Origin of the sequence: Yoonia sp. BS5-3, from assembly GCF_038069655.2 — a bacterium.
GTDB classification, from domain to species: domain Bacteria; phylum Pseudomonadota; class Alphaproteobacteria; order Rhodobacterales; family Rhodobacteraceae; genus Yoonia; species Yoonia phaeophyticola.
On the sequence record NZ_CP150951.2, the window covers coordinates 2,242,822 to 2,356,352 of the forward strand.

118 protein-coding genes, 1 tRNA gene, 1 pseudogene and 1 riboswitch (2 of these 121 only partly in view) are annotated in these 113,531 nt (G+C 56.4%); of the genes and pseudogenes, 94 read left to right on the forward strand and 26 right to left on the reverse strand.

Going from position 1 to position 113,531, the window contains the following annotated elements:
• The 6 genes from AABB29_RS11315 to aroA all read left to right on the forward strand — a co-directional run.
• On the forward strand, positions 1-152 hold the 3' portion of the coding sequence (locus tag AABB29_RS11315; protein ID WP_373636508.1) for a hemolysin family protein. Its footprint begins 739 nt before the window's first position; the window shows 152 of its 891 coding nt (coding positions 740-891); the start codon falls outside the window, past its left edge; its stop codon occupies positions 150-152.
• Positions 88-1,644 (forward strand): apolipoprotein N-acyltransferase, encoded by a 1,557-nt coding sequence (lnt, locus tag AABB29_RS11320; protein WP_341366806.1) that lies wholly within the window; start codon positions 88-90, stop codon positions 1,642-1,644. The genes AABB29_RS11315 and lnt overlap by 65 nt, the downstream gene beginning before the upstream one ends.
• Positions 1,645-1,677: 33 nt before the next feature.
• A riboswitch (SAM-SAH riboswitch) is annotated at positions 1,678-1,725 on the forward strand.
• A gap of 7 nt (positions 1,726-1,732) precedes the next feature.
• Positions 1,733-2,914, forward strand: coding sequence for a methionine adenosyltransferase (metK, locus tag AABB29_RS11325; RefSeq protein WP_373636509.1), 1,182 nt, complete (start codon positions 1,733-1,735; stop codon positions 2,912-2,914).
• 100 nt (positions 2,915-3,014) lie between these two features.
• Entirely contained in the window at positions 3,015-3,668 is a 654-nt protein-coding gene (locus AABB29_RS11330; protein WP_341366804.1) for a hypothetical protein, read from the forward strand.
• Positions 3,669-3,708: 40 nt separating this feature from the next.
• The gene (gene trmB, locus AABB29_RS11335) at positions 3,709-4,437 is read left to right on the forward strand and encodes a tRNA (guanosine(46)-N7)-methyltransferase TrmB (protein WP_341366803.1); all 729 of its coding nucleotides are present in this window, start codon (positions 3,709-3,711) and stop codon (positions 4,435-4,437) included.
• Between the two features lie 58 nt (positions 4,438-4,495).
• Entirely contained in the window at positions 4,496-5,848 is a 1,353-nt protein-coding gene (gene aroA / locus AABB29_RS11340) for a 3-phosphoshikimate 1-carboxyvinyltransferase (protein WP_341366802.1), read from the forward strand.
• A gap of 335 nt (positions 5,849-6,183) precedes the next feature.
• Here the strand turns inward: aroA and AABB29_RS11345 are convergent, their stop codons facing one another.
• Entirely contained in the window at positions 6,184-6,576 is a 393-nt protein-coding gene (locus AABB29_RS11345; protein ID WP_341366801.1) for a RidA family protein, read from the reverse strand.
• A gap of 79 nt (positions 6,577-6,655) precedes the next feature.
• Between AABB29_RS11345 and AABB29_RS11350 the strand changes: the two genes are divergently transcribed.
• From AABB29_RS11350 to AABB29_RS11405, 12 genes are all read left to right on the forward strand, one after another.
• The gene (locus AABB29_RS11350; RefSeq protein ID WP_341366800.1) at positions 6,656-7,654 is read left to right on the forward strand and encodes an ABC transporter substrate-binding protein; all 999 of its coding nucleotides are present in this window, start codon (positions 6,656-6,658) and stop codon (positions 7,652-7,654) included.
• 54 nt (positions 7,655-7,708) lie between these two features.
• The gene (locus AABB29_RS11355) at positions 7,709-8,488 is read left to right on the forward strand and encodes an ABC transporter ATP-binding protein (RefSeq protein ID WP_341366799.1); all 780 of its coding nucleotides are present in this window, start codon (positions 7,709-7,711) and stop codon (positions 8,486-8,488) included.
• Entirely contained in the window at positions 8,485-9,339 is an 855-nt protein-coding gene (locus tag AABB29_RS11360; RefSeq protein ID WP_341366798.1) for an ABC transporter permease, read from the forward strand. Before AABB29_RS11355 ends, AABB29_RS11360 begins: the two co-directional genes overlap by 4 nt.
• The gene (locus AABB29_RS11365) at positions 9,339-10,601 is read left to right on the forward strand and encodes a cytosine deaminase (RefSeq protein ID WP_341366797.1); all 1,263 of its coding nucleotides are present in this window, start codon (positions 9,339-9,341) and stop codon (positions 10,599-10,601) included. The genes AABB29_RS11360 and AABB29_RS11365 overlap by 1 nt, the downstream gene beginning before the upstream one ends.
• 124 nt (positions 10,602-10,725) lie before the next feature.
• Positions 10,726-12,015: an FAD-binding oxidoreductase gene (locus tag AABB29_RS11370; protein ID WP_341366796.1), complete on the forward strand. Its 1,290-nt coding sequence runs from the start codon at positions 10,726-10,728 to the stop codon at positions 12,013-12,015.
• 1 nt (position 12,016) lies between these two features.
• Positions 12,017-12,595: an NAD(P)H-dependent oxidoreductase gene (locus tag AABB29_RS11375; protein ID WP_341366795.1), complete on the forward strand. Its 579-nt coding sequence runs from the start codon at positions 12,017-12,019 to the stop codon at positions 12,593-12,595.
• The gene (locus AABB29_RS11380; RefSeq protein ID WP_341366794.1) at positions 12,595-13,194 is read left to right on the forward strand and encodes an NAD(P)H-dependent oxidoreductase; all 600 of its coding nucleotides are present in this window, start codon (positions 12,595-12,597) and stop codon (positions 13,192-13,194) included. Before AABB29_RS11375 ends, AABB29_RS11380 begins: the two co-directional genes overlap by 1 nt.
• Before the next feature lie 3 nt (positions 13,195-13,197).
• Positions 13,198-14,127, forward strand: coding sequence for a 2-oxoglutarate and iron-dependent oxygenase domain-containing protein (locus AABB29_RS11385; protein WP_341366793.1), 930 nt, complete (start codon positions 13,198-13,200; stop codon positions 14,125-14,127).
• Positions 14,114-14,896, forward strand: a complete 783-nt coding sequence (locus AABB29_RS11390; protein ID WP_341366792.1) for a creatininase family protein — start codon at positions 14,114-14,116, stop codon at positions 14,894-14,896. The genes AABB29_RS11385 and AABB29_RS11390 overlap by 14 nt, the downstream gene beginning before the upstream one ends.
• 201 nt (positions 14,897-15,097) lie before the next feature.
• Positions 15,098-15,454, forward strand: coding sequence for a hypothetical protein (locus AABB29_RS11395; RefSeq protein ID WP_341366791.1), 357 nt, complete (start codon positions 15,098-15,100; stop codon positions 15,452-15,454).
• A gap of 113 nt (positions 15,455-15,567) precedes the next feature.
• A complete protein-coding gene (locus AABB29_RS11400) occupies positions 15,568-17,916 on the forward strand; it encodes a phosphopantetheine-binding protein (protein WP_341366790.1) in 2,349 nt (782 codons plus the stop codon).
• 298 nt (positions 17,917-18,214) lie between these two features.
• Complete coding sequence (locus tag AABB29_RS11405; protein WP_341366789.1) at positions 18,215-19,159, forward strand: type IV pili methyl-accepting chemotaxis transducer N-terminal domain-containing protein; 945 nt, start codon at positions 18,215-18,217, stop codon at positions 19,157-19,159.
• A 719-nt stretch (positions 19,160-19,878) separates the two neighbouring features.
• Here the strand turns inward: AABB29_RS11405 and AABB29_RS11410 are convergent.
• Together AABB29_RS11410 and AABB29_RS11415 are read right to left on the reverse strand one after the other, a co-directional pair.
• A protein-coding gene (locus tag AABB29_RS11410) for an IS3 family transposase (RefSeq protein ID WP_341365916.1) occupies positions 19,879-21,230 on the reverse strand; the annotation gives its coding sequence in 2 pieces (ribosomal slippage) (positions 19,879-20,894 and positions 20,894-21,230; 1,353 coding nt in all).
• A 43-nt stretch (positions 21,231-21,273) separates the two neighbouring features.
• Positions 21,274-22,287, reverse strand: a complete 1,014-nt coding sequence (locus AABB29_RS11415; RefSeq protein ID WP_341366788.1) for an Ig-like domain-containing protein — start codon at positions 22,285-22,287, stop codon at positions 21,274-21,276.
• Positions 22,288-23,426: 1,139 nt separating this feature from the next.
• Here AABB29_RS11415 and AABB29_RS11420 point away from each other — a divergent pair.
• Both AABB29_RS11420 and AABB29_RS11425 read left to right on the forward strand, forming a co-directional pair.
• Entirely contained in the window at positions 23,427-23,765 is a 339-nt protein-coding gene (locus AABB29_RS11420) for a recombinase family protein (protein WP_341366787.1), read from the forward strand.
• 92 nt (positions 23,766-23,857) lie between these two features.
• Positions 23,858-24,592, forward strand: coding sequence for a hypothetical protein (locus AABB29_RS11425; RefSeq protein WP_341366786.1), 735 nt, complete (start codon positions 23,858-23,860; stop codon positions 24,590-24,592).
• 287 nt (positions 24,593-24,879) lie between these two features.
• Here AABB29_RS11425 and AABB29_RS11430 read toward each other — a convergent pair.
• Positions 24,880-24,969 (reverse strand) — tRNA-Ser (locus AABB29_RS11430).
• Positions 24,970-25,213: 244 nt separating this feature from the next.
• Here AABB29_RS11430 and AABB29_RS11435 point away from each other — a divergent pair.
• The 7 genes from AABB29_RS11435 to AABB29_RS11465 are packed head-to-tail and all read left to right on the forward strand — an operon-like array spanning position 25,214 to position 31,634.
• On the forward strand, positions 25,214-26,215 hold the full coding sequence (locus AABB29_RS11435) for an SPOR domain-containing protein (protein ID WP_341366785.1): 1,002 nt from the start codon (positions 25,214-25,216) through the stop codon (positions 26,213-26,215).
• 6 nt (positions 26,216-26,221) lie between these two features.
• Positions 26,222-27,400, forward strand: coding sequence for a D-alanyl-D-alanine carboxypeptidase family protein (locus tag AABB29_RS11440; protein WP_341366784.1), 1,179 nt, complete (start codon positions 26,222-26,224; stop codon positions 27,398-27,400).
• Positions 27,397-28,005, forward strand: coding sequence for a dTMP kinase (gene tmk / locus AABB29_RS11445; RefSeq protein WP_341366783.1), 609 nt, complete (start codon positions 27,397-27,399; stop codon positions 28,003-28,005). Before AABB29_RS11440 ends, tmk begins: the two co-directional genes overlap by 4 nt.
• On the forward strand, positions 28,002-29,108 hold the full coding sequence (locus AABB29_RS11450; RefSeq protein ID WP_341366782.1) for a DNA polymerase III subunit delta': 1,107 nt from the start codon (positions 28,002-28,004) through the stop codon (positions 29,106-29,108). The genes tmk and AABB29_RS11450 overlap by 4 nt, the downstream gene beginning before the upstream one ends.
• 11 nt (positions 29,109-29,119) lie before the next feature.
• Positions 29,120-29,908, forward strand: a complete 789-nt coding sequence (locus AABB29_RS11455) for a TatD family hydrolase (RefSeq protein ID WP_341366781.1) — start codon at positions 29,120-29,122, stop codon at positions 29,906-29,908.
• Positions 29,905-30,708: an MBL fold metallo-hydrolase gene (locus AABB29_RS11460; protein ID WP_341366780.1), complete on the forward strand. Its 804-nt coding sequence runs from the start codon at positions 29,905-29,907 to the stop codon at positions 30,706-30,708. The genes AABB29_RS11455 and AABB29_RS11460 overlap by 4 nt, the downstream gene beginning before the upstream one ends.
• On the forward strand, positions 30,705-31,634 hold the full coding sequence (locus tag AABB29_RS11465; protein WP_341366779.1) for an AEC family transporter: 930 nt from the start codon (positions 30,705-30,707) through the stop codon (positions 31,632-31,634). Before AABB29_RS11460 ends, AABB29_RS11465 begins: the two co-directional genes overlap by 4 nt.
• Here AABB29_RS11465 and AABB29_RS11470 read toward each other — a convergent pair.
• On the reverse strand, positions 31,631-31,918 hold the full coding sequence (locus AABB29_RS11470) for a DUF1330 domain-containing protein (RefSeq protein WP_341366778.1): 288 nt from the start codon (positions 31,916-31,918) through the stop codon (positions 31,631-31,633). The genes AABB29_RS11465 and AABB29_RS11470 overlap by 4 nt on opposite strands.
• 181 nt (positions 31,919-32,099) lie before the next feature.
• Between AABB29_RS11470 and AABB29_RS11475 the strand changes: the two genes are divergently transcribed.
• The 11 genes from AABB29_RS11475 (at position 32,100) to AABB29_RS11525 (ending at position 41,080) form a co-directional block, all read left to right on the forward strand.
• Positions 32,100-32,990 (forward strand): metal ABC transporter substrate-binding protein, encoded by an 891-nt coding sequence (locus AABB29_RS11475; protein ID WP_341369100.1) that lies wholly within the window; start codon positions 32,100-32,102, stop codon positions 32,988-32,990.
• A 5-nt stretch (positions 32,991-32,995) separates the two neighbouring features.
• Entirely contained in the window at positions 32,996-33,838 is an 843-nt protein-coding gene (locus tag AABB29_RS11480) for a manganese/iron ABC transporter ATP-binding protein (protein ID WP_373636510.1), read from the forward strand.
• Positions 33,835-34,692, forward strand: a complete 858-nt coding sequence (locus AABB29_RS11485; RefSeq protein ID WP_341366776.1) for a metal ABC transporter permease — start codon at positions 33,835-33,837, stop codon at positions 34,690-34,692. Before AABB29_RS11480 ends, AABB29_RS11485 begins: the two co-directional genes overlap by 4 nt.
• Positions 34,689-35,543, forward strand: a complete 855-nt coding sequence (locus AABB29_RS11490; RefSeq protein WP_341366775.1) for a metal ABC transporter permease — start codon at positions 34,689-34,691, stop codon at positions 35,541-35,543. The genes AABB29_RS11485 and AABB29_RS11490 overlap by 4 nt, the downstream gene beginning before the upstream one ends.
• Before the next feature lie 48 nt (positions 35,544-35,591).
• Positions 35,592-36,296 (forward strand): ABC transporter permease, encoded by a 705-nt coding sequence (locus AABB29_RS11495; RefSeq protein ID WP_341366774.1) that lies wholly within the window; start codon positions 35,592-35,594, stop codon positions 36,294-36,296.
• Positions 36,290-37,006: an ATP-binding cassette domain-containing protein gene (locus AABB29_RS11500; RefSeq protein ID WP_341366773.1), complete on the forward strand. Its 717-nt coding sequence runs from the start codon at positions 36,290-36,292 to the stop codon at positions 37,004-37,006. Before AABB29_RS11495 ends, AABB29_RS11500 begins: the two co-directional genes overlap by 7 nt.
• Positions 37,003-37,800: a substrate-binding domain-containing protein gene (locus AABB29_RS11505; protein WP_341366772.1), complete on the forward strand. Its 798-nt coding sequence runs from the start codon at positions 37,003-37,005 to the stop codon at positions 37,798-37,800. Before AABB29_RS11500 ends, AABB29_RS11505 begins: the two co-directional genes overlap by 4 nt.
• 106 nt (positions 37,801-37,906) lie before the next feature.
• Positions 37,907-38,368: a cache domain-containing protein gene (locus AABB29_RS11510; RefSeq protein ID WP_341366771.1), complete on the forward strand. Its 462-nt coding sequence runs from the start codon at positions 37,907-37,909 to the stop codon at positions 38,366-38,368.
• Between the two features lie 145 nt (positions 38,369-38,513).
• Positions 38,514-39,566, forward strand: coding sequence for a sugar phosphate isomerase/epimerase (locus AABB29_RS11515; protein WP_341366770.1), 1,053 nt, complete (start codon positions 38,514-38,516; stop codon positions 39,564-39,566).
• Positions 39,567-39,569: 3 nt separating this feature from the next.
• Positions 39,570-40,712 (forward strand): Gfo/Idh/MocA family protein, encoded by a 1,143-nt coding sequence (locus tag AABB29_RS11520; protein WP_373636511.1) that lies wholly within the window; start codon positions 39,570-39,572, stop codon positions 40,710-40,712.
• Positions 40,713-40,720: 8 nt separating this feature from the next.
• On the forward strand, positions 40,721-41,080 hold the full coding sequence (locus tag AABB29_RS11525) for a hypothetical protein (protein WP_341366769.1): 360 nt from the start codon (positions 40,721-40,723) through the stop codon (positions 41,078-41,080).
• On the opposite strand, the gene AABB29_RS11530 is transcribed toward AABB29_RS11525, so the two are convergent.
• The 4 genes from AABB29_RS11530 to AABB29_RS11545 form a co-directional block, all read right to left on the reverse strand.
• Positions 41,077-41,634 carry an ABC-type transport auxiliary lipoprotein family protein gene (locus AABB29_RS11530; RefSeq protein ID WP_341366768.1) on the reverse strand — a complete coding sequence of 186 codons (558 nt, stop codon included), beginning with the start codon at positions 41,632-41,634 and terminating at the stop codon, positions 41,077-41,079. The two genes, AABB29_RS11525 and AABB29_RS11530, sit on opposite strands and share 4 nt — an antisense overlap.
• Before the next feature lie 2 nt (positions 41,635-41,636).
• On the reverse strand, positions 41,637-43,649 hold the full coding sequence (locus AABB29_RS11535) for an MlaD family protein (RefSeq protein WP_341366767.1): 2,013 nt from the start codon (positions 43,647-43,649) through the stop codon (positions 41,637-41,639).
• Between the two features lie 72 nt (positions 43,650-43,721).
• On the reverse strand, positions 43,722-44,327 hold the full coding sequence (locus AABB29_RS11540) for a paraquat-inducible protein A (protein WP_341366766.1): 606 nt from the start codon (positions 44,325-44,327) through the stop codon (positions 43,722-43,724).
• A complete protein-coding gene (locus tag AABB29_RS11545) occupies positions 44,327-44,956 on the reverse strand; it encodes a paraquat-inducible protein A (RefSeq protein ID WP_341366765.1) in 630 nt (209 codons plus the stop codon). Before AABB29_RS11545 ends, AABB29_RS11540 begins: the two co-directional genes overlap by 1 nt.
• 242 nt (positions 44,957-45,198) lie before the next feature.
• On the opposite strand from AABB29_RS11545, the gene AABB29_RS11550 reads away from it, so the two are divergent.
• Together AABB29_RS11550 and AABB29_RS11555 are read left to right on the forward strand one after the other, a co-directional pair.
• Entirely contained in the window at positions 45,199-45,738 is a 540-nt protein-coding gene (locus AABB29_RS11550; RefSeq protein ID WP_341366764.1) for a TRAP transporter small permease, read from the forward strand.
• On the forward strand, positions 45,735-47,045 hold the full coding sequence (locus tag AABB29_RS11555) for a TRAP transporter large permease (RefSeq protein WP_341366763.1): 1,311 nt from the start codon (positions 45,735-45,737) through the stop codon (positions 47,043-47,045). The genes AABB29_RS11550 and AABB29_RS11555 overlap by 4 nt, the downstream gene beginning before the upstream one ends.
• A gap of 11 nt (positions 47,046-47,056) precedes the next feature.
• Here the strand turns inward: AABB29_RS11555 and AABB29_RS11560 are convergent, their stop codons facing one another.
• A complete protein-coding gene (locus AABB29_RS11560) occupies positions 47,057-48,688 on the reverse strand; it encodes an alpha-D-glucose phosphate-specific phosphoglucomutase (RefSeq protein WP_341366762.1) in 1,632 nt (543 codons plus the stop codon).
• A 16-nt stretch (positions 48,689-48,704) separates the two neighbouring features.
• Positions 48,705-49,349, reverse strand: a complete 645-nt coding sequence (locus AABB29_RS11565; RefSeq protein WP_341366761.1) for an NB-ARC domain-containing protein — start codon at positions 49,347-49,349, stop codon at positions 48,705-48,707.
• A gap of 447 nt (positions 49,350-49,796) precedes the next feature.
• On the opposite strand from AABB29_RS11565, the gene AABB29_RS11570 reads away from it, so the two are divergent.
• Positions 49,797-50,408, forward strand: coding sequence for a YihY/virulence factor BrkB family protein (locus tag AABB29_RS11570; protein WP_373636916.1), 612 nt, complete (start codon positions 49,797-49,799; stop codon positions 50,406-50,408).
• A gap of 4 nt (positions 50,409-50,412) precedes the next feature.
• Here the strand turns inward: AABB29_RS11570 and kynU are convergent, their stop codons facing one another.
• Together kynU and AABB29_RS11580 are read right to left on the reverse strand one after the other, a co-directional pair.
• Complete coding sequence (gene kynU, locus AABB29_RS11575) at positions 50,413-51,606, reverse strand: kynureninase (protein WP_341366759.1); 1,194 nt, start codon at positions 51,604-51,606, stop codon at positions 50,413-50,415.
• Positions 51,606-52,364 (reverse strand): SDR family oxidoreductase, encoded by a 759-nt coding sequence (locus AABB29_RS11580; RefSeq protein ID WP_341366758.1) that lies wholly within the window; start codon positions 52,362-52,364, stop codon positions 51,606-51,608. The genes kynU and AABB29_RS11580 overlap by 1 nt, the downstream gene beginning before the upstream one ends.
• Positions 52,365-52,442: 78 nt before the next feature.
• On the opposite strand from AABB29_RS11580, the gene AABB29_RS11585 reads away from it, so the two are divergent.
• The 3 genes from AABB29_RS11585 to AABB29_RS11595 all read left to right on the forward strand — a co-directional run bounded on the left by AABB29_RS11585 (position 52,443) and on the right by AABB29_RS11595 (position 56,018).
• Positions 52,443-52,892: an isoprenylcysteine carboxylmethyltransferase family protein gene (locus AABB29_RS11585; RefSeq protein ID WP_341366757.1), complete on the forward strand. Its 450-nt coding sequence runs from the start codon at positions 52,443-52,445 to the stop codon at positions 52,890-52,892.
• Positions 52,893-52,997: 105 nt separating this feature from the next.
• Entirely contained in the window at positions 52,998-54,572 is a 1,575-nt protein-coding gene (locus AABB29_RS11590; RefSeq protein WP_341366756.1) for a Re/Si-specific NAD(P)(+) transhydrogenase subunit alpha, read from the forward strand.
• 12 nt (positions 54,573-54,584) lie between these two features.
• Positions 54,585-56,018: an NAD(P)(+) transhydrogenase (Re/Si-specific) subunit beta gene (locus AABB29_RS11595; RefSeq protein ID WP_341366755.1), complete on the forward strand. Its 1,434-nt coding sequence runs from the start codon at positions 54,585-54,587 to the stop codon at positions 56,016-56,018.
• A gap of 39 nt (positions 56,019-56,057) precedes the next feature.
• Here the strand turns inward: AABB29_RS11595 and AABB29_RS11600 are convergent, their stop codons facing one another.
• Positions 56,058-57,893 (reverse strand): ATP-binding protein, encoded by a 1,836-nt coding sequence (locus AABB29_RS11600; protein ID WP_373636513.1) that lies wholly within the window; start codon positions 57,891-57,893, stop codon positions 56,058-56,060.
• A gap of 216 nt (positions 57,894-58,109) precedes the next feature.
• Here AABB29_RS11600 and AABB29_RS11605 point away from each other — a divergent pair, with 216 nt between their 5' ends.
• Positions 58,110-59,174 (forward strand): phospholipase D-like domain-containing protein, encoded by a 1,065-nt coding sequence (locus tag AABB29_RS11605; RefSeq protein ID WP_341366753.1) that lies wholly within the window; start codon positions 58,110-58,112, stop codon positions 59,172-59,174.
• Here AABB29_RS11605 and yghX read toward each other — a convergent pair.
• From yghX to AABB29_RS11625, 4 genes are all read right to left on the reverse strand, one after another.
• On the reverse strand, positions 59,171-60,085 hold the full coding sequence (gene yghX, locus AABB29_RS11610; RefSeq protein ID WP_373636514.1) for a YghX family hydrolase: 915 nt from the start codon (positions 60,083-60,085) through the stop codon (positions 59,171-59,173). The two genes, AABB29_RS11605 and yghX, sit on opposite strands and share 4 nt — an antisense overlap.
• Before the next feature lie 114 nt (positions 60,086-60,199).
• A complete protein-coding gene (locus AABB29_RS11615; protein ID WP_373636515.1) occupies positions 60,200-61,159 on the reverse strand; it encodes an ABC transporter permease in 960 nt (319 codons plus the stop codon).
• Positions 61,152-62,159, reverse strand: coding sequence for an ABC transporter permease (locus AABB29_RS11620; protein WP_341366752.1), 1,008 nt, complete (start codon positions 62,157-62,159; stop codon positions 61,152-61,154). The genes AABB29_RS11615 and AABB29_RS11620 overlap by 8 nt, the downstream gene beginning before the upstream one ends.
• Before the next feature lie 87 nt (positions 62,160-62,246).
• Entirely contained in the window at positions 62,247-63,971 is a 1,725-nt protein-coding gene (locus AABB29_RS11625) for a peptide ABC transporter substrate-binding protein (protein ID WP_341366751.1), read from the reverse strand.
• Between the two features lie 278 nt (positions 63,972-64,249).
• Between AABB29_RS11625 and AABB29_RS11630 the strand changes: the two genes are divergently transcribed.
• The 4 genes from AABB29_RS11630 to AABB29_RS11645 are packed head-to-tail and all read left to right on the forward strand — an operon-like array spanning position 64,250 to position 69,761.
• Positions 64,250-66,070 (forward strand): ABC transporter ATP-binding protein, encoded by a 1,821-nt coding sequence (locus AABB29_RS11630; protein WP_373636516.1) that lies wholly within the window; start codon positions 64,250-64,252, stop codon positions 66,068-66,070.
• A 5-nt stretch (positions 66,071-66,075) separates the two neighbouring features.
• Complete coding sequence (gene argE / locus AABB29_RS11635; protein ID WP_341366750.1) at positions 66,076-67,230, forward strand: acetylornithine deacetylase; 1,155 nt, start codon at positions 66,076-66,078, stop codon at positions 67,228-67,230.
• A complete protein-coding gene (locus AABB29_RS11640; RefSeq protein WP_341369097.1) occupies positions 67,230-68,549 on the forward strand; it encodes an FAD-dependent oxidoreductase in 1,320 nt (439 codons plus the stop codon). Before argE ends, AABB29_RS11640 begins: the two co-directional genes overlap by 1 nt.
• Before the next feature lie 48 nt (positions 68,550-68,597).
• Complete coding sequence (locus AABB29_RS11645; protein ID WP_373636518.1) at positions 68,598-69,761, forward strand: M20 aminoacylase family protein; 1,164 nt, start codon at positions 68,598-68,600, stop codon at positions 69,759-69,761.
• Between the two features lie 78 nt (positions 69,762-69,839).
• On the opposite strand, the pseudogene AABB29_RS11650 reads toward AABB29_RS11645, so the two are convergent.
• The 3 genes and pseudogenes from AABB29_RS11650 to moaA all read right to left on the reverse strand — a co-directional run.
• Positions 69,840-69,938, reverse strand: a pseudogene (locus AABB29_RS11650) (cyclic pyranopterin phosphate synthase); the annotation flags it as partial.
• A gap of 28 nt (positions 69,939-69,966) precedes the next feature.
• On the reverse strand, positions 69,967-71,415 hold the full coding sequence (locus AABB29_RS11655; RefSeq protein ID WP_341366748.1) for a hypothetical protein: 1,449 nt from the start codon (positions 71,413-71,415) through the stop codon (positions 69,967-69,969).
• A 115-nt stretch (positions 71,416-71,530) separates the two neighbouring features.
• Positions 71,531-72,535 carry a GTP 3',8-cyclase MoaA gene (moaA, locus tag AABB29_RS11660; RefSeq protein WP_341366747.1) on the reverse strand — a complete coding sequence of 335 codons (1,005 nt, stop codon included), beginning with the start codon at positions 72,533-72,535 and terminating at the stop codon, positions 71,531-71,533.
• An 85-nt stretch (positions 72,536-72,620) separates the two neighbouring features.
• On the opposite strand from moaA, the gene AABB29_RS11665 reads away from it, so the two are divergent.
• A complete protein-coding gene (locus AABB29_RS11665; protein WP_341366746.1) occupies positions 72,621-73,094 on the forward strand; it encodes a D-galactarate dehydratase in 474 nt (157 codons plus the stop codon).
• A gap of 8 nt (positions 73,095-73,102) precedes the next feature.
• Here the strand turns inward: AABB29_RS11665 and AABB29_RS11670 are convergent, their stop codons facing one another.
• Genes AABB29_RS11670 through glmU form a run of 4 tightly spaced genes read right to left on the reverse strand, consistent with a single transcriptional unit; the run spans position 73,103 to position 77,511 of the window.
• Complete coding sequence (locus AABB29_RS11670) at positions 73,103-73,786, reverse strand: DNA alkylation repair protein (protein WP_341366745.1); 684 nt, start codon at positions 73,784-73,786, stop codon at positions 73,103-73,105.
• On the reverse strand, positions 73,783-74,343 hold the full coding sequence (locus AABB29_RS11675) for a GNAT family protein (RefSeq protein WP_341366744.1): 561 nt from the start codon (positions 74,341-74,343) through the stop codon (positions 73,783-73,785). The genes AABB29_RS11670 and AABB29_RS11675 overlap by 4 nt, the downstream gene beginning before the upstream one ends.
• Entirely contained in the window at positions 74,340-76,163 is a 1,824-nt protein-coding gene (gene glmS, locus AABB29_RS11680; protein WP_341366743.1) for a glutamine--fructose-6-phosphate transaminase (isomerizing), read from the reverse strand. Before glmS ends, AABB29_RS11675 begins: the two co-directional genes overlap by 4 nt.
• 1 nt (position 76,164) lies before the next feature.
• Positions 76,165-77,511 (reverse strand): bifunctional UDP-N-acetylglucosamine diphosphorylase/glucosamine-1-phosphate N-acetyltransferase GlmU, encoded by a 1,347-nt coding sequence (gene glmU, locus AABB29_RS11685; RefSeq protein ID WP_341366742.1) that lies wholly within the window; start codon positions 77,509-77,511, stop codon positions 76,165-76,167.
• A 127-nt stretch (positions 77,512-77,638) separates the two neighbouring features.
• Between glmU and AABB29_RS11690 the strand changes: the two genes are divergently transcribed.
• From AABB29_RS11690 to AABB29_RS11760, 15 genes are all read left to right on the forward strand, one after another.
• The gene (locus AABB29_RS11690; RefSeq protein ID WP_341366741.1) at positions 77,639-78,301 is read left to right on the forward strand and encodes an HAD-IA family hydrolase; all 663 of its coding nucleotides are present in this window, start codon (positions 77,639-77,641) and stop codon (positions 78,299-78,301) included.
• A 78-nt stretch (positions 78,302-78,379) separates the two neighbouring features.
• The gene (locus tag AABB29_RS11695; protein ID WP_373636519.1) at positions 78,380-79,588 is read left to right on the forward strand and encodes a DegT/DnrJ/EryC1/StrS family aminotransferase; all 1,209 of its coding nucleotides are present in this window, start codon (positions 78,380-78,382) and stop codon (positions 79,586-79,588) included.
• Between the two features lie 736 nt (positions 79,589-80,324).
• Positions 80,325-81,488 carry an isovaleryl-CoA dehydrogenase gene (locus tag AABB29_RS11700; protein WP_341366740.1) on the forward strand — a complete coding sequence of 388 codons (1,164 nt, stop codon included), beginning with the start codon at positions 80,325-80,327 and terminating at the stop codon, positions 81,486-81,488.
• On the forward strand, positions 81,485-82,057 hold the full coding sequence (locus AABB29_RS11705) for a hypothetical protein (protein ID WP_373636520.1): 573 nt from the start codon (positions 81,485-81,487) through the stop codon (positions 82,055-82,057). The genes AABB29_RS11700 and AABB29_RS11705 overlap by 4 nt, the downstream gene beginning before the upstream one ends.
• On the forward strand, positions 82,054-82,347 hold the full coding sequence (locus AABB29_RS11710) for a hypothetical protein (protein ID WP_341366738.1): 294 nt from the start codon (positions 82,054-82,056) through the stop codon (positions 82,345-82,347). Before AABB29_RS11705 ends, AABB29_RS11710 begins: the two co-directional genes overlap by 4 nt.
• Complete coding sequence (locus AABB29_RS11715; protein ID WP_341366737.1) at positions 82,344-82,835, forward strand: lysozyme inhibitor LprI family protein; 492 nt, start codon at positions 82,344-82,346, stop codon at positions 82,833-82,835. The genes AABB29_RS11710 and AABB29_RS11715 overlap by 4 nt, the downstream gene beginning before the upstream one ends.
• Entirely contained in the window at positions 82,832-84,394 is a 1,563-nt protein-coding gene (locus AABB29_RS11720; protein ID WP_341366736.1) for a carboxyl transferase domain-containing protein, read from the forward strand. The genes AABB29_RS11715 and AABB29_RS11720 overlap by 4 nt, the downstream gene beginning before the upstream one ends.
• A gap of 64 nt (positions 84,395-84,458) precedes the next feature.
• Positions 84,459-85,133: a hypothetical protein gene (locus AABB29_RS11725; protein ID WP_341366735.1), complete on the forward strand. Its 675-nt coding sequence runs from the start codon at positions 84,459-84,461 to the stop codon at positions 85,131-85,133.
• Complete coding sequence (locus AABB29_RS11730; protein ID WP_341366734.1) at positions 85,124-85,564, forward strand: hypothetical protein; 441 nt, start codon at positions 85,124-85,126, stop codon at positions 85,562-85,564. Before AABB29_RS11725 ends, AABB29_RS11730 begins: the two co-directional genes overlap by 10 nt.
• Entirely contained in the window at positions 85,554-87,464 is a 1,911-nt protein-coding gene (locus AABB29_RS11735) for a biotin carboxylase N-terminal domain-containing protein (RefSeq protein WP_341366733.1), read from the forward strand. Before AABB29_RS11730 ends, AABB29_RS11735 begins: the two co-directional genes overlap by 11 nt.
• Positions 87,461-88,111, forward strand: a complete 651-nt coding sequence (locus AABB29_RS11740; protein ID WP_341366732.1) for a glutathione S-transferase — start codon at positions 87,461-87,463, stop codon at positions 88,109-88,111. Before AABB29_RS11735 ends, AABB29_RS11740 begins: the two co-directional genes overlap by 4 nt.
• 57 nt (positions 88,112-88,168) lie before the next feature.
• Positions 88,169-89,029 (forward strand): hydroxymethylglutaryl-CoA lyase, encoded by an 861-nt coding sequence (locus AABB29_RS11745; RefSeq protein WP_341366731.1) that lies wholly within the window; start codon positions 88,169-88,171, stop codon positions 89,027-89,029.
• Positions 89,026-89,808 (forward strand): crotonase/enoyl-CoA hydratase family protein, encoded by a 783-nt coding sequence (locus AABB29_RS11750; RefSeq protein ID WP_341366730.1) that lies wholly within the window; start codon positions 89,026-89,028, stop codon positions 89,806-89,808. The genes AABB29_RS11745 and AABB29_RS11750 overlap by 4 nt, the downstream gene beginning before the upstream one ends.
• Before the next feature lie 68 nt (positions 89,809-89,876).
• Entirely contained in the window at positions 89,877-90,818 is a 942-nt protein-coding gene (locus AABB29_RS11755) for a hypothetical protein (protein WP_341366729.1), read from the forward strand.
• A 110-nt stretch (positions 90,819-90,928) separates the two neighbouring features.
• A complete protein-coding gene (locus AABB29_RS11760; RefSeq protein ID WP_341366728.1) occupies positions 90,929-91,294 on the forward strand; it encodes an NADH-quinone oxidoreductase subunit A in 366 nt (121 codons plus the stop codon).
• A 96-nt stretch (positions 91,295-91,390) separates the two neighbouring features.
• On the opposite strand, the gene AABB29_RS11765 is transcribed toward AABB29_RS11760, so the two are convergent.
• A complete protein-coding gene (locus AABB29_RS11765) occupies positions 91,391-91,807 on the reverse strand; it encodes a hypothetical protein (RefSeq protein WP_341366727.1) in 417 nt (138 codons plus the stop codon).
• Between the two features lie 192 nt (positions 91,808-91,999).
• Between AABB29_RS11765 and AABB29_RS11770 the strand changes: the two genes are divergently transcribed.
• The 29 genes from AABB29_RS11770 to nuoN all read left to right on the forward strand — a co-directional run.
• Entirely contained in the window at positions 92,000-92,530 is a 531-nt protein-coding gene (locus tag AABB29_RS11770; protein ID WP_373636521.1) for an NADH-quinone oxidoreductase subunit B family protein, read from the forward strand.
• Positions 92,527-93,138, forward strand: a complete 612-nt coding sequence (locus AABB29_RS11775) for an NADH-quinone oxidoreductase subunit C (RefSeq protein ID WP_341366726.1) — start codon at positions 92,527-92,529, stop codon at positions 93,136-93,138. Before AABB29_RS11770 ends, AABB29_RS11775 begins: the two co-directional genes overlap by 4 nt.
• The gene (locus AABB29_RS11780; RefSeq protein WP_341366725.1) at positions 93,138-93,554 is read left to right on the forward strand and encodes a GFA family protein; all 417 of its coding nucleotides are present in this window, start codon (positions 93,138-93,140) and stop codon (positions 93,552-93,554) included. Before AABB29_RS11775 ends, AABB29_RS11780 begins: the two co-directional genes overlap by 1 nt.
• Before the next feature lie 93 nt (positions 93,555-93,647).
• Positions 93,648-94,544 (forward strand): sulfotransferase, encoded by an 897-nt coding sequence (locus AABB29_RS11785; RefSeq protein ID WP_341366724.1) that lies wholly within the window; start codon positions 93,648-93,650, stop codon positions 94,542-94,544.
• Positions 94,545-94,547: 3 nt separating this feature from the next.
• Positions 94,548-95,786, forward strand: a complete 1,239-nt coding sequence (locus tag AABB29_RS11790) for an NADH-quinone oxidoreductase subunit D (RefSeq protein WP_373636522.1) — start codon at positions 94,548-94,550, stop codon at positions 95,784-95,786.
• The gene (locus tag AABB29_RS11795) at positions 95,786-96,208 is read left to right on the forward strand and encodes a hypothetical protein (RefSeq protein WP_341366723.1); all 423 of its coding nucleotides are present in this window, start codon (positions 95,786-95,788) and stop codon (positions 96,206-96,208) included. Before AABB29_RS11790 ends, AABB29_RS11795 begins: the two co-directional genes overlap by 1 nt.
• A 27-nt stretch (positions 96,209-96,235) precedes the next feature.
• Complete coding sequence (locus tag AABB29_RS11800; protein WP_341366722.1) at positions 96,236-96,391, forward strand: hypothetical protein; 156 nt, start codon at positions 96,236-96,238, stop codon at positions 96,389-96,391.
• A gap of 43 nt (positions 96,392-96,434) precedes the next feature.
• A complete protein-coding gene (locus tag AABB29_RS11805) occupies positions 96,435-96,758 on the forward strand; it encodes a hypothetical protein (RefSeq protein WP_341366721.1) in 324 nt (107 codons plus the stop codon).
• A gap of 157 nt (positions 96,759-96,915) precedes the next feature.
• Positions 96,916-97,989 carry an NADH-quinone oxidoreductase subunit E gene (locus AABB29_RS11810; RefSeq protein WP_341366720.1) on the forward strand — a complete coding sequence of 358 codons (1,074 nt, stop codon included), beginning with the start codon at positions 96,916-96,918 and terminating at the stop codon, positions 97,987-97,989.
• 234 nt (positions 97,990-98,223) lie between these two features.
• Positions 98,224-99,057, forward strand: coding sequence for an NADH:ubiquinone oxidoreductase (locus tag AABB29_RS11815; protein WP_373636523.1), 834 nt, complete (start codon positions 98,224-98,226; stop codon positions 99,055-99,057).
• A 91-nt stretch (positions 99,058-99,148) separates the two neighbouring features.
• Positions 99,149-99,379, forward strand: a complete 231-nt coding sequence (locus tag AABB29_RS11820; protein WP_341366717.1) for a DUF5337 domain-containing protein — start codon at positions 99,149-99,151, stop codon at positions 99,377-99,379.
• Positions 99,379-100,665, forward strand: coding sequence for an NADH-quinone oxidoreductase subunit NuoF (gene nuoF, locus AABB29_RS11825; protein WP_341366716.1), 1,287 nt, complete (start codon positions 99,379-99,381; stop codon positions 100,663-100,665). Before AABB29_RS11820 ends, nuoF begins: the two co-directional genes overlap by 1 nt.
• Positions 100,662-101,075: a hypothetical protein gene (locus AABB29_RS11830; protein WP_341366715.1), complete on the forward strand. Its 414-nt coding sequence runs from the start codon at positions 100,662-100,664 to the stop codon at positions 101,073-101,075. The genes nuoF and AABB29_RS11830 overlap by 4 nt, the downstream gene beginning before the upstream one ends.
• A gap of 8 nt (positions 101,076-101,083) precedes the next feature.
• Positions 101,084-101,317 carry a hypothetical protein gene (locus AABB29_RS11835; protein ID WP_341366714.1) on the forward strand — a complete coding sequence of 78 codons (234 nt, stop codon included), beginning with the start codon at positions 101,084-101,086 and terminating at the stop codon, positions 101,315-101,317.
• A 127-nt stretch (positions 101,318-101,444) separates the two neighbouring features.
• The gene (locus AABB29_RS11840) at positions 101,445-101,852 is read left to right on the forward strand and encodes a DUF5333 domain-containing protein (RefSeq protein ID WP_341366713.1); all 408 of its coding nucleotides are present in this window, start codon (positions 101,445-101,447) and stop codon (positions 101,850-101,852) included.
• 216 nt (positions 101,853-102,068) lie between these two features.
• Positions 102,069-104,087, forward strand: a complete 2,019-nt coding sequence (nuoG, locus tag AABB29_RS11845) for an NADH-quinone oxidoreductase subunit NuoG (protein ID WP_341366712.1) — start codon at positions 102,069-102,071, stop codon at positions 104,085-104,087.
• 11 nt (positions 104,088-104,098) lie between these two features.
• On the forward strand, positions 104,099-105,139 hold the full coding sequence (gene nuoH, locus AABB29_RS11850) for an NADH-quinone oxidoreductase subunit NuoH (RefSeq protein WP_341366711.1): 1,041 nt from the start codon (positions 104,099-104,101) through the stop codon (positions 105,137-105,139).
• Complete coding sequence (locus AABB29_RS11855; RefSeq protein ID WP_341366710.1) at positions 105,139-105,867, forward strand: hypothetical protein; 729 nt, start codon at positions 105,139-105,141, stop codon at positions 105,865-105,867. Before nuoH ends, AABB29_RS11855 begins: the two co-directional genes overlap by 1 nt.
• A 124-nt stretch (positions 105,868-105,991) precedes the next feature.
• The gene (locus AABB29_RS11860; protein ID WP_341366709.1) at positions 105,992-106,213 is read left to right on the forward strand and encodes a hypothetical protein; all 222 of its coding nucleotides are present in this window, start codon (positions 105,992-105,994) and stop codon (positions 106,211-106,213) included.
• Positions 106,210-106,704, forward strand: coding sequence for an NADH-quinone oxidoreductase subunit NuoI (gene nuoI / locus AABB29_RS11865; RefSeq protein WP_341366708.1), 495 nt, complete (start codon positions 106,210-106,212; stop codon positions 106,702-106,704). Before AABB29_RS11860 ends, nuoI begins: the two co-directional genes overlap by 4 nt.
• A 12-nt stretch (positions 106,705-106,716) precedes the next feature.
• A complete protein-coding gene (locus AABB29_RS11870) occupies positions 106,717-107,163 on the forward strand; it encodes a DUF4259 domain-containing protein (protein ID WP_341366707.1) in 447 nt (148 codons plus the stop codon).
• On the forward strand, positions 107,164-107,550 hold the full coding sequence (locus AABB29_RS11875) for a carboxymuconolactone decarboxylase family protein (RefSeq protein WP_341366706.1): 387 nt from the start codon (positions 107,164-107,166) through the stop codon (positions 107,548-107,550).
• On the forward strand, positions 107,547-107,936 hold the full coding sequence (locus AABB29_RS11880) for a carboxymuconolactone decarboxylase family protein (RefSeq protein WP_341366705.1): 390 nt from the start codon (positions 107,547-107,549) through the stop codon (positions 107,934-107,936). The genes AABB29_RS11875 and AABB29_RS11880 overlap by 4 nt, the downstream gene beginning before the upstream one ends.
• The gene (locus AABB29_RS11885; RefSeq protein ID WP_341366704.1) at positions 107,933-108,541 is read left to right on the forward strand and encodes an NADH-quinone oxidoreductase subunit J; all 609 of its coding nucleotides are present in this window, start codon (positions 107,933-107,935) and stop codon (positions 108,539-108,541) included. Before AABB29_RS11880 ends, AABB29_RS11885 begins: the two co-directional genes overlap by 4 nt.
• Positions 108,538-109,071, forward strand: coding sequence for a hypothetical protein (locus tag AABB29_RS11890; RefSeq protein WP_341366703.1), 534 nt, complete (start codon positions 108,538-108,540; stop codon positions 109,069-109,071). Before AABB29_RS11885 ends, AABB29_RS11890 begins: the two co-directional genes overlap by 4 nt.
• Positions 109,068-109,373 (forward strand): NADH-quinone oxidoreductase subunit NuoK, encoded by a 306-nt coding sequence (gene nuoK, locus AABB29_RS11895; protein ID WP_247128202.1) that lies wholly within the window; start codon positions 109,068-109,070, stop codon positions 109,371-109,373. The genes AABB29_RS11890 and nuoK overlap by 4 nt, the downstream gene beginning before the upstream one ends.
• 4 nt (positions 109,374-109,377) lie before the next feature.
• Complete coding sequence (gene nuoL / locus AABB29_RS11900; protein ID WP_341366702.1) at positions 109,378-111,501, forward strand: NADH-quinone oxidoreductase subunit L; 2,124 nt, start codon at positions 109,378-109,380, stop codon at positions 111,499-111,501.
• Positions 111,501-113,045 carry an NADH-quinone oxidoreductase subunit M gene (locus AABB29_RS11905; RefSeq protein WP_373636524.1) on the forward strand — a complete coding sequence of 515 codons (1,545 nt, stop codon included), beginning with the start codon at positions 111,501-111,503 and terminating at the stop codon, positions 113,043-113,045. The genes nuoL and AABB29_RS11905 overlap by 1 nt, the downstream gene beginning before the upstream one ends.
• 12 nt (positions 113,046-113,057) lie before the next feature.
• Positions 113,058-113,531: the 5' end (the start) of an NADH-quinone oxidoreductase subunit NuoN gene (gene nuoN / locus AABB29_RS11910; RefSeq protein ID WP_341366701.1), read on the forward strand. Its footprint extends 963 nt past the window's final position; only the first 474 of its 1,437 coding nucleotides appear in the window; the start codon lies at positions 113,058-113,060; its stop codon lies off the right edge, out of view.

Consider the following 113,531-nt stretch of genomic DNA (forward strand, 5'->3'; position numbering starts at 1 on the left):
GCGGCCTTGTGACCTTGTTGGCTGGGCATCTGCCAGCCCGGGGCGAGGTGATCTTGCACCCCAATGGCCCCGAATTCGAGGTGGTCGATGCTGACCCACGTCGGATCAAGCGGTTACGTGTTCGCTGTAACCCAGCGCCAGCCCGTGCCTAACATCGCTGCCGGCTTGTTGGCCCGGCCCGCATGGCAGCGGTGCGCCGTTTTCTTGCTGCTCGGCGGATTGGCGGGATTGGGGCAAGCGCCTTTGGATATTTGGCCGGCAACGATCCTTGCCCTGGCCATTTTGCTTTATTTGCACAGTAAGACGACTGCACCGCGCCCGGCGGTTTTGCATGTTTGGCTGTTCGGAATTGGCTATTTCGCGTTCAGCCTGCGCTGGATTATTGAGCCCTTCTTGGTCGACATAGCCCGTCATGGATGGATGGCGCCGTTTGCCATCTGCCTTATGGCGGCAGGTGCGGCGCTTTTTTGGGCTGTGGCCGCTTGGTGCGCGTGTCGTGTGTCCCTGCGTAATGCGCCAATGCTGGGACTGGCAATTGTCATCGCCGAGGTAACGCGTTCCTTGATCTTGACCGGGTTTCCTTGGGCGCTGTTAGGACATGTTTGGATTTCGACGGGTCTGGCGCAACTGGCGGCCTTCGGCGGACCACATCTTCTTAGTTTGATCAGCATGATAGCTGCTTGGGCGCTTGTCTCACTGGCTGGCAGATTTCGGGTAATCGGAATTGTAACCCTGGGTCTGTTGGTCACGGTATCTTTCGTTCTACGCCCGGGTCCCGCTGATCCGGTTGCGGCTGATGCGCCGGTTGTGCGGATTGTCCAACCGAATGCTTTGCAACATCAAAAATGGGACCCGGCCTACCGGGATGTGTTTTTGAACCGCCTCGTAACACTGACCGGGCAGGGTGCGACACCTGATCTGGTGGTTTGGCCTGAGACATCTGTGCCCTATTTGCTGAACTATATCGAAGATGACCTAAGCCTATTTTCAGAGGCGGTTCGCGGTGCGCCGCTTGTCTTTGGCGTCCAACGCGCCGACACAGAGCGCCGGTTTTACAACAGCCTTGTGGTCATGGATGCCGGGGGGCGTGTGCAATCGATCTATGATAAACAGCATCTGGTTCCCTTTGGTGAATACATCCCCGGCGCGGGCCTGTTGGGGCGCGTGGGAGCGGCAGGTCTGGCCCGCAATCTTGGATCGGGGTTCACAAGTGGCGATGTGCCGGGTCCGATCGATTTGCCCGGCATTGGCGCAGCCATTCCACTGATTTGTTATGAGGGGATCTTTGCCGAAGAGCTGACGGATGGCGGTGATCGCGCGCGGCTATTGCTGTTGATCACGAATGACGCGTGGTTCGGGCAGGCCGCTGGCCCATATCAACACCTTGCGCAGGCGCGCTTGCGCGCCATTGAGCAAGGTTTGCCCATGGTGCGTGCTGCGAATACCGGGATTAGTGCGATGATCGATGCCAAAGGACGGATCCTCAGCCAATTGGGGTTGGACCGTGATGGGGCGCTTGATGTTGCATTGCCGCCTGCATTGCCGCCGACACTTTATGCGCAGTTTGGCGACTGGCCCTTTCTGGCGGTTTTGTTCTTGTTAACCTTGGGTTGTTACGGCTTATCAAGGCGCGAAGGCGATTGACCTTGCTAGGTTAAGTCCGTAGACGCGTGGATGGTTCTGCCACAACGGCTTCCTGACGTGGCAGTGAATTTTATTGGAGCACTTCCCCATGGCACGACAAGACTATATTTTTACATCGGAATCCGTTTCCGAAGGGCATCCCGACAAGGTATGCGACCGTATTTCAGATGCGGTGCTTGACGCATTTCTTTCGCAAGAACCCGAGGCGCGAGTCGCATGCGAGACCTTTGCCACCACCAATCGCGTGGTTATTGGCGGGGAAGTCGGCCTATCTGACAAAAGCAAACTGAAAGACTATGTCGGCCGTGTCGAGGACATCGCGCGCGCATGCATCAAAGATATCGGATATGAGCAAGATAAGTTTCACCACGCAACATGCAAGGTGACGAATCTGCTGCATGAGCAGTCCGCCCATATCGCCCAAGGCGTCGATGCCGCGACTGATAAAGACGAAGGCGCGGGCGATCAGGGGATCATGTTTGGCTATGCCACCACCGAAACAGACGCATTGATGCCTGCACCCATTCAATACGCACATGCGATCCTGCGTCGTCTCGCGGAAGCCCGAAAATCGGGTCAGGAACCGACTTTGCGCCCAGATGCAAAAAGTCAGGTTTCACTGCGGTACGCAAATGGAAAACCGGTCGAGGTGACATCGATTGTGCTGTCGACCCAGCACGCGCACGAAGACCAAAGTAGCGACGACATCCGCGCTATTGTCGAACCTTATATTCGCGAGGCTCTGCCCGATGGGTTAATCACGCCGAAAACCGAATGGTGGGTAAACCCAACCGGTATTTTCGTCATTGGCGGCCCTGACGGCGATGCAGGCCTGACAGGCCGTAAAATTATCGTGGATACTTATGGTGGTGCCGCACCGCATGGTGGCGGGGCATTTTCCGGCAAAGATCCAACAAAAGTCGACCGATCTGCGGCCTATGCAGCCCGCTATCTGGCCAAGAATGTCGTGGCCGCTGGTTTGTCCGAGCGCTGCACAATCCAGCTGAGCTACGCGATTGGTGTTGCTAAGCCATTGTCGATCTATGCAGACACCCACGGCACCGGCGACGTTGATCCGGAAGCGATTGAACGGGCCGTGGCGCAGGTTATGGATCTGACCCCACGCGGCATTCGCGAACATCTGCAATTGAATAAGCCGATCTTTGAGCGGACCGCAGCCTATGGCCACTTTGGCCGTGAGCCAGATGCAGATGGCGGCTTTAGTTGGGAACGTACAGATTTGGTTGAGACGCTGAAGCGCGCTGTCTGATCAAGCCGCGCCGAAGCCTCGAAAGCGGGGCTTGGCGTTGACAAAAAAGCACGTTTAAATCGATGTAATGGCTATCGATTTAAACGTGACTGGAAACTGCATGAGACACATATGGAGCCTTGCCATGGGTCTGATCGTCGTGGCGACGGACCTGCCTGCTCAGAAATTTGGCTTAGCTGAGGGCGGTGTTACTGGTAAATTTGATCTCCGCGGGTCAGTCCTGATTTACAACAGCGATAATGCGGCCGTTGGTGGCTATCCCGAAATCGAAATGGCTGATGTCGAGGAACTGCGCGGGTATTTGCGTAGTCAGCCGCACATCAAGACGTTGGAATTGAACAGCGGCGGTGGGTCCGTCTGGGCCGGTAATGAAATGGCCCGTATCGTTCTGGATTTCGGGCTGAACACCCGTGTAGAGGGTGAATGCAGTAGTTCCTGCGTCAATATCTTCTTGGCCGGACAGAACAGAGAGATGGCGCGTGGCTCAAGCATAGGTTTTCATCAATATGGTTGGACCGACGAGGGGATTGAAAGCTACTTTAAAGAATGGCGGGATGAGGAGAATTGGCGGACGCCGTATGATTTTGCCTCTTGGCTTTATCAAGATACCCAACATGAAACGGCTGCACATCTGGAATATATGATTTCACGCGGGGTTGACCCGCTCTTTGCGATTGAGGCGAAGAAATACCGCCCCGCTATGTGGTATCCGACCCGTTCAGAACTGGAAGACGCAGGCGTTTTACGCGACTGAGCTGATTGCACCGCACGGCGTCGCTTGCTAAGGCCCAGCCATGACTGATGACCGACATCCCTCTGGCGCCCCATGGCGCAATTTCTATGGGCGTTTCAAGGGCAAGACTATTCGCGCCAGCCAGCATGAATATCTTGAAAATGATTTGGCCCCGCTATCACCGGGACCCATTACGTGGGACGAAAACCCAAAGCGCGTTCCGCTTGATCTAGATGCCGTCTTTGGCAGCAAAGACGTCTGGCTTGAAATCGGCTTTGGCGGGGGTGAGCATCTGGTGCATATGGCTGAGAGTTATCCGCAGATCGGCCTTATCGGGTGCGAGCCGTACATCAATGGCGTTGCAATGCTGTTGGGGAAAATTCGTAAAGCTGAGGTGGAAAACCTACGTGTTCATCCAGGTGATGTGCGTGATTTGTTTGATGTGCTGCCGGATCAGACACTTAGCAAGGTATTTCTGAATTACCCGGACCCCTGGCCGAAAAAGCGCCACCACCGTCGGCGATTTGTTACACCGGAGCACTTGGAACCGCTGCATCGCGTGATGCAGCCCGGGGCAGAATTGCGCGTGGCGACAGATATTCCCGATTATGTGCGTCAAACGCTCGAACAGGTGCCGCGTCACGGGTTTACATGGCTTGCAGAGCGTCCGGACGATTGGCGCACACCTTGGGATGATTGGCTGTCGACACGTTACGAGCAAAAAGCCCTACGCGAAGGGCGCACGCCGCATTATCTGACATTTCGGCGCGATCCTTCACGCAGCAGGTGATGGACCCTGATCTCAGCCTGGGGTATCAGGCCGCAAGATAGCGATAAGGAACAGTTTTATGTCCGGCCACGGCAGCCCCATTCCGATGACATCACGCCCTTGCGGCCCGCTTAAGGGCGAGGCGCATGTGCCCGGCGACAAGTCTATTTCGCACCGTTCGCTGATCCTGGGCGCGCTCTGTGTTGGTGAAACGCATATCACCGGCCTGCTTGAAGGCGAGGATGTGTTGGATACAGCCAAGGCGATGCGCGCATTTGGTGCGACCGTTACCGATCATGGGGGCGGTGAATGGACTGTGCAGGGCGTCGGTGTCGGCGGTTTTGCAGAGCCTGATCAAGTCATCGACTGCGGCAATTCAGGCACCGGTGTGCGCCTGATCATGGGGGCTGCTGCGACTTGCCCGATCACGGTGACCTATACAGGCGATGCCTCATTGAATGGACGCCCGATGGGCCGCGTGACGGACCCGCTGACGCTGTTTGGCACGCAATCCTTTGGCCGCGAAGGCGGCCGTTTGCCCATGACCGTTGTGGGTGCAGCAGAGCCGATCCCGGCGCGTTACGAAGTTCCCGTGCCTTCTGCGCAGGTGAAATCAGCGGTTTTACTGGCGGGTCTGAATGCCCCTGGTCAGACGATCGTCATCGAGAAGGAAGCAACCCGCGATCATACTGAGCGCATGTTACAAGGCTTTGGGGCTGAACTTAGCGTCGAAGACACTGATGAGGGGCGGGTCATCACGCTTACCGGGCAACCCGAGCTGACACCGCAAAGCATTGTCGTCCCGCGCGATCCGTCCTCGGCTGCGTTTCCGGTCTGCGCTGCGATCATAACGCCTGGTTCTGATGTCTTGGTCCCGAATATCGGTTTGAACCCAACACGCGCGGGCCTTTTTACGACCCTGCAAGAAATGGGTGCCGATCTGACCTATGAAAACATGCGCGAAGAAGGGGGCGAGCCCGTGGCCGACCTTCGTGCAAAATTCTCGCCTGATCTGAAAGGGATTGCCGTGCCGCCTGCGCGGGCCGCCAGCATGATTGATGAATATCCAGTGCTGTCCGTTGTTGCGGCTTTTGCATCAGGCGTCACGGATATGCAGGGCGTGAAAGAGCTGCGGGTCAAGGAAAGCGACCGGATTGACGCGATGGCCAAAGGGCTACGGGCCGCTGGCGTGAGCGTCGATGAAGGTGATGATTGGTGGAAGGTGCATGGGCTTGGGCATGGTAACGTGCCGGGCGGCGCAACCGTCGCCAGTCAGCTTGATCACCGCATCGCCATGGCATTCATGGTTATGGGAATGGCGACGCAAAAACCCATGAGCGTTGATGACGGATCACCCATCGCTACATCTTTCCCGATTTTTGAGTGGCTCATGGGCAATCTTGGCGCGCAATTGGTGCGAACAAACGGCTAAAAGGCCGCAAAATTCGGAATCAGATTTGTAGCCGATTGCCGCAAAAATGCGCCGAACCCAGCCTATTTTTTGGGCTGATGGCGCTGGTGTGCTGTTTTTTCGATCATTTTCAACTGGACCCCGAAAAAGTTAATGCCTCAAAATTAGACTAAGTCACCGGTCCTTCTAACCTGATCTGGTTGGTTTGGGCGGATGATCGTCCAGATTTTTGAGGGTAACGAAGTGCAAAATTTCAGCGCAACAGGCCTTATGTGTCCGATTGGGCGGCGTAAGGCGTCCTTAGGACGGGGTGCCTTCGCAAAATGAGCCCCGTTCCCTGCGCAAATGATGCACAGCTAAGCTGGGCGTGTCTGGGCCATGACCTCAATCTCGACCAGAAATTCAGGGCGGGTGAAGCCGCTGACAATCATCAGCGTGGACGCAGGAAGATGTGGCACATCGGCAAGCCAGGCATCCCGCGCCGCCATGTATCCCGCCATATGCGCCCGATCCGTCACAAAGGCGTTGATCCGCAAGGTGCCGGCCTTAGAGGCTCCAGCCTCGGTCAGTATCAGATCGATATTCGCAAAGATCAGTTTGGCCTGTGCCTCGGCCCCCTTGGGCACGGTTCCGTCAATATTCAGGGCCAACTGGCCCGAGGTCAGAACAATGCCATCGGCACATACCCCATGCGCGTATCTGGCGAATGGCGGCGCCATCCCTTGCGGCGTCAGGCTTTTGATCATCATGCGCTCCTTTTCTCTGCGGCCAGCTCTGCTTGCCGCAATGCAAACCTGAAACGAAACCCTTCGCAAGAAAGAACCTGATATGACATCAAAACTGACATATATCGCAGCTGCCACGACATTGGCAGCGACGAGCGCCTTCGCTGACGGTCACCTGACAGAGGTTGCATTTGGCACGAACTGGCTTGCCCAGGCCGAACATGGCGGTTTTTACCAGTCGGTTGCTGACGGGACCTATGAGGCTTGCGGTCTGAGCGTTTCGATCGTTCCGGGTGGCCCGCAAGTAAACAACCGCGCGCTACTGTTGGCGGGCCGGATTGATTACCATATGGGCGGCGATTTGCTGCAAGCCTTTAACGCTGTGAAAGAGGGTATCCCGGTCGTCGCGGTGGCTGCGAGCTTCCAAAAGCATCCGCAGGTCATCTTGGCCCATCCCGGCCAGGCCGAGACCTTTGAGGACCTCAAAGACCTGGAACTTCTGATCGGCGACAATGGCTATCAATCCTTTTATCAATGGATGATGGCGGCTTACGGTTTCACCGATGAGCAGCGTAAACCCTATACTTTTAACCCCGCACCGTTCTTGGCTGACACCGGCACCGGGATGCAGGGTTACCTGTCATCAGAGCCCTATCTGGTGGAAAAAGAAGGCGGGTTTGAGCCAAGTGTCTTCCTGATCGCTGATGCCGGATATTCCACCTATGCGACGACCATCGAAACAATGGCGACGACCATTGAAGAGAAGCCCGAAGAGGTAACCTGTTTTGTCGAAGGGTCGATCTTGGGCTGGTATAATTTCCTATATGGTGACAACGCCGCCGCCCGCGAGATGATCAAGGCGGACAATCCTGAAATGACCGATGACAAGATTGACTTTGCTATCGCGAAAATGATCGAAAATGGGATCGTGCTGTCGGGTGACGCCGAAGAGCTTGGCATCGGTGTTATGACTGATGAAAAGATCGCGGATTTCTATAACAAGATGGTCGAAGCTGGCGTGATCGAAGCCGGGCTTGATTACCAATCTGCCTACACGACAGACTTTGTCGGTAACGGGCTGGGCATGGAAATCGCAAATTAAGACAGTGTCGGGGCTGGCTTCGGCCAGTCCCGATCTGACGAAGGAAATATCGAAATGCAAAGCGCAGCCACGCAGACGCGGCCCGAGCTTTTGCGCATGTCTCATATCGAAAAGACGTTTCGCGGGAACGTGGTGGCATTGCGTGATTTGAACCTGACGCTTCATCAGGGCGATTTTTTGTCTCTTCTCGGCCCGTCTGGCTGCGGTAAGTCGACAGCCTTGCGTTTGATCGCTGGTCTGATGTCGCCCACATCGGGCAGCATCGATTGGCAGGGCGGTCAAGGTGATGGTGATCTGGGGGTCGTGTTCCAGGAACCCACCCTGATGCCGTGGGCGCGGGTCAAAGATAACGTCTGGCTGCCTTTCCGGTTGCGTGGAAAAAGCTATGCCAGCGTAAAAGACGATGTCTTGCAAGCGCTGAAACTGGTGGGGCTTGCCGATTTCCAAAACGCTTATCCGCGCGAATTGTCCGGCGGCATGAAAATGCGCGTGTCAATCGCGCGGGCACTTGTCACCAAGCCGCGACTGATTTTGATGGATGAACCTTTTGCGGCGCTTGATGAAATCACCCGGCATCGTTTGAATAACGATCTGCTGGCGCTGCGCGAAGCAATTGGATGCACGGTGATTTTTGTAACGCACTCGGTCTTTGAGTCCGTGTTTTTGTCGGACCGGATTGTCGTGATGGCCGCGCGGCCGGGCCGTATCATCGGCGAGGTGAAGGTGGACGCGCCCTATCCGCGCACTGAGACCTTCCGCACATCGACAGATTATGCGGCGTCGGCCGCGGAAGCTTCACAAATGCTTGAGCGCGCGATGGAGCAAGCAGCATGAGCGCGCTGGACACACAATCGGCCCCGACGATTGATCATGAGGAAGAACGCCGCGCACGGCAAAAGCAGATCACAAGGGTTGCCCGTTGGATGCTGCCTTCGCTGGTGCTGGTCGTGCTGATTGGCGGCTGGCAGGCTTATGTCACGATCGCTGAGGTCCCCCACTACATTCTGCCGTCACCCTATTTGATTGGGCAGACATTGATTGCCGACTGGGCGGTTTTGTGGCCTGCTTTGCTTGTTACAGGGCGGCTGACATTGCTTGCCTTGATTTTTGCAGTCATCGGGGGGCTGGCTATCGCAATTGCCTTTACGCAATCGAAATGGGTTGAACTTGCAATGTTCCCCTATGCTGTGATCTTGCAGGTCACTCCGGTCGTGGCGATTGCGCCACTTTTGCAAATCTATGTGGAAAGCGCCTTTGTGGCGGCCCTGTTATGCGCATGGATCGTGGCATTCTTTCCGATCCTGTCGAATACGACCATCGGGCTCAAATCTGCAGATCATAATCTGCAAGACCTGTTCAAAATCTATGGCGCGAGCAAGTGGCAGACGTTGCGCTATCTTTCGGCCCCATCGGCGCTGCCGTTCTTTTTGGGTGGTTTGAAAATTGCCGGGGGGCTGGCATTGATCGGCGCTGTGGTGGCCGAGTTTGTGATCGGGCGTGCAGGCACCGGGCTTGGCCTTGCATCGACGCTGCTTGAAGCCTCATACCGGTTCAACTTCGGCCGCCTCTATGCTGCCTTGATCCTGATATCGATCATGGGGGTGGCGATCTTCGGATTGATGAGTTTGATCAGCTATCTATGCCTGTTCCGTTGGCATGAAAGTGCCCTGAAAAGAGAAGATTAATGGATTTCAAAACACTTCCGGACGGGCCGGTGACCCTGCGCAACGTCACCATACCTGCCGCTGTGCTGGGGCAAGACGGTGATTTAGTCCGGACCGAGATCGGCATCGCCGATGGCAAGATCGCGGCAGCGGGCGGCGCAGCGATCGATATGGGCGGCGCTATGGTTTTGCCCGCTTTTGTCGATTGTCACACACATCTTGATAAAGGGCATATCCTGCCCCGGGCGCAGAACCCCGATGGGACCTTCATTGGGGCGCTAAGCAATGTGCGTGCTGATCACGCCAATTGGACCAGCGAAGATGTCCGCACCCGCGCAGATTTTTCGATACGCTGCGCCTATGCCCATGGGACGCGGGCGATCCGGACCCATGTGGATTCGATGAATGGGCAATATGCACGCAGTTGGCCCGTACTGGCCGAATTGCGGGACGAATGGGCGGGCAAGATCGATCTGCAAATGGCCAGTTTGATCTCATGCGAAGGCTATGCCTTGGCCGAGTATCACGACATCGCAGAAGCGGTCGCCCAATATGGCGGCGTTCTGGGCATGGTGTCTTACCCAATCCCCGAACTCAAAGAGGTGTTGCTTGGCCATTTAGAAACGGCGGGCAAGCTTGGATTGGCGTTAGATTTTCATACCGACGAAACCATGGACCCCAGCTCTGAGACATTGCGTTTAATCGCGGAATGCGTTCTGGAAACAGGCTTTGATGCGCCGGTTTTGGTCGGGCATTGCTGCTCATTGTCGGCGCAAGATGATGCGCGGGCATTGGACACGCTTGATCTTGTCGCCAAGGCAAAACTGGATGTGGTAAGCTTGCCAATGTGCAACCTTTATCTGCAAGATCGGCAGGCCGCCCGCACTCCGCGCGGGCGCGGCGTGACATTGGTGCATGAGATGAAAGCGCGGGGGATCAAGGTCAGCTTTGCCTCGGATAATACACGCGATCCGTTCTACGCTTATGGCGACATGGATATGCTTGAGGTGATGCGCATGGCGACACGCATTGCCCATCTTGACCACTCTGATCCCGATTGGGTGCAAAGCTTTGCCGCAACGCCAGCGACTGTTTGCGGGTTTGCCGATAATAGCCTCGCGATTGGTGCCGCCGCCGACCTGATTATTTGTTCCGCGCGCAATTGGAATGAACTTTATGCGCGGCCGCAATCTGATCGCATCGTGCTGCGCAACGGTGTCGCGATCGACCGCACCTTGCCCAGCTACACCGAACTTGATCCGCTTTTTGAGGCTACCCCATGACCATACCCGCCAATATCGCCGCAGCAAAAGCTGCGCTATCGCATCTTGATGTCGAAGAACGGGATGCGGCAATCACGACCGCCTCCCGGGATTTTTTTGGTACTCGCCCGTGCTCAAGGCGCGGATGGATCACCTTGTTGCCGACTTTGTTGTCCGGCCCAAGGATGAGGCCGAGATTATCGAAATCCTGAAAGTTTGCTATGAGCATGATGTGCCGGTGACCACGCGCGGGGCGGGGACAGGAAATTATGGGCAAGCCATGCCGATGCGCGGCGGCTGTGTCATGCATCTAAAACACTTGGATCAGGTGACACATTGCGAACCGGGCCGCGTGATCGTGCAGCCGGGATGTCTGCTCAAGGATGTGGATGCGCACTGTATCGCGGCCTGCGGTCATGAGCTTCGCATGTTTTCCTCAACCTGGGCGACCGCCACAATTGGCGGCTTTATTGCGGGCGGCTCTGGGGGTGTTGGCTCAGTCACTTGGGGGTCGCTGCGCGAGTTGGGGAATATCATCCGCTTGCGGGTTGTGACGATGGAAAAAGAGCCGCGCATCCTAGAATTCACAGGCGAAGAGCTGGCCCGCGTCAGTCACGCCTATGGCACCAACGGGATCATCACCGAGCTCGAACTTCCGCTGGCCCCGGCCTATGATTGGACCCACTGCTTTGTCACGGCTAAGGATTGGGATCGGGCCATGGAATGCGCCGATGCTCTAGCCAATGAAAATGGCATCCTGCTTAAAATCGCTTCGGTCTATGAGGCGCCAACCGCTAAGGCCTATTTCCAACGCGTCGCCCCATATGTTGCGGATGATGATCACCTGATCGGTCTGATGATCGCGCCGCATAATATGGAAGGGTTCCTGACATGGATGGGGCGCAATCCGGATATGAAACTGATCTATCGGTCAGATGATCACGACTGGGCCCGCGCACCTGGTCATGTTTTTGAATATGGTTGGAATCATACAACATTGCGCGCGCTCAAGGTTGATCCCAGCATTACCTATCTGCAGGTCCGCTACGGGTTCCCTGATCATTTCCGGCTTGTCAATGAAATGCGCGCAGCCTTCCCTGACGAGCTGATCCAACATCTTGAAGCGATCCGGATGGAGGGCGGCAAGATCGGCTTTGCCGGGCTGACCCTTGTGAAATTCACCACAGAGGAAAGACTTGATGAAATCGTCAAGGCCCATGAAGCCGCAGGGGCGCTGATCTTTAACCCGCATCGCTACACACTGGAAGAAGGAGGGCGGCAGCATGCCGACCCACGCCAGTTGGATTTCAAAAAAGAGGCCGATCCAAAGGGGCTCTTAAATCCGGGTAAGATGATCGCTTGGGATGACCCGGACTGGGATTACGCCAAAATGTACGCCTACCCAGGCATGACCAAAGCCCCCGAAAGCGCCTGACGTGAAAACCTTTGTACTTTATGCGCATCCATGCGCAGACAGCTTTAACGCAGCCGTCCATGATACCGTGGTGGGCGCGTTGAAAGCCCGTGATTGGGACGTGGATGATTGTGATTTGAACGCCGAAGGCTTTGCGCCTGTCCTGACCGAGGCCGAGCGGCGCGGCTATCACGATATCCCTCAAAACACAGGGCCCGTGCAGGCATATGTTGACAGGCTGCGCCAGGCCGAAGCCTTGGTGATGGTCTTTCCAGTGTGGAACTTTGGGTATCCAGCAATCTTAAAGGGCTTCTTAGATCGGGTCTTTCTGCCCGATGTCAGCTTTAAACTGGAAGGCGGGGGCATCAGTCCAGGGTTGACCAATATCAAACGCCTTGTGGCCTGCACGACTTATGGCGGCACGCGGGTCCGGGCCATGATGAACGGGGACCCACCACGCAAATGCGTCACGCGCGCGGTGCGTTATGCCTGTGGCTGGCCGCGCACACGCTATATTGGCCTTTACGATATGAACAATAACAGCCCCGATGCGCTGAGCGCCCATCTTGATCGGGTGCGATCCGAAATGCAGAGGCTGTAATGCGCGCGCTTGTGGTTTATGCGCACCCGCGCCCCGACAGCTTTAATGCCGCGATCCGGGATTTGGTCATTGAACGGCTCAAAGCATCGGGTGCGGAAATAAGGTTGATTGATCTTTATGCCGATGGGTTTGACCCAGTGATGGGGCAGGACGAACTGGGCGATCATTTCGATGAGAGCAAGAACCAGACCGGGCTTGAGGCGCATGTCGCGGATTTGAAATGGTGCGACACGCTGGTCTTCGTTTACCCAACCTGGTGGTACGGTCTGCCTGCGATGCTCAAAGGATGGCTGGATCGGGCATTGTTGCCCGGTGTTGCGTTCAAGATGCCCGCAGCCCCAGATGAAAATATTGCACCCGGGCTGACTCATATCTCGCGGCTGGCGGTCTTTACCACCTGCGGGGCAAGCTGGTGGTTGACGCAGTTTGTCGGCGCACCGGGTAAGCGGACAATCCTTCGCGGCGTACGTCTGCTTTGTGCGAAAGGGTGCAAAACTGCCTTTGCTGCCCATTATCTCATGGACAGCTCAACCAAAGACAGCCGCGCGGCGCATCTTGAAAAAGTCGCGCGCAAAGTGGATCGATTTGCGAAAGGGTAGAGGATGATACCGGTTCTGGATTGGTCAGCCTTTCAAACTGATCCGCAAGCATTTTCGGCTGAGCTGGGGCAGATCTGTCGCAAGAGTGGTTTTTTTCTACTCAAGAACCACGATGTCCCGAAGGCCCTGATCGATGCGTGTTTTGGGCAAGCAGATGCGTTCTTTGCATTGCCCGAGGCGCAAAAGGCAAAGCTGTCAATCGCCTCGAACCCGCATAATCGCGGTTGGGCTGCCATGGGCAGCGAAAGCCTTGATGAGGCGTCCGGCCAGATCGATCAGAAACAAGCGTTTAATATCGGGCTTGATCTGGCGGCGGATGACCCGGCTGTGCTGCGCGGTGATGCATTTCGGGGCGTGAATCTATGGCCTGCGATTGACGGGTTTCGGGATATCGTACTGGACTACTTCAATGCTGTTTGGAAACAGGGCATTGACTTACATGCTGCATTTGCCCGCGATCTGGGGCTCGACCCAGATTACTTTGCCCCGCATTTTGATGCGCCAATGGCGACCCTGCGGCTATTATCCTATCCATCAGCATCCGGACAAAAGAATGAGATGGGTGCAGGCGCGCATACCGATTATGGATCAATCACGCTGTTGATGACCGACGGGGTGTCGGGTTTGCAGGTCAAACCGCGCGGAGGTGACTGGGTTGACGTGCCGCACGCGCCGAATGCATTTGTAGTGAATATTGGCGATTGTCTGATGCGCTGGACCAATGAAATCTACGCCTCAACACCGCACCGGGTTTTGCCGCCGCCAAAGGCGCGCCGGTCGATTGCTTTTTTCCTTGATCCAAACCCCGACAGTTTGATTGCGGCGCTGCCTGGCACAGGCGCAGCAAAATTCCCGCCAGTTCTGGCGAAAGACTATCTGCGGGCGCGGCTGGATGCGACATATCATGGAAAGGACCAAGATGAGACGGCTTGATTGGGCGCAGCGGCGCGCGCCAGAATTTGAAAATGTTGATCCAAAGACAGCCATCGCCATCTTGCCGACGGCGGCTATTGAACAACACGGTCCGCATTTGCCGGTTGGGACGGATACGCTGATCATGGAAGGGATGTTGAACACATTCCGCAAAAGCTGTCCCGATGATCTTGACCCGTGGATTTTGCCCATCCAGGCTGTTGGTAAATCCAACGAACATCTTTGGGCGAAGGGTACTTTGACGCTGACGGCAACGACGGCCCTGACCGCATGGACAGAAATCGGGCTGTCAGTCGCCCGCGCTGGCTTTAAAAAGATCGTGATCGTCAACAGCCATGGCGGCAATTTGGACCTGATTTCAATCCTGTCACGCGAATTGCGGGTTGAGGCTGGGATGCTCGCAGTTAAATGCCAATGGGGTAATTTCGGCCATCCGGATGGCATGTATGGCGATTACGAAAAGAAATTTGGCATCCACGGTGGCGATGTGGAAACCTCGCTGATGCTCGATTTCGCAGCTGAAAGCGTGGATATGTCCCATGCAACCCATTTCGCATCTACAGCCGAAACGGATCTGATCCCACCGATTGGACCAATCAGCCGGGGATGGATTGCGTCAGACTTGAACCCCGACGGAACGGTCGGCGATGCGAGCTTAGCGACGGCAGAGAAAGGGCGAGCAACTGCTGAGCATCAAGTGGCAGGTTTTGTTGCGCTTCTACGGCAAGTCCGGGACATGCCACTGCCGGACGCCGCTGCGAAAATCTAAGACGTTTTTTGACAGGGATTATTCTTCAAGAGGTGAGATGAAAGCACAGATTTTGTGTCTTAGTCACGCATAGATGTTCCGTCGGCGGGGAAGTGGTGGCCGCCGGGACGCGGCCGGCGCGACTTCCAGCGTATCATTGACATCGTCAGGGTTCATGACGAAACAAGCTCGGGCTCGCGATATCTCTTAGCCGGAACTCACTTGCGCGGGATTGCTGCAGATCGCCAATTGGTGGGCCTTTTCACGCAGTCCCTTGTCAGCATTCTGGATGGTTTGCTGCAAGAGCCGATCGAAACGCTACCGGGGCTGAATATCCCAAGGGGGATTAATGAAGAACTCGTGCGGCTCGACAAGGCGGCTAATCATGTTCATCGGACGGCAATGGCGGTCGAAAAGCCCAACAATGAAACGCCGTTTATCTATGAGAAGCTGATTGCACGCCAACAACGCTGGTATGCGCATGCCCATTACCATCCGTCGACATCGAAATCATCGACCCCAAAAGTGATGAAGCATGCGAACCCTTACCAGACGGGACAATTGGTGAGATCACGGTAAGAGGCCCAACCGTCTTTGAAGGGTATGACGATCAGGAAATTTCGGCTTTCACCAATCGGGGCTTCTTTCGAACCGGTGATCTGGGATGTTTTTCCTCGGACGGCTCCGGATGGTTGCAGATTACCGGTCGGGTGAAAGACATCATCAATGTCGGAGGTGAAACCATTGCGCCGATGGATGTCGAAACGGCGCTGGAATGCTACCCACCATTTGTCGAAGCTGAAACCAAGCCGCAATTCATGGTCTTCGCCAGATCAAATTCCGAACTTGGCGAAGAAGTTGCTTTGGCTATCGCAAACGCGCCATCTGATTTGGACATAGCACATATCCATCAATGGGCGGCGCAGCAGCTGCCGGACGCTGCCGTCCCAAAATCCTATGTCATGATGCCCGCCTTGCCCCTGACAGCGACAGGAAAGCGACGCCGTGTGGCCTTTGCTGCGCACTTCAATGCGCAGCTTGCATCACGTCCAATTGGCGCCCTGCAAAGTTTCATCTGGCAAGAAAGTGACCGGGCAGCCTATTTGCTGGATGAGCAAAACACAAATCGTGCGCAAAAACCTTCGGCATCAACAACGTCCAGTATAACACTGGATGATGTTCTTTTGGCCGTCCAAGGTTTCTTGAACCTTCCCGCGCCGATTGGGGTAGATACGCATTTGGGCGATGCGGGCGTCAACTCCTTTGTCGCAATGGAATTGGCTGTGCATCTTGGCAATCGCTTTGGCTGTTCCTTGCCCAATTGGATCGTCAGTGATCAGCCGTCCGTCCGTGCTTTGCATTCGACTATCGCGGGCGAAGTCGCAAAACCCGCCATTGCCGACACTTCTTTTGATGCCAAGCGGCCCCACAATGAAAAACCCATTACGCGCATGCTATTCTTGCATGGGGAAGGCGCCGATGGGGATCTGATGGAAAAAAGCATGCGGGCGACGCACTGGACGGGGCGGTTGTCTGACCGGATCGATTTCACCTTTATCGATGCCCCGCACCGCTGTGCACCTAAACTGGCTTTCCATCCTGTTGCATTTGAGGCCCGCCTTTATGGCAAAGCGCATTATTACAGCTGGGGCACTATGCAAACACAATCGTTGGCGGAAAGCGTTGCGCATGTGCAGAAAGCGTTGGAAAGTCTTGGACCGTTTGACGCAATCGGTGGGATTTGCAACGGTGCTCTGGTCGCGGCTTTGGTTGCTTCGCAAAATGCTGAATTGGAACTTCTTCTCAGCATGTCCGCAAGTCCGCTAGAGCGATTGGCCGACGGGGTTGATCAACTCAGACAGATTACGGCGCCCAATACAATCCACCTAGTTTCGGCCAAAGATGAGATGCATTCAGTTGGGCAGCAGTTGGAAATCACCGCCCTTTGTAACAAGGCCACCGTGCTGCAGCATGATCGCGGACATGCTGTTCCGCTGCTAGAACCCGATCTTGAGGACAATCTTCGTCGCGTTACGCATGGCGACTTGCACCTGCATCGGCAACCAGCGGTCAAACCCCATGCGCCGACAAATACATCTGAAAACCGCGCAACTGTTGTGAAATACGCGCCGCGCGTCGCAAGCGTCATGGGGCGGGTTCTTAAGATGGATGAACCAGACATACGCGATGATTTCTTCAATGTCGGCGGCGACTCTCTGAAAGCCATCACATTGGCATTGCAGCTGGAAAAAGAGTTTCGTGTTGATCTACCTTTCGAACTCCTTTTCGAAAGGCCCGCAAGTGCAGAAAAAATCGCAGAGACGATCGCTGGACGTCTCAATCCTTCAACGCAACAAAGTGTCTTGGCACTCAATAATGCTCCATCTTCGCGCTTGATTTTTGCTTTGCCGATACTGAGCGGCATTACGTCCGGCTATATAGAAATCGCCCGCGCCCTTGAGGACGAGGTCCGGGTCGAAGCCGTGCGCAGCCATCTGCTGGTATCAGGCCGTTGGCCATATTCTTGCAGCTTGGATGATGTTGCATTGGATCTAGCAACGACGATCGCGCAACGTAGTGATAGATCTGAAATTAATCTAATTGGTGCTTCTGCCGCCGGGATACTCGCTTTTGAGACGGCAAGACTTCTTGTCGATTGGGGCTTTAGTATTGGCTGTCTGGCGTTGATCGATACCGATTCCACACCTGACGGAAATCGGTGGCCAATTGCATTTGAAACTTTCTTCGAATGGGGCAAAGCGGTGTCTAAGTGGCGTCGCGGGAAAAAGTATCAACGCAGAACGTATCGCGAGTTCCACTTCCGTGCCCAACTGAACAGTTGGACCCCGCGTCCTATTCCAGCTGCGCGCCCTATGTTTTTTAAGGCAGAGCAGGGCACAATTGATCAGGTGCAAATCCAACGGTGGCGGCATCTGTTGAATAACAGCCTCGAACTCATTTCCATCGAAGGTCGTCATGCCCGTTTCACAAAGCCTGATGTCGCCAGTCGAATTGCGCACTTTATCAACAGGCGGGTTTGAAGCGCCGATGTGATCGGCGCAAACCGAGTAGATCTCAAACGACGAGGCCGTGGCGCCCAACTTACGCAGAGTGGTGTTTCACGGCGTTTGGGACGCAAAGCTCTACAACCGAGATTGCGCCGTCAACTTGCGGATGCACGCACAAGTAGGGCTCCATTGCCGATAAACGATTGCGCTGCACGATCTGGAAACACACCGTTTCCAAGGGCCGTCAGCGAAACTTGAGTTTCGCCCAACTTGTACCAAATTTGGCCGCCAAATCGTGGATGTCACGAGTTATAAGTTATGAGGTAAGAGTATGAAATTTCTGTGTTTTGGGGCGGCAGCACTGTCTGCCTCGTTGACATTATGCAACGCACAAGTTTTGGCAGATGAGCAAGATGCGCTAGAGGTTCTATCGGCCCTGCATAATGCTGATGTTCTGTCACGCGGGATTGAGTCTGACGGAGCTGATCGTATCCGTTACGCACAACGCCTCACAATGCTCACGCAAAAGGTTGCGGCGGCATCCTGTGCGCTGACATCGGATGTCGCCATTGATGAAAGCTACGCCGATCTTGAAGAGGCGATGCATGAAACGGACATCATCCTGGATGCGCTCAAATTCGGTAATGAAGCCTTGCATATTCTGGGGCCGGAAGAAAACAGACGCACGCTCCATGACCTTCAGGAATTACGGACCGAGTGGTACGAAACGCATACCGCCGTAGAGGCTGTTTTGGCTGATGGCCACAACGTTGATAGCGCTCATGTCATTGACGATCACAATCTTTCGTTACTCGATAAGGCGACAGTGGTCGCCTCTGATATCTTGGGACAATATTCCCATCCATATGAGATGACCCAGGCAGATGCACTTCTGATCAACATTGCAGGTCGCCAACAGATGCTGACCCAGAAAATGTCAAAAGATGCCTGTGAAATCTGGACGGGGTATCACGCTGATATTGGTCGCGAGGATCTTGAAGCCACTATGGTGATTTTTGAAAACTCTTTGCACGCACTGCGCTATGGCATGCCTGAAGCAGGCGTTGTTGCGGCACCAACGCCTGAGATCGAGGCTGACTTGGACAGTATCCTCGAACGTTGGGGCGTCATACGCACAAACCTTGATTTGCTCCTTGCGGGCGAAGAGCTGGATATGGCCCAGAAATATGAGATATTTCACGACTTCAATGAAGAGTTGAAAGAAATAGATCACCTGGTCAACGACTACCGGGCCTATGTGGAACGACACCACTAGGGTTCGGGCCAAGATGACGATCGATAGGTTTGAAGCGTAAGCGTTACAACGGCATCCCTCCATAACATCTATATTTTCTTAAAGCGTATCGTAAATTGGGGCAGTCTTTTGTCGTTCAGTTTCATCGATGCCGCTGTTTGACATCGTTAATCACACCCTGACACGGATCTCGTCGACCGTTAGTTATGGCCCAAAGCTGTCGCATCTGGAAGGTATCCTCATGCCAACGGTAGCTCATGAACTCACTTTCCGCCGACGCGCCAGTTGCCAACCTCTGCACTCGCTCCCGCACCAAATTTATCGAGTCTTCATCCACGTCCAAGCCATCGATAGTTTCGCCATAAAATCTGAGCCATTCTTCATCGCGAACTTTACTTTCGACATTTCCAAGAATGTTATTCAATAACTCAACTAGTTGCTCGTTATTGCTCTCACTTATCTGCTCTTGCAGACTTGCTCCCAACAGGAAGTGTTTTCGAATTGCTGCCGGTCGTGGGGTTTCATGCTAGCGGCAGCTCTTACGGAAAGCCGCCATTAGTGCAGACTGCAGCTAATGACCACAAAGAGCCCTTATTGCCGGATGCTGCAACGTGCACGAACGGCCATTTTCGGGACCATTTTCCAAAAGAAAGATCGCCTGCAAACTGTCCGTCGTCAGGGATTTTGGGACAGATGGCTGCCTAACCTAAGAGAGGGTCTGGCGCATCTGGCTGTCGTGATTATGCGGCGGATTTGCGGTGAAGCAAGCGTCGCGTTTCGATGGTCTTTCGCTTGATCCTTTCTCGTTGTTTCAAAATAGTCTCCCCGCGCCCGAAGTAGACATCGGCAGGCGTGAGGTTCTGCAGGCCTTCGTGATAACGCCGGTGGTTGTAGTGATCGACAAAGGCATCGATCTGTTGTCTGAGATCACCGGGCAGGTAGTAGTTTTCAAGCAGAATGCGGTTCTTTAGCGTTTGATGCCACCTTTCGATCTTGCCCTGGGTTTGCGGGTGATATGGCGCACCTCGAACATGATCCATCTTCTGATCTTCCAGCCAATCAGCCAGTTCGCCCGAGATGTAGCTCGACCCGTTGTCACTGAGCAGGCGCGGCTTGTGCAGCACCGTCGCCTGATCGCAGCCCGAAGCCTGCAGCGCGAGGTCGAGCGTATCGGTCACATCTTCGGCCTTCATCGTTGTGCAGAGCTTCCAGGCGATGATGTAGCGGCTGTAATCATCGAGGATAGTGCTGAGATAGAACCAGCCCCATCCGATGACCTTCAGATATGTGAAGTCGGTTTGCCATAGCTCGTTGGGACGCGTTGTCTTTTCTTTGAACTCGTCGGCGGCTGACAGAACCACATAGGCCGGGCTGGTGATCAGATCATAAGACTTGAGGATGCGATATACGGAAGCCTCTGACACAAAATACTTTTCTGTATCAGTAAACTGAACGGCCAACTCGCGCGGAGACAGGTCGCTTTCCTGCAAAGCCAGGTCCCTGATCTTCTCTCGAATGGGCTCGGGAATGCGGTTCCAGACCCGTGACGGTATCGGACTACGATCGTCAAGCGCCTCGGGGCCACCTGACATATACCGGTCGTACCAGCGGTAGAAGGTGGTCCTGGGAATCCCCAGCTTGTCCAGGGTTCGCTTGATCGGGAGATGCGAGCCTTCGACCAGGCGAATGATCTCCAGTTTCTCAGATGCGGGGTACCTCATTCGTCGTCCTCCCCATCCCCGAGCATGCTTTTTTTGAGCAGCCGTAGCTCCAGGGCTTGTTCAGCGACGACCTCTTTCAAATCACGGGATTCCCGACGAAGGTCTTTGACTTCGGTCGACGTCGCTGCACGGGCCGTGTCGCCAGCCAGACGCTTCTTGCCCGCTTCAAGGAACTCTTTGGACCAGCTATAATACAGGCTCTGAGCAATGCCCTCTCGACGGCAAAGCTCGGCAATGCTGTCCTCACCCTTAAGGCCGTCCAGCACGATCCTAATCTTCTCTTCGGCGGAATACTGTTTGCGCGTCGCACGGCGGATGTCTTTGACGACCTTATCACCGTGGCTCTTACGTGTTCCGGGTTTCTGTCTCATCTCCACTCCTTGGTGGTTACGATGTGCCAGAAACCCTCCCTTATCAAATCGGCCTAAACTGTCCCATAGGCGCTGACGTCAGACAATTTGGCGTGTAAGTGAACGAACCATCCGAATTCAGGACAACTGTGCCGTTTGTCGGACCGGTTACGGGTGTGGTGTTGACCGTAATCGTTGTCCCTTCGGGGTCATTATCTACACCGTTGTCATTGTTGGTAATGACGTTATCGACGACATCCACATTAACTGGCGTGATGTAGTCATCGTCGAACGCCAATGGCGGCAGATTTGGAAACGGGGCGATTGGACAGGAAAAGCCGTCGTTGTTACCAGAAGCGTCGGCTTGCGCGACAAATTCAGCAAATGGGCTGCCTGTATCGTAGTCAAAGATCTCCCAAATTTCTCCGGTGTTGTTGTTGAAGGTGAACAACCGGCCATTCAAGTCGGTCCATGTCGCGCCAAAACCGCCGCCCGGCAAGCCACCCGTTATCGGGATATTCTCTTTCGTGCTGTCGGTAATATTGTATCGGTACATGGTCGAACTGGAGAAACCGATCAGATAGTCATCGCCACCAAACTGCAAAAACGCAATATCAGCCGGACCGCCATTGGGTCCCGCGAAACTCACATTCGTGACGACACCTGTGGCGAGATCGATCCGCCGATAGGTGGTATGGTTTGTCCGCAACCAATAGTTGTTAGCATTGTCGACATCACCAGAATAGCTGAACGCTATTCCGCTAAAGGCGACCTCTGTTGATCCATCCGATCCGATCCGGATGATGTTTGAACCCTGTGAACCATAGGCATAGTCATCAAGGATATTGTACCCGGTCGCATTGTAAGATCCCTGATTGGATCCAACGTTCTGGTAGGATGAGGTCAAAGGATCAAAGATGCGCAACTGGCCGGACTGAACCTGGTAGATTTCGCCTGGTCCCGAACAGTCAAAAGTAGGCAGAGTAGACTGAGCAGATACTGGACTGCTCCAAACGCCTACAATCGCCGCAACCAACGAACTTGCGACTGCGGTCGCCTTGAGCTTAGCAGTTCTCATCTTGCCCTCCTTATACGTATTGCACGTATTCTTGTTGCTCCTTGGTCAACACGCCCAAAATCACGAATTGAACCCGCTCCAGCAACCAAAGGACACATCTAGTTAATTCGGCACAATCAAAGGTTAATATTTCGTAAACTTTTCTAGGCAACGTTTGCTAAGGCGTTGAGATCGTTGTAAATACATGACGCACCAACCGCGGTGCACTTTTGTCCAAATAAGCACGTATTGCAGGGGTTGATACGGGGAAAATTTCGAAAACACACTCATAGTTGACGCTGCAGGTAAGCTGCAGCATTCCGAATTCCCGAAGCAGATATTCGAATGCGGATTTTGTGCGGCTGCTTTGTCCGCATTGCAGTCATCGATGCGCTGCTCAGCCAAGCTCCGGTTCGAGAGTGCACGCAATCTCACTAAGACTGTGTGCACAGCCAAATGAGATCGAGCTGCTCAATCCTTTGGGAGTATGTACCAAACAATGTGCGGGACACAGCGGGTACGTTTAACCGTCAAGCATCGCTCAAGGCCCTACATGAGCGTCTGGCAAGGCAATCATTCACATTCTTCCGGGCTTGGCGACGCCCCAGCCTATCAGAGTGTTTAATCGACTATCTGTGCTGCAGGAAGTCATAGCCTACTACGGTGCTTCAATTTTAGTTATGGCTACTAGGCGATCGAATTTTTCTCTAGAAATTAGGGCGAACCGTTCGCCGAACTCATCAATGAGAAAGATAGGATGATCCTCCGCAAGTCTAAAATACGCGTCGGCGTTACCTTGAAACTGCGTGGCGGTGATTTCGTTTTTGGATATTAAGCTGCTGACGGCGATGGCATCACAAATGAGCTGCGTGGTGAGCTCTTAAAGCGGTAGTTCCTTGTCTACTGCCAGCAATTGTAACGCCGGGAATACTGGCTCTGGGAGATCTGGGATGGTAAGATGCGGCACGGCATTGGGTCCCAATGATTGACAGTATTCGGCGCGTATCTCGAATTGTGATGATTTCATACGACGCTAGGTTTTCGCGTGTGACGGGGGACGACCCGTTGCCAATCCGAGCCATCGAACAATATTCGAGCGCGAAGTTACCGCGAAGCGGATCCGTGACAAGATCGCGGCTTCAAAGGCCAAGGGCCTCTGGATGGGAGGAGCCGTGTCGCTGGGATACCGCGTTAATCCGGATAAGACAGTGCGCGGTTTGCTGGTGGACGAGAAGGAGGTGCAAACCGTCAAACAGATATTCGCAATGTATCTCGAGCTTGCTTGTCTGCGGCAGGCCGAGGCAAGTTTGGCGGAGCACGGCATTTTGTCGCGACCGCGGGGCGATTGGCTAGCGAAACCGTTCAGCCTCGGCGCGATCCACAAGATACTGACCAATCCGATCTACGCCGGAAAATCCGCCACAAGGATAAGACTTATGACGGCCGGCATGACGCGATCATCAATTGGGAGACATGGCAGAGCGTTCAATCCAAGTTAACGGCCAATTCACAGAAACGTCGTGGGCACCAGCTGCCGTCAAATTCTGCCGGATGGCTGACGAGTAAATTGTTCGATCCCACGGGCGATCTGATGACGCCAACTCACGCCTCGAAGAGCGGAGCGAAGATCCATTACTACATCTCAAACCGGTTGATCAAAGTGAAAGATCCGACGGGATGGCGTTTGCCGGCAAAGACATTGGAGCCACTGATTTGCAGCATCATAGCCAAGCATCTAAGCGACTGTGCCAAGAACGCGCGATTGATAGATGCAATTGATGTTCATGAAGTTGAGATGATACCGGACCGGGTGGCAAAGACATTTGATTATGAAGACGCCGCGCAACCTGCGGTACTGAAACGTTTCGCTGACGTCTTGAAGCGCGGCGCCTGTGCTGAAGACCAGCCCATCTTGACGCTTGACCGGGCAATGCTTGCGAGCACTCTCAATGTTGAGCCCACGCGAATCCGTAACGACGCTTTGCGGAGTTGTTCATCCCTGACATTGCGCAAACGCGGTGTGGAAACGAAGATCATCGCGGGTGACTACGCGACAATGCCCGACCGCAAACTGCAGATGGCGTTAGCCAAAGCGCATGTTTGGGTGAGCAAACTGAAGCAAGGGCGAACCATCTCGCAAATTGCACAGGATGAAAACGGTTCAGAGGGCCCCATTCGCAAGCGTATTCGGCTAGCCTTTTTGTCGCCAGAAATCCAAAAGGTCATTTTGACAGGCGCGCAACCGCAAGACCTGACCCTCGCCAGGATCCTACGCTCCAAACCCACAGCGAACTGGGGGGAGCAGGAAACGCTCTTAGGGTTGTGATGTAATCGCGGTATGGGGCGATCATCTATCGATGAACTGACTGGCTACGGGCTCAGGCGGCAGCCATTCGGTATTGTTGATATAGGCGCTGTCGCGGGACCAAAACCATCAAATTCCCTGTAAAACCCCAAACTGCACCTCTACCTTTGGCCAACATAGACAATTCGTGAAAATCGGAAGCTCGTTGGATGCGAGGGCGTCTCAGGCGCAAACATACACAGCTAAGCCCTCCAAACTGCGGGGCTATTGGGCGGCGAAACACATCCGTTAATCATAGGTAGATGTGATGGCGGAGGAGGTGGGATTCGAACCCACGGTAGACTTTCACCTACGTCGGTTTTCAAGACCGGTGCATTCAACCACTCTGCCACTCCTCCGACTTGGCCCTGTTACCGACAGTTTTCTGATTCGAAAAGCAACTTCCTGCATTGGGGAATTCCGCCGACAAAATTGCCTTGAGCCTTTTAAAACGCGGCTTTCGACGTTATCGTTCAGAAAAACATGTGGAATTTAACCCGGATGGGGCAAAAATACGGGCTAAAAGATCCACAAGAGTAGTGACAAACAGGGCTGTAAAACAGCTCAACACCCAGTAAAACAAGGGTGTATTCAAGGGGGCGAATGATGACAGGCATCATGACTTTTGTGAATGGCTCTATGCCGCGGACGCTGGCTTTGCTAGGCTGTCTCGGCCTTGCCGCATGTGACGAGAATGGCGAATTCGCGTTTCCAGCAGGGGATGGGGCGACTGCCGCCGAGCCGTCCACGCGCCGGACGATCACCACACCAGCCGGAAATGACGTCGAGCGTCCTGATATCTTTGACATCACCGACCGCGGCCTTTGGGATGGGCGCCCGTCACTGGGCGGGGCTTGGGTTGCACATCCTGATGTGACAGAGCCCGAGCGCGTGATCATTCGCAACCCAGCCAATGGCCGGTCGGTTGTGGGTGCGCTGTTCCGCCGCGAACGCGAAAACCCCGGCCCGCTTTTGCAGGTATCGTCTGATGCCGCCGAAGAGCTGGGCCTGTTGGCTGGCGCGCCAACTGAGCTGAGTGTCATCGCACTGCGCCGCGAAGAAGTCGAAGTTGAGGAAGAAGCGGGACCAGAGGATAATCCGGTTGTCGCATCCCTTGCGGCGCCGGTCAGCGTCGAATCGGCTCCTCTCGACCCGGTTGCCGATGGGGCAGCTGCTGCAATTGATGCCGCCGATGCGACGGCAGAAGCTGCTGTGGGTGCGGCGGCGGTTGCCGCTGTTGCGCTGCCAGCTGACGAAACAGGTGAAGCGCCGCCCGAAGCCGCCCCGGTGGATGTGTCTGCAATTATAGCTGACGTGCCGGTCACAGAACCTGGCTCAAGCGAAGTGGATTTGGATGCGCCTTATTTCCAAATCGGTGTCTTCAGTGTTGAAGCCAATGCCAATGCGGCCGCCGAACGGTTGCGCGGCGCAGGACTGCCCGCCGCTGTCATCGTTGAACAGGCGGGCGGGAATGATGTTTGGCGTGTTGTCGCGGCCCAGTCTGACGTGGACGCTGATCTGAATGCGGCGCTGACCCGCATTCAAGGCCTTGGTTTCGTTGATGCCGTGACCATCGGTGAGACCGCAGAAGAGGAAGAGGGATAAGCAGTGATGACATCGGCATCTTTGCGTCTGGCAGTTCTTTCATGTGTCGCGGTGGTTTGGGCTGCGGCTGCGGGCGCGTTTGAAACGCGTGCGACAGCGGCTTATGTCTATGATCAGACGACCGGCACGGTGCTACTTGAAAAAAATGCGCAGGCTCCGTTGCCGCCCGCATCGATGTCCAAGCTGATGACACTCTATATGGCGTTTGAGGCGGTCGCTGATGGTCGTCTGGCCATTGATGAATTGCTGCCTGTTTCTACGGCGGCGGCGGCCTATGGCGGATCGTCGATGTTTCTCGATACAACGGACCGTGTCAGTGTTGAGGATCTGCTGCGCGGCGTTATCGTGCTGTCAGGCAATGATGCCAGTGCTGTGCTTGCCGAAGCGCTATCACCAGACGGCACTGAGGCTGGCTTTGCCCGCATGATGACCCAACGCGCCCAGCAAATGGGCATGGAAAATTCGACCTTCGTGAATTCAAATGGCTGGCCTGCCGCAGGGCATCGGATGTCGATGGAGGACCTTGGCATTCTGGCGAACCGGCTGATTGCGGATTTCCCAACCTACTATCCGCTTTTTGCTGAGACCGAATTTGCCTTTGATGGGCGGGTCCCTTCGAATTCACGCAATCGCAACCCGATCCTGTCTTTGGGTATTGGGGCCGATGGGCTCAAGACGGGGCACACCCAAGAGGCCGGTTACGGTTTGGTCGGGTCCGCCAAGCAAGGGGACCGCCGGGTTATCTTTGTGATCACCGGGCTTGATACTGCTGCAGCACGGGCCGAGGAATCCGAACGTCTTGTGAACTGGGCTTTCCGCCAATTTGCGCAGCAGGATATCGTTAGCCAAGGCACACGGATTGCGCAGGCTGATGTCTGGATGGGGCAAGAACCCGCTGTCGGCCTAACAGTTGCACAGGATCTGTCATTGTTGGTGCCTGTTCTGAACCAAGGCAGCATCGATGCAGAGGTCGTTTATACCGGCCCCATCGAAGCACCCATTGCGGCCGGTGATCAAGTGGGCGAACTTGTCGTCCAGCTTGAAGGGCTACCCGAAAAACGCATTCCATTGGTGGCCGAAAGCGCTGTTGCGCGTGGTGGGTTCACGACACGTTTGCGGACTGCCGCACTGGTGCTTTGGAACCGTTTTGACCCAGCTGCGGAACCTGCCGCCGAAGGGGCATGAGCACGGCCCGTTTCATCACTTTTGAAGGCATTGATGGGTCCGGAAAATCTACGCAAGCGCGCCGTTTTGCTGAGGCTTTAGGCGGGCGGGGCGCGGATGTCATTCTGACACGTGAACCTGGCGGTAGCTCGGGCGCAGAAGAAATACGCCAGCTTGTCCTCACAGGCGATCCAGATCGCTGGTCCGCCGAAACCGAGATTTTGCTGTTCACGGCCGCACGCCGTGACCATCTGGAAAAGACGATTGAACCGGCGCTGAAAGCCGGGAAAACAGTGATCTCGGATCGGTTTGCCGACAGTACACGGGTCTATCAGGGCGCGACCCGGGGCGATCTGCGCGCCATGGTCGACCGGCTGCATACGCTGATGATTGGCCGGGAGCCTGATCTGACTTTCATCATTGATATGGATCCGGCCACAGCGCTTGAACGCGGCTTGGCACGCAATTCAGGTGAAGACCGGTTTGAAGACTTCGGCTTGGCATTCCAAGAAACGCTGCGGCATGGGTTTCTGGCCTTGGCCAAGGCCCATCCAAATCGCTGCGTCTTAATCGATGGGAACCGTCCCGTTGATCAAATCGCAAGCGAGATTGCGGCTTACGCATGAGCGATGATGCACTTCCCGAACCCGACCGGATTGAGGGCGCACCGCATCCGCGCGAGACGGCCAAGCTATTTGGACAGGATCGGGCGATCGCTGATTTTCTGGAAACCCATGCCTCGGGGCGGATGCATTCAGGATGGCTGATTACGGGCCCGCGCGGGGTTGGCAAAGCGACGCTGGCTTGGAAAATCGCCACTTTCCTACTGGCCGCGCCCGCGGCGGGCCTTTTCGGCGATCCTACATTGGACGTCGACCCTGACCACCCCGATGCGCGATTAATTCAGTCGGGCGCGCATCCGCGTCTTGCGGTGATCAAGCGGCCGATTGATGAAAAAACCAAACAGCTTAAGTCCGAAATTACCGTTGACGCGGTACGGCGCCTAAAATCCTTTTTTCAGATGTCATCGGCAGATGGCGGGCAGCGGGTTGTGATCGTCGATGCGGCTGATGAACTGAACCGCAACGCGGCCAACGCCATTTTGAAAGAACTGGAAGAGCCACCAGCGCAGACCACAATTCTGTTGATTGCCCATCAGCCATCGCGGCTGTTGCCGACCATCCGGTCGCGCTGCCGCGAATTGCGTTGCCAGGTCTTGTCTGACGATATGTTGGGGCAGGCGCTGGACCAGGCCGGCTTTCCTGACCAAAACAGCGAAAGCCTGGCAGTGCTGGCGGGGGGCTCTGCTGGGGATGCAATCCGGCTGCTGCATCAGGATGGGCTTTCGCTTTACGCTGATATCGTCAAGGCGATTGAGGGATTGCCGCGCGTCGACAGGCTTGCGGTATTGCGGCTGGCCGACAGCTGTGTCGGTAAGGCTGCCCAAACGCGCTTTGGGCTGACATTGGATTTGCTTGATCTGTTTTTATCGCGTGCTGCGCGTGCTGGTCTGCTGGGCGCACCTGCGGTTCAGGCCTGCCCGGGTGAGGCACGGCTTTTGGCCCGGATTGCGCCAGATGACAGGGCGGCGCGGCGCTGGGCGCAGTTGCAACAAGATTTGTCGAACCGGTCGCGGCATGGGCGTGCGGTCAACCTTGACCCTGCGGCATTGATCCTTGATATGATCTTTAAGATCGAAGAGACGGCGCAAGGTGTCGCCGCAGCCTGAAAGCGGCCTTTATGACCCAAGCGACCATTGTTGACAGTCATTGCCATCTGGATTTCCCGGATTTCGATGATGAGCGTCCCGCCGTCATTGAACGTGCCCTTGATGCAGGGGTGGCTCGGATGGTGACGATCTGTACCAAATTGCGGCTTGAGCCGCAGGTGCGCGCCATTGCTGAAGCACATGCACCAGTCTTTTACGCCGCAGGCACCCACCCGATGAGCGCGGCAGATGAGCCTCTGACAAGCGTTGATGAATTGCTAACACTTAGCCAGCATCCTAAGTTTGTCGGGATTGGGGAAACCGGGCTCGACTATCATTACACTGCCGACACGGCGGATATTCAAAAGGCGTCACTGCGTATTCATATCGCGGCCGCCCGCGACACCAAATTACCGCTGATCATTCATGCCCGCGCCGCCGATGATGACATGGCGCAGATCCTACGCGAAGAATACCAAAACGGCGCCTATTCTTGTGTCATGCATTGCTTTTCCAGCTCTGCGGCTTTGGCGCATGCGGCCCTGGATCTTGGGTTTTATCTGTCCATGTCTGGCATTGCAGCCTTCCCCAAATCGCAAGAGCTGCGCGATATCTTCGCCCAGGCCCCCGTTGATCGCATTTTGGTTGAAACCGACAGCCCATACTTGGCGCCGCCGCCTCATCGGGGCAAACGGAACGAGCCTGCATTCACCGCCCATACCGCCAAGGTTGGCGCTGAGGTATTCCAGATGAGCTATGCCGATTTCGCCGCACAGACGACCGCCAATTTCGACCGGCTGTTCTGGAAGGCGGCCCTATGACGGATACGCTCGAATTCACAATTTTGGGCTGCGGCTCATCGGGCGGGGTGCCGCGCCTTGGCGGGCTTTGGGGGGCATGTGATCCAAACAACCCAAAGAACATCCGCCGCCGTTGTTCACTGCTTGTGACGCGGCGAAGCGGGGCAGGGGTGACACAGGTGCTTATCGATACTGGCCCGGATATGCGCAGCCAGCTTTTGGATGCGGGGGTCGGGGCCCTTGATGCTGTTGTCTATACACATGCCCACGCAGATCATATGCATGGCATTGATGATCTGCGGATGATCGTGTTCAACACGCGCACGCGGCTTGCTGTTTGGGCCGATGAACCCACCAGCCATGACCTGCTGGATCGGTTTGGCTATGCGTTTGTACAGCCCGAAGGCTCATCCTACCCACCGATCTGCGACTTGAACCGGATCGATGGGGATGTCTTGGTCGATGGGGCAGGCGGGGCAATTACGTTGACACCGTTTGAGGTCGAACATGGTGCTATCACGGCGCTGGGCTTTCGGGTCGGGGATGTCGCTTATCTGCCTGACGTGTCAGCCATCCCCCAACAAAGCTGGGGGCATCTGCAAGGGCTGGATTGCTGGATCGTCGATGCGCTGCGCCATGCACCGCATCCAACCCATTCGCATTTGGCGAACACGCTGGAATGGATCGAGCAGGTGAAACCAAAGCAGGCGGTGCTGACCAACATGCATAATGATCTCGATTATGCCGAAGTCGCGGCGCAAACGCCGGAATATGTGCAGCCAGCCTATGACGGGATGACCCTGTCCTTTCCAGCAAAATGACAGCTCTGATCGAAGTTATTCTGCCCGTCTTCCTGGTGATCGGTTTTGGCTATGTCGCCGTTTGGCAGGGCTATTTCGCGGATTCGGTTGTGGATGGGCTGATGCGCTTTGCCCAGGCCTTCGCGATCCCTTGCCTGCTATTCAGGGCGATTTCCACGCTTGATCTGAGCCAAAGCTTTGATCTTGCATTGCTTGGCAGCTTTTATGCGGGGGCTTTTGCGGGGTTCCTGGCGGGGCTTTTTGGTGCGCGCTACCTGTTTCGGCGGGGCTGGGAGGACAGCGTTGCCATTGCGTTTTGCTGCATGTTCTCGAATTCGTTGCTATTGGGCTTGCCGATCACTGAACGGGCCTATGGCGCATCGGCGCTTGAAGCAAACTACGCCATTATTGCGATCCACTCGCCCTTTGGGTTTGGGATTGCCATCACAGCGATGGAAATCGCGCGTAATCGGGGCGGGCGGATCGCAGCGCTGCCGGGCAAGGTTTTAAAGGCTATCTTTAAGAATGCTTTGATCGTAGGGATCGGTCTGGGCTTTGTGGTGAACCTTGGCGGCATCCCGGTGCCGGGTGCATTGACCGAAGCACTTGATCTCATTTCGCGTGCGGCGCTGCCCACGGCGCTATTTGGCTTGGGCGGTGTGCTGTACCGGTATCGGCCCGAAGGGGACATGCGGACGATCCTGTTTGTCGTCGCAATCTCGCTTGGGCTGCACCCGGCCATCGCCTTTGGGCTGGGGCATGTGAATGATCTATCCGATGCGGCCATCCGGTCGGCGGTTTTGACTGCTGCTGTGGCACCCGGGATCAATGCTTATGTCTTTGCTAATATGTATGGCGCCGCAAAGCGGGTGGCGGCGTCATCTGTTCTGTTTGGCACCGGGCTTTCGATTCTCACGGTGTGGTGCTGGCTGGCGGTCCTCCCTTAGACGCCTTCGACCAAAACGATCATGCTGGTCGCATTCTCGCGGCGGATACGCGCGACCTCTTGATATTCGGGGGAATAATAGAGGGCCTTGGCGCTTTCGAAGTCGGGAAATTCGAAAATAACATGGCGTGAAAATTCCGGACCTTCAGCGTTTTCAGCCGGCCCGCCCCGGACGATTGGACGGCCGCCATGGGCCTCAATCATAGGCGTATCGCGGATGATGTATTCTTGGTAGGCTTCTGGGTCGTTCACGGTAACGTGGCCGATAATATAGCCTTTGGGCATGCTATTCTCGCTGGTTTTGGTTGCTACTGCGTAGAAGCTTCTGCTGAAATCCGCTTCACCGCAAGTCCTTAGGCGGTTTGCTATTTCTTTTTGCGAATGGTTCGCATTCCCATTTACAGTTGCGAATTATTCTCATAACAATGCATCAATAACATCGATACCCACAAACAAGGAGCGCATGATGCGAATGATGAAAAGCCTTTGGGGGCTGGTTTCTGTATTAGCACTGGCAGGTCCGGCTTGGGCACAAGATGATCAGTTCAAAGCAGTCACGACATTCACCGTGATCGCAGATATGGCGCAAAACGTCGCTGGGGACGCGGCCATCGTTGAAAGTATCACAAGGGCGGGCGCAGAAATTCACGGCTACCAGCCAACGCCGCGCGATATCATCCGCGCACAGGACGCGGATCTGATTTTGTGGAACGGTCTGAACCTGGAACTGTGGTTTGAGCAGTTCTTTGCAAACCTTTCTGACGTGCCAAGCGTCACGCTGACAGATGGCATCACGCCGATGAGCATTGCGTCGGGCGAGTATGAAGGAAAACCAAACCCGCATGCGTGGATGAGCCTCGAAAGCGCGCTGATCTATGTCGACAACATTCGCGACGCTTTTATGGAGCATGACCCGGAGAATGCCGAAACCTATGCGGCCAATGCCGAAAGCTATAAGGCCGAGATCTCAGCCGCGATTGGCCCGCTGCGCGAAGAGATCACGAACTTGCCCGAGGAACGGCGCTGGTTGGTGTCCTGCGAAGGCGCATTCAGCTATCTGGCGCGTGATTTTGGTCTGCAAGAGCTGTATCTGTGGCCCATCAACGCCGATGCGCAAGGGACGCCGCAACAGGTGCGCCGCGTGATTGACACTGTCCGGGCCGAGGATATCCCGACCGTCTTTTGTGAAAGCACTGTCTCTCAGGCCCCGGCTGAACAGGTGGCCCGCGAAACCGGTGCAGCTTATGGCGGCGTCCTTTATGTGGACAGCCTGACCGAAGCGGATGGACCGGTTCCGACCTATCTGGACCTGTTGCGTGTAACGACCGAAACCGTTGCAGCGGGCCTTGCCGAATGAACCAAATGTCCGGCATCTTGTCGCGCGATGTAACGGTGACCTATCGCAATGGTCACACCGCATTACATGATGCAAGCTTTGAAATCCCAACCGGTACGATTACCGCACTGGTTGGGGTCAATGGTGCAGGAAAGTCCACGCTGTTTAAGGCAATAATGGGATTTGTACCCGCCGCAAAGGGTGACATCACCGTCTTGGGTATGCCCGTGCGCGAGGCGCTGCGCCGCAATATCGTCGCCTATGTTCCGCAATCCGAAGAGGTCGATTGGAACTTTCCTGTGCTGGTCGAGGACGTAGTGATGATGGGTCGCTACGGGCATATGGGTTTTCTGCGTCGGCCAAAGCAAGCAGATCATGACGCCGTGGCCGAGGCCTTGGCCCGCGTGAACATGACCGATTTCCGGCATCGGCAAATTGGCGAATTATCAGGCGGGCAGCGCAAACGCGTCTTTCTTGCGCGCGCTTTGGCGCAAGAGGGGCGGGTGATCCTGCTTGATGAGCCGTTTACGGGCGTAGATGTACAAACCGAAGACGCGATCATCGCGCTGTTGCGCGCTTTGCGTGATGAGGGGCGGGTGATCCTTGTCTCGACCCACAACCTTGGCTCAGTGCCAGAGTTTTGTGATCGGACTGTGCTGGTCAAACAAACCGTCTTGGCCCATGGGCTGACCGAGGAAATCTTTACCCGGGAAAACCTGGAAAAAGCATTTGGCGGGGTCTTGCGGCACTTTGTGCTGGGCGGATCGGATTTGCATGATGATGATGATAGCAGGCAGGTCAGGGTCATTACCGATGATGAACGTCCGTTCATCGTTTACGGGCCGGATGACAGTGAGGCGCGCCAATGATCGGGACCTTGCTAGAGCCCTTTGGCTATAGCTACATGTTCAACGCGATGTGGGTCAGCGCGCTTGTCGGCGGGGTTTGCGCATTTTTGTCAGCTTATCTGATGCTAAAAGGTTGGTCGCTGATCGGTGACGCGCTAAGCCATTCCATCGTTCCTGGGGTCGCAGGGGCCTATATGTTGGGACTGCCATTTGCCCTGGGGGCGTTCGTGGCAGGGGGGCTTGCGGCGGGTGCGATGTTGTTTCTAAACCAGCGGTCAGGCCTGAAAGAGGATACGATCATCGGGCTGATCTTTACCTCTTTCTTTGGGCTTGGATTGTTCATGGTGTCAGTCTCGCCCACCTCGGTCAGTGTGCAGACGATCACTTTGGGGAATATTCTGGCCATCACGCCAGCGGATACGGTGCAATTGGCGATTATCGGTTTTGTGACGCTGGCCGTGCTTTTGGCCAAATGGAAAGACTTGATGGTGGCGTTCTTTGACGAAAACCATGCCAGGTCCATCGGGCTGCGCCCTGATTTGCTGCGCGTGGTGTTTTTCATGCTTCTGTCGGCCTCTTGCGTTGCGGCCCTGCAGACCGTTGGGGCGTTTTTGGTGATCGCGATGGTGGTGACGCCGGGGGCGACGGCCTACCTGCTGACGGATCGGTTCCCGCGGCTTTTGGTTATCAGCGTCAGCATCGGGGCATGTACCAGCTTTGTCGGGGCCTATATCAGCTATTTTCTTGATGGGGCGACCGGTGGGGTCATCATCACGCTGCAAACGCTGATCTTTCTTGTGGCGTTTTTTCTGGCGCCCAAACATGGTTATTTTGCCGCCCGCAAACGGGCCCGCGCCGCGCTGAGGTCCGCATGATCGAAACAGTTTTGCTCCCTTTCCAGTATCCGTTCATGAACAAGGCCTTCTTGATCATGGCGATCATCGCCGTGCCGACAAGCCTGCTGTCCTGTTATCTTGTGCTGAAGGGGTGGTCGCTGATGGGCGATGCGATCAGCCATGCCGTGCTGCCGGGGATCGTGGTGGCGTATATACTGAATATTCCGCTGATGATCGGCGCATTTTGTGCCGGTATGGTCTGCGCGCTTGCAACAGGGTTTCTGGCCCAGAATAGCCGGGTGAAAGAAGATACGATTATGGGGATCGTGTTTTCGGGCATGTTCGGGGTTGGGTTGGTTCTTTACACCAAGATCACCACCGATGTGCATTTGGACCATGTTTTGTTCGGAAACATGCTGGGCGTCGCGGCAGATGATCTGTGGATCGCAGGGATCACAGCGGCGGTTGTGGCGTCGGTGATTTTGCTTAAACAGCACGAGTTTCTGCTGCATACATTCGACCCGGTACAAGCACGCGCGGTTGGGCTGCGGGTTGGGTGGCTACACTACGGGCTTTTGTCGATGATCTCACTGACGATTGTGGCGACGCTTTCAGCGGTGGGGATCATCTTGTCGATCGGGCTGTTGATCGGACCGGGGGCGATTGCCTTTTTGCTGACCAAGCGTTTTTCGCAGATGCTTCTCTTGGCGGTTGGTGTGACATTGCTGTCCGGGTTTCTCGGGGTCTACCTTAGCTTTTTCCTCAACAGCGCCCCGGCACCAACAGTCATCCTGGTGATGACGGGCTTCTTTATCGTCGCATTCATTCGCGCGGGCCGGCGGCGTCGCAAACTAAGCATGCAGCTGACGGATTTGCCATTGAACAGCTAGTGAGGCCATGAAACCCTGCGCCCGGACGATGGTGATAGGCAATCTGCAATGGGTGATATCTGGGAGGGGCTTTTAGCGGGGTTTTGGCTACTGATCACGCTTGATGCTGACCTGCTGCAGATTACGCTGCGCTCGCTTCACGTGACACTTACTGCCGTCTTGATTGCCTCGCTCATCGGGTTGCCTTTTGGGGCGTGGCTGGCGGTCCAGCGGTTTCGACATAGGCGCGCGACAATAGCGGTGCTCAATGCACTGATGGGGCTGCCACCGGTTGTCGTTGGGCTGATTGTCTATCTTCTTTTGTCGCGTAGCGGCCCATTTGGCGTGTTGGGGCTGCTTTTTACCCCCACAGCGATGATCATCGCGCAGGTGATCATCATCACACCATTGATCGCATCCATAGCGCATCAGGCGATCCGGGATCTTTGGGCCGAGTATCATGACCTACTGCTGTCACTGTCCACGACCAAATGGCAGCGGATCAAAACATTGCTCTGGGATGGACGGCGGGCGCTGATCACGGCGTCGCTGGCCGGCTTTGGACGGGCCATTGGTGAGGTCGGTGCGATCATGATCGTTGGCGGAAACATCGATAACGCAACCCGGGTGCTGACCACGGCCATTGCATTGGAAACCGGCAAGGGGGATTTTGCGCTGGCCCTCGGGCTTGGGTTTGTGCTGATCGGGCTTGCGGTTGCGGTCAACCTGATGATCCACACGATCAGCAAAACAGAGCGAGAGGGCAAATGGTAGACGCGATCCTGCCCCTGAAAATGCAAGACGCCGTGGTCAAACGGCGGGGGAAGACGCTTTTGGGACCCGCCAGCCTGACAGTTGCGCAAACGGGTCTGACGATCATTTTGGGGCCAAACGGGTCCGGCAAAACAACGCTGCTGCGGGCCTTGCATGGGCTTGATCGGCTATCCGAGGGGCAGATCAACTGGCAAACATCTGTCCAAAAGGCGCAATTGGCCCAGGCCTTTGTTTTTCAGGCACCCATCATGATGCGGCGCAGCGTGCGTGAAAACCTCAGCTATCCGCTGCAACTGCGCGGGGTTGCGCAAGACCAAATCACAGCGGCTGTCGGCAACTGGGCGGCCCGGATCGGGTTGACCGCTGCGCTTGATCAGCCTGCACCACAACTGTCGGGTGGCGAAAAGCAAAAACTGGCGCTTGGGCGGGCATTGATCAGCGATCCGCAAATTCTGTTTCTGGACGAGCCTTGCGCCAACCTTGACGGGCGCGCCACCCGCGAGATTGAGGCGATCTTGCATCAGGTTCAAACCAAAGGCACCCGTATTCTCATGGCGACGCACGATATCGGGCAAGCGCGGCGGCTTGCGACGGATGTGGTGTTTTTGATGCATGGCAAAATCATTGAAACAGGCGATGCAGACAGCTTTTTCGCGCAGCCCACAACGGCAGAGGCAGCGGCGCTTTTGAACGGGGATATCGTCGAATGATCCGTTGGTTTGTCACCTTTTTGGCATTTTGGATCAGCAGCGCCAGTGCCGATCAATTGCGGCTTGCCGTAACAACGTCGTTCCAGAACTCAGGTCTGGCAGATGTGCTCTTGCCCGCGATCAAGGCTGACACGGGCCTGACCGTGCAATTGCTTGTCGTCGGAACAGGGCAGGCCATGCGATTGGGGGCGGCTGGGGATGTCGATGCGATCTTGGTTCATTCGCGCGCGGCCGAAGAGGCGTTTGTCGTGAACGGTCATGGCAGTCACCGGCGCGAGATTATGTATAACGACTTTGTTCTTGTAGGCCCCGCCGACGATCCAGCCAATATTGGTAATGCCGATACGGCGGCACAGGCCCTAAGGCGGATCGCCGAAACGCAGCGCGCTTTTGTCAGTCGGGGTGATCAAAGCGGTACGCATAACAAGGAACGCGCGTTATGGGCTGCTGCCGGGCTTGATCCTGTTGGCGACTGGTACCGGTCGGTTGGGGCTGGTATGGGCGCCGCGCTGAACACAGCATCGGGGCTCGACGCCTACATTCTAACGGACCGGGCGAGCTGGCTAAACTTTGGAAATCAAGCGGGGTTGCGCCTGCTCTTTTCGGGCGATCCGGCGCTGTTTAACCAATATGCCTTTATCCCTATCAGCCAGGAACAGCACCCGCATGTAAAAGCCGATCAGGCGCAGCGGCTCGAAGCGTGGCTCACATCGGTGCAGGCGCAGCGGCTGATCGATGGCTACCGGATCGGGCAAGAACAGCTTTTTACCTTTAACGCGGTGCGGGCGAATTAACCTGTTCTTCACCAGGGAACGAGATTTCCTGCTCGCAGGACAGGATTTAAGTCCGTGTTAAAGCAATTTGTCTAACAGTCCTGCAGATTTTCTGGAAAGGACAACAATGATACGGATGATTGCACTGGCCGCAGCGTTCTGCTGGGCGCAAATTGGAATGGCGGCCGAGGATCGCGGCAGCTCGGACGAAGCGGTGGCGATGGTCGTCGACGCGCTCTCGGTTTTTGAAGAAGGCGGGCGCGACGCATTGATCGCCGCGATTTCGGATCAAAGCAGCGACCGGTTCCGTGATCGCGATTTGTTCCCGATTATGTGGAACAGAGATGGTGTCATGTTGGCCCATGGGCGCAACAGCCCTGCTGTGGGGACCAATCGTTATGATGTGACGGATGTCAATGGCTTCTATCATACACGCGCGTTGATCGACGTGGCCATGAATGAAGGTGCCGGTTGGGTACCTTACCGGTTTGAAGACCCGATAAGCGGCCAGCCCGCCGATAAGGTGACATATGTGCTTGCGCTTGATGATCAGCTTTTGGTTGGCGTGGGTATCTACGCAGATCAGTAAGGCATTACTTCCCTCCTCAAGGTGTTTTGGCGGCATCGGTGCCGCCAAACGCGTTTAGACCGGGCCAGCCAATATGTATCCAAATACGGGCTGGCACCAATTTTCTAAATCGTTATAGTTTCTCCCAAACCAAGGGGAGGACATCATGAAAACGATCAAAGGTCCCGCGTTGTTTCTGGCGCAATTCGCCAGTGATGAGGCACCGTTCAACAGCTGGGATAGCATTACCAAATGGGCTGCAGATTGCGGCTATAAAGGCGTTCAGGTGCCAAGCTGGGATGCGCGCTTTATTGATTTGGAAAAGGCGGCATCGTCGAAAACCTATTGCGATGAATTCAAAGGACAGGCTGCAGCGAATGGGATCGCTGTGACTGAGCTTTCAACGCATTTGCAGGGCCAGCTTGTTGCCGTCAACCCGGCCTATGATACCGCTTTTGATGCCTTTGCGGCCCCCAAGGTGCAAGGCAATCCGGCAGCGCGTCAGACCTGGGCTGTTGAGCAGGTGAAACTGGCGATTTCGGCCTCACAAAACCTTGGTATCAATGCCATGGCGACATTCTCGGGCGCGTTGGCTTGGCCTTACATCTATCCGTGGCCGCAACGACCTGCCGGTCTGGTTGAGGCTGCTTTTGACGAACTTGCCGCGCGGTGGCGCCCGATCCTTGACCATGCTGAGGAAAATGGCGTTGATGTCTGCTATGAAATCCACCCAGGCGAAGACCTGCATGACGGCGTCACATTTGAGATGTTTCTGGACCGCCTGGACGGGCATGCGCGCTGCAATATGCTTTATGATCCGTCACACTACGTGCTGCAATGTCTGGATTACCTGGATAACATCGATATCTACAAAGATCGGATCAAGATGTTCCACGTCAAAGACGCCGAGTTCAACCCAACGGGACGGCAAGGTGTTTACGGTGGCTACCAATCCTGGGTCGACCGGGCGGGGCGCTTCCGCAGCCTTGGCGATGGGCAGGTTGATTTCGCCGTGATCTTTTCCAAGATGGCCGCCAATGATTTTGACGGCTGGGCCGTGGTCGAATGGGAATGTTGCCTGAAACACCCTGAAGACGGGGCGCGTGAAGGGGCGCAATTTGTCAAAGATCATATCATCCGGGTCACCGAACGGGCCTTTGACGACTTCGCGGGCGGCGAGGTAGACGACGCCACAAACCGCAAAATGTTGGGGATTTGAACCATGGGATATGACAGACCCATTCGGCTCGGCATGGTCGGCGGCGGGAATGATGCCTTTATCGGCGGGGTCCACCGGATCGCGGCACGCATTGACGGGCGGTTCAACTTGGTTGCGGGCGCGCTGTCGTCGACACCGGAAAAGGCGCAGGCCTCGGGGGCCGCATTGGGGCTTGATCCTGCACGGACCTATGATGATTTCAAAGCCATGGCCATCCGCGAGGCGCGCCTGAAAGACGGGATTGAGGCCGTGGCCATCGTCACCCCCAACCACGTACATTACGCCGCAGCGCGCGAGTTCCTGAAGCGGGGCATTCACGTGATTTGCGATAAGCCTCTGACCTCAACCATGGCAGATGCCAAAAAGCTGGTGAAAGCGGCAGAAGACAGTGACGCGCTTTTCGTGCTGACCCATAATTACACCGGCTATCCGATGATGCGTCAGGCGCGGCAGATGGTGGCCGATGGTGTGCTGGGCAATATCCGCGTTGTACAGGTTGAATACGCCCAGGATTGGCTGACACAGCATGAAGAGTTCAAACAGGCCGAATGGCGAACTGATCCCGCACGGTCCGGGGCCGGGGGGTCAACCGGGGATATCGGCACCCATGCCTTTAATCTGGCGGCGTTCGTCACGGGGCTAGAGCTGGAAAGCCTGTCTGCGGACCTGCAGGCTTTTGTCAGCGGGCGGCAGTTGGACGACAATGCGCATGTGATGCTGCGGTATGAAGGCGGCGCGCGTGGGATGTTGTGGTGCAGCCAGGTCGCCCCGGGCAATGAAAACGGGCTGCGGTTGCGGGTCTATGGCGACAAAGGCGGCATCGAATGGGCGCAGGAAAATCCCAATCAGCTATGGTTCACGCCTTACGGCGAGCCCAAACAGCTTTTGACGCGAGGCGGCAAAGGGGCAATGGACGTGGCTGAACGTGTGACACGCATTCCCGCCGGACATCCTGAGGGCTATCTGGAAGGCTTTGCGACAATCTACCGCGAAGCCGCAGATGCCATCACCGCGCATCGCAACGGCACAGCAGTATCTGAGGATGTGCTCTACCCGACCATCGAGGACGGGTTGAAAGGCATGCAATTTGTTGACGCCTGTGTGCGGTCGTCCAAGCGGGATGGGGCCTGGGTCAAGCTAGGTTAGGTTCTGTTTTGCCCCGTCCAATAACACTGCACTTTCATGATGAAACCATCGGGCGGTTTGCAGATGGTGGGTATGAAACACCGTGGTTTCACGTACGGCTGGCTTCGCTTGATCCGACCCACGCCGCACGGATGTTGAAGGTGACGGTCTACGAACGTGCCATGACCCCGTTTGAGGACGAACCTGAGGATGTTTACGATGCGCGGGCGGATGCTTTGCTCGCCGAACTTCAGCTGACAGAGGAGGACGCATTTATGTATTCAAACGCACTGCAGGTGACCTTTGACAACGGAAGCCGATACACGATCGGGCCCGCTTATCTTGAGGAAGATTTGCTCAGCTTTCGTGTCGGGGACGCAGTGACCTAGCGCCCCAAGTTTCGCGCAACCTGCTCAGATAGGGCCAGCAGTGCTGCGGCTTGCGCTGCGGCGACGCTTTGCAGGCTATTGTCAGTCATTTGTATCTCAATGTCGAAGGTCTGGCTTGTTCTGCGAAAATCGATGGCATCACCGCCGATAAAGTACTGACCGCTCAGTCGAAAGACGCTATCGGCGCCTGCGATGATTTTCTCGACGCGGATATCGACGGATACATCCGGCAATCCGATAAACGGCCAAGGTTCGGGGCCCACGTTGATATTCAAGATGTCTGATAGGGTGCGGGTCAGCACCAATGTCACTGCGCGTTCTGGGGAATCTGCCCAAAGCACGTCTTCGTTGATCTTGATTAGCCCGCTCTCAGCTTCGATCGCGATTTCTTCAACGGCGGCGTAGATCGGCAAAGATACTGTCCGGACCATCACGCTGCCGACAAGCGGGCGCAGCTCAAGCGCGGATGGCAAGGGGTTCACTGCCAAGCGATCCGCAAGCGGGGTGCAAGCGGTGAAGGCCGCAAACGCCAGAATAAGAAGTCGTTGCAGCATGTCTAACGTCCGATCAAAAGAGAATTGGGGTTGCGTTCAATCGTGCGGGAGAGGGAATAAACCGCATCCGCCGCCTCTTGAATATCGCGCAAAGTGGCAAGCGTTTCGGCACTGAAGCGGGACCGCTCACCATAGCTGGCAATCACCTCTTCGGTCAGCGCGACCAATCGGCTGGCCCGGGCCGAAAGTGCAGGTAGCGTGCTGACCGCGTCTTCAACGGCTTGTGCTGCCTCATTGGCCGACGCAAGAGCCGCGTTTACGTTTTCGATGGCGCCGCCCTGGCGGACTTCGACCAGAAATTGGCGCATTTCTTCCAATGCAGCGTTCAAACCGGCAGGCATGGCGGCTGTGTCTTCATTGCTGATAAAGGTATCGATTGCAGCCAGTGTTTCCGTGGCCGAGGCGACCAGGGCTTCGAATTCCAGACTATTGGCGCGGCGGGTCAATTCTTCGATCTGGATGGTGATCTCGGGCAGGTTTTCGGTAGCGCGTTGGATATTGGCTGCCGCCGCCGTGGCGCTTTCCAAAGCCGCGTCCAGATCGCCTACGACATCCAGCTCCGCGGCTTGCGTAACAATAGCATCCAGATCGCCAATGACGTTGCGCAGATCGCTTGGCACGGCAAGCAGATCCTCGTCGGTCAACAGCGCCCTGCTGTCTTCCAGCAATGCGACCAGGGAAGCAGGCGCGCTGCGCGTTGCCTCATCATTGGCCAGGCTTTCGATACTGTCCATCATGTTGATGGCCCCATCCATCAGCTCTTCGACGGGCAAGGCATTGATCCGGGACAGCACCCCTTCGGCGGTTGCCGCGACGTCCGAGATTTCAGAATCTGTTGTGGGTACAATCGGATAAATCCCGGCGCTACTGGTCAAAATAGCCGGTAGCGCATCTTCGATCTGGATCAGTTCCACCAGCAACGTGCCGGACAGGATATTGCCGGTAACCATGCGGGCACGCAGGCCGCGTTCAACAAAGTCCGACAATAGCTGTAATGCATCATCTGTCGTTGCTTCGGCGCCCATCCCAAGGCGCGATGGCTCGATCGCCAAAACAGCCTGAAGCCTGACTTCGGCGCTGATGCCTTCGCCCACGACAATCGCGTTCAGATCGCTGACTTCGCCAATACGGATACCTTGAAAACGCACCTCAGATCCGGGGGTCAGGCCGCTGACGGATTCTTCGAACAAGACAGCCACTTCCAGCACTTCGGCATTGGGATCGGTAAACAGGCTGTCACGGGCGGTGTCTTCATCAAAGAAAATATCAAAGATATGTCCATCTTGCACCGGCACGCCACCAGAGACGATTGTATCAAATTCGATGCCACCTTCGATGAGCGAGGCCAGCGAATTGACGTTCAACGCAACCCCGCCGGTCCCAAATGAGACACTGAAACCGGATGTATCCCAAAAGCGGGTACTGGTTGTGATCCGGCGATCAAACGGGGCTTCGATGAAGGCGTTGACCAGTACCTGTGTGCCGTCAAAGGACAGTTCAGGCTCTTCCAGATAGCCGACTTCGATCCCCTTATGCAGCACCGGGGCACCAGCGGAAACTGACCCGCCATCGTCCGTGCGCAGGACGATTTGAATGCCGCGTTGGCCAGCACGTGTCAGAACCGGTTCTTCAAGGCCGGTGAACTCTGTCTGGGCGACATCGGCCTGTGTATCCCAATTGCCCTCAATATAGACGCCCGACAACACGGTCTCGAGCCCGGAAATGCCGCGCACGGACACATCGGGGCGAACCACCCAGAACTGCGCGTCATCATCCAGATAGGGGGCGACGGTTTTGTCGATCCGGGCATGAACCAATACAACGGACAGACCGGCGTCAAATTCAACTGTTTCAACCTCGCCGACGGTGACGTCGCGATATTTGATCGTTGTCTCGCCTGCGGTGATACCAGATGCGTTTTCGAATGTGATCGTAATCAAGGACCCACGATCAAGGTAGCTTTGCCAAGCCGCCCAAAGCGAAACTGTCAGTGCAATGATCGGAACAAACCACACCAAAGACAACCGGCGCCAGAGGGGTTGTTTGATCGGGCGCACATCGAGCGGCGCTGCACCAGTTGGGGGGTGTCACTCATGGTTGATCCTGTCTGCATCCCAGATCAAACGGGCATCAAAGGCTTGGGCTGATAACATAGTAAAAATAACCGACATAGCAAAACTGACCGCCGCAATTCCGGGGTTAATCGTTGCAACGGTCTCGAGTTGCACGAGCGCTGATAGAATTGCAACGACAAACACATCAATCATTGACCACCTACCAATGAATTCAACAATTTCATAGGCCTTATGGCGGCCATGGCGGTTCTGCGCTGAGTGGCGCTGCACGCTGACGGCCAAATAGATGACGGCAATAAACTTGCCGATAGGGATCAGCACCGAGGCGACAAAAACGATGATCGCAATCCCGATAGAGCCATGTTCGACAAGATCGATCACACCGCCGATGATGGTGCTTTCGCTATGCTCAACCAGGGTGGATGTCAGCAGCATGGGATAAAGGTTCGCAGGCACATAGGCGATCATCCCGGCAATCATCCAGGCCCAAACCTTTTGCAGGCTGTCTGTATCGCGGCTTTGCAAACGGCCGTCACATCGCGTGCAATAGGCGGTGCCGCGCGCATGGACCTGCCCGCAACGCTGGCAGGCGACCAGCCCGGCCTCGCGGGCGGTCATCAAGCCTGAGACTGATCCAGAGCTTCCCAAATTGAATACCTGCAAATAAGTTGATCTTTCAGCACGGTGATGATTACCACGCCGGCAAAAGCCCAAAAGGCTGGGCCGATTGTGACCGCCGCAAGTCCGGCAACTTTGATCAGCGCAACCGTGACCCCGACAATGAATATTTCGGCCATGCTCCAGGGGCGCAGCCGTTCAGCAAGGGCAAAGGCCTGCCGGGCACCAGCGCGGGGCGGCTTTTCGCGCACTAGCGGACCCAGTGCATAAATTAGGGCGGACAGGCGGATTAGCGGGATGAACAGAATGAAAAACGCAACCGCAATCGCCAGCGGAAAGGCCAGCCCGTCTTTAAAGGCCAATATCGCATCAATCACCGATGTCGCGTTATGAAGCCCACCGGCATCAAGGCTTAGAAAGGGAAAGCTGACAGCGGCAATCATCATCACAAACGCAGTCAATGCCAAACTTAGCACACGGGCCACAGCGGCGGGTTGGGATGTCATCAGGACAATACCGCAACGCTGGCAATAGGCCCGGGCATTTTGAGGCAGGTCCTGCGCGCGATGAAGCGTGTCGCATTGCGGACAAGCGACCAGATCATCCAATGGCGGCAAGTTGACGGACACGCGCACTCCTGACTGCGATCATCGGGATCACCCCGGCGATACCGGGAAGGATATCGCGTCCACCTCAGATATGCCACGACCCATTGCCAGACAACGGCAGGCCTAAAAAATTGTGTGAAAACGACATACCGTCGCGTCCGGGGCAAAAGTCCTGCGAATCCGGCCGATTGCCAAGCACATCCCAAGTCTTTAAACCGCGCCAAACCGTCCATGCCGTGGGCATTTAGACCAAGGGCCGTGCTGTGCTGCATAAGATCATCCAAAGCCTTGCCAACGCGATGGCGCTTTTGGGCGGGCTGGTTTTGTGCGCCTTGGTGGTCATGGTGTCGATCAGCATTCTGGGGCGCGAAAGCAATAGCCTGGCGCATACGGGAATGTTCGGGGCGCTGGGCGAATGGGCCTTGGCGCGCGGGCTTGGGCCAATCAACGGCGATTTTGAACTGGTCGAAGCAGGCATGGCCTTTGCCATCTTCGCGTTTCTGCCGCTCACTCAACTATCGGGGGCGCATGCAACGGTTGATATTTTCACAAACAAAATGGGGCCAAAACCGACGCATGCGTTGAATTGTTTTTGGAGCATCGTCATGGCCATCGTCATCGTGCTGATCACATGGCGGCTAGGCCTGGGGATGCAAGACAAGATGCGCTACGGTGAGACGACCTACCTGATCCAGTTCCCGATCTGGTGGGCTTATGCGGCCAGCCTGATCGCTGCGATCTGTGCCAGTATCATCAGCCTTTACTGCGCGGCCATGCGCCTGACAGGTGCGCGCCGGATATGAGCGATCTTACCATTGGTTACCTGTCCTTCCCGGTGCTGCTCTTGCTGATTTTTCTGCGGGCGCCGATTGGGCTTGCGATGTTGCTTTGCGGAATTGGCGGGCTGTGGTTGGCAACGGATGGGACAACAGTGTTCATGGCGCGGCTCAAGTCCGAGGTATATTCGACTTTTTCCAACTATAACCTTTCGATCATTCCGATGTTTCTTCTGATGGGGCAATTCGCGACGCTGTCGGGCATGTCGCAGGCGCTGTTCCGGGCGGCGCAATCCTGGCTGGGGCATCGCAAGGGCGGGATGGCGATGGCGGCAGTGGGTGCATGCGCGGGGTTCGGGGCCATTTGCGGCTCGTCCCTGGCCACGGCGGCCACGATGAGCAGGGTAGCCCTGCCAGAACTGCGCAAATACGGGTATTCGGGCGGGTTTTCGACGGCGGCTCTTGCGGCGGGCGGCACACTTGGCATCTTGATCCCGCCCTCGGTGATCCTTGTGATCTATGCGATTTTGACGGAACAAAATATCGCCAAGCTGTTTTTGGCTGCGTTCCTTCCTGGGCTGCTTGCCGCGCTTGGCTATATGCTCACGATCGCACTCTATGTGCGGCTTTATCCTGATCAGGCCGGAACGCATGCGCGGGTGCCTTACGCCCAAAGGTTCAAGGCGCTTTTTGCGGTCTGGCCGGTCCTGCTTGTCTTTGCGCTGGTTGTGGGCGGGATTTACAATGGCTGGTTCACACCGACCGAAGGGGCAGCTGTCGGGGCGATGGGAACCGGGCTGATTGCACTATTCTCGGGCTCACTGAATTGGGCGATTTTCCGCGATAGCATCCGGCAAACGGCGACCGGGACGGGCATGATCTTTTTCATCGTGCTGGGGGCGGCCTTTTATAACGGGTTTTTGGCACTGACACAGGTGCCGCAGGAATTGTCGCTCTGGGTTACGGCGCAGGGTTTCAGCCCATGGATGGTCATGATCCTGATCTTGGCCTTTTACCTGATCCTGGGCTGCCTGATGGACAGCCTGTCGATGATCCTTTTGACGATCCCGATCTTCTGGCCGGTGGTCTCAACGCTGGATTTCGGCATGACAACCGAAGAAATCGCGATTTGGTTCGGTATCCTTGTGCTGATCGTGGTCGAGGTCGGGTTGATCACCCCGCCAGTAGGCATGAACCTTTTTATTATCAATAACATGGACAAAGACACGCCGATGACAGCCACCTATAAGGCGGTGCTGTTCTTCGTCGGGTCGGACATCCTGCGCGTGGTGATCCTGTTGCTTTTCCCAGTGATCACATTGGTCTTTATCTAAAGCACTTCGATTTAGGTCTTCACATCAGGGGCATCGCGGCCAGTGTGGGCTTTGATCTCAGCGATCTGCTCAGCCGCAGCAATCACAGCGGCCAATGCTGTCTCGGCGGGCATATCCAACTTGGCGGAGTCGGTTTCTAGCAGTTCCAGATAGACGCGCAATGTGGCGCCTTGCGTGCCGGTGCCGGACAGGCGGAAAACGACCCGGGCATCGCCCGCAAAACCGATACGGATGCCTTGCGCTGTCGTGTGGCTGTTTTCAACAGGGCAGGTATAGGCAAATTCATCCGCCATCTGCACGGTCAGGCCGGCAAAGCTTTGGCCCGGCAGGCCTGCCAATTGATCGCGCAATCCGTTCATCAAATCATTGGCTTTACCACTATCGACAGCTTCATAATCATGGCGCGAATAATAGTTGCGGCCATAGGTGGCCCAGTGATCAGCCATCAGCTCAGCGACCGACTTGCCCGTGGCGGCAATGATATTCAGCCACATCAAAACGGCCCATAAACCATCCTTTTCACGGACATGGCCCGAACCCGTGCCGGCGCTTTCTTCGCCGCACAGGCTGACTTTTCCTGCATCAAGCAAAGCGCCGAAAAACTTCCAACCGGTGGGGGTTTCAAAGCAGGCGATCTGCTTTGCCGCAGCAACGCGGTCGACGGCGGCAGAAGTGGGCATTGAACGGGCAACACCGGAAAGGCCCTCCCGATATCCGGGTGCCAGATGGGCATGGGCGGCGATCAGGGCCAGACTATCAGACGGGGTCACATAGGCGCCGCGGCCGACAATCATATTGCGGTCGCCATCGCCATCACTGGCCGCGCCAAAATCGGGCGCATCAGGACCGGTCATAACGCCCATCAACTCATGGGCCCAAATCGGGTTGGGGTCTGGATGGCCGCCGCCAAAATCGGGCAGGGGGGTGCCATTCACAACGGTGCCTTCAGGGGCGCCCAGACGGGTCTCAAGCACGGCCTTTGCATAAGGGCCGGTCACCGCATGCATCGCGTCAAAGCGCATCCGAAAGCCCGATTGAAACAGGCCTGCGATGGTATCAAAGTCAAAAAGGGTTTCCATCAGCGCGGCATAGTCAGAAACCGAATCCACAATGCGGATCTGGGTGTTGCCAAGCGCGGTGTCAGCCTGGGCAGTCAAATCAATGTCGGGGCTGTCCATCATAGCATAGGATGTGATGGATTTGGTCTGTGCCAAGATCGCATCGGTTAATGTCTCAGTCGCCGGGCCGCCATTGGACATATTGAATTTCAGGCCAAAATCTTCGTCCAGGCCGCCGGGATTATGGCTTGCGGATAGGATAAAGCCGCCATCAGCCTGCGTCTGACGGATCAAATGCGACGCGGCGGGGGTCGACAGAATACCATTTCGGCCAGTGATCACCTGGGCTGCGTCATTGGCGGCCAGCATCCGTAAGATGATCTGGATAGCTTCGGCGTTGAAAAAGCGGCCATCGCCACCCAGGACAAAGCGCTTGCCCGCAGCGCCGCCAATCGCATTGATGATGGATTGGACGTAGTTTTCAAGGAACTGCGGAGCCATGAAATCGCGGGTCTTGCGGCGCAGACCGGATGTGCCTGCCTTCTGGCCATCGATAGGCTGCGTTGTGATATGTTGGATCTTCATTGGGTCATCGGCCCCTTCAGGTTGCGGCAGTGCGTGGCTGCCCATCAAGTATGAAATCACAAGGAAGCGACAAATCGATGACGCGCTGCGCATTCGGGATATCGTTGCTTTCCGCGCGTCTGGTGGCGACGGCGCGCGAATGGTTCAGGCTCAGCCAGCGGTGGATGAGCCGGGCGCGCAGCTCGGGCATCGGCACGTCAAGCCGGGCAGTCACATCCCACAAGGCGGCCAGCTCAGACCATGGCGCGGCATCAAACATCAGGTAGTTGCCCTCAACGATGACAATCTGGGCGTCGGCGGGCACGGCAATAGCACCAGCGATTGCAATATCGCGGGTGCGGTCGAACTTGGGGGCAAAGACCTCTTCGCCTGTCTTCAGCGCTTTGATCAAACGGATAAAGCCGGGGGCATCAAAGGTCTCGGGGGCGCCTTTGCGTTGGGTCAGGCCACGGTCTTCAAGGATAGCATTGTCCAGATGGAACCCGTCCATGGGCACGACAATGGATTTACGGCGTTGGGCGTTCAGACGGCGGGCCAGCTCGCTTGCAAGGGTGGATTTTCCGCAGCCAGGGGCGCCGGTGATCGCAACCAATTGGCGCGCGCCATCGCCTTCAAGCAGATGCTCTGCCAGTATGTTGATATGCTGTGTTAAACTGCTCAAAATATAGACCTGCACACGTCTGGGTTTTACCCTGTTTTAGGCAAAGCTTACCGCGTCCTGCAGCGGTGTGCGACATGTTTTTAGGCGTTGATCAGCCGCTGGCGGATTTCTGTCATCGCAGGCCTGTCCGGCGTAGCCTTTCAAGGCAGTTTGCCCTAAGTTCAGGCAAGAAGATGAAGCAAAAAACGGCGCAATGTTGATGGAAATGGCCTTGCAGGTCTGGCGGGTGCTTCTGGCGGTCTACCGGGTCGCCGGGGAAAAGCACCTTGGGCTCATTGCGGCAGGTGTTGCATTTTTTGGAATATTCGGGATTTTCCCGGGTATCGCAGCCGTGATCGCGATTTTTGGGTTGGTGGCTGACCCGATTGTCATCGCCGAGCAATTAACCTTGATGGAAGGCATCATCCCCCCGGTGCATACCGTCTGCTTTCTGGCCAGATCAACGGCCTGGTCAACGCACCGAGCGAGGCGCTTGGCTGGGCCACGGTGGTGTCCATTACCTTGGCGCTCTGGTCCTGCCGGGCCGGGGTGGGGGCGTTGATCGGTGGGCTAAATGCGATTGCCGGGCAGCGCAAACGGAACGGGATTTGGCAAATTGCGGTGGCTTTCCTATTGACGATCGCGTTGGTCGCCTTGGCGATTGTGGCAGTCACGATGGTTGTCGTGCTGCCGATTGGCATCGCCTTCATCCCAATGGCGAACTCCACCGCTTGGCTGCTTGAGGGGGCACGCTGGCTGATTGCGCTGGGGGTATTGATGACCGGGCTTAGCCTGCTCTACCGCTTTGGACCTGCACGGGTCGGGGGGCGTGGGCGTTGGATCACCGTCGGGGCCTTTGTGGTCGTGATCATCTGGGTCGCGGCCTCGGCAGGGCTGTCATACTATCTGCAGAATTTCGCCAGTTACAACGAAGTTTATGGCTCTATCGGTGCCGTCATCGGGCTGCTGCTTTGGCTTTATGTCAGCGCCTATCTTATCTTGCTTGGGGCTGCGCTGAATGTTGAAATCCACGGTTGCGGGACCCCGCAGGCAGTCGAAGACACCACATTTATTGAATGATATCTCAGGTCACGGCGGCCTTTTGCATATAGGCCGGTGTATCCCACAGACGCCCATCCATCACTTCGGCAATCACGGCAACGGCGCGATCGATATCGGCGGCATCGATGAACAGTGGGGTGATACCAAAACGCATGATGTCGGGGGCGCGAAAATCCCCCACGACATCGCGGGCAATGCAGGCCTGCATGGCGGCATACCCGTTTTCAAAGTGGAATGACACCTGACTGCCGCGCTGCGCAGGATCGCGCGGGCTGGCAAGGGTCAGCATCGGGCAGGTGGCCTCAACCCCTTTGATAAAGCGCTCGGATAGGGCGATTGATGCCGCGCGCAGCGCCTGCATATTAACCTGATCCCAGATCACCATAGCGGCATCAAGGGCGGCCATTTGCAACACGGGCGGCGTCCCAACGCGCATACGTTCAATCGCGGGCCCAGGGCGATAATCCAGATCAAAGGCAAAGGGGGCCTCATGCCCTAACCATCCCGACAACGCGGGCTGGCAACCCGCCACATGACGGGGCGCGACATAGATAAACGCAGGCGCGCCGGGGCCGGCGTTGAGGTATTTATAGGTGCAGCCCACCGCAAAATCGGCCTGACACCCGGCCACATCCACAGGCAGGGCTCCGGCGGTATGGGCCAGATCCCAAACGATCACGGCACCAACGCCATGTGCGGCGGCAGTCAGCGCGGCCATATCGTGCAGACGCCCGGTGCGATAATCCACTTGGGTCAACATCAGCACCGCGACTTCATCAGTCAGATTTGCGGCGACATCTTCCGGGGCCACCACGCGCAGTTCAAAGCCGCGATCAAGCGATTTGATCAGCCCTTCCGCCATATAGATGTCAGAGGGAAAATTGCCGCTATCGGTCAGGATCACACGGCGATCGGGCATCAGATCAACTGCGGCAGCAAGCGCCTGATAGACCTTGATCGACAAGGTATCGCCCAAGACCACATGGCCCGGCTCCGCCCCGATCAGACGGCCAACGCGGTCGCCCAAAGCTGTGGGCTGGGCCATCCAACCGGCCTTGTTCCAACCGGTAATCAGCTTTTCGCCCCACTCATCCGTAACACATTGGGCAACGCGGGCGGCCGTGGTTTTGGGCAAAGGACCCAAAGAGTTGCCGTCCAGATAGATCATGCCTTCAGGTAGATGAAACAGGGCCTTGGTGGCCGCGAAATCTGTCATTAAACCTGACCACCAGAGATCTGGATCGTCTGCCCATTCACACTGCGCGCTCCCTCCGAGCACAGCCACATGGCCGCCGTCGTCGTCTCATCCACCTCCAACAAGCGTTGGTGGCGATTACCCTTGGCGATGGCGGCAATCGCGCCTTCTTCATCAACGCCAAAGCGCTTCATCAGTCCGGGGATCTGGTTTTGGACAATGGCGGTGTCCACATAGCCAGGACAGAGCGCGTTAAAGGTGATCGGGCGGCGCATGAATTCCTCGGACAACCCACGGATCAAGCCGATGACACCGTGTTTGGTGACGGTATATGGAATCGCATTCTTCAGCCCACGCACGCCCGCGATTGAGCTGACCACAATCATCCGGGCGGGATCATCCGGGGCAAGGGTGGCCATGGCCGCCTGAAATGTTAGGAACACACCATCGAGATTGGTGGTCATGGTCTTGCGCCAAGCAGCAAGGCTGGTTTTCTCAAACGGGCCACCTTCGGCGATGCCCGCATTGGCCACGCAAATTTGCACCGGACCCCGGGCCGCAGCGGCAGCGGCGATGCCATCGCGGACAGAGGCCTCATCATCCACATCCATGACCACGGCATGCAGGCGGTCGTGGGTGGCCGCAACGGCCTCCAGCTTATTAGCACGGCGACCCGTGATCGTAACCTCAGCCCCGGCCTGCGCCAAGGCCACGGCGATGCCTTCGCCAATCCCCGTTCCGCCGCCAGTGACCAGCGCGTGTTTACCTGCATGTTCCATGATTTTGCTCCTTTTGGGGGCATGCTAACGGCCACAGCAGCGTGGACAAGCGCAAAGCTGCAGGGCACAAAGCCTGGCATGAAGTGGATCGACATCCCCCCGGTTTGGCTTGGGCTGGCCCTTGTGTTCACGTGGTGGACGGGCATCTTGCAACCCAGCGCGCTACGCATGGACCTGCCCATTTTGGATTTGCTGGGCGGGCTTCTTGTGGGCGGTGGGCTGGTTTTGATGGGGTTGGCTTTTGTTGAGATGCGCAAACAACGCACGACCGTCATTCCCCATATGGAGGCCAGCCATCTGGTCACCACCGGCATCTTCGCACGCACGCGCAACCCGATCTATCTGGGCGACGCGCTGGTGCTGGCGGGGTTGGCCTTGCGGTGGGATGCGCCACTCGCGCTGGTTCTTGTGCCGGTTTTCATGTTCACGATCACGCAACGCTTCATCATCCCCGAAGAGGCGCGACTGCGGCGGGCGTTTCGCGCGGATTTTGCCCGCTATTGCCAAAATACACGCCGCTGGATGTGACTGTTAGCGTATGACAATGGGATTCTTGAGGCCCATCGCCTTGTGAATTGGGACATCGCGCGATAGTGCAAGGCCAATCACTGACACTAAGATGGGGGACGGTCCGTGAAAATCGGGACACCAAAAGAGATATTTGAGGGCGAGGATCGCGTCGCGATGACACCCGCCTCGGCCAAGGATTTGCAAAAACTAGGCTATGATTGCGTCATCGAAACCGGCGCGGGTGCTGCTGCCGGGTTTTCTGACAAAGCCTATAAAGACGCCGGTGTTTCGGTGGTGAAAACCGCAGCTGCGCTGTTCAAAGCTGCCGATATCGTGGCCAAGGTCCGCCCGCCTGAAGATGTTGAAGTCAAGCGGCTGCGCGATGGCCAGACGTTGATCTCCTTCTTCTACCCCGCCCAAAACGCCGAACTGATGGAAGCCGCCAATAAGAAAGGCGCCACCGTCATCGCCATGGACATGGTGCCCCGCATCAGCCGGGCACAGAAAATGGACGCGCTGTCTTCCATGGCCAATATCGCAGGCTACCGGGCTGTGATTGAGGCGGGAAACAACTTTGGCCGGTTCTTTACTGGTCAGGTCACCGCCGCCGGGAAAGTCCCGCCCGCCAAAGTGCTGGTTGTGGGCGCCGGGGTCGCCGGTCTTGCAGCTATCGGCACGGCCACATCGCTGGGCGCGATCACCTATGCCTTTGACGTGCGGCCCGAAGTGGCCGAACAGGTTGAATCCATGGGCGCTGAGTTTGTCTTCCTCGATTTTGACGAAGAACAACAAGACGGATCGGCGACAGGCGGTTATGCGGCTGTGTCATCCCCGGAATTCGCGGCGGCCCAGCTGGCCAAATTCCGCGAAATCGCGCCTGACATGGATATCGTGATCACCACCGCCTTGATCCCAGGTCGCGACGCGCCTGAGCTTTGGACCAAAGACATGGTTGATGCGATGAAACCCGGTTCCGTGATCATCGACCTTGCGGCAGAGCGTGGCGGAAACTGCAAACTGACCGTCAAGGACGAAAAGATCGTCACCGACAACGGCGTCACAATCGTGGGCTACACCGACTTCCCAAGCCGAATGGCCGCGCAGTCGTCCACGCTGTATGCGACAAACATCCGCCACATGATGACCGACCTGACGCCTGAAAAAGACGGCGTGCCGGTCCATGACATGGACGACGATGTGATCCGAGGGGCCACGGCCACGCATAAAGGTGAAATCACCTTCCCGCCGCCACCGCCCAAGGTCGCGGCGATCGCAGCGGCACCGAAAAAAGAAGCGCCAAAGGAACTGACGCCCGAAGAAAAGCGGGCCGAAGAAATCGCGGCCTTCAAACAGCAAACCAAAAACCAAGTCACGCTTTTGGTTGTGGGTGCTGTCTTGCTGCTGGGCGTCGGGCTCGTCGCACCGGCAAGCTTTATGCAGCATTTCATTGTGTTTGTGCTGTCGGTGTTTGTGGGCTTTCAGGTCATCTGGGGCGTCGCACACAGCCTGCACACGCCATTGATGGCGGTGACCAACGCGATTTCGTCGATCATCATTCTGGGGGCGCTGACACAAATCGGGTCAGGGTCATTCCTTGTGATCCTTTTGGCCGCGCTGGCTGTCTTTATGACCGGCATCAACATTTTTGGCGGCTTCCTTGTGACACGGCGTATGCTCGCCATGTTCCAGAAATCTTAAAGAGGTAGGATCATGGAATACGGTTTTACAACAGCGGCTTACGTCGTCGCAGCAGTTCTTTTCATCCTGTCATTGGGTGGGCTCTCCAACCAGGAAAGCGCCAAGCGCGCGGTCTGGTATGGCATCGCGGGCATGGCTCTGGCCGTCTTTGCGACGCTTGTGGGTCCGGGCTCTGGCCTTTGGCTGTTCTCGATCGTCCTGATCGCAGGCGGCGGGGTCATTGGTTATCAATTGGCGACCAAAGTGCAGATGACGCAGATGCCCGAATTGGTTGCTGCGATGCACTCTTTGGTTGGTCTGGCAGCGGTGCTTGTCGGACTGATCGCGCATATCACCATTGGCAACGTCGCTGATCCTAAGCTGCTGTTAGGTGAGCGTTTGGGGGCATTTACCGCCTTGATTGCCGACAAATCAGCTATCGAGATCAGCATCCTACGGGTCGAGTTGTTCCTTGGGATTTTCATCGGCGCGATTACGTTCACCGGCTCTGTCGTTGCTTATGGCAAGTTGGCAGGCAAAGTCGACTCAGCGGCCACCAAGCTTCCTGGTGGCCATATGTTGAACATCGGCGCGGCGGCCGTGTCCCTGATCGCACTGATCTGGTACTTCAACACCGGCGGGTTCTTCCCGCTGTTCCTGATGACCTTGGCCGCGCTCTTTATCGGGTATCACCTGATCATGGGGATCGGCGGGGCGGATATGCCTGTCGTTGTCTCCATGCTGAACAGCTATTCCGGCTGGGCGGCGGCGGCCATTGGCTTCAGCCTTGGCAATGATCTGTTGATCGTTGTGGGCGCGCTTGTCGGGTCCTCGGGCGCGATCCTGTCTTACATCATGTGTAAAGCGATGAACCGGTCGTTCATCAGCGTGATCCTGGGCGGCTTTGGCGGCCCCGCAGGTGAGCAGATGGCCGTGGAAGGCGAACAGGTTGCCATTGACGCCGACGGCGTTGCCACAGCCTTGAACGAAGCTGACAGTGTGATCATCATCCCGGGCTACGGGATGGCCGTGGCACAGGCGCAAACGGCGGTGGCGGAATTGGTGCGTAAACTGCGCGCCAAGGGCAAAAACGTGCGTTTTGCGATCCACCCTGTGGCCGGGCGTCTGCCCGGGCATATGAACGTGCTGCTGGCGGAAGCCAAAGTGCCCTATGACATCGTGATGGAAATGGACGAGATCAACGAGGACTTCCCTGAAACGGACGTCGCCATTGTGATTGGGTCCAATGACATCGTGAACCCGGCCGCACAGGACGACCCAAACAGCCCTATCGCGGGGATGCCCGTGCTGGAATGCTGGAAAGCCAAGCAGGTGTTTGTGTCCAAGCGTGGGCAGGGAACGGGCTATTCAGGCATCGAAAACCCGCTGTTCTTCAAAGACAATACGCGGATGTTCTACGGGGACGCAAAAGCGTCGCTTGACGCGCTTCTGCCCAAGATCGACTAGAACCAAAAGGGGTGCCGCGACATATCTCGCGGCACCCTTTTACTCCATGCAAGATGGCTGCAAAGTCCGCAGTGCCTGCTCCAGTTGCTCGCGGCTAAATGGCTTGGCCAGCAAGGTGCCCTGATGCGGCTCTAACCCCAATGACGCCAATTCTGAATGAAAGCCCGAGATCATCAGGATGCGCATCTGCGGACGGGTTTTGGCCATTTCACGGGCAAAGCCGCTGCCCCATTGACCACCCGGCAGCACAATATCGGTGATAAGAATATCCGGGTTTTCATCCGCCAAAACCTTGCGGGCACTCTCGACACTTTCCACTGCCGTGACGGCATAGCCCAGTGACTGAAGAATGCCCAAAAGGGTGCGCATGACCACCTGATTGTCCTCGATCAGCAGAATGCTTTGGGTTTCGGGGGCGGGGCCTTCCGGGGCCGGGGCATCATCGGGCGTATCAGGCATTTCGTATGAGCGGGGCAGATCCAGCCGGACGCAGACACCGCCGCTTGCCGCATGTTCGATAGACATGTCGCCACCGGATTGTTTGACAAAACCGTAAACCATCGACAGGCCCAACCCGCTGCCTGCGCCAAACTCCTTTGTGGTGAAAAACGGCTCAATCGCGCGTTCGCGCACATGTTCGGGCATGCCCGTCCCGGTGTCGCAAAAACTGACGCGCACGAAATCGGACTCAGCGGCCAAATTGCGTGTTGAAATGGTGATCGTGCCCGCCTGGGGCATCGCATCGCGGGCATTGGTGCCAAGGTTCAGCAAGGCATTGCTCAGCAAATGCGGGTCAATTCGGATCGGCCATGGGGTGCCTTCGAATTGGGTCTCAACGGTGATGTCTTCGCGCAGGCTGCGACGCAGCAGGGCGGCCGTTTCCGAGATCGCCTGGCGGGTGTTCACAGGGGCGGGGGCAAGGGTCTGTTTGCGGGCAAAGGCCAGCAACTGGCGGACCAATGCAGCCCCACTGTCAGCCGATTGAATGATCGGGTCGATCAGGTCGGATTGGGCGTCATTCTCAAGCTTGAGCAATTCGGCATTGCCGCGCACGGCGGTCAGCAGGTTGTTGAAATCATGGGCAATCCCGGCGGTCAGCTGGCCAATGGCCTCCATCTTTTGGGTCTGTAGCATACGCTTTTCAGCAAGCTGGCGCTCGGTGCGGACCTCTTCGCGGGCCTGCTCTAGCATTTCGCCCATATGATCATTGCGGCGATCCAGCAGCTTGCGCAGCCGAAATTCCGAAACAAAGATCCGTTCGTGACGCGCGATGCTACGATAGATGATCAGGGCAAAGGTGGCCGATACAAGAGCATAGCCCCAAAAAGCGGGCTCAGCCGTCCGGCTGAACCCGGCCAGTGATCCCACGACGACAGTGCCGCAAAACGCATAGGCCGCAGCCGGGATTGGATAAAGGGTGATCGCGCCGCCCGCGACCATGCCTGCGGCCATGGCACATAGAAAAGCCTGCGCAAGCCCCTCAAGATGGGGTAACATCACAAGGCCGGGATAGGCCCAGAGTGCACCCAGCAGCGCGGCCTGGATCACCGCGCGGCGATGCACGCGTTGGGACAAGACCTTGGGAAAGGGTTTGTTGCGTCTGCGATAGATCTGAAACAGGAAATAACAGGCATTCGTGCCAACAATGATCGCCCAGATATAGGCATCAAGGCGTGACTGATCCTCAAGGTGTAATACGAGCGGAATGGAAAACGCGTTGAGCAAATTTGCGATCATCATCGGGGGTGTCAGACGTGAGACGGCGAAGGCACGGCGGGCCATCACCTCGCCCTCGGTCGGGTCGATTGCAGGCCGCGCTGAGGCGCGGTTGTTTCGCAAAACGTAGGTAATCAGATTGGACAGTCTGGAATGCATCTCGATCACACTACAAAGCCACTGGTCGGCATTCATCTAAGGCGGTCGTGACGCTAGCATGGTTCGCGTAAATGTAGCAACCGAAACTATGTTTCACGCCTTAAAATAAAGCGCATGGCGGGAACGGTGACGCCGCAGGGGCAACGGATGGCTTGCCAGAATCATGCGGCAATGCGAGCCTCTCAACTATTGATTGAATTTATTCAGAGGTGACACATGCCCGTCCAAGCAGGTGCGATTACGCTTTTCATGGGGCCCGATACGGTCGGGGCCCCCGACAGTCTTGAGGCCCCGATCATCGATTTCATCGGGGCCGCGCAGTCCGAACTTTTGGTTTCGGTGCAAGAGCTCGACCACCGGCCCATTGCCGAAGCCTTGATCGCGGCACGCAGGCGCGGGGTCCGCATCCAGGTCATCCTGGAACAAGACTACCTGCGCGAGGCCAAAACGCCTGCTGACGATGGGCTTGGCACCCAAGAGATTAACCGCGAGCTGCTGACGCGCATCCTGCGGGTCGGGGTGGACGCCAAGGCGGATTATAACCCTAACATCTTCCACCAGAAATTCATCGTGCGGGATCGGTCGGCGACGCTGACAGGCTCAACCAATTTCACCACAACCGGGGTGACCAAGAACCTGAACCATTTGGCGATTATCGATGACATCGAGGTCGCCCGCGAATATGCCCGCGAATTCCGGCAGATGCGCAAGGGAATATTTGGGAAACGTAGCTTAGAGACGCCGCGCAAACCGCTTGAAAATCACTTCGTCAGCGGGATCCGGATCAAACCGCTTTTCGCGCCGGATCATGCGCCAGAAATGGAATTCATCAAACAGATGATCAAGGCCGAAACCCGGATCGACTTTGCAGCCTTCACCTTTGCGCAGTCGTCAGGGATTGACGACGCCTTGGTGAACGCGCGGCAAAAGGGGCTACAGGTGACAGGGGTGCTGGACCGGAGGCAGGCGAACCAATCATGGGCGGCCAAACATACGTTGCAGGCGGGGGATGTGACCCTGCACCGGAACAGGACCGGGACAGGGGTGCGCAAGGTGCATCACAAGCTGATGGTCATTGATGACCAGCTGACGATCATCGGCAGCTTCAATTACACCGGGCCTGCGAACCTGCTGAACGACGAAAACATCATCGTTTTTGGTGATCTTGATCTGCCCGATGGCCAAGCGCGCGATGATCAGGCCCGCCTGGCGCTTTATGCTCGGGCCGAAATCGACCGGATCATCACGCACCAGGGCGAGCCCATTCCGCTACCTGATTAGGTCAGATAGGTGTTGAACCAGCCAATGGTGCGTTCCCATGCCAGATCAGCCATCGCTTCGTCATAGCGCGGTGTGCTGTCATTGTGGAAACCGTGGTTGGCATCGGGGTAGATGTGCTCTTCAAAGACCTTGTCGTTCGCCTCAAGTGCTGCGCGATAGGCCGGTGCACCTTCGTTGATGCGCTCGTCCAGCTCACCATATTGCAGCATCAGTGGCGCCTGGATCTTTGGCACATCCTCGACGGAGGCTTGACGGCCATAAAACGGCACTGACGCACCCATTTCCGGATAGGCCACAGCCAGCGCATTACAGACACCGCCGCCATAGCAGAAGCCTACTGCGCCCACTTTGCCGGTGCTGTCGTCACGTTCCATCAGATGTTCAAAGCCTGCAAAGAAGTCATTCATCAACTTCTCACCATCCACGGTGCGCTGCAGATCACGGCCTTCGGCGTCATTGCCGGGGTAACCACCCACAGAGGTCAACCCATCGGGGGCCAATGCCATAAAGCCAGCCTTGGCAACGCGCCGGGCCACATCTTCGATGTAGGGGTTCAGACCACGGTTCTCATGAATGACCAAAACGGCAGGCAGGGGGCCTGTTGCATTGGCTGGTTTGACCAGATAGCCGCGCACTTCACCGTGGCCATTGGGCGATGGGTACATGATGTATTCAGGTACGATATCAGGGTCGTTGAACGAAACCTGCTCGGCCATGGCGTAGTTGGGGCTGAGCATATTGAGCAGGGCCATAGCGGTCACACCGCCAACGGCGAATTTGCCGGCCTTGTCCAGAAACTCGCGCTTGGTGATTTTCCCGTGGGCATAGAAATCATACAGATCAAGAAGTTCCTGATCAAAGTCCTTTGCCGTCATACGGGCCTTAGGGGCTTTGGGTGTCATGTGGTTCATACTGGATCTCCCGTTGTTAGGGCCGATCCGATGTCAGCCCTCGGTTGTTGTAGAAGTCAGCCTGTAACAGGCGCAAATCACAAAACAATGAGGGCGGGGCAAAGGCTGTGCGCCTTAAACCCCTCGGATACGTGGATCAAGCGCGTCCCGTAGGCCATCGCCAATATAATTCACGGCCAGAACCGTCAGCGAAATGGCCATACCGGGCCACAAAACACGCTCAGGGAAGGCGGTCATGCGGTCAACGCTGTCAAACAGGATCTTACCCCATGTGGGGAAGTCTGAAGGAAAACCAAGACCAAGGAAAGACAGGGCGCTTTCGGTGATGATCGCGGTGGCCAGACCCAAGGTGGCCGAAACCATGATGGGTGACAGCACATTCGGCAACACGTGCCGGGTGATCATCTTGCTTGGGGGGGTGCCGATGGACCGAGCAGCCAGTACAAACTCGCGCTCTTTCAGGGCCATCACATCGCCCCGAACGATCCGGGCAGTCTGCATCCATGATGTGATGCCGATACCGACGACGATCAGTATGAAAATCCCGTTTTCGGGGCCAAAGGCCGCGCGCAGCGGATCCCGGAACAGCAGCATCATGACCAGCAAGAGCGGCAATAGCGGAAGCGCGAGAACCAGATCGGTAAAGCGCATCAACGCCCAATCAAGCCTGCGAAAATATCCCGAAAGTACGCCAACCAATGTGCCGATCACGATCGCAAGGACCATGGCGGTCCAGCCAACAGCCAGACTGATCCGGCCGCCCTGCATCATATTGGCCATGATATCGCGGCCCAGATGGTCGGTGCCCATGGGGCGGGCCCAGCTTGTTTTGGCATCGGCATCCCAGATCGCCGTATAGATCGGGCGGACATCCTTGTTGCGAACATCCAGCTTGCCCGGGTCAACATCCCACAGCAGCGGGCCAACCAGACAAAAGAGGGTAATGAAGACCAAAAAGATCAGGCCAGCCATCGCGCCTTTATGGCTGCTGAATTGCTCCCAGACGTCCCACCACTGGCTGCGCGGCTTCTCTTCGCCCTCGGGTGCGGTTTTTGAAAGGCTCACATCAGTCATAGCGAATTCTCGGGTCAAGGACGCCGTAAAGGACGTCGGCAATCAGGTTCATCAGGACGATCAGAACCGCCAGCAGGAAGGTGATGGTCATGACCATCGGAATGTCTGAGCCTTGCAAGGCGATGATCAAAAGCTGGCCCAGACCGTTCACCTTGAACACCTGTTCGGTGATGATCGCGCCGCCAAAGATTGATGGGATACCCAAGGCGATGACGGTGATGACGGGGATCATTGAGTTGCGGAAGACGTGGCGCATGACGACAACACTTTCAGACATGCCCTTGGCGCGGGCCGTGCGGACATAGTCTTGACCCAGATTATCCAGCATCGAGGCGCGCATGTAGCGGCTGACTTGTGCCGTTGTTTGCAGGGCCAGGACCATGACGGGCATGATCATCTGGCGCAGCTGGAATTTGAAGGTTTCCCAGTCAACAACTTCGTGGGTGGTATCATATATCGAGGGCAACCAGCCCAGCTGGACCGAGAAGATCACGATCACCAAAACACCCGAAAAGAAGGGTGGGACGGAAAAGCCGATCATGCTGACAAAGGTGCCCGCCTGATCAAAGACAGAATACTGCTTATAGGCACTGATAATGCCGATGGGCAGAGCGATTGCGACGCCAACAACATAAGACATGCCAACCACCCAAAGGGTCTGGGGCAAACGCTCGGCGATGGTGTCAAAGACGGGGCTGCGGGATTGAAAGCTGATGATGCGCTGGGCGCCATCGGCAAAGTTGGTGCCAAAGATGCCGTCGATCCAATATTGGGGCTCAACGATAAAGAACTGATACAGCCACAGATAAAAGCGGACATACCACGGCTCGCCCAGGCCAAGGGCTTCGCGCATGCGTTGCTTGACGTCATCGGGGATGGTCAGGGGCATCTGACCCATCGGATCGCCGGGGGCGAGCTCAAGCAAAAGGAAAATCACCAAAGCGATAAACAAAAGCGTCGGGATCGATAGGACCAATCTACGGATCGTGTAGTTCAGCATAAAAGGGGGCGCCTCAGTTCATCGTTTCATAAAGAGGGGAAGAGGCGGGGCGCAGCAATGTGCGCCCCGCGAAAAGGAATAGCCGAATTAACGGTTATCGCCAGTCCGGTACCAGTCAGCTGCATTCCACAGCTCGCTGTCCCAAACGTTCAGGTCAACACCGCCCAGGCTGGTGGCATGGGCCGACAGACGACCGCGGTGTACCAGTGGGATCATGCCGCCTTTTTCAACCATGATGTCGTTCAATTGACGGGCAATCGAAGCACGTTCATCGGCATCGGCGGTTGTGGTCAGCTGCGCATGAAGGGCGTCAAACTCTTCATCACAGAAGCGGCTGATATTCTCACCTTGCCACTGCGATGCAGGGCTTGGGGCCTTGTCGCACAGACCGTTGGCCAGATAGGCTTGCGGGTCGGTGCCGTTGAATGTGTTGGCGTACATTTCAACATCGGCATAGAACTTCTGGAAGGTGTCAGGCGAACCTGGGTCGCCACCAAAGAAGACAGACGCATCGATATTGCGCAGCTCGGCCTCGATGCCGATCTCTGACCACCACTCTTTGATCAGGGCTTGGAAATCCTGACGGACAGCATTGGTGGATGTCTGATAAAGGATTTCCATTGGAACCCCATCAGGTGTTTCGCGGATACCGTCGCCATTGGTGTCGGCATAGCCTGCTTCATCCAGCATGGCGTTCGCAGCTGCGATATCTTGGGTGTCGCATGAGAAAGTATCGGAATTCACCGCCGCAGGGGCAGGGACCCAGTTACAGGTAACCTTACCAGCTTGGCCATAGCCCAGCTCAACCAGCAATGGACGGTCGATGGCCAGCGACATGGCTTTGTAAACGGCAGGATCGCCCAGGAATGGGTGCGGGCCAACAACGGAACGCTCATCAGGGCCAAGTGCCGGATCAGGGTTCGTTTGGTTCAGCATGATGCGCTCAACCAGCGGGCCGAAACCAGCGACCGGGGTGCCCAAACCACCCTCTTGCATGGATGCAATCACATCGGGGGCAAGCTGCAGGTTCCAGGCATAGTCAAATTCACCTGTCTCCATGACCGAGCGGCCAGCTGCTGTCGCATCGCCGCCACCTTTGAAGGTCACAGATGCAAAGGCGGGTTTGCCTTCCACGCGGTAGTTTTCATTGGCTACCAGCTGGATGACGTCATTTGTGCGGAATTCGGTCACGACAAATGGACCAGTGCCGATGGGGCCAAAGTTCTCATCTGTACATTCAGGGGCGCTGGCACCGACGCATTCAGCAAATTGGGCCGCCTGCAGGATCGGGCTCTCACCGCCGACAAAGGGGCCGTATGGGAACGGGGTCGGCGCTGCAAAGTTCACCACAACGGTCAAATCATCAGGTGTATCAACCGATGAAACGCCTTCGAATTTGGTCAGCTGGGCACAACCAGATTCGGGGTGGGTGCAGTATTCATATGTGAATTTCACATCAGCTGATGTGAACGGCGTGCCGTCAGACCATTGGACACCTTCCGAGATTTTCCATGTGATGGACATCAGGTCTTCGGACACGCCGCCATTTGCGACAGTCGGGACTTCGTCAACCAGCCAAGGGATCAGTTCGCCTTGTGGGTTGTAGCGGGCCAAAGGCTCAATCACCAGCGACGCAGCTTCGATATCTTTGGTGCCGCCTGACAGGAACGGGTTCAGGATCGATGGGGCTTGCCAATAAATGATTTTGACTTCGCCATCGCGGCCACGCTCGCCTTCATGCGCGTCGGCAAACGCGACAGTGGCCAGCGACGTGCCAGCAACAGCGCCCAGAAGGGCTGTTTTGAGTTTCATACTTTCTCTCCTTGTTGATTCTTCATCAAAGCAACTTTTTGCCCGACGGCCCCGCGTTTGGCGGATGCAGATTTATGAGTGCTGTATGCAAACGACCAAAAGTCGAAGCCAGCATAGCGAAGATAGAAGCGATGATTTTGTGCGATTGCAAGGGGTAAACTGCGTTGGATTTGAGCAGGTTGCACGCAATATGGGCAGTTGATTACAGAATCGCCGTTTGACACCGCGCTGCGCAAGGGCCAGCGTAGGAACAAATCATCACGATCCCCGGACACATCATGCTCGATACCAGACCCATCGCCGATATCCGAAACCTGCGCGTTCAGTTTCCGACGAAAAAGAACACTGTCGTTGCGGTCAAAGACGTCTCGATTGATATCAAACCCGGCGAAACGGTTTGTGTTGTTGGCGAAAGCGGGTCGGGCAAATCTGTGACGTCGATGGCGCTGATGCGACTGATCGGTTATGGCGGCGGCGAGATCGTCAATGGCGAGCTGAATTTCGAACATCGCGACGGGCGTATCGAAGATCTGACCAAGCGCTCAGACGCTGCCATGCAAGACGTGCGCGGCAATGAAATAGGCATGATCTTCCAAGAACCGATGACCTCGCTCAATCCGGTTTTCACCTTGGGAATGCAGCTGACAGAGGGGCTGATCCACCACAAGAAAATGTCGAAAGCCGAAGCGCGCAAAGCCGCGATCGCGCTGTTGCGGCAGGTGCGTATCCCTGAACCAGAGCGGCGGCTGGACCAATATCCGCATGAATTGTCAGGCGGGATGCGGCAGCGGATTGTGATCGCCATGGCGCTCGCGTGTCAGCCGCGCCTGCTGATCGCGGATGAACCGACAACAGCGCTGGATGTGACAATTCAGGCCGAAATTCTGGCTCTGATCGATCAGCTGAAAAAAGAATCAGGCACCGCCGTTTTGTTCATTACACATGACATGGCGGTTGTGGCGCAGATTGCCGACCGCGTCGTTGTGATGTTCCGCGGTAACAAAGTTGAAGAGGGCACGGTCACCGAAATCTTCGAAAATCCGCAGCATGAATACACCCGTTCGCTTCTGGCCGCCGTGCCGCGACTGGGCGAAATGACAGGTACAGAATACCCTGTGCCCCTGCGTTTGATGGATGGCAGTGATGTGGCGGCCGAGCCGATCAAAGGCACGGATGAGGTCCTGCTTGAGGTCAAAGGGCTGACCACCCGTTTCCCCGTCAAAGGCGGGTTTTTGCGACGGACTGTGGCGCAGGTCCATGCGGTCGAAGACGTGTCGTTTACGCTCAAACGGGGGCAAACCCTGTCGCTTGTGGGCGAATCAGGTTGTGGTAAATCCTCCTGCGGTCGGTCGATCCTGCGGCTGGTTGAACCCAGCGCAGGCGAAATTCGGATCGATGGGGAAGATGTGCGCGCTATGAGCCCAAGCGCCCTGCGCGATGCGCGCCGGGATATGCAAATGGTGTTCCAGGATCCGTTTGCATCGCTTGATCCGCAAATGGTGCTGGGTGATCAGGTCGCCGAACCTTTGAAAAACTATAGCATCTGTTCTGGCGCCGAAATGGATGAACGGGTTGCCAAGCTTTTTGACCGGGTTGAACTGCCCCGGAGCTTTCTCAAGCGCTATCCGCATGAGCTATCTGGCGGGCAGCGGCAACGGGTCGCCATCGCCCGGGCTCTCGCGCTGAACCCCAAGCTGATCGTCGCTGACGAAGCGGTCAGCGCGCTGGATGTCAGTGTGCAGGCACAGGTGCTGAACCTGATGATGGAACTGCAGGCCGAACTGGGGCTGTCCTATCTGTTCATCAGCCATGACATGGCGGTGGTCGAACGGGTCAGCCATAGCGTGGGTGTCATGTATCTGGGGCGGATCGTGGAAATCGGACCGCGCAGCGCTGTGTTCGAAAACCCGCAGCATGACTACACCAAACGGCTGCTCTCGGCCGTGCCCGTCGCCAACCCGCGCGAACGGACCTTGGGGCAAGACCGCGAATTTCGCCCGATTCCATCACCGATCCACCCGCTCGATTATGCGCCGGAAAAGTCGCAATATAAGCAAGTTGGCCCCGAACATTTCGTTATCGAAAACGCCGGGACGTAAGGGCGATGGATGCGCGTGCGCTGCTTGACCGGCTTGTCGCCTTTCCGACGGTTAGCCGGGATGGCAATCTGGAACTGATTGATTTCGTTGAAAACTACCTGGCCGATTTGGGCGTCAGCAGCACCAAAGTACCAAATGCAGATGGCAGCAAAGCCGCGCTTTATGCCCATATCGGGCCGCAGGTCGATGGGGGGGTGGTGCTGTCAGGGCATACGGACGTGGTGCCCGTGGATGGGCAAGCCTGGGACAGCGATCCGTTCACGGTGACAGAACGCGATGGCCGGCTTTACGGGCGCGGAACCTGCGACATGAAAGGCTTTGACGCGCTGGCACTGGCCGCCGTACCGCTCGCCTTGGCACGCGGGATCAAACGACCCCTGCAAATCGCACTCAGCTATGACGAAGAGGTCGGCTGCCTTGGCGCACCGCCGATGATCGATCACATGGTGGCGATGGGAATGCCCCGGGCGGATACCGTCCTGGTGGGCGAGCCTTCGATGATGAAAGTCGTCACCGGGCATAAGGGCGGCATCGGCTATCACATGCATTTCCAAGGGTTTGAGGTGCATTCATCGCTGGCGCCAACGGGCGTTAGCGCGATCATGATGGCAGCCAAACTGATCAACTGGGCCAATGAGGTAAACGCCGAAAACGCCGCCAAAACGCCCGGGCCGCTGGCCGCTGATTTTGTGCCCCCTTACACGACCTTGCATGTGGGCACGATCACCGGCGGCACGGCCCATAACATCACGGCCAAAGACTGCCATTTCGGTTTCGATTTCCGGATCGTACCGGGCGAAGATATCGGCGATTGGCAAGCACGGTTTCAGGCGAAATTGTCCGAGCTTGAGGCGGAAATGAAAGCCATACGCCCCGAGGCCGGGATCACCGCCGATCAATATTTTGATCTGCCAGGGCTGAAGCCGGAACAAGATGGGGTGGCAGAGGGGCTGGCGCGGCAATTGACCGGCGATAACGGCACCCATGTGGTCAGCTATGGAACTGAGGCAGGGCAGTTTCAGGAACGCGGTTATTCGGCAGTGATCTGCGGGCCGGGGGATATCGCGCAGGCCCATCAGCCCAATGAATTTATCAGCATCGATCAATTTCAAAAGGGCGAGGCATTCATCGCCAAGCTGATCGACACGCTGGCACAATGATGCCGGGCGTGGCTAAGGGTCCCATGCCCGAGAACGCGGATGTGGTGGTCATTGGGGGTGGGATCATCGGGGTGATGACCGCATGGGCACTTGCCAAGAAACGGCAAAAGGTCGTTTTGGTTGAAAAAGGGCAGGTCGGGGCCGAACAATCCACGCGAAACTGGGGCTGGATCCGGGCACAAGGGCGGGACCGGGCCGAGCTGCCGATCATGTGCGAAGCGGCGGCCATGTGGCGGCAATTGAACCGTGAAATCGGCGAAGATATCGGGCTGCGGCAAACCGGCGTGGCCTATCTGGCACGCAAACCTGCCGATATCGCGCGCTACGAAAAATGGCTGCCGCATGCCAAAGAGGCAGGGATCGACACCAAGCTGCTCAGCGCGGCCGAGACCCAAAAGCTGCTGCCGGGGGCGGCAACGCATTGGCAAGGCGCGCTGTGGACGGCCAGCGATATGCGGGCGGAACCGGCGCTGGCGGTGCCTGCCTTGGCGCGGGCGGCGGTGCGGGATGGGGTGATCATTTGCGAAAACTGCGCAGCGCGGGTGCTTGATATCGCAGCGGGGCGGATCAGCGGCGTGATTACCGAAGCAGGCCCAATTAAGACGACGGCAGTCGTTGTCGCCGGCGGTGCATGGTCGGCGCTGTTTTTGCGGCGGCACGGTGTGCATATCCCCCAGCTTTCCGTGCGGGCCTCTGTCGCGGCGACAGAACCGCTGCCACTGGTGTTTGAGGGGGCGGCCTCTGACGGAAAACTGGCGTTTCGGCGGCGGCAGGACGGGGGCTACACGCTTGCCCCGCCTGGGTTTCAAGAGCTGTTCATCGGCCCCGATGCCTTCCGGGCGCTGGGGCATTTCAAGGACCTGATCAAGGCAGACCCGCTGGGCACAAGGCTTTGGCCCGCCGCGCCGCGGCATTACCCCGATGGTTGGGGAACGGCCCGGCGCTGGTCGGCAGAACAGATCAGCCCCTTTGAAAAGATGCGCGTGCTGAACCCTGCGCCAAACAGGCGCAAATTGCGCAAACTGGCCAAAGCCTTTGGTGATCACTTTCCGGCCTTGGGTGGGGTCACTCTTCGATCGACTTGGGCGGGGATGATCGACGCAATGCCGGATATTGTGCCAGTGGTTGATCAGGCGGGCGACCTGCCCGGACTGACGATTGCCACGGGGATGAGCGGGCACGGTTTCGGCATCGGACCAGCTTTTGGGCAAATCGCAGCCCAGCTGGTGCTTGGCGAAACTGTGAAGCACGAAATCGGACGTTTTCGCTTGTCTCGGTTCACCGAAGGCACAACATTAGAAAAAGGCCCGGATGTTTGATCAGATCAAACACGGCCCCCGCATTAGACTACATTTCCGGAGAAGATCATGCCCGTTAAGAACCGCTTTGCCGAATTGCTGCCAGAGATTACCGCCTGGCGACGCGATCTGCACGAAAATCCTGAGATCCTGTTTGAGACACATCGGACCTCCGGGATCGTTGCGGAAAAATTGCAGGCCTTTGGCTGCGATGAGGTCGTGACCGGGATTGGCCGGACCGGCGTGGTTGGGGTGATCAAGGGCAAGTCAAACGGCTCGGGCAAGGTGATCGGGCTGCGCGCGGATATGGACGCTTTGCCGATCCATGAACAAACGGGGCTTGATTACAAATCCAAAACCGACGGGGCGATGCATGCCTGCGGGCATGACGGGCATACGGCGATGCTGCTGGGGGCGGCAAAATACCTTGCCGAGACGCGCAATTTTGACGGGACCGTTGTCGTGATCTTCCAACCCGCCGAAGAGGGCGGCGGCGGCGGTCGCGAGATGTGTCAAGACGGGATGATGGACCGGTGGAACATTGACGAGGTCTACGGCATGCATAACTGGCCGGGTCTGCCGACCGGACAGTTTTCGATCCGGCCCGGCGCGTTTTTTGCGGCGACAGATCAGTTTGCTATCACCATCGAAGGGCGCGGCGGGCACGCGGCCAAACCGCATGAAACGATCGACAGCACGCTGGTCGCAGCGCATGTGATCACTGCGCTGCAATCCATCGCCAGCCGCAACGCCAACCCGGTAGAACAGATCGTTGTGTCTGTGACATCTGTTGAAACCTCATCCAAGGCGTTTAACGTCATCGCGCAAAAGGTGCATTTGAAAGGCACCGTGCGGACAATGTCAGCCGAGATGCGGAATCTGGCCGAAGAGCGGCTCAAGGCGATCTCGACCGGGGTGGCAGCCAGCTTTGGTGCCAGCGCCGATGTGACCTATTACCGGGGTTACCCTTGCATGGTGAACCATGATGAACATACCGCATATGCCGCCGAAGCGGCGCGGGTGGTTGCCGGGGCCTGCGAAGATGCCCCGCTTGTGATGGGGGGCGAGGATTTTTCCTTCATGCTCGAAGAACGCCCCGGCGCTTATATTCTGGTTGGCAACGGAGATACGGCGGCGGTTCACCACCCGGAATATGATTTCAACGATGAAGCGATCCCGGCTGGCTGCAGCTGGTGGGCGGAAATTGTCGAGCAGCGGATGCCCGCAGCTTAAGGCTGCGTATGTACAGCATATGTACAGGTTCTGTACGGGAAATTTACGGCGTAAGGGGGCTGTTCCCTTCTTACGCGATCAGCCGCCCGTATGGGACATATGCCGGCTAACCTGCCCATCGACCTGCTGGCGGGAATAGTCAAAATCATGCCCTTTGGGCTTCAGCGCGATGGCTGCAAAGGACTTCGTCCAAGTATATCAGTCATCAAATTTTACTAAGATAGCGGCCTTCCGCGATGGCGAGCATACCAATAAAGCGAAACCAAATGTCGGGCTGATTTATGACCACATTTAATGCAGCCTCATGTTCACCAGCTAGGGATGCGAGCATTAGCAGATTAAAATACAACTCTCCATCGTCGTCCACTTCCTCATAAGCTTCAAATGCAGAGATGAAATCCCTTTGTTCGACCATTTTGATTGCGATCAGATTTAGCAGGTCCTGTTTCTGGCGCTCGTACAATGTCTGGCCGGTAACGTGTATCACCTGGGCTGCTGTCTCAAATTTTCTGCTATCAATTAGCCAAGACAGAAGAATGTCGAGTTGATCCGAGTGTAGCTCTTGAACATGCTGTAATGCGGTATCAACGTCACCTTGATCGAACAAAAGATAGAGCAGGGCAGGGTTTCGGTCATCAAGGTTGTCACCGTCGAACGTGTAGTCGGTAAGCCCCAATTTTACGCGCGTGACACGCTCATATCCATCCACAAAATTATCGAGCCTTAAGTCACCTTCGGTGACCGCTTGTACTGTCCTAGCAATATAGGAGAATACTGTTGTATCGGTGTTGTCTGATCGATAAATTGCACGCATCAAATCTCGTGTCACATGCATCCGGAAAATAAAATTTTCGTTTGACAAAATGTGATTTAAAAACGTGTCGACGGTATAGTCACCGTCGACCACCTCAATCAAATCACCAAGTTTGTTACCTCCTGCCTCAACCAGACTTTTGATCGCATCATCCAATCCTACCCGTTGAAAAAGGCGCCTTTGAGCCATCCGATCGAAATCGAAACTATGCAAATACCTAGAATCAAGATTTGAGAGTACAGCTGTGAGTTCACTGGCATTTCCTGCGACCATCGTGTCGATGGATATCGCAGTCACCATTTGAGAGTAATACCAGCTTAACTCTTCATCGTATTCTGTTTGCTCAAGCAACTGCCAGACGTTTTCAGGATTGTCGGTCATGGCTTGCGTTAGCCAAAGATCGGCATAAGCGAATTTATGATTCGCAACAGGTAGATCGACAATCATCTCCTCCGCGATCTGCAGCAAGCAATAGGTCTCCAGCGTTTCAAAGCAATTCAATTTACTCAGTTCGCTGTCGTATCTTGCGATTTCTGCGTTCACGGCCTCGATGCTTAAATCACCCACGGGGCCTATCAAAAGCTGAACGCTCAAATCACTGCCAGGATGCTCCATGACAATCGATTCGAGATTTTGTTTCACTTGGCTTAACGCTTGGTGCCATTCCTCAATCTGTTGAATGTTGGTCGTTTCGCTGGTGGAGACCGATTGATAATCACGCCATTTTAGCATGGCTTCAGTGAACAGGAGGTTAGCCTCAGAGTTTGCATCAGGAAAAACGGGGCCTGCCAAAATGATATACACTATAGCGCTGTGAAGTAATTTGCGCAGAATTTGCATCAACATTGGTCCTCGTAACTTACATGAAAAGACTACCGTTGTAGATGGGAATCTCAATGTGAATTTATCTGTAATGGACTATCTACGATATTGCATCTGAGCTTCGATGTTATGTCTAGCCACCCGTATGGGACATATGCCGGCTAACCTGCCCATCGACCTGCTGACGAGAATAGTCGAAATCATGCCCTTTGGGCTTCAGCGCGATGGCTGCCCGAATGGCATTTTCCAAATCAACATCCGCCTCAGAGGCGCGCAGCGGTCCCCGCAAATCTGAATGGCCCTCTTGGCCCAGACAGGTATAGATTTCGCCGGTGCAGGTAATCCGCACCCGGTTGCAGCTTTCGCAGAAATTATGGCTCAACGGTGTGATAAACCCGATCTTTTGTCCGGTTTGGGCAATCTGAACATAACGCGCCGGTCCGCCGGTCCGCTCGGTCAGATCAGTCAGGGTATATTGCTGGGCCAGCTGGGCGCGTAGGTCTTTGAGCGACCAATATTGCCCCAGCCGATCCTCATTGCCCAAATCGCCCATCGGCATGACCTCAATAAAGGTCAAATCTATATCACGGCTGGCGCACCAATCGGTCAGGGTGAACAGCTCATCTTCGTTAAACCCCTGCAACGCAACGGTATTTATCTTTACGCGCAACCCGGCCTTTTGGGCTGTATCAATCCCGCGCAGCACTTGGGGCAGGCGGCCCCAGCGGGTGATTTGGGCAAATTTGGCGTCATCCAGCGTATCAAGCGAGATGTTGATCCGCCGCACACCGGCCGCGAAAAGATCATCGGCAAAGCGTTCAAGCTGGCTTCCGTTTGAGGTCAGCGTCAGTTCGGTCAGGCTGCCATCCTCAAGATGGCGGGTCATGCCACGAAAGAAGGTCATGATATCCCGCCGCACCAAAGGCTCGCCGCCGGTGATGCGCAGCTTTTTGACGCCAAGACGGATAAAGGCCGAACACATGCGATCCAGCTCTTCCAGCGTCAGCAATTCTTTTTTGGGCAGAAACGTCATATTTTCGGCCATGCAATAGACACAGCGGAAATCGCAGCGATCCGTCACGGAAACGCGCAGATATTCGATCATCCGGGCAAATGGGTCTATCAAAGGCGGTGTCATGCAAAGACACTATGCACCGGCGCAACCCTGCGCAAGTCGCAAGCTCACCATTGTCTGTCACGCTTGCGCGACATAAGTTCGCTTTATGAGATTGATTTTTGTACTCCCCTTCGCGGCCCTCGCCGGTTGCAGCTCGCCCTCAATGCAAGGGATTTTTGGCACGGCGCCACAAGCACCCGCCGCAATTCCAGCGCCAACCTTAGATCCGACACCGCCGCCACCGCCGCCAAGCAATGCAACGACGGTGGATCAGTTTGATACCACAAGCGAAGAGGATCGGGCCGCCGCGACCGAAGTGTCCGATGACAGCGAAGCCGCCGAACTGGGCGTGACAATCGCCTCGCTTGGGTCACCTGCAGAGCCTGGTATCTGGCTGGAAACGCCGCTTGTCGACGTGCTGACACCGGGGCGCATCACCTATCAGGACAAGACCATCAATATCGAATTGCGCCCATCCGGCGGTGTGCCCGGATCAGGCAGTCAGATCAGCTTGGCCGCCATGCGCCTGATCGAAGCGCCGCTGACAAGCCTGCCAGAGCTGACCGTTTTCGCCCAATAGGAACGGATCTACGACGCCAATTTGCGCCCCGCCTCGCGCACGGCAAAAGGTTTCATGGCGCTTTGATGCGTCGCCAGGAACTGGCGCACGCGCGGGGCATCGTGTTTTGACAGCTCGCGCAGCCACCATGCGATGGCTTTCTGGATGAACCAGTCGTGATCATTCACATAAGATGCCGCCCAGCCAAGCACGCGGTCGCGGGCTGCGATCTCGGCGGGTTTGGGGTTGTTTTGCTTGGTCCAAGGCAGGGTCATGACCAAGGCCGCGCGCCGGGTCCACATGTGATCGGATGTGGTCCAGGTCTCAACCTCATCAAGGCGTGAGGGGTCGGCCACCAACCTTTTTTGCCCTGCAATGCTGGCATGATCGGCTATGGCCCAGGCATCAAATTCAGGCACCCATGATGTGATTAGGTCCCAAGCGCCCTGGTCATCCGGGCGGATACGAGCCTGTGTCAGCAGTTTTGCGGCGGCCACACGCCCTTCGTGAATATTGCCTTTCCACAGTCCCTTGGACAGGGCCAGGCGCGTTTCAAGATCAATCGCGGCGCGCCATTCTTTGACAAAAGCGTCGATTTGCGGATTGGCGAGGCCCAGATAGGGGCGGTCAACCTTGTGATAGCGGTGCATTTCGGCGGCCTTGGCAGGATCACCGGCGGCGCGCAGCAGGGCAGTTGCCTGTTTTGGGGTCATGTTAATTTCGCCTGTAAATGGGCTTTGATTGCGGGCCATTCGGCCCCGATGATCGAATAGACAGCCGTATCGCGCAGTGTCCCGTTGGGCATGATCATGTGATTGCGTAAAATACCGTCCAGCTGTGCGCCCAGACGCTCAATCGCGGCACGTGACTGACGGTTCAAACGGTGGGTGCGCAGTTCAACCACGTTGCAGCCCAAAGCCTCAAACGCATGGGTCAGCATCAGCAGCTTCATCGCAGTATTTACCTTTGTGCCTTGCGCCGTTTTCGCAAGCCATGTGGCGCCAATTTCGACCCGTTTGTTATGGGGATCGGTATTGAGATAGGTGGTCATCCCGATAGGTGCGCCATCAGGGCCAAGCACGGCAAATGGCTGCATATTCGGCCGCGCGATGCGGCTTTCAATCTCAGCGGGGACATCTTGGGGTATGGATGTGTACCAAAGATCGCCCAGGGTCGCAGCGGCTGCGGTCAACGCAGGTGCATGGTCGGGTTGTAGCGGCTCTAACCTGACAAATGCATTTTCAAGCGTGACCGGGGCGGGCCAGGTCATTCGACGGTCACCGATTTGGCCAGGTTGCGCGGTTGGTCCACATCTGTGCCCTTGGCCACCGCCGTGTGATAGGCAAGCAGCTGCGCGGGCAGCGCATAGAGGATAGGTGCAAGGAACGGGTCAATTTCCGGCATCAGAATAGTTTCCCAGACGCCTTCGCCTGCCTCTTTCGCGCCTTCGGCATCGGTGATCAATAGAACCTTGCCGCCGCGCGCCATGACCTCTTGCATGTTGGAAATTGTCTTGTCGAATAGCGCGTCGCGCGGGGCCATGACGATGACGGGCACATGTTTGTCAACCAAGGCGATGGGACCATGTTTCAGCTCTCCAGACGCATAGGCCTCGGCATGGATATAGCTGATTTCTTTCAGCTTCAGCGCCCCTTCATGGGCCAGTGGATACATCGCGCCGCGTCCCAAAAACAGGATATCGCGCGCTTCAGCCAGTTTGGTGGCCAGCTGATCTGTCCGGCTTTCGATTTGCAGCGCGAGGTTCATGATCCCAGGCAGGGCCCGTAGCCCGGCAAGCTTTTCAGCCAGCGCGTCCTCATCCATATGGCCGCGCGCCTGGGCGGCTTTCAGCGCCAGGATCGCCAATGTGGTCAGCTGGCAGGTAAAGGCCTTGGTTGAGGCGACGCCGATCTCGGTTCCTGCAAGGATGGGCAGCGCCAAATCGCTTTCGCGCGCGATTGAGCTTTCGGGCACGTTGACGACCGACAGGATTTTGTCGGCCTTGCCTTCCATGTAACGCAGTGCGGCCAGCGTATCTGCCGTCTCGCCTGATTGGCTGACGAAAAGCGCGACAGTGCCGGGCGTCACCGGCGGCTCGCGATACCGAAATTCGGATGCGACATCGATTTCGACGGGCAGGCGGGCGATCTGCTCAAACCAGTATTTAGCCACCATGCAAGCGTAGTAGGCGGTACCGCAGGCCACGAGCGTCAGCCGTTCAATCTGGGTAAAGTCGATGCCTGGCTCCGGCAGGGTGACGGCGGTGCCGTCTGCGTTGATGTAATGGGCCAGCGCGCCTTGCAACACGGTCGGCTGTTCGGCGATTTCCTTTGCCATGAAGTGTTTGTAGCCGGCCTTGTCCACCTGCGCGGTGTCGATCTGGATTGTCTTGAGCGCGCGGTTGGCGATGTTACCTTCGCGGTCGCGGATCTCGACGGAATTGCGGGTGACGATGGCCCAGTCGCCCTCTTCCAGATAGGTGATCTTGTCGGTCATCGGGGCCAGGGCGATGGCATCAGAGCCGACGAACATTTCGCCTTCGCCATGGCCAATGGCCAGGGGCGATCCTTTGCGCGCGGCAATCAGCAGATCATCCTCGCCGTCAAACAGGAAGCACAGCGCATAGGCCCCTTCAAGCCGGGCAATCGTCTGTTCGGCCGCATCGCGCGGGCTAAGCCCTTGGTTGCGGTAATGCTGGGCTAGCAGGGCGATGGTTTCGGTATCCGTGTCGGTCTGGAAGCTGATGCCGTTTTCGGTCAGAAACGTGCGCAGTTCCCGGAAATTTTCGATAATCCCGTTATGAACGACCGCAACGCCGCCAGATTGATGCGGATGCGCGTTGCCCACATTCGGCGCGCCATGCGTAGCCCACCGGGTATGCCCGATGCCCGATTTGCCCGCCAGCGGTTCATGGACCAGCAAATCTGACAGGTTGACGAGCTTGCCAACAGCCCGCCGCCGATCCAGCCGATCATGATTGACCGTCGCGATCCCGGCGCTGTCATAGCCGCGATATTCCAGTCGCTTAAGCGCTTCGACAAGGATCGGGGCGGCTTCGTGATTGCCCAGAACACCAACAATACCGCACATATCAGGACCCTTTTGCTTTTTTCTTGGCCCGCAGCTTTTCGAAAAGCCGCGTGGCGAAACCGGATTTGTTTTCTTGCCGGGCGCGGGCCACAGCCAGATCACCTGCGGGTACATCGCGTGTGATGACTGATCCGCTGCCGGTCATGGCCTGATCGCCCACGGTGACAGGTGCGACCAGCATCGTGTTTGAGCCGATAAACGCATCTGTCCCGATCGTTGTCTTATGTTTGAAGACGCCATCATAATTGCAGGTGATTGTGCCCGCGCCGATATTGCTGCGCGCCCCGATCTGTGCATCGCCGATATAGGTCAGATGGTTGACCTTGGCGCCCTCATCGATCTGCGCGTTCTTGATTTCAACGAAATTGCCAATTTTCACGTCCTCCGCCAATTCCGCCCCCGGACGCAGCCGCGCATAGGGGCCGACCACCGCGCCGCGCGAGACATGGCAGCCTTCCAAATGCGAAAAGGCGCGGATGGTTGTCCCGGATTCGACGGTCACGCCGGGGCCAAAGACCACATTCGGCTCGATCAGCGTATCGCGTCCGATCACAGTGTCATGGGCGAAAAAGACAGTCTCGGGGGCGGTCAGTGTGACCCCGTCGCTTTGCGCAGCAGCGCGGGCTTTGGCCTGAAACAGCTGCTCGGCCTGGGCCAGTTCCGCGCGTGAATTGACGCCGAGCGTTTCCGCCTCATCACAGGTGACAACGGTGGCTGACAGGCCGCGGCTGCGCCCAATGCTGATGACATCGGTCAGATAGTATTCGCCCGCGGCATTGTCGTTATCAACCGCGTCAATCAGATCAAACAGCGTTTGGGCGTCGGCGGCAATAACACCGCTGTTGCATAGCGTTACGGCACGCTCGGCCTCTGATGCGTCTTTGAATTCGACGATCCGGTCCAGCTGATCATTTTCCATAATTAACCGGCCATAGCGGCCCGGATGGGCCGCATGAAAGCCAAGCACGACAAGATCATGCGTTTTACGGGCGGCGGTCATCGCAGCAAGGGTTTCGGGGCTGATAAAAGGCGTGTCGCCATAAAGAACCAGCGCATCACCGTTGAAATCCGTCAAGGCGGCGCGGGCCTGGGCCACGGCATGGGCGGTTCCCAATTGTTCGGATTGCATGGCGGTGATCGCCGCGGGATCATAGGCGAGCGCGGCCTTTTGTACGGCCTCGGCACTGTGGCCCGCGACAATAACGGTTTGTTCCGGTGCCAAAGCGCTGCCCGATTTCATCGCATGGATCAACATTGGCGCACCCGCAATCGGGTGCAGCACTTTGGGCATGTCCGAATTCATCCGTGTGCCCATGCCAGCGCCCAGAATAATCAATGCAATCGCCATTGCCGCCTCAATCGTTTTTGTTGCCCTGACTTCTACTGCGCTTTTTGATTATCACAAGGGTTGGGGGCTTCACATCAGTTTACAGGGCGTTACAGAGGAGTTGGTTAACAACTTACAAAGATCGTCCATGCGCACAGTTATTTTTGACCTTGATGGCACCCTTGCCGATACCAGTGGCGATCTGATCGCTGCGGCCAATACCTGTTTTCGGGGGCTTGGCCTGGGCGATTTGCTGGACCCGGCGGCGGATGCTGCGACCGCCCTACGCGGTGGGCGTGCGATGCTGAACCTGGGGTTTTCGCGCATCGAAGGGTTCGGTGAGGCGGATGTTGATGCGCAATATCCGATCCTGCTGGCGGCTTATGCTACCGATATCGATACACATACCGTGTTATATCCCGGTGCGATGGAGGCGGTCGAAAAGCTGAAAACCGACGGTTACGCAGTGGGCATTGCCACCAACAAGCCCGAAGGTCTGGCAGAGACGTTGATGCAAAGCCTTGGCGTGCGGGATGCGTTTGCATCGCTTATCGGGGCCGATACGCTGCCGGTGCGCAAACCTGATCCGGAACATCATTTTGAGGCCGTCAGGCGCGCAGGTGGTGATCCCAAACGCTCGCTTTTGGTGGGGGACACGGCCACCGACCGCAATACATCACGCAACGCCGGGGTGCCGTCTGTTCTGGTGACATTCGGGCCGGGGCGGGACGACGTGCTGAAACTGGACCCCGAAGCGACCATCGACAGCTTTGCAGAATTGCCGGACGTCGTGGCGCGGTTGATTGGCTGAAGGGTCATGTCGCACCAGCGGCATTCCATGACGCCGATGATATTGACCTGCGCTATCTGAATGCAGGACACTCCGACCATGACAGAGAATTTCATCGGCAGTTTCACCCAACAAGAACCGATTCCCGCAGACGCGATAGCTGCGGCGAATGCGGTCATGCAGCACGGCCGGTTGCACCGCTACAACACCGTGGATGGCGAGATCGCTGAAACGGCGCTGCTGGAAGAGGAATTCGCGGCCTACACCGGTGCGAAATACTGCCTTGCCGTGGCCTCTGGTGGCTACGCGATGACGACCGCTTTGCGGGCAAGTGGGGTGCAGCATGGCGATAAGGTTCTGACAAACGCCTTCACGCTGGCCCCTGTGCCCGGTGCGATTGCGGCTGTAGGCGGCTTGCCGATCTATGTGGGCGTGACCGAGGATTTGGTAATCGATCTGGATGATCTGGCCGCCAAGCTGGATCAATCCAAGGTCCTGCTGCTCAGCCATATGCGCGGGCACATCTGCGATATGGACCGGCTAATGGCCATGTGTAACAACGCGGGCGTGACCGTGATCGAGGATTGCGCACATACGATGGGGGCTGCTTGGGACGGTGTGCCGTCGGGGCGCTGGGGGCGGTTCGGCTGCTATTCCACGCAGACCTATAAACACATCAATTCCGGCGAAGGCGGCCTGCTGATCTGTGACGGGGCCGAAGACATGGCCCGCGCGATCATGCTCTCTGGCAGCTACATGCTGTTCGAAAAACACCGGGCCGCGCCGCCGCCTGAAACCTTTGCACAGATCAAATATGAAACGCCGAATATCTCGGGGCGGATGGACAACCTGCGGGCGGCGATCCTGCGGCCGCAACTGCGGGATTTGGCGACCCAAGCGACCAGATGGAACGAACGGTACCAAGTGCTTGAGGACCAGTTGTCAGATGTGCCCGGACTGACCCTGCCCAATCGGCCTGCGAAAGAACAGTTCGTCGCATCATCCTTCCAGTTCCTGCTGCTTGACTGGGGGGCAGAGGCCACCGAGACGCTGATGAACCGGTGTTCTGCACGGGGGGTTGAGCTGAAATGGTTCGGCCGGGCCGAGCCTGCGGGCTTTACGTCGCGCTACGACAGCTGGCGGTATGCGCCATCTGAACCCATGCCCGCATCCGACCGGGTGCTGGCGGGGATCGTCGATATGCGGCTGCCACTGACATTTTCTCTGGAGGACTGCGCCTTGATCGCGCGGATCATTCGTGACGAGGTTTCTATCGTCTACCAAGGAATGATGGCCGCGACGGCTTGAGGTTGGCGCGGCGAGGGTTGTGTATTTGGTCTTGAGGATCAGGCGTGTTTAATGGTGGTACAAATCAAAGGCAGGGATCGGGACTTGGCTACCGTTTGGTAGTGCCGCCTCAACGACTACTTTCTAGGAAAACATTGCTGTGGTAGTGTTCTACCATGACAACCATTAGACCCATTGGCGGAGAAACTCCGCTCGATTTTGTTGAGCGAGCAGACTCACTAAAAGTACAGGGTGAAGTGATTAGCAAAGTTCTCAGGGATCACTTTGGCTATACGGATGACGGCGAAATAAAGAAGCTCAAGTTGCAGTCCAAGCCATTTTGGGATCAGTTTTATCGGGATCGTGTCGCGGGGATATTTCAAAGAGGGGGTACTCGGTACGCTGCTCTGAGGTTCGTACAGAGGAAAAACGACTATGCGGAAGAGCACAGAAGGCTTTCCGAAGTTGAAATCGAACGAATTGTGGACTCGGTAGGTGAATGGCCTCGTTAATCTGATTTTCGCACAGCAAACACTATTGCACTTTGCAGCATCCGTGACATCGGGTGCAATCCTGCCGCTAAGAGGCTCGTTCTCCGATGCGGTGAAATGCAGTCCCATATGAAGGTCGCCGCTTCTATCAGCCTGGCTTCGTCAAACCAAATCCACAAACGACCCTATGATCAACCAAAAACACTAGACAGTACGCACTCGCCATGATTACAAATGAACAAGCGTTCAATTAATGGGAGGACGCCATGTTCCATGGCTCAATGACATTTGATCTGGGCGAGGATGTGAACGCGTTGCGCGATATGGTGCACGCCTGGGCGCAGGAGCGGGTCAAGCCGATGGCGGCGCAAATCGATCACGACAACGCCTTTCCGGCAGCACTTTGGCCCGAAATGGGCGCACTCGGCCTGCTGGGCGTCACGGTCGATGAGCAATACGGCGGGGCAGGCATGTCCTATCTTGCACATACGGTTGCCATCGAAGAAATCGCCCGCGCGAGCGCCTCGGTCTCCTTGTCCTACGGCGCGCATTCCAATCTTTGCGTGAACCAGATCAAGTTGAACGGCAATGACGACCAAAAGGCGAAATACCTGCCGCGCCTGATTTCGGGCGACCACGTCGGTGCCTTGGCCATGTCCGAAGCGGGGGCGGGGTCAGACGTGGTCTCAATGTCGCTGCGCGCCGAAAAGCGCAATGATCACTACCGCTTGAACGGCAATAAATATTGGATCACCAACGGACCGGATGCGGATACGTTGGTGGTTTATGCCAAGACTGACCCCGACGCAGGATCAAAGGGGATCACCGCCTTTCTGATCGAAAAAGAGATGACGGGTTTCAGCACATCCCCTCATTTCGACAAGCTGGGGATGCGCGGGTCGAACACAGCCGAACTGATCTTTGATGATGTGCAGGTCCCGTTTGAAAACGTACTGGGTGAAGAGGGCAAAGGCGTCCGCGTCCTGATGTCGGGCCTCGACTATGAACGGGTTGTGCTGGCGGGGATCGGGCTAGGGATCATGGCCGCCTGTCTGGATGAGGTCATGCCCTATCTCAGCACCCGCAAACAGTTCGGAGCACCCATCGGGAATTTCCAACTGATGCAGGGCAAGATCGCGGATATGTATACGGCGATGAATTCAGCCCGGGCCTATGTCTATGAGGTCGCACGGGCCTGCGACCGGGGCACCGTGACGCGGCAAGATGCGGCGGCCTGCTGTCTTTATGCGTCCGAAGAAGCGATGAAACAGGCCCATCAGGCGGTGCAGGCGCTGGGCGGGGCAGGGTTCCTGAACGACGCGCCCGTCGCGCGGCTGTTCCGCGACGCGAAACTGATGGAGATCGGGGCCGGGACGTCCGAGATCCGCCGGATGCTGATCGGGCGCGAGATGATGGGGGCGATGGGATGAAGTGGCTTGTCTTATTGTGGGTGCTGTTACCTGTCCGGCTTGCAGCGCAGGACATGGCGTTGGAATACTACAGTAGGTGCGTCGGTCCTGCCTATGAGCAACAAGCCGTCGCCAAATATGAAAATCTGAGTTGTCGTCTGACGCAAAGCTGCGCCCCGTTCGATCCCAGTGATTTTGCGGGACAAATCGAAACAGACTGCGTTTCGATCTCTGTGGAGATTTGCTTGGTTCTTGATGAACCCGATACATGCGTCGCTGGTGTCATTGAAAAACTAAGGATGAGAACGCAGGATGTTGCATCTGGTTTTCCGATCTCGAGAGTCGAAGCTGCAGCGCGAGGCAAAGAGAGCTTGCTTGCACGTTCGCTCATGTTGCAGCTTGAGCGATCTCAAGAGGTATTGAGCGGAACAGCCGCGGATCTTTGCCCGACAGCCGCCGAAATAAGGCTGTTTGAGTCCTTCGGTGTCGAAGAAGAAGCGTTGTGCCACCTGCGGGAGGCATCCTTTCAAAGTCGCATAGTGTATCAGATAAAGGCGCGAACATTGGAACTTGAGGCGTTAGACGAATGATGCGTAATGCCCTTTTTCTTCCTATAGCGGCTCTTGCTGCCTTTGCGGCTTATTTGGGTCTGCGCGCTGGTCAAATCCCCAGCGAAACCGAAATCATCAACCACTACGCCGCCGCTTATATGGCCAGTGCGCCAGAGGGGGCTGAGGCAACCGATTGCGCCGCCGCGCCGCATCCCGACAAGGCTATTCGCATGGTGATCAGTTGCACTCATCAAAGCGGCTTGATCACCACCTATTTTGTCGGGCCGCGCGGCGCCGCATTACCCGAACCGGAAGGTCCCCAAGCATGATCCGCCTTTCCCTGACCCTGATGGCACTCGCCACACCCGCCTTGGCGCAAGAGTATCCGGTTGACCGCGATGCGGTGCTGGCCTGTTTTGACGCAACAGCAGGCAACCTGAACCCACCCGGCTGCATCGGCGCTGCCGCTGAAATGTGCATGGAGCGATCGGAGGGCGGCTATACGACCGTTGGCATGGCCTCGTGCGTGTCGTCCGAAACGGCTATTTGGGATGAGCTGCTGAACACCGTCTATGGGGATTTACGCGCTGATATGGGCGCGCTTGATGCGGATGACACGAATGCCGGTCGGTCCCGGGTTGAGGCGCTGCGCGATGCACAGCGTGCCTGGATCGCCTTTCGTGATGCCGATTGCGCATTCAACTGGGCGATTTTTCAGGAAGGAACGATGCGCTCTTTAGTCTCAACGGGCTGCATGCTGGACATGACTGCAGACCGGGTGCTTGAGCTGCACAGCCATTTGGAGGCCCCATATTGAGTGACCGTGACGCACATGAGGCGGCGCTGGCCGCTGTTCAGGCCGTTGCCCGCGATGCGGCTGCTGGCGGCGGTGAAAAATCCCGTGCCCGCCATCTTTCCCGAGGTAAAATGCTGCCGCGCGACCGCGTAGCCGGGCTGCTTGATCCGGGGTCTCCCTTCCTGGAGGTTGGGGCGACCGCCGCCCATGGCATGTATGATGGTGCGGCCCCTTGTGCGGGCGTGATCGCCGGGGTGGGCCTTGTGAATGGGGTGCAGGTCATGGTCGTTTGTAATGATGCCACCGTGAAGGGTGGCACCTATTATCCGATGACCGTCAAAAAGCATTTGCGCGCGCAAGAGATCGCTGAGGCCTGCCATCTGCCTTGTGTCTATCTGGTCGATAGCGGCGGGGCGAACCTGCCTAACCAGGATGAAGTTTTTCCCGATCGCGACCACTTTGGCCGCATCTTCTATAATCAAGCTCAGATGTCCGCGAAGGGCATTCCGCAGATCGCTGTTGTCATGGGCTCTTGCACCGCAGGTGGCGCTTATGTGCCTGCCATGGCCGATGTGTCGATCATCGTCAAAGAGCAGGGTACGATCTTTCTGGCAGGTCCGCCCTTGGTGAAAGCAGCGACCGGAGAGGTTGTCTCTGCCGAGGATTTAGGTGGCGGTGATGTGCATACGCGCTTGTCCGGCGTTGCCGATTATCTGGCCGAAGATGACGCCCATGCGCTGGCGCTTGCGCGTCAAGCAGTGGCGTCATGTGCTTCGGATAAAACATTTCATGTCAATCGGTTAACGTCTGGAGCCCCCAAACTTGACCCGGACACGATGTTCGATGTGGTCCCCGCTGATCTGCGTACGCCCTATGACATCCGCGAGGTGATCCGCCGCATTGTCGATGGTTCGCGCTTTGATGAATTCAAAGCCCGATTTGGCGAAACGCTGGTTTGCGGGTTTGCCCATATTGATGGCTGGCCCTGCGGGATTGTGGCCAATAACGGCGTGCTGTTTTCGGAAAGCGCGCAGAAGGGTGCGCATTTTGTGCAGCTGTGTAGCCAGCGAAATATTCCTTTGATTTTCCTGCAGAATATCACCGGCTTCATGGTTGGTCAAAAATACGAAAACGAAGGCATTGCGCGGCATGGTGCCAAGATGGTCACTGCCGTTGCCACAACGAAGGTGCCCAAGATCACCATGGTCGTTGGCGGGTCTTTTGGGGCCGGCAATTACGGTATGTCCGGTAGGGCGTATAGCCCGCATTTCATGTGGTCCTGGCCCACGTCTCGTATCAGCGTGATGGGGGGGCAGCAGGCGGCCGGTGTGCTGGCGACGGTGAAACGCGACGCAATTGAACGGGGCGGTAGCGCTTGGTCTGAGGCCGAAGAGGCGGCCTTTAAGCAGCCCACGATTGATATGTTCGAAGAACAATCGCATCCGCTTTATGCCAGCGCGCGGCTTTGGGATGACGGCATCATCGACCCGCGCAAAAGCCGCGAGGTGCTGGCGCTGTCATTGTCGGCGGCCTGTAACGCCCCGATTGAGGAGACACGCTTTGGCGTGTTCCGGATGTGATGCAGATGGCGTACAGAATGCGTACAGATGCCGTATGTACTCCAGCAAAATGCGGGGGGCTTTGATGCGTGGATTGAAGGATCGTATTTGGGATAACATCCCGTCCGTAAAAATGCCCACCCTGGGCAAGACCGTCGATATCCCGGTCTATGTGATCCACAACAGCCCCGATCCGGAAGATTATTTCTTCATCTTCGATTTTGAGCAATTCGTGGAACGGTCGCGCAGCGGTATGTTCGTTCGGCCACGGTTAAAGGTCTGGGCGGGGCGCAGTGACTTTGCGCGTGGTGCCTTCGCCCGGCAGTTTCGGGAGAGCTTTTCGCACGAGTTTGAGCAAGCACGACAGGCGAACGCGAAGGGCCGTGAAGGTGGGTCTGGTTGGTTGGATTGGGGACTCGCGGCCGGCTCCATTCCTGAGGCCATCGGCGTGTTTGCGGCATACGTTGTTTTGTTGGTCGCCAGCTCAGCCGGTAAAGTTGTGTGGACTGCCTTGCCGATCCCGCGGTTTTTGCGGGGCAAAAGCGATGCGGAGAAAATGGAAAGCCAGATCATAGAGACCCAAAGCAAGGTCGATGCGGCATTGGCCGGCTTGGAGATCACCCTGCATGATGATCTGCACAAGCATGCAACCCGCAGCGGGGCGAAGGTGTCGACAACCGGAATGACGAAAGACGACTGGCCGCTTCCTGCGTTTGTGACGGATCACCTGACCGACCGGACGTCGACATCATGGTGGTAGGGCGGGCACAACTGGGTTTGCAGATTGATCCGGTGACCGTTGCAGTATTGGGTTACCAATTCCCTGATGCCGCTGACTACTGGGACGGGAATTGGTTGGTTGTTGACATCCGTGCTGGGAAAACCTTGGGCATCAACCGGGACCCATGTTTACGGACCGATGAATTGCATCAGTTTCATGAGGAACTCAGCGCGATGATCGCTGGCGCACCGATGGCGAAGCTTGTGCCGATGGAACCCTATTTTGAGCTTGTGCTGACCAAGAACGCAGACACGGATAAGACCGCTGTGTCCGCCCGTATTTGGTCGAGTGGGGCGAAAGAACAAGAGACGATTTCCTTCGATGTGGGTGCCGACGATTTATCAAAGTTAAGGTGCGATCTGGATGATATCCTGAAGGAATTTCCTGTGAGGGCGCGCAATGTTCACTAAAATCCTGATCGCCAATAGAGGCGAGATTGCTTGCCGGGTTATCAAGACCGCCCGCCAGATGGGCGTGCAGACGGTGGCTGTCTATTCAGATGCGGACAAGGATGCGCTTCATGTCCGGCAGGCGGATGAGGCTGTGCGGCTGGGTCCGGCACCGGTGGTGGACAGCTATTTGCGTGGCGAGTTGATTATTCAGGCGGCGTTGGAGGCCGGCGCGCAGGCGATCCATCCGGGCTATGGCTTTCTGTCTGAGAACCCGGATTTTGTTGACGCCGTTGAGGCGGCAGGGCTGGTTTTTATTGGCCCGTCGGCGCAGGCGATCCGTGCGATGGGTTTGAAGGACGCAGCCAAAGCGCTGATGGTTGAGGCTGGTGTACCAGTTGTTCCGGGGTATCATGGCCGGACGCAGGACGCCGCTTTTTTAGCTAAAAAAGCGGCTGAGATCGGTTACCCGGTGTTGATCAAGGCGGTGGCAGGCGGTGGCGGCAAGGGGATGCGTTTGGTCGAGGTTGCACCAAATTTTCTAGAAAATTTGGCCTCCGCGCAAGCTGAAGCACAGAGCGCTTTCGGGAACGCGGATGTCTTGATTGAGAAATATGTCGCGGCGCCACGGCATATCGAGATGCAAATTTTCGGGGATGGCGCGGATGCGATACACTTGTTCGAACGTGATTGTTCGTTACAGCGCCGCCACCAAAAGGTGATTGAAGAAGCGCCGGCGCCGGGCATGACTGATGAAATGCGCGCAGCCATGGGGCAGGCAGCTGTCACGGCGGCCAAAGCGATTGGTTATGCCGGTGCGGGCACGGTTGAATTCATCGTTGATGGCTCGGGCCCCCTACGCCCGGATGGGTTTTGGTTCATGGAAATGAACACCCGGCTTCAGGTCGAGCATCCGGTGACCGAAGCCGTCACCGGAATTGACTTGGTTGCATGGCAGCTGCGTGTTGCAGCAGGTGAGGCTTTGCCTGCTGCGCAGGAGGATCTGACCCTTTCCGGGCACGCGATGGAAGCCCGACTTTACGCCGAAGATGTCCCTGCCGGTTTCCTGCCTGCGACGGGCGTCATCAATCATTTGGCATTCCCCGATGATGCACGCATCGATAGCGGTGTGACAGCCGGTTCCGAGATTTCGCCCTGGTATGATCCGATGATTGCCAAGCTGACAGTGCATGCCGCCGACCGGGCGTCATGCTGCCGCGCGTTATCATCCGCTTTGCAGCAGACCCATGTTGCAGGTGCTGTAACCAATTTAGGGTTCTTGCGCCGGCTCGCCCGTCATCACGATTTTGTCGCCGGTGATGTGGATACCGGTTTGATTGCGCGGGCGGGTGAAGATCTGACAGCGGCCTTGATCCCGACGCTGTCAGAGATCGCCATTGCTGCTGTCACCGCTGCTGCGCTGCCTCGGGACGTTTTGACAGGGTTCAGCCTGTGGGACCCTTTGCAAACTGTGATCGCACTCGCTTGGGCGGACAGGACCTATCATCCCCGCCTGGTGGTGCATAGCCCCGATCAAGTTGACGTTATTCTGGACGAAGAAACGGTGTCATTGACCCGGTTCGGCGCGCATTGGGGTATGCCTGCCATTCGCCATGCCGATTGCGTCACCGTTTTTGGTGCCGAGCCTATTGCGTTCACATTAATCGATCCGCTGGACCGCGCGACCACTGCGGCGGCAGGTGATACGGTGCTGGCCCCGATGCCTGGCCTTGTTACCGAGATGGTGGCCACCCCGGGACAGCATGTGGCGGCTGGGGACCGGCTGGCTGTTTTGGAGGCCATGAAGATGGAGCATGTTTTGCCCGCGCCGCGTGATGGCAAAGTGATATCGGTTGCGGTTTCTGCTGGAGATCAGGTTGCGGCTGGCGCTTTGATGGTCGCCTTGGAGCCCCTGTCGTGATCCGGCTTCATCATTGTCCGCAGACCCGCTCAATGCGCAGCTTGTGGCTGCTTTATGAGCTGGATGTGCCATTTGAGCTGCAGGTCTACCCGTTCGACAAAACACTGCGCGAAGAGCCGTATCGTTCGCTGAACCCTGCAGGCCGCGTTCCAACCCTGGAAGTCGACGACATCGTGCTGACTGAAAGCGGCGCGATCGCGGAATATCTTTGCGCCCGTTTTCCCGCCAAGGGTCTGGGGCGGGATCAAAGCGATCCTGAATGGCCCGCATGGGTAAACTGGATCCATTTTGCCGAGACCATCAGCCAGCATGTTGCTGCGCTGACCCAGCAGCACATCGCGCTGTATGAAGATCACATGCGTTCACCCATTGTGATGCGGCTAGAGGCCGCCCGTTTGGCCAAAACCCTGCGCTGCGTCGATGACGCTTTGCAGGGCGGCTATTTGCTAAGCCGATTTTCCGCAGCGGACATTGGCGTGGGACAGGCGGTCTATATGGCGGCGCATTTTGTACATCTGGATGAATTCCCCCGGCTTGCCGCCTGGTTTGAGCGTTTGCAGGAACGTCCTGCTTATCAGCGCGCCTTGCCGGATGGGTCGGGGCTTTATGCGCAGGACTTTTATCCGCCGTGGGAGCCCACGCCATGAAGGGGCGCTTCCCCCGGCCTTGGCGGGCCTCCCCAGAAGTATTTGGGGCAAAATGATATGCAGGAATTTGTGCGGTTGAATGAGGTTGGCCCCCGTGACGGCTTGCAAAACGAGGTGGGTGTGATCCGGCTGGAGCACAAGCTGGCCCTGATTGAGCTGCTTGCCGGGTCGGGTCTGTCTGAGATTGAGGTCGGCAGCTTTGTGAGCCCGAAATGGGTGCCGCAGATGGCCGATACCGATCAGTTATTGCCAAAGCTGCCGGTGGTGCAGGGTTTGCGCTATAGCGTTTTGGTGCCGAATATGCGGGGCTGGGTGGCCTTTGAGGCCGCGCGCCAGCCGGATGTGCCTTACCAGGTGGCGGTGTTTGTTTCTGCTTCTGAGACGTTTTCACAAAGTAATCTGAATTGCACGATTGCCCAATCGATTGAGAATTTGACGCCGGTTGTCCGTGCCGCTGAGGCAGCGGGTGTCCCCTTGCGCGCCTATATTTCCTGCGTGACGGATTGCCCGTTTGAGGGGCCTGTTGATCCGGCTGCTGTCGCGCAGGTCGCCCGCACGCTGCGCGCCATCGCCCCGATGCCTTTGTCCTTGGGTGATACGATTGGCCAGGGCACGCCCGAAACTGTCGCTGCGATGATCTCAAAAGTGGCACAGGAAGTGCCGGTGACCCAGCTTGCCGGACATTTTCATGACACTGGCGGACAGGCATTGGCCAATATTGCGGTGGCTTTGGAGCTAGGTCTGCGCGAATTTGATACGGCTGTGGGCGGGTTGGGGGGCTGTCCCTATGCGCCCGGTGCGCCGGGGAATGTCGCGACTGAGGCTGTTTTGGCGATGTTGGCGACCCACGGTTATCAAACCGGCGTTGACCGCGACGTGATTGCGGAGGCCGTCGAATTGGCGAAAGGAATGCGATGATTGATCTGAATGTTGACGAACGTGGTGTTGCCACCCTTGCGCTGGCCCGTCCCGAAAAACATAACGCCTTGTCTCAGGCGCTTATTGATGCGCTGCAGGCGGCGGGGGATGATATTGCGCAGCGCGGCGACATTCGTGTGGTTGTGCTGACCGGGCAGGGCCCTTCATTTTGCGCAGGCGGAGATCTGGCCTGGATGCGCGCGCAAATGGCTGGTGATGCAGCAATGAAAACGGCAGCCGCCCAATCGATCGCCCGCATGTTGCATCGTCTGAACACGCTGCCCCAGCCCGTTATCGGGCGCATTCATGGCAATGCGCTGGGCGGCGGGGTCGGGATGGCCTGTATCTGCGATATGGTTATCGCCGCCGATCATGTGAAATTCGGGCTGACAGAAACCAAGCTGGGGCTGATCCCCGCCACGATTGGCCCCTATGTATTGGCCCGCATGGGTGAGGCCCGCGCGCGTCAGGTCTTTATGTCGGGCCGTATTTTTGATGCGGGTGAGGCCGTGCGGTTGGGGATCGCCGCGCGCGCTGTGCCCGCGGGTGAGCTGGACAGCGCCGTCGCGGCAGAGGTTGCCCCCTACCTGGCCTGCGCCCCGGGGGCTGTGGCTGCCGCCAAAGCTTTTGCCCGGTCGCTGGGCCCTGTCATTGATGAGGCTGTGATCGCAAACTCGGTCGATGCGCTGATTGCCCAATGGCACAGCGAAGAGGCCGAAGAGGGTATTTCGGCCTTTTTTGATCGGCGGAAACCGGCTTGGGACCTTACGTCACAGTGAGATTGTCAGATTTCGGTCTCAATTCGGACGGATTCACCGGTTCTTAAGGTCTTTGTTAGGAGACCGATATGCAATTTGAGTGGCCGACCCCGGAACAGATCATTTACCGCGTGACGCGTTTGCGCCGTCTTGTGGTGTTGGCCGTTGCTATGCCGGTCTGTGTTTTGCTGCTGACGGCCCTGATGGATCCGATGATGATTTCGCCAAACAGAGCGATGATTGGCGCGATTGCCATTGCGCTTTTGGTCGTTGGTCATGTCAGCCTGTTTCCGAATGTCACACTAGAGACACTGAGCCTGTCAGTATCCCTATCTTTACTCGTGATTTCAGTATCTTGGATCAAAACGCTGGCGGGTATGTTCCCTGCCGAGAACGCGAGTGCGGCCTATGCAATGCTGGTCACTTTCGCCGTGCTTGGCGCTGGTGCGATTATGTGGGCTGTGCGCGCGGTCCTGACTGCGTTGACCTATGCGGGCCCTGCTTTGCGCCTGCGTGTGGGCGGCCGTATGGATATTGCATGCTCGGTCGGTGTAGCACATCGCCAATTTGCGTTGCAGCCTGAGACCCGCCGCGGCCGTATTTTGTGCGGACCAGCAGATTCGGACGGCCTGTTTGATGTCGCAATTGTGGCACCCCAAGTGGCAGACCCCGAAGCGCCTGACCAACCTTTTGTGGCCCGTGTTGCGGCCCGTGTGTTGCATTCGGATGAAAACAGCCATCAGGTGATGCTGGTTTTGGGCGATGGCAGTGTCGCTGCGACCTCGCAGACATTCACGCAAACCCCGCATGGTTGCCGTGTGACCGTGTCCGAAATGCCCGGCGATTTCACATTGGGTATGCATCTGATGTTCTGGCTGGCTGATCAGCAGGCGGACAATATGACCGAGATCGCCGACACGATCCTGTCAGAGCCCGCGCGTGCCAATGGCTTGGCCCATGGTGTGTCCTTCCTGTCGGTGGCAGCTGCGGTGTTGTCGCCGCGTGATCCTGCCGTCAAACGCGCCAAATAAAACCTGCAATTTTACAAAGCGCCGCATCCCCGCCGAGTTGACCATCGCGGGGGCCTTGGCTATGCAGATCACAGCTTTCATTTAGCACGTCGTTGGGAAAGGGCTTCGCTTTGCAGGAAATGCTTGCCGAATATCTGCCGATCATGATTTTTCTGGGCCTTGCTATCGCGTTGGGGCTGATCCTGATTCTTGCCGCTGCCATTGTTGCAGTGCGCAACCCCGATCCCGAGAAAGTATCAGCCTATGAATGCGGCTTTAATGCATTTGATGATGCCCGGATGAAATTCGACGTCCGCTTTTATCTGGTCGCGATCCTATTCATCATCTTTGATCTTGAGGTCGCATTCTTGTTCCCCTGGGCCGTGGCCTTTGCTGATATCAGCCTGACGGCGTTTTGGTCGATGATGCTGTTTCTGGCCATCCTGACCATCGGCTTTGCCTATGAGTGGAAAAAAGGCGCGCTGGAGTGGGAGTGACCACCTGTCGCGCCTGACGCCGCTATCGTGAGTTGAAGCGGCGACACGCTGTTCCAATTGATCTAGGGGAATGCACGGAAAAGATTCGCGCGGGCCCTAGTCCCGACCCGGATCTGACCAGCTTTCAAGGTAGCCACCCGCGTTGGTCTGCATGCTGTCGGCGCTTTCTGCGCCCGTACTGGACGTCTCGTCATCTACAAAGACCGTCTCTTCAAAAAAGGGCTCATGATAGCTGTCCCGCCCATGCTGGTCGGTTGTCGGCTGTGTTGATTGCGATGGGCTGAAGCGCGCAGTGATATTTCCCAATGCATTGCTGATGCTGGACCCGATCTGCGCTATTCTATTTATCGTCCGTTCGCCCATGGTGATGGGGTTCGGCAAGCGCCGTGCCCCTTCGTTCATCATAAACCGCAATCCGCCAATCAATCCGTTGCGTTGACGTGCCGTGTTGGCCTGCGGGATTGGAACTTCAACCATTCGGTTGGTCGCTGCTTGGGCTTGGCCGGTTTTCATCGAAATTCTCCTTAATAAATTGCTATTAGAATCATCGTAGCAAAGCCCGGTGATCACCGTTGTCCTGTTTGATACAAAGATTGCTGCGATCTTACTTCGCACCCACCCCGCGCGCGTTGACGCGGCCTGCCCAGAGAGCTACATGCTAAAGCAAGCCACCGGCAGCTACTCTGCCAGCAAAAGGGAGCCACCATGGGCGTGATGACCGGGACTTCGGTTGGGGCCGATAAAGAGCACGGCGCGCAGCTGATCAATTCAGAACTGCAGGACAAGGGTTTTCTTGTCACCAGCACCGCCGATATCATCAATTGGGCCCGTACCGGCAGTCTGCATTGGATGACCTTTGGTTTGGCCTGCTGCGCGGTCGAGATGATGCATACCTCGATGCCGCGCTATGATCTTGAGCGTTTTGGCACCGCCCCCCGCGCATCCCCCCGCCAGTCGGATCTGATGATTGTCGCGGGTACCTTGACTAACAAAATGGCCCCGGCTTTGCGCAAGGTCTACGATCAGATGCCAGAGCCGCGCTATGTGATTTCCATGGGGTCTTGCGCCAATGGTGGCGGTTATTATCACTATAGCTACTCTGTCGTGCGTGGTTGTGACCGTATTGTGCCGGTCGATGTCTATGTGCCGGGCTGCCCGCCGACCGCTGAGGCGCTGCTTTACGGTATCTTGCAGCTGCAACGCAAAATCCGCCGGACGGGGACGATTGTCAGATGACCGAAGCATTGAACGAACTCGGCGCACATCTGGAACTCAAGCGCACGGATTGTGTGCTGTCTTGGGAAGTGGCCAATGATGAGTTGACTGTCACGGTCGCGCCGTCATCGCTGGTCAGCTTTGTTGAGTTTTTGAAAACCGATCAGTCCTGCCGCTTTTCAACCTTGGTGGATATCACGGCCGTTGATTACCCGACCCGCGCCAAGCGTTTTGATGTCGTGTATCATTTCCTGAGCATGTACCAAAACCACCGCATCCGCCTGCGCGTGCAAATCCGCGAAGAGGATATGATGCCTTCGATCATTGCGGTGCATCCATCTGCCAATTGGTTTGAGCGCGAAGTGTTTGATATGTTCGGGATCCTGTTTTCTGGCCATCCCGATCTGCGCCGCATCCTGACCGATTATGGCTTCCGGGGCTTTCCGCTACGCAAGGATTTCCCGACCACCGGCTATACAGAGGTCCGCTATGACGATGTGCAAAAGCGCGTTGTCTATGAACCGGTGAAGCTGGTGCAGGAATACCGCCAGTTCGATTTCATGTCCCCTTGGGAGGGCGCAGAATACATCCTGCCGGGGGATGAAAAGAAAGACGAGAAGGCGGGCTGATGGCGGCGCTGCGCGGCAAATGCATGTGCGGTGCTTGCGGCTTTACCGCCACCCCTACATCGTTTGATGCGGGTGTTTGTCATTGCGGCCAATGTAATGCTTGGACTGGCGGGATGTTTATCAACGTCTATTGCGCTGACAGCGTTCAGTTTGACGAAGGCGCCCCCATAGGATCTTACAAAGCGTCTGAATGGGGCGAGCGCATTTTTTGTAAAACTTGCGGGTCCTCATTGGTTTGGCAAACGCAGGATGGCAGCCATCAAAGCGTCTCGATCCATTGCTTTGACGATCCGTCCCAATTCACACTGACCAGCCAGATTTTCATTGACCGCAAGCCCGGCTGCTATGCGTTGGCCAATGAAACGGAATTGATGACCGAGGCCGAGGTCATGGCGAAATATGCGCCCGAAGGCTGATGAACCATGTATTGGTTTTGGATCCGCTTTGTTTTGTTTATTGTGCAATGCATCGCACTTATCGCGATCTACAACAGCTAAGCCCGCGCCCTTATGATGTCCGAAACCAACGTTCTTTTCTGCGTCGGTGCCACCAAGGCCGGGACGTCTTGGCTTTATCGCTATCTGCATGATCACCCAGACTGCGCTATGCCCGCCGTGAAAGAGGCGCATTATTGGGATACGTTTGAGCCTGAAGCGCTGGACAAGCAGGCCACCGTTTTCCGCGTCAGGTTGCGTGAATTGCGCGATATGAAAATTGAGGCCCGCGAGGCCGGGCAGGGCTGGAAGGTCAAGAACCTTGATCGGCGCATCAATGAGATGAAGGGGCTTTTGGCGGTGCTTGAAGGCGACAGGGCAGGGGATGCGGCCTATCGCGCCTGGCTGACAGAGGGCCGCGGCAACCCCAAGCTGGTGGCGGATATGACGCCCAATTACGCGACCTTGCCAGATGAGTTTCTGGCCCGGATGATGGGTGTGCACCCACATACAAAAGTTGTCCTTTTGATCCGCGACCCGCTAGATCGGCTTTGGTCGCATATCCGGATGCAGGCCCGCCGTCAGCGTCAGGACCATGAGGTCTATGAGAAGAAGGCCAATAACATTCTTTACCGGATGCTGAACCGCGACCATGAGCGCCATATCCTTGCGCGCGGCGACTATCCCAAGATCATCCGCAAGCTGCGGCGCGTCGTCCCGGAAGACCGGTTACACGTGCAATTCACCGAAGAGCTGTTTACAACGGATGGTACGGCGGCAATTTGCGATTTTCTGGGGATTGCACCTGTGGCCGCAGAGGTTAAAACAGCCGTGCATGAAGGCCCTGAGGTCGTTATGCTGGACAAGCTGCGCCCCCGGGCGTTGGGACTGTTGAACGAACATTATGAATGGGTGGCCCGCAATATCGGCCCCCTGCCACAACGGTGGCAAGATAACCGCGCAAAGGGCTAGACCATGATGGACGGCAATATTCGGACAAATACCTACGACGATGGGTCGACGGATGCCGCCACGGGCGAACAGCAGATTCGCAATTTCAACATCAATTTCGGCCCGCAACACCCTGCGGCCCACGGCGTGTTGCGGCTTGTGCTGGAACTGGATGGCGAGATCGTTGAACGCTGTGATCCCCATATCGGCCTTTTGCATCGCGGTACTGAAAAGCTGATGGAATCGCGCACCTATCTGCAGAACCTGCCCTATTTTGACCGGCTCGATTACGTCGCCCCGATGAACCAGGAACATGCCTGGTGTCTGGCCATCGAAAAGCTGACCAAGACTGAGGTGCCCCGTCGCGCAAGCCTGATCCGCGTCCTTTATTCCGAGATTGGCCGCGTTCTGAATCATTTGCTGAACGTCACCACGCAGGCGCTGGATGTCGGCGCGCTGACCCCGCCGCTTTGGGGCTTTGAAGAGCGTGAAAAGCTGATGGTCTTTTATGAGCGCGCCTGCGGTGCCCGGTTGCACGCGGCTTATTTCCGCCCGGGCGGTGTCCATCAGGACCTGCCGGATCAGCTGATTGAGGATATTGATCAATGGGCCGTGGAGTTCCCCAAATTCCTGGACGATATCGACAACCTGCTGACCGAAAACCGTATTTTCAAACAGCGTAACGCGAATATCGGGATCGTCACCGAAGAAGACATTCTGGAATGGGGCTATTCTGGCGTGATGGTACGTGGCTCTGGCCTTGCTTGGGATTTGCGCCGAGCCCAGCCTTATGAATGCTATGATGAATTCGAATTTCAGGTGCCCGTCGGCAAGAATGGCGATTGTTATGATCGTTATCTTTGCCGCATGGAAGAGATGCGTCAGTCGACCTCAATCATTCGGCAGGCCTGCGAAAAGCTGCGCCATGAAAAAGGTGATGTGATGGCCCGGGGCAAGATGACCCCGCCGACACGTGGTGAGATGAAGACCTCAATGGAGGCGCTGATCCACCATTTCAAACTTTACACCGAAGGCTTCCACGTCCCCGAAGGTGAGGTGTACGCGGCGGTTGAGGCCCCAAAGGGCGAATTTGGTGTTTATCTGGTGGCGGATGGGTCAAACCAGCCCTACCGGGCCAAGCTGCGCGCACCGGGCTATCTGCATCTGCAATCGATGGATTATATCTGCAAGGGCCATCAGTTGGCAGACGTGGCCGCGATCATCGGGACGATGGATGTCGTTTTTGGTGAGATTGATCGGTAGTGCTATTGCGTTTTCTGTTTGCGCCGGTTTTTGCGGCGTGCCTTTCGGTGCCCGCCTGGGCGGATGACTATGAAGAAGCGTTGTCGCGCATTGATAGCCTGACTATGGATCAAACGGCTGACCTTACGGTCGGGTTCTTTGCGGATATGGCGGTAAACTGCCGTGTGGAGCTACACCGTTCCGATTTTCCTGATGAAGATGTTTTTCGTGAGCGCCTGATCGTATCATTTTTGACCAATTTGTCGGTGCCGCTTGAACATCACACGCGGCTGGCACCGATGCTTGAACAGAAACTTGATAGTTTTGGTGTTGATGTCGACGCGAAGATTGAGCAGCGTTTCGATGTACATTTCGAAGAAGTCGAGACAGAGGATCAGTCGTTCGTATTGCGCGAGCGCAATTGCGAAACCTCGAACCCGTAAAGTTTTCCGTTGGAGTGGAGCGCGAGAGTGACAATTACATTCAATCTTTGGTTATTGGCCTATGGCGCAGGCGCTGGCATTGCGGGCGCTCTTGTGGCCCGTGGCCGAAACCGGCTGATCAAAGCGGCGGTTGCTGGCGCAGTGGCTATCTTTCTGATTGACCTTGCCCGCGGCCTTTTGTGATCATCTGCCCCAAAACAGCAGTGATCTGAAAAGGAATACCCCCATGAAACACTATCTTGCGCTTGCCTGTGTTGCTGCTTTGTCTGCCTGCGCCGTGCCGATCCCCGTTTCTGCCCCAGTGGCCGAACCCGCGCCAATCGAGGAACCTGCGCCCGTTGTGAACCCGCAATCGGCCAAGGAGCGCTTTGTCGCGGCGGTTGAGGCGAATGGTTGTCTGATGACGGCCGGCAATGTCACCACGATCATGAGCCAGGCTACGGTTGGCGTGGGTGATCTGGAAACGATTATTGTTGCCCTCCAATCCGAAGGCCGTGCCACTGCTGATGGCGCCAATATCCGCGTTATCACCGAGACTTGCCCTGCCTAATCCGGCAGCCCCATGCGCCCAATCGGGCGCATGGCCAACGGCGCAGCTGAATAAAGGGCGGTGACGGTTCTGACCGTTGTCAATTGGCAGGCTTCGGTGTAGGTCGGAACCAACACGGGATTACCCTGCCAACCGAGCCCCTAGCCGAGGTTATTTCATGCTGCGTCGTCTTCATCCTGAGCAACCCGACAGCTTTGCTTTCACGCCCGACAACCAAAAATGGGCCGCCGCGCAGATGAAGAAATTCCCCGAAGGTCGTCAGGCCTCGGCCATTATTCCTTTGCTTTGGCGTGCCCAGGAACAAGAGGGCTGGTTGTCCCGCCCGGCCATCGAACATATCGCCGAGATGTTGGATATGGCCTATATCCGCGCGCTTGAAGTGGCCTCATTCTATTTCATGTTTCAACTGCAGCCCGTGGGCTCGGTCGCTCATATTCAGGTTTGCGGCACGCTATCTTGCATGATTTGCGGGGCCGAGGATCTGATTGGCGTCTGCCAAGAGAAGATCGCCGACCAGCCCCACGCGCTATCTGCCGATGGCAAGTTTTCATGGGAAGAGGTCGAATGCCTCGGTTCTTGTGCGAATGCCCCGATGGCCCAAATCGGTAAGGATTATTACGAGGATCTGACTGCCGAACGTTTGGGCGAGATCATCGATGAATTGGCCGCAGGTAAAGTGCCGGTCCCCGGCCCGCAGAATGGCCGTTATGCGTCAGAGCCGCTGAAGGGTTTGACATCGCTGCGCAGCAGTGACAGCGGCAAGACGCAATATAACGCTAGCGCGCAGGCTGCTGTGGATATTGGTGATACTGTCAAACGTATCGACGGGTCCGAAGTGCCTTTGTTGACCCCTTGGGTGAAGGATGGCACTGGTCAGGCTGCCCCGAAAAAGACACCCAAGAAAGCAGCGGCGGCGCCCAAGGCAAAAGCGGCAAAGCCCAAGGCTGCTGCCAAGCCCAAGACTGACGCCGCGCCCGCTGCGACAGCTGAAAAGAAGCCGCGCACCATGTCAGCACCACGCAAAGCCGGGGCTGATGATCTGAAATTGATTTCGGGCGTTGGACCCAAGCTTGAAGCGCTTTTGAATGAGCTGGGCTTTTGGCATTTCGACCAGATCGCAAAATGGACCGATGCCGAGGTCGCGTGGGTTGATAACCGCCTGAAATTCAAAGGCCGTATCACTCGTGACAATTGGATGCAGCAGGCCAAGGATTTGGCAGGCAAATCCTAAACAACGGACCGTTGCGCCATAGTGGCAATAACAGTCCTGATCTATCTATGGTTGTCGGTGTTGCTGCTTTTTTGCGCCTTTTTGTCGTCTAAGCCACCGGTCGATCACAAAATATTTCGTGTTTTGACCTGTTTCAGGTACAGATAAATTCAGCGCTCGGCTTGCTTAGGCTGCTGAGCTACGAACGAATAGTCTGCAGGCTGCAACGCGGCCACCTGAGGGAGAAGAAAATCCATGAAAGATACTGCACCAATCAGCCGTGCGATGATTGCCATTGCCGCCGCTTTCGGCGTCCTTGCCGCGCTTATCGCCCTGATCTTTTTCAAATATGGCTTTTTCGGCGCCCTTTTCCTGGGCATCATTATTGGCGCAATTGTTTTGGTCATCTTGATGCTTGGCTGGCAGCAAACAGGTGATGAGGCGATTACGCCGCCGGCTTCCGCCGCTGCTCCAACGCCTGCGCCAGCTCCGGCACCTGCGCCAACCCCGGAACCGGCACCTGCGCCAGCGCCCGCTGCTTCGGCCGCCGCTGCTACCGCCACGACCACCGCGCCGGTCGAAGAAGAAAAAGCGCCTGCTGCAAAAGAGCCAGCGCCTGAAAAAGAAGTGGTGAAGGAAGAAGCGGCGAAACCTGCCGCAGCCGAGAAGACTGCCGCCAAGAAACCTGCGGCTGCCAAGAAAACGACCACTGCGAAAAAGGCCACCACTGAAAAGAAAGCCGCTGCCAAGAAGGCGCCTGCGGCCAAAAAGGAAAAGGCTGCCGCGCCTGCGCCAGCGACCGAAGGCAAGCCTGAATTTCTAAGTGCTGCGCGTGAGGGCGGCCCTGATGATCTGAAGCAGATCAAGGGTGTTGGGCCCAAGCTTGAAACAACTTTGCACGAGATGGGCGTGTTCCATTTTGATCAGATCGCTGCATGGGGTCCGGCTGAGCAAGCCTGGATGGATGACAATCTGGCCGGTTTCAAAGGCCGCGCCACCCGTGATGACTGGGTTGCGCAGGCCAAGACACTTGCTGCGGGCGGCGCAACCGAATTTTCAAGCAAAGTGAAGAAAGGCGGCGTCTACTAGGGTCGCATTCATCAAATTTTGCGTATTGCGCGCTGAAATCAGCGCGCAATACTTTCCGTGCCTGACGAAACGCTTTAGGTAGCTGATCAAGATGACGCAGCACGGACACACAGATCAAGGTAAGGCAGGACAACGCGCCGCGTTGATCATCGCCGGAACCGGTGCTTTATGGGTTCTGCTGGGCCTGATCGGTGAAGAATATGGCTGGTCCAATCGCGTGCGATTGCTGATTGATCTTGCGGCACTCTGCGGTTTCGGCTTTGGGCTGTGGCGGATATTTAGGCTCTGGCGCCAACGCCAGGATGAAAAGGGCGGGACATAATGCTCAAAGACGAAAACCGGATCTTTACAAACCTTTACGGCATGCATGACCGGACGCTTGCGGGTGCGAAGAAGCGCGGTCATTGGGATGGCACCGCCGCCATCATCAAAAAGGGCCGCGACTGGATCGTCAATGAGATGAAGACATCCGGCCTGCGTGGTCGGGGCGGTGCGGGTTTTCCCACAGGTCTGAAATGGTCCTTCATGCCCAAGGAAAGCGATGGTCGCCCGGCCTATCTGGTGGTCAATGCTGACGAATCAGAGCCGGGCACCTGCAAAGACCGTGAGATCATGCGTCATGACCCGCATACGCTGGTCGAAGGCTGCCTGATCGCTAGTTTCGCGATGAAAGCCCATGCCTGCTACATCTATATTCGCGGCGAATATATCCGCGAGAAAGAGGCCCTGCAGGCGGCCATTGATGAAGCTTATGCTGCGGGCCTTGTTGGCAAAAACGCTGCCAAGTCGGGCTGGGATTTTGATATTTACCTGACCCATGGGGCAGGGGCCTATATTTGCGGTGAAGAAACCGCTTTGATCGAAAGCCTTGAGGGCAAAAAGGGCATGCCGCGCATGAAGCCGCCGTTTCCGGCAGGCGCGGGCCTTTATGGTTGCCCGACGACAGTGAACAACGTCGAATCGATTGCGGTGGTCCCGACCATTCTGCGCCGGGGCGGCGATTGGTTCGCCTCAATGGGGCGTCCCAACAACGCGGGCACCAAGCTGTTTGCGATTTCCGGCCATGTGAACAACCCTTGTGTGGTTGAAGAGGAAATGTCGATTTCCTTTGAAGAACTCATCGAAAAGCATTGCGGTGGCATTCGCGGTGGTTGGGATAACCTCAAGGCCGTGATCCCGGGTGGCTCATCGGTGCCATGTGTGCGCGGAGAGCATATGCGTGATGCGATCATGGATTTTGATGCGCTCAAGGAAAAGGGTTCGTCCCTTGGAACGGCGGCGGTGATTGTCATGGATAACTCGGTCGACATGGTCAAAGCGATCTGGCGATTGTCCAAGTTCTATAAACATGAAAGCTGCGGCCAGTGCACCCCTTGCCGCGAAGGGACCGGCTGGATGATGCGCGTTATGGCCCGTTTGGTGAAAGGGGATGCAACCCCTGATGAAATTGATATGCTGCTGGATGTGACCAAGCAGGTTGAGGGGCACACGATTTGTGCGCTCGGCGATGCGGCGGCATGGCCCATTCAGGGTCTGATCAAGAATTTCCGGGACGAGATCGAGGACCGGATCAAAGATAAACGGCTAGCGGGGATGGCTGCAGAATGAAGATGGTTCGTGGATTGATAATCGGGGCAACACTGACGCTTGCCGCTTGTGCAACAGGTTCGGGCGCTGCGCGCTCTTTTGATGATCCTGCGGTACAGAAATTGTTTGTGATGCCCACGGCGCAGTATTTTGCGACGATCAAGATTGCAAATCAGGTGGCGCAGAATTGTGCGCGTTACCGTTATGACGCCATCCTGGATGCCGAGTTGAATGAAAAGCGCAATGAGGTTGGCCGTGGCACGCTGTCTGCCAATGCTTTGCGCAATGCCATTGATACCGAAACAGATGTGAGCGAGCGTAGCTTTGCCGCCAAACACGGTGTCGAGCTGACAGGCGCAGATTTGTGCCCAGCAGCCGATGCCGAGACGCTTGAGAATTCGGCGTTGAGCGCCATGCTTGTCCCTGTCTAAGGCGACCAATGAGCTTTCGAAATTATCTTGATGGGGCCGCGAGCTTTGGCGCGGCCCTTGTTACGTTTGCAGTTTGCGGTGTGCCATCATGGTACACCATCGCAGCGGTCCGGGCAGAGATTGCGCCGGTGTGGGCCTATGCCGCTGCCGGGGTTTTGGCCGCAATTGGTTTGATCCTGACGTTGGCTTTTTTGCGCAAAGGTACTGCGGGCATTGCCCCGACACGGCAGCGGCGGCGTTAGCAACCGCCCCCTGTTTTGTGCAAAATTATCTTATATCCGCCCCCTGATATTGAATAGCGCGGGCAGAACGGCAATGTCTTGATCCATACCAGACCGCCCCAATGCGGGGCTGTGAGGAGAGTGTAAGATGAAAAAGACAACTGTTTTTGCTTTTGGGATGATGGCCGCAGTGATTGGCTTTGCAGGGAGTGTTTGTGCGCAAACCGCCCTGAAAGACGTCCAGTATGTGCGCGACGGGATTATTCATGTCGGCATGGCCTATGAGATATCTGAGCGCTGCGACAGCTTGCGCCCACGCACATTGCGCGGCCTTGGGTTTTTGAACTCTTTACGCGACCACGCCAGAGATCTTGGATATTCGGACGATCAGATCGACGATTATGTGAATGATCGCGCGGAGAAGGATCGGCTTGAGGGCATGGCCCGTGCCGAACTGGCCCGTCTTGGCGCAAATGCCGATGATGATGCATCCTTTTGCGCCGTTGGCCGTGCACAGATGGCGGCCAACACCCGTGTTGGCTGGCTCTTGCGTTAAGGGCGATCAATGCGCGCTTTGCGCTCCATATGCATGATTTGCGACCAACCTTGATCAGCTTTTGCATCCGGCGACCTTGCTGGTTGTCTTTACTGTGAAAATTGGTCGCTTTTTTATCAATCTGACTGGCATCATGCCTCTTGTCGCGGTAGAACGCGGCAACGCGCAGCCGACGCCCCGCGTATGGTTGTGTGATAGGGAACATAAAGGCACGCCATGTCCGATCTGCGCAAAGTCGTCATTGATGAAAAAGAGGTCGAAGTAGACGGGGCGATGACCCTGATCCAGGCCTGTGAAGAAGCGGGGATCGAAATTCCCCGTTTTTGTTATCACGAACGGCTTTCGATTGCGGGCAACTGCCGTATGTGTCTGGTTGAGGTTGTGGGCGGCCCGCCCAAACCTGCTGCCTCTTGCGCCATGCAGGTCCGCGATCTGCGCCCCGGCCCCGAAGGCCAGCCCCCTGTGGTAAGAACCAACTCGCCTATGGTCAAAAAGGCCCGTGAAGGGGTGATGGAGTTCCTGCTGATCAACCATCCGCTCGATTGTCCGATCTGTGATCAGGGCGGCGAGTGCGATCTGCAAGACCAGGCCATGGCCTACGGCGTGGATTTCAGCCGCTTCCGTGAACCCAAGCGCGCAACCGAGGATCTGGACCTCGGCCCGCTGGTTGAAACCCATATGACCCGCTGCATTTCCTGCACCCGCTGCGTGCGCTTCACGACCGAGGTCGCGGGTATTCACCAAATGGGTCAGACGGGCCGCGGCGAAGATGCCGAGATTACCAGCTATCTGGGTGAAACGCTTGATTCGAATATGCAGGGCAATATCATTGATCTTTGCCCGGTTGGCGCGCTGGTGTCGAAGCCTTACGCCTTCACGGCCCGCCCATGGGAACTGACCAAGACCGAATCTATCGATGTCATGGACGCGCTGGGGTCAAACATCCGCGTGGATACCAAAGGCCGCGAAGTCATGCGCTTTCTGCCGCGCAACCATGACGGCGTGAATGAGGAATGGATTTCCGACAAGACCCGCTTTGTCTGGGACGGGCTAAAGCGCCAACGGCTGGACACGCCATATATTCGCGAAAACGGCAAGCTGCGTAAAGCATCTTGGCCCGAAGCGCTGACCGCCGCCGCCGCCGCAATGAAGGGCAAGAAAATCGCAGGCCTCGTGGGTGATCTGGCCCCGGTTGAGGCTGCCTTTGCCCTCAAACAGCTGATCGAAGGGCAGGGCGGAAACGTTGAATGCCGGACCGATGGTGCGAAACTGCCAATCGGCAACCGCTCTGCCTATGTGGGTAACGCCGCCATCGAGGATATCGATGATGCGCAAATGATCCTGATGGTCGGAACCAATCCGCGGATCGAAGCACCCGTTTTGAATGCCCGCATCCGTCAGGCCTGGTCTGGTGGCGCGCGGGTGGCCCGGATCGGCACGACTGATGATCTGACATTTGATGTGATGCAGATCGGCACGGGCCGTGATGATCTGGTCAAATTGGCTGGCATGGATCATTCGGACAAAAAAGACGTCGCTGGCGTGATGATCGTTGGCATGGGCGCGCTGAATGAAGTCGATGGTGAAGCGGTGCTGAGCCAAGCGATGAAGGCTGCAGAGGCCGCTAATTCCAAGCTGTTGATCCTGCATACAGCGGCAAGCCGTGTGGGTGCGATGGATGTCGGCGCGGTAACCGAAGGGGGGCTTGAAGCCGCTTTTGATGGTGCCGAAGTCATCTATAACCTGGGCGCGGACGAGGTTGATATCGATCCGGGCGCTTTTGTGATCTATCAGGGCAGCCACGGCGATCGCGGTGCGCACCGCGCTGATATTATTCTGCCTTCGGCCGCCTATACTGAAGAAAACGGGTTGTTTGTGAATACTGAAGGTCGCCCACAATTGGCGATGCGCGCGGGCTTCCCGACCGGTGAAGCCAAGGAAAACTGGGCGATCCTGCGGGCGCTCTCGGCTGAGATGGATGCCACATTGCCATATGACAGCATGGCGCAATTGCGTCAGGCTTTGGTCGCCGCGCATCCGCATTTGGGCAAGATCGATGAGGTGCCCGAGAACGCCTGGCAGCCTGTCCCGGTCAAGAAGCCCGGTAAGGCCGCGTTCCGCAATGCTGTGACGGATTTTTACCTGACGAACCCGATTGCGCGTGCATCGAGCCTGATGGCTGAGCTAAGCGCCAACGCCAAAGCCCGCAAGACCGCACCGATTGCTGCGGAATAAGGACGATCACGATGGTTGAATTCTTCACCACTACCAATCTGGGCATTGTCCTTTTGACGCTGGCGCAATGTTTGCTGGTCTTGGTCCCTTTGTTGGTGGCGTTGGCCTTTTTGATGTATGCAGACCGTAAAATCTGGGCGGCTGTTCAGATGCGCAAGGGCCCCAATGTAGTTGGCGCTTTTGGGTTGCTTCAATCCTTTGCGGATTTCCTGAAATACATCGTCAAGGAAATCGTTGTTCCTGCGGGCGCGGACAAATTCGTTTTCTTCCTCGCGCCAATGATCGCCTTTGTGCTGGCGGTGATCTCTTGGGCGGTCATCCCGTTCAACGACGGCTGGGTGCTGTCCGATATCAACGTGGCTATCCTTTATATCTTCGCCATTGGCTCGCTGGAAGTTTACGGCGTGATCATGGGCGGCTGGGCCTCGAACTCAAAATATCCGTTTCTGGGGTCGTTGCGCTCTGCCGCGCAGATGATTTCCTATGAGGTGTCCATTGGATTGATCATCATCGGTGTGATCATTTCAACCGGGTCGATGAATTTTGGTGATATCGTTGCGGCGCAAGATGGCAATGGCGGCCTGTTCAACTGGTATTGGGTTGCGCATTTTCCGATGCTTTTCCTGTTCTTCATCAGCGCGCTGGCCGAGACCAACCGACCCCCGTTCGATCTGCCCGAGGCGGAATCGGAACTGGTTGCGGGCTATCAGGTGGAATACTCATCCACCCCCTTCCTGCTCTTCATGATCGGCGAGCTGATGGCCGTGGTGTTGATGTGCGCGCTGGTCTCGCTTTTGTTCTTTGGCGGCTGGCTGTCACCGGTGCCATTCCTGCCAGATGGGATATTCTGGATGATCCTGAAGATGGCCGCCGTGTTCTTCATGTTCTCGATGGTGAAGGCCATCACCCCGCGCTACCGCTATGACCAACTGATGCGGATCGGCTGGAAGGTCTTCCTGCCGCTGTCACTGGCCTGGGTCGTCATCGTGGCATTCTTGGCCAAATACGAAGCGTTTGGCGGGTTCTGGGCGCGTTGGGCGGTGGGTGGTTGATGTTTTTGCGGGCCGCATCTTTGATTGGTTGTCTGATGGCTCCGGCCAGCGTTATGGCGCAGAGCTCTCTGGACTTTGATGTCGCTCTGGCAAGCTTAGAAGTACGTTTCCAAGAGTTTGTGGATGCACATTTGACGAGGGTATGTCCCGGCGAAGTCGCTGCATTAGATTTCGTTTATCCCGAAAGCTACGTTGCCAAGACGTTATGGCCGGAACTCTCAGACCGCTTAGTCGAACAGACGGAGGCTGGTGGGAAACCCTGGATGTTTCTGGCTGTGTTTACAGACGATTTGAGTGAGGTCTTCGATCCGTCATCCATCAACAGCATGTCGATCGTTGCCCTTCAATCGACACATGTTGTGAGAGCGCTGGAGTTTATGGAGCAGTTCGGTTCCCGCTCCGATATTGATACGCGCATGAGCGTATCTGAACTTCAAAAGCTGCGTTCAGAAATTCTAACTTCAATAGAGCTTGCGGACTGTCTTCGGGCAAATGAAACGCCGGGCTTGTCTTCATATTCCGAAAACATGCGATTTGATGTAAATGAAGCGATAGATCGGGGCGAATACTGCATTCAGTGGGGTGTTTTTGTACAGCGGTACTTGGATATTCCGTTTGAAACGATGACTGTTGCTGAGCGCGTAGATGCAGGTGATCGTGCATTTTCTGCCCATGAAGCCTACCTCATTGAGTCTGGTATTGCAGAAGAATGCGAGGAAGATAACTGATGGCCTTCATCAAATATCAGCGCGCTGTCAGGTGTACGTCGCATAACGACATTCTGCACTTCGCGGTGCCTTTGTCTAACCTGCCCACTAGCCCTTCTACCCGCAAATCTTCAAGGAGCTAAAAATGTCGAATAGCAAAATTTGGGAAGCCATTTCACAGGCCTCGGCCCGCGATTTGTTTGATTTCGCCCTTACGCTTGAAGCGAATTTTTCGATGCAGCGCTTGTCGGATGAGGCTGATGGCTCGGCTGAGATTGCCGATGGCGAATTGGCGGCCTTTCTGTTTCAGACCGCGGATGACCGGGTAGAGCCTGCCAGCCCGAACATTGTTGAGGTGAAACCGTGAGCCAAATGGACTACACCCGCGCCGCCAAATATTTCCTGCTGCAGGATTTTTGGTCGGCCTTTCGTTTGACCATGCGCTATTTCTTTTCGCCCAAGGCGACGTTGAACTACCCGCATGAAAAGGGCCCGCTTTCCCCGCGCTTTCGCGGCGAACATGCTCTGCGTCGTTATCCCAACGGGGAAGAGCGCTGCATTGCCTGTAAGCTATGTGAGGCCGTCTGCCCCGCGCAGGCCATCACCATCGACGCCGAACCGCGTGATGACGGCAGCCGCCGCACCACCCGTTATGACATCGACATGACCAAATGCATCTATTGCGGTTTCTGCCAGGAAGCCTGCCCGGTTGATGCTATTGTTGAGGGCCCGAATTTCGAATTTAGCACCGAAACCCGCGAAGAGCTGTATTACGATAAGGCCAAGCTTTTGGAGAATGGCGACCGTTGGGAAGCTGAGATTGCCCGCAATCTTGAGCTTGATGCACCGTATCGCTGAGGGAATGAACTGATGGGCGCTTGGGGAGCAGGACCGTTTGACAATGATGGGGCGATGGATTGGTTCATCGCCTATCAGGATGATGGCGTGTCCGCCTTGCATGAAGTCTTTGCCGAATTCCAAGGCCTTGCGACTGATGACTATGTCGAGGTTGATATCGGCTCTGGCGCTGTTGCCGCAGCCGAAGTTGTCGCGGCCTGCCATGGCAAACCCCTGTCCGGTGTTGCCGCCTTTCCGATGGGTGCAAATGCCGAGACTTTGCAATCCGATCTGATCGCCCATAAAGCGGCCGTCTTGCAGGCTGGTGACCTGGTCGCCCCTTGCTTGGCTGTTCTGGATCGGGTGGTTCATGCGGAAACCTCTGAACTGGCCGAGCTTTGGGCCGAGGCCGCCCCGCATGACAACGCCGCCTTCTTGGCGAGTGTCGCGGATTTGAAATCGCGTCTGGAGGCCGTGTAATTGGCTGAGACAGGCGCATATGAACGGGGCAAAGCCCTGTCCGAGCAGGTGAACCCTGGCATGGAAGATGCTTTGGCGGCCCGCTATGATGCCTTGGTCCCTGGCCTTTCGCGCATGGTGGTCGAGGTGCCCTATGGCACCTTCTACGCGCGCGGCGTCGTGGACGAAAAGACACGGCTTTTGGCCACGATTGCCGCATTGGCGGCCTTGGGCGGTCAAACCAAACCGCAGCTAAAGGTGAATATCGCCAGCGCCCGCGCTGTGGGGGCAAGCCGTGAAGAGGTTTGTGAGATCATTTATCAGATGACGCTTTACGGTGGCTTTCCGGCCATGATCAACGCGATGAATGCGGCTATTGAGGTTTTTGAGGGTGAGGATACCGCATGACCGATCAAAACCCTTTCGATGCCATGATGAAGATGGGCCAGGACTGGGCCAAGGCGATGAATGCTGATGCCTTCAACCCAAACGCCTTTGAAACGCTGTGGCCCACAATGCCCAAAGAGACAATGGAGATGTTCTTTGGCAAGGGTATCAACCCTGATGGCTTGGATGCTAAGACGCGTCTGATGTTGACCCTCGCGGGCTTGACTGTATTGGGTGCGCAGGCGGATGCGCAAATTCGCCTGACCGTGCGCCATCTGGTCGAGGTGGGTGCCACGAAACAGGAAATCGCGGAAGTCATCGCCCAGATGGGTGTGTTCGGCGGCGTTCCTGCGATGACCAAGGCCATGGAACTGGCGAACGAAGTGTTGGAAAAGGACGAAACATGACTGTTTTCGCGTTCACATTCTACCTATTTGCCGTGACCACTGTGGCGGGCGGGCTGATGACAGTTGTCAGCCGCAACCCGGTGCACTCGGTTCTGTGGTTGATCCTGGCGTTTTTGTCCTCTGCCGGCCTGTTTGTCACGTTGGGCGCTGAATTTGTCGCCATGTTGCTGATCATTGTCTATGTGGGCGCTGTTGCGGTACTGTTCTTGTTTGTCGTGATGATGCTGGATGTCGATTTCGCCGAATTGAAGGCCGAGATGACCCGCTATCTGCCTCTGGCCTTGCTGATCGGCGTTGTGATCTTGATGCAATTGGTCATGGCTTTGGGCAGCTGGAGCTTTGCCGATGGCAGTGCCGACCGTCTTGCTGCCCCGATTGGTGATCTGGATAATACCCGCGCTTTGGGTCTGTTGATCTATGATCAGTATTTCATCCTGTTCCAATTGGCCGGTCTGATCCTGCTTGTGGCCATGATCGGTGCCATCGTGCTGACCCTGCGCCACCGCGTCGATATCAAACGCCAGAACGTGATCGAACAGATGCACCGCGACCCAGCAACCGCGATGGAGCTAAAGGACGTCAAACCGGGGCAGGGGCTTTCATGAAGTCTGTGCTGATCTTCGTCTTTACGGTTTTAGGAGTGCCCGCCATGTCGTGTCACGCGAGTCCACCGCCAGGTGGTTGGACAGAGCAACCGGTCCGAACCGCCGCCGATGGCAGCTTTGCGCGGGATATTGAAGAGGTTACTTTGACTGGTATCGCGCCGGTCGATTTGGGCGGCGGCATGGTTGGGCAAAGGCTGATATGGCAACGGCTATGCCGCGATGATCAGCAACTGCTTTTTGTTGATTGCAACCAGCGCGAAGCGGCTGTTGTTGATGGGCTTGTTGATGAAGAACGCTCTGAAGGGATTGAAACCAGCTCATTCATTGATCTGATCCAGCATCCGCGCGGTGCGTTGAAGGTTGATGAAATTGGCTCTGTCGCTGAATTAGTCCAGACTGCCAAGACGAATGGGTATTCGGTGCACGAAATCTCTGCCTCACCGGACGTTATGGACGAGTTTCTGAGCACCTATCCCGTTTTCAACGGCTGCAAGATCCACTATCCCAATTCCGCAGGAGCGACCCAATGATCGGACTTGAGCATTATTTGGCGGTCGCCGCTGCCTTGTTTGTCATTGGCATCTTTGGTCTGTTCCTGAACCGCAAAAACGTGATCATCCTGCTGATGAGTATCGAATTGATGCTGCTGGCCGTAAATATCAACCTCGTCGCCTTCTCCAGCTATCTGGGCGATCTGACGGGGCAGGTGTTTACCCTGTTTGTACTGACCGTTGCTGCCGCAGAGGCCGCGATTGGCCTTGCGATCCTTGTCTGTTTCTTCCGCAACCGCGGGACCATCGACGTTGAAGACGTCAACGTGATGAAGGGCTGAACCTATGGAAACCATCATCCTTTTCGCCCCGCTTGTCGGTGCCATCCTTTGCGGGTTTGGTTGGAAATTCATGGGGGAAAAGCCCGCCCAGTGGACTGCGACCAGCCTGTTGTTTTTATCGGCGTTTCTGTCGTGGATCGTGTTCCTGACGCTTGATCCGGCGGCCCATCCTAATGGCACTTACACGGTCAATATCCTGCGCTGGATCGAAAGTGGCACGCTTTCCACTGATTGGGCCATTCGCATGGATCGTCTGACCGCAATCATGCTGATTGTGATCACCACTGTTTCGGCGCTCGTGCATCTTTATTCCTTCGGCTACATGGCCCATGACGACAATTTCAAAGAGGGCGAAAGCTATCGCCCCCGCTTCTTTGCTTATCTGTCGTTCTTTACCTTTGCGATGTTGATGCTGGTCACCGCAGATAACCTAGTGCAGATGTTCTTTGGCTGGGAAGGTGTGGGCGTTGCCTCTTACCTGTTGATTGGGTTTTACTTCAAAAAACCAAGCGCCAATGCGGCGGCCATAAAGGCCTTTGTGGTCAACCGCGTGGGCGATTTTGGTTTCGCTTTGGGCATTTTTGCCCTCTACATGGTGACGGATAGTATCCGTTTCGAGGATATCTTTGCCGCGATCCCAAGTCTGCAAGAGCATACGATCAGCTTTATGTGGCGCGATTGGAACACGCTGAACCTGATTGCTTTCCTGCTCTTTATTGGGGCGATGGGCAAATCAGCCCAGCTGATCCTGCACACCTGGCTGCCCGACGCCATGGAAGGGCCGACACCTGTCTCTGCTTTGATCCATGCTGCGACCATGGTGACCGCTGGTGTCTTCCTTGTGTGCCGGATGTCACCGTTGATGGAATATGCGCCTGCGGCCACAAGTTTCATCGTGTTTCTTGGTGCGACCACCGCATTTTTCGCGGCCACCGTGGGCCTTGTGCAGAACGACATCAAACGCGTGATTGCTTATTCGACCTGTTCGCAATTGGGCTATATGTTTGTGGCCGCCGGTCTGGGTGTTTACTCGGTCGCGATGTTCCACCTGCTGACCCATGCGTTCTTTAAGGCGATGCTGTTTCTTGGTGCCGGGTCCGTCATCCATGCGATGCATCATGAGCAGGACATGCGGAACTATGGCGGGTTGCGTCATAAGATCCCCAAGACCTTCTGGATGATGATGATCGGCACTTTGGCGATCACCGGCGTTGGTATTCCGCTGCTTTATGTTGGCTTTCCCGTTGGTTTTGCTGGTTTCGTCTCAAAGGATGCGATTATCGAAAGCGCCTATGCGGGCACCCATGGTGGCTATGCCTTCTGGATGTTGGTTGTGGCCGCGCTGATGACCAGTTTCTACAGCTGGCGCTTAATGTTCCTGACGTTTTATGGCCAGCCGCGCGGTGACAAGCATACGCATGAACATGCCCATGAAAGCCCGACAATCATGCTGGTCCCGCTTTACGTGCTGGCCGTTGGCGCAGTCTTTAGCGGGATGCTGTGGTATGGGTCATTCTTCGGATCGAATGACAAGGTGGGTAAGTTTTTTGGCGTCCCTTATGCCGAGGCTGCGCATCACGAAGAAGGTCATGACGATCACGGTGATGACCATGCAGATGATCACGCCGAAGAGGGTGGTCATGGCAAAGCCCATTACAACCTTGTTGGCGAACCGGGCGAAGGCGCGATCCACAACAGCCCGGACAATCACGTGCTGAACGAAGCGCATGAGGTCCCTGTCTGGGTCAAGCTGGCGCCGTTCTTTGCGATGCTTGCGGGGCTTGCTCTGGCGTATCAGATGTATATCCGCCGGCCTGACTGGCCCGCCAAGCTGGCAACACAGCAGGCGCCGCTTTATCAATTCCTGCTCAACAAGTGGTATTTCGACGAGATTTACAATGCCATCTTCGTCAAGCCTGCGATGGCTTTGGGCCGGCTTTTGTGGAAGCAGGGCGATACAAACACAATCGACGGGGGCATTAACGGGCTGGCCATGGGGATCATTCCATTCTTCACCCGGCTCGCTGGTCGGGCCCAATCGGGATATATCTTTGGTTATGCCTTTGCGATGGTTCTGGGGATCGCGGTGCTGCTGACCTGGGTGACGTTGACCGGAGGGGCAGACTGATGGGAACGACTTTGCTGTCCATGGTGACCTTCATTCCGCTGATCGGCGCGGTGATCCTTGCGGTGTTCCTGCGCGGCGATGACGCCGATGCACAGCGCAACACCAAATGGGTGGCCATGGCCACTACTTTGTTTACGCTTTTTGTCTCGCTTTTTGTCCTGAGCGAGTTCGATCCCTCCAATACAGATTTCCAGATGGTCGAAAGCTATGATTGGCTTTTGGGTCTGCAATATAAAATGGGTGTCGATGGGATCAGCATTCTGTTTGTGATGCTGACAACATTCCTGATGCCGCTTGTGATCGCGTCTTGCTGGGACGTGACTACGCGGGTCAAGGAATACATGATTGCATTCCTTGTGCTTGAAACGCTGATGTTGGGCGTGTTCATGGCGCTTGATCTGGTCTTGTTCTACCTTTTCTTTGAGGCAGGTCTGATCCCAATGTTCCTGATCATCGGCATTTGGGGCGGCAAGAACCGGATTTATGCGTCCTTCAAGTTCTTCCTTTACACCTTCCTCGGCTCAGTGCTGATGCTGGTGGCGATGGTCGCGATGTTCGCCGATGCGGGCACAACGGATATTCCGACCTTGATGACCCATTCATTTGGCACCGAGACATTCAGCGTGCTGGGCATCCAGATCATCGGCGGCATGCAGACGCTGCTGTGGCTGGCTTTCTTCGCAAGTTTCGCGGTCAAGATGCCCATGTGGCCGGTGCATACATGGTTGCCTGATGCCCATGTGCAGGCGCCAACAGCCGGGTCGGTCGTGCTGGCGGCGATCCTGTTGAAAATGGGCGGCTATGGCTTCTTGCGGTTCAGCCTGCCGATGTTCCCCGTGGGATCAGAGGTCATGGGCCCGCTTGTGCTTTGGTTATCGGCGATTGCAATTGTCTACACGTCGCTGGTGGCGCTGGTGCAGGAAGATATGAAAAAGCTGATCGCCTATTCGTCCGTGGCGCATATGGGCTACGTGACGATGGGGATTTTCTCGGTCAACCAGCAAGGTGTTGATGGGGCGATTTTCCAGATGATCAGTCACGGCTTTATCTCTGGTGCGCTGTTCCTATGTGTTGGCGTCATCTATGACCGGATGCACACGCGCGAGATTGACGCCTATGGCGGGCTGGTCAATCGGATGCCGGCCTATGCGCTGATCTTCATGTTCTTCACGATGGCCAATGTGGGGCTGCCCGGAACATCGGGCTTTGTTGGGGAATTTCTGACATTGATGGGTGTTTTCCAGGTCAACACCTGGGTTGCTGTAATCGCAACGTCCGGGGTGATCCTGTCTGCGGCCTATGCGCTTTGGCTTTATCGGCGCGTGGTGATGGGTGACCTGATCAAGGAAAGCCTGAAGACGATCAAGGATATGACCAAGCGCGAGCGGATGATCTTTGTTCCCCTGGTGGTCATGACATTGCTGCTGGGTGTGTATCCGGCGCTCGTGCTCGACATTATCGGCCCAAGCGTGAATGCGCTGGTCGGCAACTATGAAACTGCGCTTGCGACCTTTGAGGCCGCCACGCAGTTCGCATCGAATTAAGGAACCGGCGATATGTTTGCCAATGATATCCAAATCCTGATGCCCGAGGTGGTGCTGGCGCTTTATGCGATGGGCGCGTTGCTGGCTGCGGTTTATACGACCAAGGATGCCATGGCCCCTTTGTTGACTTGGGTGACCTCGGCGTTGTTTGTGCTGCTGGCCGTTTGGATCGGGATCAACGGGCAGGGGACAAATATCGCCTTTGGCGGCATGTTCGTGGATGACAGCTTTGCACGCTTTGCCAAGATCACGATCCTGATGTCTGCCGCGGCAATTTTGTTGATGTCGGAAAGCTATATGCAACGGCGCGGCTTGCTGCGTTTTGAATATCCGCTGCTGATTTCTCTGGCTGTTGTCGGGATGATGGTCATGGTCTCGGCCGGGGATCTGATGGCGCTATATATGGGGCTCGAACTGCAGTCACTGGCGCTTTATGTCGTGGCCGCATTGCGCCGGGACAGCGTCAAGTCGACCGAGGCGGGTTTG

Bases quoted from the DNA above. Each gene is read 5' to 3' on its own strand.
- lnt (WP_341366806.1), top strand. From the start codon at position 88: ATGCTGACCCACGTCGGATCAAGCGGTTACGTGTTCGCTGTAACCCAG.
- metK (WP_373636509.1), top strand. From the start codon at position 1,733: ATGGCACGACAAGACTATATTTTTACATCGGAATCCGTTTCCGAAGGG.
- AABB29_RS11330 (WP_341366804.1), top strand. From the start codon at position 3,015: ATGAGACACATATGGAGCCTTGCCATGGGTCTGATCGTCGTGGCGACG.
- trmB (WP_341366803.1), top strand. From the start codon at position 3,709: ATGACTGATGACCGACATCCCTCTGGCGCCCCATGGCGCAATTTCTAT.
- aroA (WP_341366802.1), top strand. From the start codon at position 4,496: ATGTCCGGCCACGGCAGCCCCATTCCGATGACATCACGCCCTTGCGGC.
- AABB29_RS11345 (WP_341366801.1), bottom strand. From the start codon at position 6,576: ATGATGATCAAAAGCCTGACGCCGCAAGGGATGGCGCCGCCATTCGCC.
- AABB29_RS11350 (WP_341366800.1), top strand. From the start codon at position 6,656: ATGACATCAAAACTGACATATATCGCAGCTGCCACGACATTGGCAGCG.
- AABB29_RS11355 (WP_341366799.1), top strand. From the start codon at position 7,709: ATGCAAAGCGCAGCCACGCAGACGCGGCCCGAGCTTTTGCGCATGTCT.
- AABB29_RS11360 (WP_341366798.1), top strand. From the start codon at position 8,485: ATGAGCGCGCTGGACACACAATCGGCCCCGACGATTGATCATGAGGAA.
- AABB29_RS11365 (WP_341366797.1), top strand. From the start codon at position 9,339: ATGGATTTCAAAACACTTCCGGACGGGCCGGTGACCCTGCGCAACGTC.
- AABB29_RS11370 (WP_341366796.1), top strand. From the start codon at position 10,726: ATGGATCACCTTGTTGCCGACTTTGTTGTCCGGCCCAAGGATGAGGCC.
- AABB29_RS11380 (WP_341366794.1), top strand. From the start codon at position 12,595: ATGCGCGCGCTTGTGGTTTATGCGCACCCGCGCCCCGACAGCTTTAAT.
- AABB29_RS11385 (WP_341366793.1), top strand. From the start codon at position 13,198: ATGATACCGGTTCTGGATTGGTCAGCCTTTCAAACTGATCCGCAAGCA.
- AABB29_RS11390 (WP_341366792.1), top strand. From the start codon at position 14,114: ATGAGACGGCTTGATTGGGCGCAGCGGCGCGCGCCAGAATTTGAAAAT.
- AABB29_RS11405 (WP_341366789.1), top strand. From the start codon at position 18,215: ATGAAATTTCTGTGTTTTGGGGCGGCAGCACTGTCTGCCTCGTTGACA.
- AABB29_RS11415 (WP_341366788.1), bottom strand. From the start codon at position 22,287: ATGAGAACTGCTAAGCTCAAGGCGACCGCAGTCGCAAGTTCGTTGGTT.
- AABB29_RS11420 (WP_341366787.1), top strand. From the start codon at position 23,427: ATGGGAGGAGCCGTGTCGCTGGGATACCGCGTTAATCCGGATAAGACA.
- AABB29_RS11425 (WP_341366786.1), top strand. From the start codon at position 23,858: ATGACGCCAACTCACGCCTCGAAGAGCGGAGCGAAGATCCATTACTAC.
- AABB29_RS11435 (WP_341366785.1), top strand. From the start codon at position 25,214: ATGATGACAGGCATCATGACTTTTGTGAATGGCTCTATGCCGCGGACG.
- AABB29_RS11440 (WP_341366784.1), top strand. From the start codon at position 26,222: ATGACATCGGCATCTTTGCGTCTGGCAGTTCTTTCATGTGTCGCGGTG.
- tmk (WP_341366783.1), top strand. From the start codon at position 27,397: ATGAGCACGGCCCGTTTCATCACTTTTGAAGGCATTGATGGGTCCGGA.
- AABB29_RS11450 (WP_341366782.1), top strand. From the start codon at position 28,002: ATGAGCGATGATGCACTTCCCGAACCCGACCGGATTGAGGGCGCACCG.
- AABB29_RS11455 (WP_341366781.1), top strand. From the start codon at position 29,120: ATGACCCAAGCGACCATTGTTGACAGTCATTGCCATCTGGATTTCCCG.
- AABB29_RS11460 (WP_341366780.1), top strand. From the start codon at position 29,905: ATGACGGATACGCTCGAATTCACAATTTTGGGCTGCGGCTCATCGGGC.
- AABB29_RS11465 (WP_341366779.1), top strand. From the start codon at position 30,705: ATGACAGCTCTGATCGAAGTTATTCTGCCCGTCTTCCTGGTGATCGGT.
- AABB29_RS11470 (WP_341366778.1), bottom strand. From the start codon at position 31,918: ATGCCCAAAGGCTATATTATCGGCCACGTTACCGTGAACGACCCAGAA.
- AABB29_RS11475 (WP_341369100.1), top strand. From the start codon at position 32,100: ATGCGAATGATGAAAAGCCTTTGGGGGCTGGTTTCTGTATTAGCACTG.
- AABB29_RS11480 (WP_373636510.1), top strand. From the start codon at position 32,996: ATGTCCGGCATCTTGTCGCGCGATGTAACGGTGACCTATCGCAATGGT.
- AABB29_RS11485 (WP_341366776.1), top strand. From the start codon at position 33,835: ATGATCGGGACCTTGCTAGAGCCCTTTGGCTATAGCTACATGTTCAAC.
- AABB29_RS11490 (WP_341366775.1), top strand. From the start codon at position 34,689: ATGATCGAAACAGTTTTGCTCCCTTTCCAGTATCCGTTCATGAACAAG.
- AABB29_RS11495 (WP_341366774.1), top strand. From the start codon at position 35,592: ATGGGTGATATCTGGGAGGGGCTTTTAGCGGGGTTTTGGCTACTGATC.
- AABB29_RS11500 (WP_341366773.1), top strand. From the start codon at position 36,290: ATGGTAGACGCGATCCTGCCCCTGAAAATGCAAGACGCCGTGGTCAAA.
- AABB29_RS11505 (WP_341366772.1), top strand. From the start codon at position 37,003: ATGATCCGTTGGTTTGTCACCTTTTTGGCATTTTGGATCAGCAGCGCC.
- AABB29_RS11510 (WP_341366771.1), top strand. From the start codon at position 37,907: ATGATACGGATGATTGCACTGGCCGCAGCGTTCTGCTGGGCGCAAATT.
- AABB29_RS11515 (WP_341366770.1), top strand. From the start codon at position 38,514: ATGAAAACGATCAAAGGTCCCGCGTTGTTTCTGGCGCAATTCGCCAGT.
- AABB29_RS11520 (WP_373636511.1), top strand. From the start codon at position 39,570: ATGGGATATGACAGACCCATTCGGCTCGGCATGGTCGGCGGCGGGAAT.
- AABB29_RS11530 (WP_341366768.1), bottom strand. From the start codon at position 41,634: ATGCTGCAACGACTTCTTATTCTGGCGTTTGCGGCCTTCACCGCTTGC.
- AABB29_RS11540 (WP_341366766.1), bottom strand. From the start codon at position 44,327: ATGACCGCCCGCGAGGCCGGGCTGGTCGCCTGCCAGCGTTGCGGGCAG.
- AABB29_RS11555 (WP_341366763.1), top strand. From the start codon at position 45,735: ATGAGCGATCTTACCATTGGTTACCTGTCCTTCCCGGTGCTGCTCTTG.
- AABB29_RS11560 (WP_341366762.1), bottom strand. From the start codon at position 48,688: ATGAAGATCCAACATATCACAACGCAGCCTATCGATGGCCAGAAGGCA.
- kynU (WP_341366759.1), bottom strand. From the start codon at position 51,606: ATGACAGATTTCGCGGCCACCAAGGCCCTGTTTCATCTACCTGAAGGC.
- AABB29_RS11580 (WP_341366758.1), bottom strand. From the start codon at position 52,364: ATGGAACATGCAGGTAAACACGCGCTGGTCACTGGCGGCGGAACGGGG.
- AABB29_RS11585 (WP_341366757.1), top strand. From the start codon at position 52,443: ATGAAGTGGATCGACATCCCCCCGGTTTGGCTTGGGCTGGCCCTTGTG.
- AABB29_RS11595 (WP_341366755.1), top strand. From the start codon at position 54,585: ATGGAATACGGTTTTACAACAGCGGCTTACGTCGTCGCAGCAGTTCTT.
- AABB29_RS11600 (WP_373636513.1), bottom strand. From the start codon at position 57,893: ATGCATTCCAGACTGTCCAATCTGATTACCTACGTTTTGCGAAACAAC.
- AABB29_RS11605 (WP_341366753.1), top strand. From the start codon at position 58,110: ATGCCCGTCCAAGCAGGTGCGATTACGCTTTTCATGGGGCCCGATACG.
- yghX (WP_373636514.1), bottom strand. From the start codon at position 60,085: ATGAACCACATGACACCCAAAGCCCCTAAGGCCCGTATGACGGCAAAG.
- AABB29_RS11615 (WP_373636515.1), bottom strand. From the start codon at position 61,159: ATGACTGATGTGAGCCTTTCAAAAACCGCACCCGAGGGCGAAGAGAAG.
- AABB29_RS11620 (WP_341366752.1), bottom strand. From the start codon at position 62,159: ATGCTGAACTACACGATCCGTAGATTGGTCCTATCGATCCCGACGCTT.
- AABB29_RS11625 (WP_341366751.1), bottom strand. From the start codon at position 63,971: ATGAAACTCAAAACAGCCCTTCTGGGCGCTGTTGCTGGCACGTCGCTG.
- AABB29_RS11630 (WP_373636516.1), top strand. From the start codon at position 64,250: ATGCTCGATACCAGACCCATCGCCGATATCCGAAACCTGCGCGTTCAG.
- argE (WP_341366750.1), top strand. From the start codon at position 66,076: ATGGATGCGCGTGCGCTGCTTGACCGGCTTGTCGCCTTTCCGACGGTT.
- AABB29_RS11640 (WP_341369097.1), top strand. From the start codon at position 67,230: ATGCCGGGCGTGGCTAAGGGTCCCATGCCCGAGAACGCGGATGTGGTG.
- AABB29_RS11645 (WP_373636518.1), top strand. From the start codon at position 68,598: ATGCCCGTTAAGAACCGCTTTGCCGAATTGCTGCCAGAGATTACCGCC.
- AABB29_RS11655 (WP_341366748.1), bottom strand. From the start codon at position 71,415: ATGCAAATTCTGCGCAAATTACTTCACAGCGCTATAGTGTATATCATT.
- moaA (WP_341366747.1), bottom strand. From the start codon at position 72,535: ATGACACCGCCTTTGATAGACCCATTTGCCCGGATGATCGAATATCTG.
- AABB29_RS11665 (WP_341366746.1), top strand. From the start codon at position 72,621: ATGAGATTGATTTTTGTACTCCCCTTCGCGGCCCTCGCCGGTTGCAGC.
- AABB29_RS11670 (WP_341366745.1), bottom strand. From the start codon at position 73,786: ATGACCCCAAAACAGGCAACTGCCCTGCTGCGCGCCGCCGGTGATCCT.
- AABB29_RS11675 (WP_341366744.1), bottom strand. From the start codon at position 74,343: ATGACCTGGCCCGCCCCGGTCACGCTTGAAAATGCATTTGTCAGGTTA.
- glmS (WP_341366743.1), bottom strand. From the start codon at position 76,163: ATGTGCGGTATTGTTGGTGTTCTGGGCAATCACGAAGCCGCCCCGATC.
- glmU (WP_341366742.1), bottom strand. From the start codon at position 77,511: ATGGCGATTGCATTGATTATTCTGGGCGCTGGCATGGGCACACGGATG.
- AABB29_RS11690 (WP_341366741.1), top strand. From the start codon at position 77,639: ATGCGCACAGTTATTTTTGACCTTGATGGCACCCTTGCCGATACCAGT.
- AABB29_RS11695 (WP_373636519.1), top strand. From the start codon at position 78,380: ATGACAGAGAATTTCATCGGCAGTTTCACCCAACAAGAACCGATTCCC.
- AABB29_RS11700 (WP_341366740.1), top strand. From the start codon at position 80,325: ATGTTCCATGGCTCAATGACATTTGATCTGGGCGAGGATGTGAACGCG.
- AABB29_RS11705 (WP_373636520.1), top strand. From the start codon at position 81,485: ATGAAGTGGCTTGTCTTATTGTGGGTGCTGTTACCTGTCCGGCTTGCA.
- AABB29_RS11710 (WP_341366738.1), top strand. From the start codon at position 82,054: ATGATGCGTAATGCCCTTTTTCTTCCTATAGCGGCTCTTGCTGCCTTT.
- AABB29_RS11715 (WP_341366737.1), top strand. From the start codon at position 82,344: ATGATCCGCCTTTCCCTGACCCTGATGGCACTCGCCACACCCGCCTTG.
- AABB29_RS11725 (WP_341366735.1), top strand. From the start codon at position 84,459: ATGCGTGGATTGAAGGATCGTATTTGGGATAACATCCCGTCCGTAAAA.
- AABB29_RS11730 (WP_341366734.1), top strand. From the start codon at position 85,124: ATGGTGGTAGGGCGGGCACAACTGGGTTTGCAGATTGATCCGGTGACC.
- AABB29_RS11735 (WP_341366733.1), top strand. From the start codon at position 85,554: ATGTTCACTAAAATCCTGATCGCCAATAGAGGCGAGATTGCTTGCCGG.
- AABB29_RS11745 (WP_341366731.1), top strand. From the start codon at position 88,169: ATGCAGGAATTTGTGCGGTTGAATGAGGTTGGCCCCCGTGACGGCTTG.
- AABB29_RS11750 (WP_341366730.1), top strand. From the start codon at position 89,026: ATGATTGATCTGAATGTTGACGAACGTGGTGTTGCCACCCTTGCGCTG.
- AABB29_RS11755 (WP_341366729.1), top strand. From the start codon at position 89,877: ATGCAATTTGAGTGGCCGACCCCGGAACAGATCATTTACCGCGTGACG.
- AABB29_RS11765 (WP_341366727.1), bottom strand. From the start codon at position 91,807: ATGAAAACCGGCCAAGCCCAAGCAGCGACCAACCGAATGGTTGAAGTT.
- AABB29_RS11770 (WP_373636521.1), top strand. From the start codon at position 92,000: ATGGGCGTGATGACCGGGACTTCGGTTGGGGCCGATAAAGAGCACGGC.
- AABB29_RS11775 (WP_341366726.1), top strand. From the start codon at position 92,527: ATGACCGAAGCATTGAACGAACTCGGCGCACATCTGGAACTCAAGCGC.
- AABB29_RS11780 (WP_341366725.1), top strand. From the start codon at position 93,138: ATGGCGGCGCTGCGCGGCAAATGCATGTGCGGTGCTTGCGGCTTTACC.
- AABB29_RS11785 (WP_341366724.1), top strand. From the start codon at position 93,648: ATGATGTCCGAAACCAACGTTCTTTTCTGCGTCGGTGCCACCAAGGCC.
- AABB29_RS11790 (WP_373636522.1), top strand. From the start codon at position 94,548: ATGATGGACGGCAATATTCGGACAAATACCTACGACGATGGGTCGACG.
- AABB29_RS11805 (WP_341366721.1), top strand. From the start codon at position 96,435: ATGAAACACTATCTTGCGCTTGCCTGTGTTGCTGCTTTGTCTGCCTGC.
- AABB29_RS11810 (WP_341366720.1), top strand. From the start codon at position 96,916: ATGCTGCGTCGTCTTCATCCTGAGCAACCCGACAGCTTTGCTTTCACG.
- AABB29_RS11815 (WP_373636523.1), top strand. From the start codon at position 98,224: ATGAAAGATACTGCACCAATCAGCCGTGCGATGATTGCCATTGCCGCC.
- AABB29_RS11820 (WP_341366717.1), top strand. From the start codon at position 99,149: ATGACGCAGCACGGACACACAGATCAAGGTAAGGCAGGACAACGCGCC.
- nuoF (WP_341366716.1), top strand. From the start codon at position 99,379: ATGCTCAAAGACGAAAACCGGATCTTTACAAACCTTTACGGCATGCAT.
- AABB29_RS11830 (WP_341366715.1), top strand. From the start codon at position 100,662: ATGAAGATGGTTCGTGGATTGATAATCGGGGCAACACTGACGCTTGCC.
- AABB29_RS11835 (WP_341366714.1), top strand. From the start codon at position 101,084: ATGAGCTTTCGAAATTATCTTGATGGGGCCGCGAGCTTTGGCGCGGCC.
- AABB29_RS11840 (WP_341366713.1), top strand. From the start codon at position 101,445: ATGAAAAAGACAACTGTTTTTGCTTTTGGGATGATGGCCGCAGTGATT.
- nuoG (WP_341366712.1), top strand. From the start codon at position 102,069: ATGTCCGATCTGCGCAAAGTCGTCATTGATGAAAAAGAGGTCGAAGTA.
- nuoH (WP_341366711.1), top strand. From the start codon at position 104,099: ATGGTTGAATTCTTCACCACTACCAATCTGGGCATTGTCCTTTTGACG.
- AABB29_RS11855 (WP_341366710.1), top strand. From the start codon at position 105,139: ATGTTTTTGCGGGCCGCATCTTTGATTGGTTGTCTGATGGCTCCGGCC.
- AABB29_RS11860 (WP_341366709.1), top strand. From the start codon at position 105,992: ATGTCGAATAGCAAAATTTGGGAAGCCATTTCACAGGCCTCGGCCCGC.
- AABB29_RS11870 (WP_341366707.1), top strand. From the start codon at position 106,717: ATGGGCGCTTGGGGAGCAGGACCGTTTGACAATGATGGGGCGATGGAT.
- AABB29_RS11880 (WP_341366705.1), top strand. From the start codon at position 107,547: ATGACCGATCAAAACCCTTTCGATGCCATGATGAAGATGGGCCAGGAC.
- AABB29_RS11885 (WP_341366704.1), top strand. From the start codon at position 107,933: ATGACTGTTTTCGCGTTCACATTCTACCTATTTGCCGTGACCACTGTG.
- AABB29_RS11890 (WP_341366703.1), top strand. From the start codon at position 108,538: ATGAAGTCTGTGCTGATCTTCGTCTTTACGGTTTTAGGAGTGCCCGCC.
- nuoK (WP_247128202.1), top strand. From the start codon at position 109,068: ATGATCGGACTTGAGCATTATTTGGCGGTCGCCGCTGCCTTGTTTGTC.
- nuoL (WP_341366702.1), top strand. From the start codon at position 109,378: ATGGAAACCATCATCCTTTTCGCCCCGCTTGTCGGTGCCATCCTTTGC.
- AABB29_RS11905 (WP_373636524.1), top strand. From the start codon at position 111,501: ATGGGAACGACTTTGCTGTCCATGGTGACCTTCATTCCGCTGATCGGC.